The sequence below is a fragment of the Leptothoe sp. EHU-05/26/07-4 genome, assembly GCF_043421015.1.
Lineage (GTDB): Bacteria > Cyanobacteriota > Cyanobacteriia > Phormidesmidales > Phormidesmidaceae > Leptothoe > Leptothoe turfae.
In genome coordinates this window covers 692,057-807,399 of record NZ_JAXSQV010000003.1, presented here as the reverse complement: position 1 = coordinate 807,399, position 115,343 = coordinate 692,057, and the positions used below count along the sequence as shown (strand labels likewise).

Here is a 115,343-nt window from a genome sequence, read left to right as displayed (position 1 = left end):
TAATTACACATTAGGGCACCTCTAGTTATTTGGTTTTTGAAGAATCGAGTCTCCTAAGAATGGGTTTGTAAATTATTGTAAAGGGATAAATATACCTTCTTTCGACCTTGTATAACCAGCAGTGTTGTTAACACTGGAGGAGGTTATGAGTCATCTTCCGTATCCCTCAGATTTAAGCGATGACGAGTGGGATTTGATCCAGTCGTTAATTCCCGTCCATCAAGGTGTCGGTCATCCTCGAGAAGTCAACTTACGAGAGATCGTGAATGCCATATTGTATTGGGCCGATAACGGTATCAAATGGCGCGCGATGCCCCATGACCTGCCTAACTGGTCAACCGTCTATGATTATTATCGTCGTTGGGTGAAGCTGGGGTTATAGGAACAGATAAATGAACGCTTGGTAAAGCTAGTAAGACTCGCAGAGGGACGAGATGAGCAACCGAGCTTGACGAGCATTGACAGCCAATCTGTGAGGACCTCAGAGAAAAAAGGACCTGACCAAGGAATTGATGGTCATAAGTGTGTCAAGGGACGTAAGCATCATATCGTTGTTGACATCTTAGGCATGGTGTTAAACTGTTTTGTTAGTGCCGCCAACATGGCAGATATTAAAGCCGCTGTAGCGGTGTTAGAGCCTGTATTAGAGACCTATGTGAGGCTTGAGAAAGTGCTGGCTGACCAAGCCTACAAGGGAGTCTTAGGAGAACAATAAAATACGTTCATCACTGCATTCTAGAGGTCACAGCAAAACTAGGAGAAGGGTTTGTCCCGGCACCTTATCGATGGGTTCCCCGAGAGAACATTCTCGTGGTTAGATAAGGCCAGACGTCTGTGCCGAGACTATGAGATTTTACCTGAAAACCATGAAGGAGTGGTCTATGTGGTCATGATTCGCCTAATGCTGCGTCGGTTAACCGATAATCGACGACGGTGGACCTCAAAGACTCCTCAGGCTGCTTAGTATTAGTTTACGAACCCATTCTTAAGTTGATGCCGAATATGACAAAAATGGTGATGTGCCTTTTGTTGGGATTATAGGCTGGTGGAAAGTTAATACATCAGGAAAGATTTGCAGTGAATTTATTCATAATTCCGAATATCAGCCGCTCAAAAAAAAACGAGGAGTGAAACAAAGGCATGTTTAATTGTTCTTACGCCTGGACTGGTCTCGGCAGAATATATAATATTTGGCACGGGTCCGAGCATGAACCTTTTTTCTCTGTAGGGCAAGTCTTTTCTGAAAGTTCAGAAAAATATAAAATTACTGAATGCAATTTTCTTGAAAACGCTCCTCAGAAAATCACAATTAAAGGAGAATTTGAAGATTCTACATTTGTATCTCTTTCCCCAAAGGCAAATCTTATTATTTCCCATGATGGAAATATGATTAGGGTTTGGGATATATCTTCAAAAGATGAGTTGTCTAAGTTTAACAGGACAAGTAAAGTAGTCCATTCATCGTTTGTAAGTGATGATGGTTCAAGACTCTTTGCTAGTTTCAATGATGGATTAACCTATGTATGGAGTCTAGACGAATATGAATTAGCGTATGCTTTTAAAGGGCTTCTCTCAATACATAAAAGATGCTTTATCCTTTCCCTTGAACAAAGGGTTATAATATTCATAGATCAGGAATTCAGGAATGTCATAAAGATATTAGACTATGCCACAGGACAAGAGATAAATCGCATTGATTTATCAGATTACTCACTAGATTATGTTATGTCTTTGTCCATTATTGAAAGGCATAATTTACTTGTAATCGGTAGTCCTAATGGGACTGTAGCTATTTTTGACATGGCAACCAATCAGAGAATTGAATCTATTCAAACAGGTGAAGCTATTGAAACAGTCAAACTAAGTGAAAATGGCAATCTTTTAATACTTGGAAACAGGTATGGAAATATTCGCGTCCTTAATCTTAGCAATGATGAAAACTTTTCTTTGATTAGTGCTCATGGGCGGTCAAGGGTCGAAGCGATTTCGATACTCGATGAGCAAAGGTTTGTCAGTGCTGGATGGGATGGCCGTTTGAAATTATGGACTAGGCAGTGACTGGAATTGATCTTCTTCGGTAGTGTGATACAGTGCGATCGCTCCTCATTAAGATTAGAAAAGCCAGCACAATAACGTGCTCTGAGCTAGCATCACGGCAATATCCTCAACCGCATCGTCTATGACAGTGAACCCCCCTAAGACTTTGCTCAGTGGTGTCTAGAAACTGTCACTGGCGGCTATAATCCCGACTTCGACCCCAACCGCCCCATCTGGGACAATCTGCCTCTGCCAAAAGTCGATTGGGGTGAAATCTTACAGACACCACCCGTCAATCTCGAAGATCTGTACCCTGGTGGCTTTGGTGAAGGACCACAGGCGGAGGTTGATGACTTTGATGCTGATCCAAGATCTCCTAATCCAGAGCTTGAAAAACCGTTTTTTGACTCTAATAGCGCAAATAATCCGGTTAATCCATTGGATGTTGGCCAATATGGAGATTTATCTGTCCGGAGCGCTAAAGATGGTTTAACACCAGACCATATCCCTTCTTTTGGTGCTATTAGGGAAAATATAGAACGCACATTAGGACGTTCTCTGACACCAAAAGAAGCAAAAGCTCTTAGAAATAAAACAAACACAATTATGATTCCTACTGCTATTCACAGAAAGTCCTCAAGAACATATGGTGGAAGAAATACAAAAGGACAAATTGCTGGTGATGCGAATAATCTAGCTGTTGCAGCTTTAAAAGATCAGCAGGTACTTCGCCAAGCATTAATTAATGCAGGTTTTGATCAACAAAACATTGATAATGCATTTAATGACTTAGATAATCTTAATAGACAAGATGGTCTTTATTAGTTAGAAGCCATGAATAAGATTCTTAACGGAGAAATAGTTCAACTATTAGGAATGAATCATAGTGAGTTAGTCTTAACCACTATTTTCCAATCCCTATTTTCTTCTGATTCTATCGAAGAAATAGAAGGAGTTTCCTATCTGGAATCTCCTGATAGTGGAATATCTCTTGTATTATCCTCCACTCTAAGAGTTAAGAGCATACAGCTTTATTCTGAAGATTTCGGAGAATATAATGAATACAAAGCAAAACTCCCGGCCAATTTATCTTTTCATATGTCTCAAAGCACTATATATGGATTGATGGGTAGTCCAGAACAAAGTGGTGGTGGAGAGAAAATTCCATTTCTAGGGCAAAGCCTACCCTGGGATAAATATTATTTCTCAAATGCATCTCTACATATTCAGTATGCGAGTGACCTAAGTAAGATTTTACTTCTGACAGTTGAATACTGCACTCCAGCAAAAATGGGTAAATAGAGAAAAAGAGCCAGGTAAGGTGCGTGACTAACGCATCATTTCCAGGGGGACTCCATCATCCTCTCCAGCAACGGCGAAATCATTGATCTTGCCAACGCATTGTAGGCCTACCCACCCCTACCCCTTCCAGCCCTCTCCCAAAGTCCCTCTCCCTAACTTGGAAGAGGGACTTTTAGGTTGGCTCATTATCGGTGATGACACCGGCAGCCTTGGCGGGCTCCGGGGATGACCTTGTTCCGGCATTGCCCGGTGGAGGCAGACTTCCAACTGGGGCAGTCGATGACCTTAATCCTGCGGCTCCGCTACGATCCCAAGGTAATCCAGGAGTTGGAAGGGCAGGAGATTTACTGGAAGGAGCATCCTCTCCTAGTGTAGGTTCCGCTGGAAACAATATTCCAAATCACTCAAGTCCAGCAGCGAACACCCCTCCTTCTTTACCCAGTCAGAAAACCCAAGAAATATTCGATAGTATTCAGGAAGGCATCGAAAGTGGTGATTTTTCTGTCACAAGAAACCGTCTAAATCCTGATACTTTACAGGAAACGAACGTTACTATTGATTTTGGAGGTGGAAGATCGGTAAATCTAAGAACAGAAACTCATCCTCTTGTTAAGGGAGGTGACCCTATACGCCATACTAATGTTGAGGCTCTGAGGAGAAATGCAAGAGGAAAAATAGACGGATTTTCAATAAGCATATTACGGAGTAGCAAAGAAAGTCTCGAAAAGCCAAACACTCTTTTGACACGAAATAAAAAAGGTATCGCTCTAGAAGATGATGAAAAAATTTGAGTTTGAGTTTGAAGATCTTTCATCAAAAAATACAATTGAATTTGATTATGATGAAGAGATAGATGAAGAGTTAAAGGTTGTGATTGAAAATGGTATACCAGTTTTATACGCCCATAAGCAGGCTTATATAGCTTTAGCAAAGACCTTTATAAGGATGGCTCTTGGTGAATACTCTAATGGATTTCATGTTCACCTTAATCAAGACCTTGACGCAGACGAACAGGAGATTATGCGCTGCCATATATGAGGGTGGTTACTGAACATCTCCAGCATCCGAAAGAGCTATCGCTTCTCGCTGTAGGATGGGTTGATGCCAAGAAACCCAGCACTACACATGTATGCTGACGGATCATCAGGGTAGCGATCGCAGGCAGTGAAATGAGGGCAGCGATCAAGAACATTGTGACTCTCAGTGCGATCGCCCCTTGCCGTATGGGGGGTTAAGGCCAAGAAACCCAGCATAATAGATTGAGCGAGTGTCCGCGAGCGGCAAAATTCTCAACCGCATCGTTGATAACAGCTTTGGTCAGGTGACGAGCGAGACGAATCCCGACTTCGACTTCCGCTTTGGCTACATCGGCAGGGAGCGGGATGACGCGATGGGGTTGATATACTACCGGGCGCGCTATTACGACCCGGCGGTGGGACGCTTTATCTCAGAAGACCTGCTGGGCTTTGACGCAGGCGATGCCAACCTTTATCGTTATGTCTTCAATAGTCCCACCAACTACACCGACCCCAGCGGGGAAGCCGCCTTTGCTCCTCTAATATTCGTAGGCGGCGTCAAAGCCATTAAAGCCGTAGGCGCTGTACTCGCGCTAGGAGCAGGAGGTGTCCTTCTCAATAACCAACTGCAATCAGAAGAGACCCGCGAGGCCCTTGAAGACTTTGCTCAGCGGTGTCTGGAAACTGTCACCGGCGGCTACAACCCCGACTTCGACCCCAACCGCCCCATCTGGGACAATCTTCCTCTGCCACAAGTCGATTGGGGTGAAATCTTACAGACGCCACCCGTCAATCTCGAAGATCTGTACCCTGGTGGCTTTGGTGAAGGACCGCAGCCGGAGGTTGATGACTTTGATGCTGATCCAAGATCTCCTAATCCAGAGCTTGAAAAACCGTTTTTTGATGCTAATGGTGAAAATGAAACAGGAACCAACTCGGCTGGCCAACCAGTTATCAGAACGTTCGTTCCAGATCAGGATAAATTACTAGAAGCCGCCGAAAATGCTGCTGGTGGATCCTTAGATAACTATATTAATTACAAGCCAAATTGGTGGGAGAGTCCTGATGGTAAACGGAGAATTGAGTGGAACCCCGATGGGCATGCCAATACTAATGAAGGTCCTCATGTAACCGTACGTGACTTTAATGGAAGACGACACAGTGTAACTGAAAAGATATTTATCGAAGGGCAGGAAACTTTCTAATGATCGACTTTAAATCGGTAGTCATTTCGTGGAAAAGCTTTAAATCCAGCTTTCAATTCTGTTTTGGATTTGAATATTTAACACTTGAAGAAACTCTGAATCAACTATCAAGCAGGGGGAATAGTATTAGTTGGAAGCAGTTAAAGAACTGGGAGGAGCTTGAGGATATTGATATATTCAAAGAGCTTCCAGAACACGAAAAAATTAGTGGTGATATATATGTTGTCACTGAAGTATCTTACAAGAAAGAACTTGGACCATTCAAAGTGCATGCAGCTGATCTTGAGTGTTTTATAACCGAACACCTTAATGCTTACAGTGAGTGTTTTTTTAATGGTGATGTGTTAATTACAAGTACCAAAGATAGTTGTATGTGGATATTTCACCATGGAGGAGTAATGACCTTCATAAATGAAATTCAATGTTAGCGAAGCATCAGCAAGCAGGCAGGGTGCGTGGCTAACGAACCCTTTCCAAGGGGACTCCATCACCATGTCCATCAACAACAAGTAAGTTGGGTTGAGTGTGCTCAACTCAACAACCCAAACAGTATATCTGTGGTTGGTGCTAACATTAGAGCACGAGCCATACAATCTAGAGGCAGAAATCTGACTCCCAGATCAGATTATCGCCTTCCATATCATGGTCTGGACATACCTGAAAGCTTTCCTCGTTCTTCTAAGTCTGTTTTCTATCCAACCAGTGCCAACATCACTCCAAGATACTCTCCCGTAGTGTTACCGCTTGCTCCAGTGGCAGACAGTATTGTCTCTAACGGAAGTCCAGCTCTGAATCTTCCACCTTTTAACGAAGACTGATGAGCGCACAATATTCAGCTATGCTCGACTTAATCAGTTAATCAGCCATCCTTATGACATACGTATACATAATTGTGATGTCCGTGTTGTTCGCAGCTCTATGCGGGTTAGTAGCCGGAGTGTTAGCTATCTTACTCTTAGGTGATACAACCCCTGAGCAAAAGTGGTATGTCCTTCGTGTGTCATCGGCGATATTCGCCGTAGGTGGGTTTCTAAAGGCTTTGGACGTAATCCAGTTCTTTCCCTCTCTACTGAGAATTTTACTATCTCTTTTCAGGAGAAAGTAGCGGAGTTCGAACAGTAATAGATACTGTTGGCGGAGTTGAAACGAGTCATCCATGCCAGAATTGAGCTACGGACTATACGGCCCAAAGCACTGAAGCCGCGACTGCTACGATGCCAACGGCAACCGCACCAATGCGGGGTATCAGACGACCGCCAATAATCAGCTCACCACTGATGGGGTATTCAATTACAAGTATGACAATGAGGGCGATTGCATTGTCATACTCGCATTAGTGATGGCACGGTGAACCACCTATGAGTAGGACCATCGCCAGCGGCTGGTGGCGGTGAGCGAGGGCGCTGAAGGTGCAATAGACTATCCTCACCAAGAGGTGAATAGCAGTTTTTGGAATGGAGGACTCCTTATAATCGTTGAAACTGGACTTCAAACAGAATTTCTGGCAGGCCCTGGAATATTTGTAGATAATGGTGTGGATAGAGGCAGTCCAACCTATGGCATTCTTAACTATTCATTGCCACGCCTTGATCCATCCATGATTCATGATGAGTTACGTATTCCATAAGGTAGGAGAAGAAACGTGTGTTTACACATCATAATCCTTAATAAGGATCAAGAAACTTATAGGATATGGACAGATGCTTTTAGTCGACTCTCAAAAATTTCTGTCGTCAATTCAAATTCGACATTTAGCCAATACTTCCCGACTTTGGATGCAGTTTTAATGTTAGGAATTTCTGCACATGAAAGATACGGAGGTGGTCCGAGGCCGAATGAGTCGCAAATTCTAGATACTCAACGCCTGGATGGTATGTCACCTTGGGTCGTTACTGTCCCATCAACTTTTACATTTCTTGAAAGTGCTACCACCCCAAATAACGTACTACACACTCAAATCAGTCATGGAAAAATCGAGGATAGATACTACCTTATATTCAAGAAAATCTTCGAATCAATAGAGAAATTCAACTCGTCTCAAGAAATAACAAAAATCAAAAGTTTAGGTGTTGACCTAGCCTACATCAAAGTGACATCAACTCATGCTTTAGAAAAAATCAGAGGTTTCAAAAATGCATATAATGATGTCTATCTCCACTCTTAGCAAGCGTAGGGTAGGGTAGGCACAGCCCGCCAAGTCTCCCAATCATCCCCGACTTCGACCCCAACCGACCCATCTGGGACAATCTGCCTCTGCCGCAAGTCGATTGGGGTGAAATCTTACGGACGCCACCCGGCAATCTCGAAGATCTGTACCCTGGTGGCTTTGGGGAAGGACCACAGGAAGATTTATCAGACATATTGGGAGAAGCAACAAATCCATTCCCTATACCACAGATAGATCCTAGAGACTTTATTTTTGGTTCTTCTCTGCCACAACCCTCTCTTGAAGATATTACAGTGGGTCCACATGGACCAGATAGACCAATTAGCGACGTCATAGCAAGAGCAAGAGGAGATAGAAAGCCACAAGGAAGATGGTTATCAAGCGAGGCAGCTGAACGCGCTGTCAGTAGTCTTGATACATCTAAAATGAGAGTTGGCCAAGCTTTTTCCGTGCCGATTGCACCAGGAGATGGAATGGTTATTAGAGCTTATAATGATTACCCACCTAGTAATCTTCCAACAAGTGAAAAATATATATCTGATTCAGCTCATAAAGCTGTAGTCATTCTGAGAAGGGATGGATCAATTCATACATTTCCAATAGGATCAGAACATCCTGCATATAATAGACCTGCACCAATGAAATAATCTTATGACAAAAAAGATTAATCTTCATGTAAGTTATGAAATAAATTCTCTTGGAACATTAGGAGAACTAAATCCACATGGGCTAATGAATGAGCTATTAAGGAAAAACTACAAACATATCGAAATATCTGGGAAGCCAATAGCCAAGATTGCAGATATAATTCCACTTGCTGTTGAATGTGATGCTGAGTTTTTGGTTGAAGGTTATCTTTCATTGAAAGATAACCTTATAAAGGGAACACACAGCTTCGAACATTTTTGTTATCTAAACGATGGAGTTTTAGAAATTCAAGCAAAGATAGATAACTCAAATGTAACGGTGACATATAGCTATTGCCCTAAATTAGATATCATTAATTTAGTTACTCATACCGAGAAGATAACCATAGAACAATATCAATATTTATGGAGGGGAATTGTTTGTGATTTATTATCTGTTCTTAAGAGTATTTAGCTTGCATTAGATTTAATTCGGAATAAATTCACCATTTGACCCAGAAATCGGCAGCCAGCAGGTAGATACTGTTCTAAATCCTACTTGTCAAGCAGGTAGGGTGGGCATTGCCCACCAACATTCCTCCACTTTAGCTACACCGGCAGAGAGCGGGATGAAGCGACGGGATTGATGTACTACCGGGCACGCTACTACGACCCGACGGTAGATCGCTTTATCTCAGAAAACCCGCTGGGCTTTGACGCAGGCGATGCCAACCTCTATCGTTACGTCTTCAATAGTCCCACCAACTACACCGACCCCAGCGGGGAAGCCACCTTTGTTCCTCTCATAGTCGTAGGCGCTGTACTCGCGCTAGTGACAGAAGGCGTCCTTCTCAATAACCAACTGCAATCAGAAGAGACCCGCGAGGCCCTTGAAGACTTTGCTCAGTGGTGTCTAGAAACTGCCACTGGCGGCTACAATCCCGACTTCGACCCCAACCGACCCATCTGGGACAATCTGCCTCTGCCAAAAGTCGATTGGGATGAAATCTTACAGACGCCACCCGTCAATCTCGAAGATCTGTACCCTGGTGGCTTTGGTGAAGAGATTCAAGATCTTGGGTCATTTTCATTACCTCCTTTTGGAAGTGGATTAGATTCAGTTGATCCAACAGATTTTGTGTTTAATGCAAGTGAATGGGCTGAGGGGGTGGCTCAGCATTCATGGGAAAGACATAATGGTGCAGATTTCAGAAATATAGGCATTAACTCTGAAAGTCAGCTAGCAGAGTCAGTAGATAGCACCATCAACTTTCCTGATTTAATAGCTAATGACCGAGTAAGAGATGATGCTACTGAATATTGGAGTGGAGTAGAACGTATAATTGTGATCGAGCATCCTAATAGTTCTAGTAGTCCTTCAACCGCTTTTCCTAAGACTTCTGAAGCTGAGGCCCAAAGTATTTTATTCGCGATGGCTTCCAAGATGTGGGGCCAGGGTATTAATTCATTTCACTTAAACTTGAATTAGAATAATTAAGGCAGGCAAGAAAATGAAATTATCAAGGCAAGAACTTGAGCTTTTAGAAGACATTCAAAGTGTAATGAAAGAGTCTTCTATAAATGAAGATTTTCTAGGGCGAACGGGATTTTCGCTCGACGAAATGAAGATTGAGGTTTCAACTGGAAATCAATTAGAATCTCAAAATGAGATTCAGTTTATTCTATCCCTTCTGAATGTGTTTCTAAGTGACTATGAGTGGCTCCCAAAGAGAGAAGGAAAACATTTAGAAAAGTACTCTGCTGACAAACTCATGCAAAAAATTGAGCAAGTTTACAAAAGTACTCATCAGAAGACTAAGCAAACCTTACATAAATCTTGGTCATTCATGATTACGGAGGAAATTATAGTCTCCCTGAATTTAAGTTCATCAGCTTTAGACTCAGATGAGTTATATTTTTCGTTTAGAATCTCGCCTGTAGGAGATAAAAGGCTCTATTATGTAGACTCTCACAGAGTTCTTATAGGTAAAAGTTCAGACTTTAATCGTGAAGTAGAACGCTTGATAGATTTCTTCAGTGCTATTTTAGAGCATGATATAAATGTAGAAATGATTCACACTATATATGGTTATAATGCTCTTTATTTTGTAAAAGTGCAATTTGCAGATGATTTCTTTTCACATTTGTTAGGTTCTCGTGAACTCCTAATGAACTTTATGTTTCTCCCGCATAAGCTTAAAAAGCTATCGAGAAAGTCCTATATGGGTTGTTTGATAGTAATAACTTTTGAGGATATCGCGAGAGCCATAAGAGCTTTGAAGAATATTTTAGAAGAACGTATAGAACAACCATAGATAGCAAGTGTAGCTGGATAAGGTGTGCACGTTTAGCAGACAGTAGTAGACACTGTTCTAAATCCTGGTTGTCAAGTAGCTGGCAAAAGTTGATTGGGGGCAAAGGGTTTTCCAGATTTGAGTACCCCATAAATGGCTCTGATAGGCTTATGCATCAGTGCTCCTAACACTTGCTTTGCGCTTGCCTGCTGCCAATAGACGCTCACGAAATGCCTGTGAGCTTGGAGACAGCGTTGCAACAAAACTAAAGCCGGAAAATACAGCCAGGTAGGGAGCGTGACTAACGCACTATTTCCAAGCAACAGCCAGGTAGTGCGATGAACCTTTTCCGGCACTGCCCCGTGGAGGCAGACTTCCAACTGGGACAGTCGATTACCTTAATCCTGCGGCTCCGCTACGATCTCAAGGTAATCCAGGGCTAAACAATACTCCCAATCTCCCCGTAGGAGGCACGGGAGGAATAAACGCAAGATCCATAGATGACTTATCGAATGCAAGAAAAGTAACGGATCCTAGGCGTCCCAATTTTACTAAAGCAGGAGGGTCTTTAAATAAACATGGACAAGGTAAGAGGGCTGGCAATAGTAAGTTTCCTGCTCCAAAAGGGAATCCATCTAAAATCAACCCAACAGTACAAGATCAACTAAATGAAATTTTGACGGATCCTGGCACAATGTGGTTTTTAATGAGACAGGTGATTTTCTGTTCTTCAAAGAGTAGTTGAATTAAAATAAGGAAATTTAAAGTGGTGCTTAATGTTTCAATTTCAAGTCCTCCTGATAGAGAATATTTGGTTGCGGACATAATGTTAGATGATTCACTTCAAATTGCAGAAGTCAATATTGGATCAGGAACTTTAGAAATTGAGATCTATGAACACCCTGAAAGAATTCCTTGGTCTCTCGACTTTGAGGAATTTTACACAGCCATGAAACAGGCAAAATTAAGCCTACAGGAAGTGTATGAGAAAAATGATTAAATCTCTCTGAATAGTGGATACTCTGGTAGGGTGGGCATCGCCCACCAACATTTCAGCCAGAGTGGCGACCCTGGGCTACAAACGGGCATCACGTAGCCAATACTCAGGCACAATAACTGGCTATGACGCTGATCAAGGGATAGCGATGGTGGGCATTCCGACTGGTGGAACGGTGTATGCAAAAAGCATTACCATCAGTGCCCAGCAAAGTGTAGCGGTGTCCCTGCCCTTGCTCCTCCCGACTGATAGCACGGATGTTAAGCCAGTGCTATAGCCATCCCCCTAACCCTCGCCCCGGACAATACGCTGGGGGTGGGGCTGAAGGTCATATTTAAGCCACAATAATTAAAAAGATGCAGAATCCTTTCTGTGTATGCTTTTGCTTACCAAGGACTGCCAATCATCGTGAAGCCGGACCAATAGTAGGGGTGAGAAAAATCAATATGTTCTAACTGACTCAGTTCGGCCGGGAGAGGCACGACACTGCGAGATGCCTCACTGAGTAACTGGCCCGACTCGATCCGAATGTCAGCCTTAAGCATGGCTAACTGACTTGCGCGTAAGGCTTCTGACTTTATTGAGGTTTGCTGTAGCTGATAATAAAACTCATTCATTAATGCGAGGGTCCCCACATCACTCACTGTCCAAAGGCTGGCCAGGGCTGAATTTACCCCTGCTGCCACAGCTAAACCAGCAAATCCCATCTCAGCATTGACATCCCCCAGGGCGGTACGACAGGCGGAGAGAACAAGTAAATCGACCGTTGGTTGATCCCAACCCAGGGTGTGGATGTCGCTTAAATGAAGCTGTTCATCCCAAAGCTGAATATACGATTGGTCAGCATTCCCAGCGTTGAACTCAGCATGGGTGGCTAAATGAATAATTTGGGCAGGCGTTTGCTGCTGCTGATCGATAAGATTTTTACGGGTGAACGTTTCATTGAGAAAGCCTCGACTTGGCCATAGCTGTTCAATATTTTCTAATTCCGCAGGGACAGCAGGGAGAGGCTGTAATTCTTGAAATAAGCTTGCTCCCATGGCTAATACCTGAGCTTTGCCCAAGGGTTGATAATTGGAGCGCATTAGCCCCAGGGATGGCACCATGCCTAAACTATATTTTTCAATCAAAAACTGCTGGCCATTGTGCAGAGCCGCAATGGGTAAACTCCGCAGGCCCGAGTCCATAGAAAATAGAATAGTATCGATTTGCTCGGAACCCAACTCATCTTCAATCGGTTGAATCAACCATTGATAAAGCTTTTGCGCCGATGGTAAATACCGTTTAGATCCTGTTCTTGCTGAAGCAATTAAAGCACGTCGAAACTGTTCAACTGTTGTGAAGAGTTCTTCTTGACTGACATTAGAAATCTCTAAATTAATCGGCTCCCCAACAGATTTAAAAATCAGGAGTTCTAGCTTTGTGGAGGTTTGCTGGGCAATATCTATCGCGAGTTTTGGCGTCTTAATATAGACAACCACTGATTGATGCCCCGTTTCCCCATGGATCTGGGTTAACAGATGTTGAATTTCCGGTAGTGTTAGTTGTTCAGCTTGTAGATCACGACCAAAATAGTTGGAGAAGTCTTGAGTACGCTGGTCTTCCACATCGGCTAGTGCTGCGCTGGCGTTGGCGGTATTTAATACAGTGCGATGAAAATGATGTGTAGCGATCCTCGATTGAGAGGGTGCCCGGTGATTCTCACCAGGTTTGCCGGTGGTAGTTGATTGATGGGATGGGGCTTCTCGATTATAAATGTCGCCATGGGGAGAAGAGTCACCTAGATTGGCAGATAAGGACGATGATTCTGAGGGGTGATGCGCGAATAAATTAGTAGGGTTTAAAGCGTGCCCTGGTAAGGCTGTGGGCAGAGATGAATCAGTTAAGAGAATCTGGCCATCAGTGTTGGTAATAATTTGACCCGCATGCTCTGCCCTACCACTTGTCAAAAGGTTTGGTAGCATTGTCAGGCTACCGTTAACCGAGTTGTCCTGAAATGCTTCTCCAGAAAGCTCCAGACTTAGGAGAGAACCTGCCTGGCTGACTTGAATTATCTGTCCTTCAGAGATTTCTTGGATTTGAATATTGTCGGCGGTGAGAGTGCCAGTTTTAATAACGGTGCCTGCTAACAGGGTAAGTGATTGTCCAGGTAATAGGGTTAAATCTCCCTGGTTGTGAATCGTGCCTGATGGACCAAAGGCAAATGCAGTAGGATTACCGATCAATGTACCGTAGCTATGAATGCCTGTGGCATTAAACCGGCCATGATTAAATTCGATATGGTTTGCAGTTGTTGCCGTCAGGCTTGCCGGTAAATTTAAGGTAGCATCAGGGCCAAAGATAATTCCAGCAGGGTTGAGCAAAAAGAGATCTGCTTGGCTTCCTGAAATTTTTAATTTGCCGTTAATAAAAGCTGTGTTACCTCCACTCACCCGCGCAAAAATTCTCTGAACTGACGGGTTGGTTAGAAAGTTAGCCGTATTTTCACTGGCCAGCTGAAACGTCTGAAAACTATGGAACAAATTACTGCCATCTACAGATAGACTACCTGATTCAATATCAAAAGATTGGCCATTGGGGGTGACAGTGGTGCCTGTGCCATCGGTTGCAGGGGTAATACCTTGTGCGCTTACAGCATTAGGCTGCACTATTCTCAGCAATAGGATGACCAGGCACGTAGTAGGTCCTATTGCTGTGTATCTGCCTAAATGTATCATGTCACCCTAGGATGGATTGCTGCGTACAGCGGCCTCCATGCTAAGGTGCCCAGCTCTCAAAAGGGGTCAACACTAACTAGGGTTTGCTATCTTGGTTATGGTCTGAAACCACATCCAATGTGATGCAATTTAATCGCATACAGATTAAACGAGCTCTGACGGTTAAGAGTGGCCAAAATCTGCTCTTTGATGAGCCCCCAACTTCTTCGCTGCTAGAGACTCATATAATCCGTAATAAAGAAAGCCAGATAATAGATGCTGTATAAAGATACCTCTAACCATAACACCAATTAAACTTAAGCCTACAAGAATAGATAAAGGCCGTAAAAAATTATAGTTTACTGTTTTTACATTGCGCTCAGCATAAAATAGCCCTAATCCAATGACAACAATTTGGACAAAATAAAGCAAATAAAACTGAGTACTAATGCCGAACCAATTAATAGGATCTACAATCAGCATTGAGCAAATCAGGAAGTATATAGGCAGCATAAGCCATGGTAAATGCCTGTCAGATATTGGCTCTAGATAGCACCAAATTAAGGCGCAGAACAAAAGAAATGCAACCATTGATGGATAGTATATCGCTGGATTCCCTCTAAAAATAAAATCTGAAGCCGTTAAAGCAGAAACAACATATAGACTGATAACAAAATGAAAAGCTGTTCCAGCCAGCAAAATAAAAGATAAAAATTTCATTCGCCATGGATTAGGGACAACGACCATAAGTGATGAGGACGAAAGATAATTTTGACGTTGACGAATAAGGGCAAGAAGGCATAAAAACATACCGACAAGTTCAGAGCCTTCTTCCATAGCTACTCTGATACCTGATAGCCAGTAAGGCCATTCAAGGGCATGCTCAAAGTATTCCTGAACAGCAACTAACCCGAATATTGTAAAGCCCAGCAAAATGCAAGTTGCCGAAAAACGAGATTGCTTCTCTCGAAAAAGTAGTATTAAGGCATAGGTCAACAAAGCAACCGCGGCAATGGCATACGGCAGGAGATTAAACCAACCTCCCACCCTTTCATGAAAAGAGCCTAATTCATCTGCAGATAGAGCAATGAATAAAATTGCCAAAACCCACCAGGCACTACGGGTTTTTGCCCTTAGATGGCAAGAAACTTCATAGGCCAGGCATCCTACAACAAATAAATTAATACTGCTCCACCAGACTGCTAGGTTGTTTTCTCCCCACAACAAGAAATGGCCTAAGTAGCCTCTTGCTGAGAAATCAGGCAAATACTTGTATATCCCTGTGTTTAAGATCAGGAGAAAATCAACACCTAATACCCATACCCACCAATTTATTGGTTTCTTTTGAATCGCTGATATTGTCATCTTAGTTATTTATGTTGAGGTGATTTCTATCGAGAATTAGCCTTGGCTCATAAAACATAAAGCAAGTAACTCTGGCAGGCTCAACATGCTCACTAACGTCAAAAGACTTGAGCCATTAACCCTTTAAAAATTGTTCTTTTATGGAAAAGCTGTTAGTTCTCAGCTATGCACTTTTTTCTTGATTCTTGCCCATTGACTCGCAAAGCTTTAAACCTTGCAGAAAATATACCCTTTTGAACAGAGGTTAGCATTCATCTTTTAACCTCAATTTAATGTTTATATAAAGTTGCTTTAAACTTTTCTTAACCTTAGATATCCGGACCTACTACAGCTGTGTATTCACTTTGAACAACAGCTGCTGACATAGATGGCTCAAGGGTTATGTATGCTTCAAGTTTGTCAGTACTACAACATCTGTATGGCTCTACTCATTGACTGGGTTGAACACTTCAGTAATGTCCGCCTTCCTCCAACGGTGATACTCACTGATGTGCTCATTAAGGGCTTCAGAAACGGCGAACATATCCCTACTCCAGCGCAATGTTAGTTAACACTCCACTGGAGTATTGTTAAGAAATTAAACAACCAAGGTTTGCTACTTTAGCTGTGGTTTTAGTTTCTTCCTTATTCGTCATCATCCCCTAACTCAGTTGCCAGCTCAGCAGAAAATCGGGCAAACGAAATCAACGCTTCTAGCTCATTTTCATGGGGGCCATCCTGACATTCACCCCACTCCCATTCCCAAAACCAGCTACCCGGATTATCGTTGTCTTCAAATATCTCCAGCCCTGGAATCGCATCAGCCGTTTTAGCCGGAATTTGTTCATAGGCTGTACGTAGCAAGATATTGTTGATGGTAGTCGCATTATCATCTGGCTGATTTTCGTCGATATCTTGCTTGAGACTCATGGCCTGGCTCAAGATGCTATTGAGGGTATCGTTAATATCTGCCTGATTTGCGCCTGTATCTTGATTAGGATCCATTAGATATTTAGCGAAGGTACACTATCGAAAATTAGACAACACAAAGCTTAAAATCTGATTTAAACCCTCCGTTTACACCATCAGAGATTAACTTAAATCGAGGGATCTTGCCCCAGTGAGGAGTCAAGAGCTCAATGGGCAATTCTGTAGGGGAATCCTTTGTGAATGCCCTTCGATTCGGGACACTATCAACCAGGATTTCCTATGATGGCTATCCTCAGAAAATAGGCTGTTAATTAAAACTGACGTGACCATTCTTTAGGCCAGCGTTCAACAACAACTTTTGTTTGGGTGAAGAACTCTACAGCATGTTGACTCTGGCCATGGAGATCTCCGTAGAAACTCTCTTTCCAACCACTGAAAGGGAAAAATGCCATGGGTGCAGCCACACCGATGTTGATGCCAACGTTGCCGGCCTCTGCCTCATAGCGAAACTTACGAGCCGCTGCCCCGGAGTTGGTAAACAGACAGGCCATGTTGCCCCAGCGGCTTTGGTTTACTAAGGCAATGGCATCATCCAGGGTATCGGCATGGAGCATGCCTAGCACTGGACCAAAAATCTCCGTGGTAGCAACTTCACCTTGCAGGGGAATATCTTGCAGCAGAGTGGGGCGAACAAAGCTGCCCTCCTCGTAGCCAGGAATTTTTGGATTACGACCATCAACTAGGAGTTTACCGCCTTCATCAATGCCTGTTTGGGTTAGGGATTGAATGCGATCGCAACTGCCCTGATTGATTACCGCCCCCATCTGCACGCCATCATCCAGGCCATTGCCTACTACACGCTGCTGGGCTGCCTCAACAATGGCATCCGTAAAATCAGCTTTTACCGAACCCACAGTAATCGCCAAGGATGCCGCCAAACACCGCTGTCCCGCACAGCCAAAGGCACTATCTGCCACAATCCGCGTCGTCATTTCTAAATCGGCATCGGGCAAAATCACCACCGGATTTTTTGCCCCACCCTGGCACTGTACTCGCTTGCCGTTCTCCGCTGCTCGACGATAGATATACTTGGCTACGGGGCTAGACCCCACAAAGCTAATGGCCTTGACTGTGGGGTGGTCTAACAGAGCATCCACCACCGTCTTACTACCATTGACCACATTCACCACCCCTGCCGGTAATCCTGTCTGGTCAATCAGTTCCATGATTTTTTCCATGGTTTGGGGCACCTTTTCAGAGGGTTTAATGATGCAGGTGTTACCGCAGGCAATGGCATAGGGAAAAAACCAAAATGGAATCATTGCCGGAAAATTAAACGGGGCGATGATTCCGACCACACCCAGGGGCTGACGAATCATACTCTCGTCAATGCCACGGGCAATATCTTCTGAGTTATGGCCCTGCATGAGGGTGGGGATACCACAGGCCACTTCAACATTTTCAATGGCTCGCTGTAATTCTCCCTGGGATTCTTTGAGGGTTTTGCCACATTCTTCTGTGATAGTTTTGGCAAGATCGTCGCGGTGTTCTTCTAAAAGAGTTTTGAGTTTAAACAGATACTGAATGCGTGAGGTGGGCGGAATGCGTCGCCAGGAGGAAAAAGCTTCGCTGGCAGCTGTTGCAGCCTGGTCGAGTTCATTAGCCAGGGATAGAGGGACCTCTGCGAGGAGAACATTGGTGGCAGGGTTGATCACCTCAAGGTAGTCAGTGGTTTTAGATTGTTGCCAGGTACCGGCAATGTAATTTTTCAGTTGTTTCATGGAAGCTAAACCCTAGAACTTTAAATGTGCATCGTTCTCTGACACCGTTTACTGAGTCCCAAACATTCGATCTCCAGCATCTCCTAGGCCTGGCAGGATGTAACCATGCTCATCAAGTTTGTCGTCAATGGCGGCGGTGAAAATGGGCACGTCGGGATGTTCCTCATGGAAGCTTTTGATGCCCTCTGGTGCGGCGAGAAGACAGACAAACTTGATGGACTGAGGTTGGGTTTCTTTGAGGCGGTGGACGGCTGCGATCGCAGTATTACCCGTCGCAATCATGGGGTCAACAATCAGCATATCCCGCTCACTGACATCCCTGGGCACCTTAAAGTAATATTCCACTGGCATCAGCATTCTAGGGTCGCGATAGAGACCAATGTGGCCCACCCGTGCCGAGGGAATAAGCTTGAGCATCCCGTCTAAAATTCCCTGGCCAGCCCGCATGATGGAAATTAACACCAGTTTCTTACCCGTCAACATGGGGGCTTTCATGGTGGCAAAGGGTGTTTCGATGGGCACCTGCTCCAGGGGCAGCCCACGGGTCACTTCGTAGGCCAACAACAGGCTAATCTCTTCTAACAACTGTCGAAACTTAGCCGTACTCGTATCTTTCTGACGCATCAGAGTCAGTTTATGCTGAATCAGGGGATGTTCAATTTGCGTTACCAATTTTTCCATCAGGTAATCCCATAGAAGCCACAACGGAGGGTGGACAGGGACCACCCTGAGAAGAATTAAGAATACCCCTAAAAGACAGTGCCATCGCTTTGAATTGCAATGGGCGGCACACCTGCCGGTCGTAGTTGTTTGGCAATACGTCGTCCAGCGGCCCAGGTGCCACCCTCTAGCACTTTGATTAACGGCAATTCTTCAGAAGATTTGTTAAGCAACTGGCGAACACAGTCACCAATCTTGTCCAGCATCACCACCGTTAAAGCTCGCCATTCAACCACAACGGGTGAGCCCGGCAGGTGGGGTTGGCCCATAACCTCAGAATGTTTAGGCACCAGTAGCCCTAAATCTACACACAGACCACCATTGCGATACTCGGCTAACCCCGTCAGTGCATCTAAGTTGCTGATGGTTATCCCTGCTGCGGTTAACGGCTCTACTAAAGAATAGGTCAACCACTGGGAGAGCTTATGAAACGGCACCAAGGTTGTTCCAGGACCTTGGTCAGTAAATGCGGGGTGAGACCACACATCCCCCAAGTTGGTATCTGCCAAAGCGACTCGACCGGGCCAAATTGAGCCAAAGCTTTCGATCACTTCAGTGAGCAAAATACCCGCGTCGAGAGTTTGACCATAGCGCTCAGTCAAATAGTTTAGTAAATTGCCAGGCCTAGCTGGGTTGGCCCCAAACCGCTCCGGTTGAGTTGCCAAAGCAGCGCCTAATTGTTGCAGCAACCTCAGTCGACCGGGCAGCCCCACCAAAGGGTTCTCTTCGCTCACCTGAAAAGCCTGGGCTAAATCTGCTTCCGTTAGATACTGCAACGCTGTTGCATCTACCTGATTTAGCAGCGTTGGATCAGTGGAGAAAAATCCCTGCTCAAATGCACGCAGGCTGGCAACCGCTAACCCTTCTGAACGTCCTAAGGTTTGATTTGTCGCAAAATCCTGATACTGCCACTGACTGCCCGCACCGGCATCTAGAAGCACGCTAATAATGGCCAGGTCTAGCTGTGATCTAGCGGCCTCTATCTTGGCTGTTGGTGCCGTTTGAGGCGGCAGTTCCCCTGGGGCGGGGCGGGGAACTAGTAACGGGCTCAGCCGTGGACCAAAGTGACGCCAGCGGCTGTGAAACGGTACGTCAAAATCAGGGTATAGCTGCTGGGTCGTCTCGACAACATACTGCGCTACGACTCCTAACTTGGAGAGATCGCAAGCGAAATGGTCAAGCTGATCGGCCTGGCAAAGATCAAATAGTTGGTGGGTGCGATCGCGAATTGCCTGGGGCTTTCTCAAATAGGCAATTGCCGCCTGTTCTTCAGGGGTCATTAGGCATCCTCATACTGGCGACCAATGGTTTGAGTGAGAACGGTCTCATCAGGCACGTCACCCTCGGTGTAGTATCCAGCTGCTTTTTTCGCTTTCATTTCCACTTGGGCATCGGCTGGAATCAGGCCTTCCGGAATGGAAATGCGTTCGACAATTTCAATTCCAGATTGGGTAACCGCGTCGTATTTAAGGTTGCTCATGGAGACAAACTGATCAATCCGGGTAATACCCAGCCAATGCATCACATCGGGCATCAGTTCTTGAAAGCGCATATCCTGCACCCCAGCCACACATTCGGTACGGGTGAAGTACGTATCCGCACGATCGCCGCCTTCCTGACGCTTGCGGGCGTTGTAAACCAGAAACTTGGTCACTTCACCCAGGGCCCGACCTTCTTTACGGGCATAGATAATCACACCAGCTCCCCCAGCTTGGGCTGTTTCGAGGGCTACCTCAATGCCATGCACCAGGTAGGGACGGCAGGTGCAAATATCTGAGCCAAAAACGTCTGAACCATTGCACTCGTCATGGATGCGCACAGCTAAGGGACGGTCTGGATCCGTAATGGCCTCAAGATCGCCCAGAATGTAAACCGTGTGTCCGCCAATGGGGGGTAAGAATACCTGCAGGTCCGGGCGGGTCACCAGCTCTGGAAACATACCACCGGTCTGCTCAAATAGGGTGCGACGCAGGTCACTTTCCTTCACGCTAAACCGCTTAGCAATGCCTGGTAGATGCCACGCCGGTTCGATGGCCGCCTTCGTAACCAGTAGCTCACCACCGTCTTTCAGAATTTTGCCATCAACGTGAATACGGCCCTGGTTAACGGCCTCTTGCAGTTCTGGAATATTGATGTGGGCCTTCGTAATGGCAATGGATGGGCGAATGTCGTAGCCTTCTGCTCTGAGGTCCGAAAACAGCTCCTGATCCAATGCACCAAACGGATCGAGGGAAATAATTTTGTCCGGCACGGTCCAACTGGCATGGGGACCAATGGACACTGTTGGGGCCGTATTGGTTAAATCAGCACGGTGATCCCGCTCTAAACTACCACTGGCAACGGCTAATGCTCGATATACGGCATAGCCACCGGAATGGGTGCCAATCACATTTCGATGGGCGCGGTTGCCCAGGGTGGCAATGATGGGACCGCGCTCATTTGGGTCTGCCTCACCCCATTTAATCTCGATGGAATCTTGGCCAAAATTGCCAGGATGAGACGTTAGAACAATATGCTTGTGCCGAGGAGGCTGTACTGTTGCCATGGTAGAACCCGTTTGTCAACGAATCCTAAAATTATCCTATTTTTCGGTAAATGGGACTGTAATTGAAGTATCAGTCTAACAATGGAGTAACGTTTGGTTTCAAGAATAGAGATTTATAAATAGTTGGCTCGGTTTATGCTTAAATCTCTTATTTAAATCGATATCGGTCTTCAAACCCACGAATCGCTGTTTTGAGCGTCGGGTAGATGCGTTCATTACCAATGAGATCTCGCAGTCCAGAACGTTTGAGCTGACTATACAAATCTTGTTTTACCCGCGCCAGGGCAAAGACAATCCCCTGGTTACATAACTCTTGGTGAAGCTCTACCAGCATATCGGCGGCAGTGATATCGATTTCGGCAATGGCTTCTGTATTCAGCACAAACCACTCCACCCGTTCTTGTTCAGCTTCAATCGCCGCCATCGCTCGTCGTTTAAAATTCTCAACATTGGCAAAACAAATGGGGGCATCATAACGATAGATGACCAATCCTGGAATCGTTGTCGCATCGTCCCAATCGTCAATGTCATGCCAGCCTGCTAGGCCCAGCACTTGACCCAAAACAGCATCATGGGGTCGGGCGACACGGGCAAAAAGATCAACGACAGAAAGACTGATTGCGATCGCAATTCCCACCAACAGATCCGTTGCCAGCACCCCCAGGGTGGTAATTACAGCCAGGGCAAATTCAGTGCTCCTAAAGCGCAGCAGTCTAACAAATTCTGACATCTCAATGAGTCGAGTAGCCGCATAAATCACCAAGGCCCCGAGGGCGGCCTGGGGAAATAGCGACAACACTGGTCGCATAAATAACAACACCCCAACCACGGTCACCATCGCCACGAGGGAAAAGAGCTGGGTTTTGTTACCAAGAGCATTGCCCAGCACGGTGCGACTGCCGCTGCTGCTAATGGGAAATCCCTGCATGAGACCGGCTCCAATATTGACAGCTCCTAAGGCAAGTAGTTCTTGGTTAGCGTTAATTTTGTAGCCATTACGGGTGGCAAAGGCCCGGGCCGTGAGCACATTGTCGGAATAGCCGACCACAGCAATACCAATAGCTGCCGCCATCAGGGGTGTCACCTCATTCATCGACAGGTTGGGAATGTTTAGCTGAGGCAACCCCGCTGGAATATTGCCCACTACAGCCACCCCAAGCTGGTCAAGCCGCAATACATTCACAGCCACTGTTGCTAGCAACACCGCCAATAAGGGCCCTGGTGCATTGGGCCATCGCGCCTGCACAACAAATAAAAAGACTAAAACGGCAAGGGACAAAATCAATGTGGGACCATGGTACTGACTGAGATGGGTGACAAACGCCTGAATCTCTCCCAAAACAGTGTCTGCATCAGTGGGAACACCGCTCACTTTGCTCAGCTGCCCCGCCATCATAATCACGGCCACACCGGCCATATAGCCAATCAAAATAGGTTTAGACAGTAAATCAGCAAGAAACCCCAGTCGTGTCAGGTAGCCCAGAATATATATCCCCCCCACTAGCAGGGCTAATAAAGCGGCCAGGATGGCATAGTCGCTACCGCCGGGCGTTGCCAAAGGAGCAATGGCAACCGCTGTCATCACAGCGGTTGTGGATTCTGGGCCGACCGATAACTGTGGCGATGACCCCAACAAGGTGTAAATCACCATGGCAGGCAGAATCGCCCATAGCCCAGCCACAGGTTGAACTCCAGCCAATTCACCATAGGCCATACATTGGGGAATTAAATAGGCCGCCACCGTTAGCCCAGCCAATATATCTCCCCTTAACCAGGCTGACTGATAAGACAACAATTGCTTGAGGCCCAATGGCATCTCCATAGTTCATTTCACGTGTACTGGTAGATGTCTCTATCCTAGGAAATTTCCATAATTTCCATCATGGTGGCCATGGTGGCTGCTGGTGGTTAAAAATTTAACTTTTCAACACTCGTCCAGCATTTAAGATAGCGAGCAGGGCCACTCCAACATCGGCGAATACCGCTTCCCACAGGGTGGCCACCCCCATGGCTCCGAGGGCAATAAAGAAAAGTTTTATCACCATTGCTAACGTGATGTTTTGCCAAACAATCCGCAGGGTTTTTTGAGCAATTTGAATGGCCTCCGCCACCTTCGAGGGGGCGTCGGTCATGATCACGACATCGGCGGTTTCAATGGCAGCATCGGAACCTAGACCGCCCATGGCCATGCCCACATCAGCTCTAGCAATCACGGGGGCATCGTTAATGCCATCGCCCACAAAAGCCACTTTGCCTTTTGTCTGATTTGCACGATGTAAAAACTCTTCTAGGGCATCCACCTTATCTTCAGGCAACAGCTTTGCGTGATATTGATCCAGACCTAGCGTGTTAGCAATGCTATCGGCAACAGATTGACTGTCCCCTGTCAGCATGGCCGTTTCTAACCCTTGGCAATGGAGCAACCGAATTGCTTCAACGGCATCCTCCTTCAGCTCATCCGCAATTATGATGCGTCCACTGTACTCACCATTGACAGCCACATGGGCCACAGTCCCATCAACAACACAAACATCATGGGCAATCTGTTCTCGATGCAGCAGGCGATCGTTACCCGCTAATATCGTACTGCCTTTCACCTTGGCACGAATACCATGGCCCGAGATTTCTTCATAGTCTTGAATATCGGTAACATCAATCGATTGACCATAGGCCTGTCGAATGGATTGTGCCACCGGATGATTGGATTGAGCTTCCGCCTGGGCAGCCAGTTCTAGTAACTGCTGCTTACTCCAACCATTATGGGTAACCACATCAGTCACCCGAAAATTTCCCTGGGTCAGGGTACCCGTTTTATCAAAAACAACTGTCTTTACCTGGGCCAGGGCATCTAGAAACTTTGAGCCCTTTACCAAAATGCCGCGTTTAGCAGCTCCACCCACACCCCCAAAGTACCCTAACGGAATACTGATCACCAGACCACAGGGACAAGAGATCACCAGCAACACCAGGGCGCGATAGGTCCAAACCGCCTGGGTTGCCCCTGCCATAAACAGAGGTGGCAGGATCGCCACGGCCAACGACAGAAACACTACCGCAGGGGTGTAATAGCGGGCAAAGCGGGTAATAAACTTTTCAGTATCCGCCTTTTTACTACTGGCATTTTCCACCAGGTCCAAAATTTTAGCGATCGATGACTCCCCAAAGCGTTTTGTCACCTTCACCGTCAAAACACCAGACTGGTTCATCATGCCCCCCAAAACTGGTTGACCAACCGTAATGGTTCGGGGCACGGACTCTCCAGTCAGGGCCGAGGTATCCACTAGAGATGTACCCCCTAAGACATCTCCATCCAACGGCACTTTCTCGCCAGGACGTACCACGATGATGTCGCCCACATTAACAATCTCAGGGGAAACGGCGCGAATAACACCATCAACCTTGAGATTAGCGATGTCTGGCCGCACTTCTAGTAGAGCCTTGATTGAGCGGCGGGAGCGCCCCACAGAATAATCCTGAAACAGCTCCCCCACCTGGAAGAATAGCATCACCGCCACCGCTTCTGGCACCTCATGGATGGCGATCGCACCCAATGTCGCAATCGCCATTAAAAAGTTCTCATCAAAAACCCGCCCTTTGAGAATATTGCGCCCTGCCGTAGTCAGCACCTGCTTACCACTGATGAAATAAGCTGGCAGCAGCACCGCATATTCTGCGATCGCAAATGGCGTATTGTGAAGTGGCTGATAAAAAACAAAACCAATCAAAAAAAGAATGGCCGCAGCCACAATAGGCATCAATGCCTGACGCACATTGAACTCCTTTAAATCATGACCGTGGCCATGGCCACAACACCCATGGGAATGAGATCCCGCCATAGTAGTCACCAAGAAATCTGAATATCTGAACGAATATTCATATATTACACAATAAAAACAAATCTCATGCCTGAGTTCTGGCCTCTAACGTCTATCTCCCCCCGTTACTCATCTAAATGGTCAGCAACTTCCTGATAAAGCGCGGTAACATGTCCATCCGCCAAACTATAAAAAACATTACGTCCCTGGCGACGATACTTAACCAACCGATGAGACTTCAACACCCGCAGCTGATGAGAGACTGCCGATTCCCCCATTTTCACCGTTGCCGCCAAATCACACACACATAGCTCCTGCTGAGCCAGAGCCGACAGCAGTTTTAAGCGATGGGGATCGGACAACACAGTAAAAAACTCTGCCATCCGCTGGGCCTTTTCCGTCGCCAGCACCTCCGGCTGCACCTGACGCACACTCTCTAAATGCACAAGGGACTGGTCACAGCCAGGAGCATCAGCTGTCGTTCCGTTATTTTTTCGACTTGAAGCAGGCATGTAAAGGGTAACCCTCAGCATCATACTGCTATGATACTGAGAATCATTACCACCTGAAAGCCTGTTCAACTATTCTTGGTTTACTTGGCTAAGGTTGGGCGTCTATCTGCCGCTGCACCTGATCCATGAAACCCAGAGTCATCTGATAGCTTTCCTGGTCTCCCCGATTTTGAAATAGAGTCGCCGCCTGTTGTAGATCGGCCATGGCCTGTTGAGAGTTACCAAGGTGGTGGTTTAACAAACCACGGGTACCATAGGCTTCTGCCAGCTCAGGATCTAAACGGATGGCCGTATCAAAATCAGCCAGGGCTGTCTGTGCATCCCTGAGGCTAATGTAAACCTGGGCGCGATTGTAATAGGCATCAGCATTATCCGGCTCCAGGGCAACCGCTTGCTGGAAATCAGTCAGGGCGAGGGAAAACTGTCCAAGTTCAGCTAAAACCGTACCGCGATCCATATAGGCTTGGGTAAACTCTGGATCTAGTTCAATGGCCTGGGTCAAGTCCGCAATGGCTGCATTCACATTGGACGTATGCAGATAGGCTTCACCTCGATGGTAGAAGGTTTCTGGGTGATTGCTACGGAGTCGCAGAGCTGCTGAAAAATCATCAATGGCCTGGTTAATGTCGCCGACATCATGGTAGACAATGCCCCGTTGCAGATAGGCTTCAGCATTATCAGCGTCGGTTTCAATCAGTTGGGTATAGGTTGCGATCGCAGCCGCTAACTGTCCTTGCTCCGCCTGTTGCTGACCCCGTTCCAACAATTCGTCAGCATTAGTTGTTGCCAGCAGCGGCACTGCGTGAACAGGCTGCACTGCGTGAGCGGGCTGCATCGCCAGGCCTTGATAGACCGATGTCACCGCTAAGGTTGTCCCTAAAATAACTGCAAAACGTCTGTGATTTACCATGGCCAACGATCCCAACTGCGGTGTACTATCCTTAGCAAATAATTGCTCTTTTTCAGGGTAGGGTAGATTTTTCTATTTAGGAGATTTCCACAATGCCCATCATGCCCTGATCTTCATGGTCAAGGATGTGACAGTGGTAAACCGTGCGTCCCACAAAGTCTTCAAACCGCACTCGAATAACAACTGTCTCATACCCTTGAAGACTCACGGTATCTTTCCACGCGCGAAAAGACTCAGGCTGGCCATTACGTTCAATCACCTGAAAACGGTTAGTGTGCAAATGAAACGGATGATCAATACTGGCCTGGTTAATAATTTTCCAATCTTCTATCTGATTTAGACGAACCTGGGTATCCACCCGATTCATATCGAAGGATTTGTTATTGATAATAAAACCACTGGAGCCATCACCGATCCCATGGTTCAACACAAATTCTCGTGTGGTAACCGGTGTAGACAAGGCCTCAACAGGAATTAATTTCTGGGGTAGCGGTAGCGGCTCAACATAGTCGCTGGACTGATAACGCAGGGTGGCAAGAGTAGTTTGGGTAGGCTGTACCACACCTGGCATGTATTCAACAGAGCCCCCCAGCGCCTCTAGCACAGTGCCAATACCGCGATCATCAGGGAGACTAATTAGCTGATAGTCTCCGGGTTCTTGTTGACCTGGTATTACGAGTTCGGCACGTTCACCGGGGGAGAGTCGTAGGAGCTCAATTGCGGTGGGAGTTGCGATCGCGCCGAACTCCGTCGCGATCAAAAACCAGGGATGATTTTGCAGTTGCAGCTGATAAATCCGAGAGGCTGACGCATTGATCAACCGTAGTCGCAGCAATCCATTTTGAGGTATGGTCACCGTAGGATTACGCTGACCATTGGCTAACAACCATGAACCCTCACGCCCCCACTTTTTGCCCAGAGCATGGAGTTCCAATGGCTGCAGTGTAGGCTCAAAATCCTGTAGTACCAGCACAGTCTCATCCGCCTGCTGTAGCTCAGGAACCTCATCCAGGTCTCCGCGAACAATCAACGGACCTGCTAAGCCGCCAAATACTTGTCGCGCCACATCCAGATGGTAGTGAGGATGATACCAAGCTGTAACAGCCGGATGGTTAGATGGGATTTGAAATTCATAGGTGTAGCGCTCACCAGGGGCCACCTCTCGAAACACATTATCAATCTCAGGTGAGATGTGTAGGCCGTGATAATGGAGATTGGTGGGTCTATCTAGCTGGTTGACTAGGGTCAAACGCACCGTATCCCCAGCCCGTACTTCAATCATAGGGCCAGGCAGTTGACCATTGTAGGCCAATAAATGGGTACGCTCATCTGCGATGACCTGTGTTTGAGCTTGGGCTGTTAACGATAGCTCTAACACCCCATCCTGACTCGTGACACGACGTGGAGCACGGGCACATTGCGAAAACAATGGCGCGCTAGCGGCAATGGCCATACAGCTAAGAAATTGACGGCGATACATACAACTCAGTCCAATAGACACAAATTGCCATTTAGATATCGAAGCCAAATGGTAGCATCTATTCACAATACCGTTGCATTTGAAATATAAGTGCACTGTGCAGTGGCCTGAAGCTATGAGACTTCAGGCCACTGTGTGAACTTTAATCAGCTCTCTTTGAAACAGAAAGATTCTCCAAAAGCTGATAGAGACTAAATTTCTAGCCTACGGTCGTGAAATCTTCAGCTGTCAAACTTCCTGTGAAGGACGTTAGGCTAGCCAAGGTATCATTACCTGCCGACAGCCAGGTTTTACCATTTCTAGTCGACTGGTTCAGATCATCAAAGCTCAGGCTACCGATTTCGATCTTATCGATACCTTGTTCAAAGTCTCGGATGATCAAATAACCGCGACCTTCGTTCAACACAAATGTGTCGCTGCCGCCTCGACCAAAGGCAATATCGTATTTTTTAGCCGTACCCAAGTTCAGGCGGTCGTCACCGGACCCTGCTTTCACCCGGTCATCGCCTGAACCCGTGAGAATGTCTTTAGACCCATCGGATCTCCCATTATGCTTGGTCATGTAAATAAAGTTATTGCCATCACCCGCATCAACAGTATCGATCCCTGTTCCTAGACCAATTTTGTCATGGCCTGCCCCAGCGAGAATGGTATGGTTGCCACGTCTGAGCTTAATTTTGTTGTTGCCATTACCCAGATCAAGAAGGGTACTGTTACCACCACCGGGGTTACCAGGATCAGGCGTATCAGGATTTGAGGGTGTATCCGCGATATCAGATACGGTCACGCTGAGATTTTGAGTTGCAGTTAAGGAATCAGAGTCAGTGACGGTAACCTTAACCTTATAGATGTTGTCACCGTTAGCATCACCAGGCTTTTCAAAATCAGGTGCTGCCTTAAAATTCAACACACCGTTCTTATCGATGGAGAACAAAGCAGCATCTGCTCCACCGCTCAGACGGTAGGTGAGTCCATCCCCCTCACTGTCTACATCATCAGTACTATTGATATTGAGTACCGCAGTTTTATTCTCAGCAATGGTTACTGAAGAAGATGTTTTGATGGTTGGAGCCACTTTGCTGGGTTCGCTCGGATTGTCCGGTTCATTGGGTTCGCTGGACTCGTTAACATCTTTAATTGTGACGCTGAGATTTTGAGTTGCAGTTAAGGAATCAGAGTCAGTGACGGCAACCTTAACCTTATAGATGTTGTCACCGTTAGCATCACCAGGCTTTTCAAAATCAGGTGCTGCCTTAAAATTCAACACACCGTTCTTATCGATGGAGAACAAAGCAGCATCTGCTCCACCGCTCAGACGGTAGGTGAGCCCATCTCCCTCACTGTCTACATCATCAGTACTATTGATATTGAGTACCGCAGTCCCATTTTCAGAGATTGTCACTGCCGAAGGAGTTTGAATGGTTGGAGCCACTTTAGCCGGTGGTTGATTGGGGGATGAGTCACTCTGAAACCCATCTAAAAGACCCTCATAAGCAAGTTTAGGCTTGTAATTTTCATCGAAAATATGGGCATCTCCAAAGCCCTTGAAGAAACCAGGTATCCATGAATAGCGATCCGTGAATCCCCAGAGAGTCACGGAACTACAATTGTCTGCTTCTAAACAAGTTTCAACAATCTGTTCATAGATCGCCGCTTGATTGCGTACTTCTGCCTGAGAAGCTGGTTTTCTAATGCGCACGTCAGCTTCTGTGACCTGAACTTCCAGACCAAGGGCACCAAGGCGGCGCATGTTGTCGGCAACACTATTAAAATTACGAGGATCTTCCTCTGGCATATGCATCTGGAAGCCAACACCATCAATGGGTACACCGTCTGCCTTCAGGTCTGATACCAACCGATAAATACCGTTAGATTTTCTGTTGACTTCAGAATTTCTATAATCGTTGTAGATAAGTGTGGCATTGGGGTCAGCCTCATGGGCCCATTTAAAGGCAAGTTCAATGTACTCAGGGCCAATCTCCTTGAGCCAGAATGAATTTCGAAGTGTTCCGTCTTCGTTAACAGCCTCATTAACAACATCCCATACAGGTATTTCCCCTTTATACCGTCCCACAACTGTTTTGATGTGGTTTTCGAGGATACCCAGCAGCTCTCGGCGGCTCCAGTTCCCATTTTCTATCCATTTTGGAATTTCTTTGTGCCAAACGAGGGTATGCCCCCTTAAATCCATATTATTTTTGCTAGCAAAGTTCACTAGTGCATCAGACTGACTAAAGTCAAAGCGACCTCGCTCAGGTTGTAGGAACCTGAACTTCATTTCATACTCAGCCGTGATGCTGTTAAACTCCTTAGCAATAGTTTCTCGGTAGCGGCTATCACTTTTCAGGCGACGAGCTTGAACAGCAGTTCCGATCACCATATTTTGTTTTTTGGCTGCGGAACGTAACGTACGATCGTTGTTGTTCATAATGAAGTGAATTAGATCTCATGATTTTCTGAAGCCAGCAAAAACGTTTACTACGACATCACCAATCTCTGCGATCGTGAGAAACCTCACGATCACAAGATTTTGATCGTTAAAATTGTTACCTACAACAGGGGTATGTTTAGTGAAATCACGAACTTTGAGAGTTCCTGTTCAGGTGCTCTAAGTTACTTCAAACTAAAGGGAAGCGCATTGCAAAACTTCCCTTACCTCGGGTTAGAGGTAACACGTTGTTGGAAGATGAAGATCGATATGTTGCCAATGATTTAGGTTTGTATTCAAGTTTTCAAAGCACCTTTAATGCTTTGTTGTATGACTATCAGAACACACTTCACATAAGGTATCTCGGATAGGGGCAATATGGCAGCCACCTCTAATGAAAAGATTGTGAGTATTTGATGAAGAAGATCGTTTACAGGGCAGAAAACTGCTTCTGGAATCAAAAAAAGTAAAATTTAGCGGATATTAGAGTTTATGTTTGAATTACTTGGATGGACTTGAGTTAAAAGCACTTCTCTTGAAAATAATAAATAGCTCAAGGTATATGTTTTGAACTATTAAGGGGAGAGAGGTTTATAAAGTGAAACTATATATAGTGTTTGCCCCACGCATTGAAAATGCCTTTGATCATCACTCATTTACACCACCAGACTGTATGCATCTCAACGATGAGCTGTTATTGCAACATACGCTAGACAAAGATGTTTCAGACTATCCATCAACATCTTTGTCCGCTTTAGAAAATCAATGCTCCAGCCACTTATGATTTAGGGAAATCAATCGATCTAGATCAGATGGCTCTACATCAATATTTCCAGATTAGATCCTCCGGAATATCGACAACATCTGAACAGTTTACTACTGGCTGTATTAGAGGCTGTATTAGAGCTGAGGCGCTAGCTGATGGGTTACTGGGACCGTGTACTCCTTGATGTAGCCAGACCTCAGTACCTCTGCTAAGCTCGCTTTGGCTTGCCATTGCTCCACCATAGCTTGGGCAGGTGTTTGCTTTGCATGAACAAAATTCCATAGAGGCTGTAATAATTTTCTCTCATGGCTTTCCCCCAGAGATTGTTCAGCAGCTGTTAAAAGTGCGATCGCATGTTCATAGATCTCAACATCTTGGAAACCATAGATCGCAGCCCGTTGATGCTTCTCTGCATCGGGTACTAAGGCTGAACCAGATAATGTTGTATCTAAGACAATCCCTTTCATTAAAGCCAGGAGACTACCATAAAGCTCAAAGTCACCACAGCTATCGCAGGCTTTAAACTCAATGCGTCCTATTTCTGCTGGCAGACGGGCAATTTTTGTGAGGGAGGGTGAACTGGCGATCAAGTCTGTAGGTTTTTCGACAAACACCATCGCAGCTGGTCGTAGCCCTGTGCGTGTATGGGTCCGCACCGATAGGCCCGACCATAGTTGTTGCCCATAGAATGGTGAACTAAAACTAAACGGCACCATAGCAGGACTATAGTAAGTTAGTTTTTTACCGGCTTGGATCAAGCTAGCAGTAGAAAGACCACGAATCGAAAAATTAAGATCTGGACCATAGGTCAACATGGGAATATGCGCCGTCTGTTTTTCTGGTGACGCCTCCCGTCGGCTAGTCTCATAGTTGTTAAGGGGTGGCTTTGGCGTAAATGTTGTTTGCACCGGGTTAAAGCTGGTTAAAACAGGAATTAACCCCGTGGGACGAGCTACGTCCCACAGCTGGATAAAACTCTCTCGTAGTTCTTGAACTGCTCCAGCGATTGTTGGCTGAAGTGTGGTACGAATTTCAATTCCTTTTGGCATACAATCAACAAGTTCACCTGTTTCAGAAAATCTCTCATAGCCTTCGATGTACCAACGTTTACGCTTTATTCCTGCATCCCCAATTCGCAGTTGAGGATAGTCGGACCCATAGGTGGGCAACTGTTCTACCAACTGCTCAAATCGCTGAAATGAAGTATTGGAAAAATCAGCAAATTGATTTGTTTGCTGATCCCAAAAAGCAACTTCATGCTCTAGACCAAATTGATAGGGACTTATCGGTTGATTAATAGATGAATGACTCATGCTAATGCACCCTAAGGTTCAAAGATTTCTTGCCAATACTGGCAATATAGAGATCACTTATGATGCAACAAAATGTCAATAGCACCAGGTTTTGTCAATAACCTGGTGTGAATAAAAGTAGATCATGGAAAAATATTCATTAATATTTAGGCCTTAAATACAAAGAAATCATTCAAAGGCCATATGAAGGATAATTTCATTATTGATGAGTGTTAATAGTAATCAATATCATTAAAAACCAAATAGAATTGGATGATGCATACAGCTGCTGCCTTGTCTTGTAAGACATCCCTATTGCCTAAAAGTCCCTTGGTGTGATAGCAAGAGGGCAATGGGTTATTCTGTATCGAATCCTGGCAGAGGCAGAGATAAACGCCCATCACGATATGCCCATTAAGTTATATAAGTAAATAAAGCCCCCCCTAGACTCTCTAGTTAACTAGAGGGTTTAGACTAAGGCTAATCCATCAGAATCAAGATCATGGCACTTCAGTTAACGGTTCCCAACATGGCCTGTGATGTCTGCGCAAAAAACATCACAAATGCTGTACAAGCATTAGATAGCAATGCCGCTGTCACTGCCGATCCTAAAACCAAGCAGGTAGATATCGAAACAGAAGCGGCGGAAACCTCTGTACGAGAAGCCCTCGAAAAAGCAGGCTATCCCCCAGTTGCTTAGAAATCAGAGGGCTAAATCCTTCATCAAGCCCTATTAAGTTGGGGTTTCTCCCCTCCCAGGAGGGGTGCCGTAGGCAGGGTGGGTTAACCGCTACGCTATCCACCGAAACCCGCTCTATTACTTTTTCAGACGTTCAACTAATAGCTTCAACGGTTAACCTACCCTGTTGCCTCTCCCAGAAGGGGATGAGGTGCTGGTTTATGCAGCTCAGTATTGACTGCATTATCTTTAGTGTTTGCTTTCCCAACCGCTGCAAGTCTATTCCATGGGAGGAGCCAGGAGATCATCATGACTACCGCAACTTTAGCAATCAAAGGCATGAGCTGTGCGGCCTGTGCCAACAGTATCGAAACGGCTATTCAACAAGTACCAGGGGTGAAAAAGGCCCTGGTCAACTTTGCTAGCCAACAGGCTAGCGTTGACTATGACGAGCGTAGTACTAGCCTGGATGCTATTCAGGCAGCTGTTGCTGATGCAGGTTATGGGGCGGCGGCTGTTAGGGAGATGAGTCTGGAGGCTGATCGTATCGAACAGCAAGCAGAACAACGGGCGCGTTTGTTGCGAGTGGTGGTCAGCGGCATGATTGGTATTGTGCTGATGTTTGGCACCATGCCTGCCATGTTGGGCATTCACATTCCTGGATGGCCGATGTTTTTGCACAATGCCTGGCTACAGTTGGTGTTATCAACACCGGTTTTGTTCTGGTGCGGTCAGCCATTTTTTGTGGGTGCATGGAAAGCGTTGACCCATCGAGCGGCCAACATGAACACGTTGGTAGCGCTAGGGACGGGCACTGCCTATATTTATTCCCTATTTGTCACCCTGTTTCCCAATGTGCTCACTGCTCAAGGGCTAAAGCCTGCGGTATATTATGAAGCCGCTGTGGTGATTATTGCGCTGCTACTGTTGGGGCGATATTTAGAAAATCGGGCCAGGAGACAAACGTCGGACGCGATTCGTCAGCTGATGGGGCTGCAGCCCAATATAGCTAGGGTTGTCCGTCAGGACCAAGAAATGGATATCCCCGTTGAGGATGTTGTTGTGGGCGATATCGTGGCGGTGCGCCCCGGTGAGAAAATACCCGTGGATGGGGATGTGGTGTCAGGCCTATCCACCGTGGACGAGTCTATGGTGACGGGTGAACCGATGCCTGTGCAAAAACGGGTTGGAGACGAAGTCATTGGCGCAACCATTAATAAAACGGGCAGTTTTCGCTTTCGTGCGGCACGGGTCGGTAGAGATACGGTCCTCGCCCAGATTGTGCAGCTAGTGCAGACAGCCCAGGGGTCAAAAGCACCAATTCAAAAGCTGGCAGACCAGGTGACTGGATTATTTGTACCGATTGTTATTGCGATCGCACTCCTCACCTTCACCCTGTGGTTCAATCTCACGGGCAACACCACCCTATCCCTACTCACCACCGTCGGCGTCTTAATCATCGCCTGCCCCTGTGCCTTAGGATTGGCCACGCCCACATCGATCATGGTAGGTACCGGTAAAGGGGCTGAAAACGGCATTTTGATTAAGGACGCCGAGAGTTTGGAACAGGCCCACAGGCTACAGACGATTATTATGGATAAAACCGGCACCCTCACCCAGGGCAAACCCATGGTGACGGACTACCTGACGGTCAGGGGAACGGCCAATCGCAATGAAATTAGGCTACTCCAGCTAGCTGCCGCCGTTGAGCATCAGTCGGAGCATCCTTTAGCGGCAGCCATCGTTAACTATGGGCAGGCGCAGGGTGTGGATAACCTACCAGAGGTTCAGGAGTTTGAGGCCATTGTGGGCAGCGGTGTCCAGGGGACTGTCCATGGTCAGCGGGTGCAAATTGGTACCGAACGCTGGATGCAGAGCCTGGGGATTAATACCGAGCACCTACAGTCTCGACGACAGGCTTGGGAGTCAGCTGCTAAAACCACCGTATGGGTTGCAGTGGATGGTAAAGCAGAAGCGCTACTGGGCATTGCCGACGCCTTGAAACCATCGTCTGCAGACGTCGTGCGACGTTTACAGCGCCTGGGTTTAGACGTGGTGATGCTGACGGGGGATAACCCGGCAACGGCTGCCGCCATTGCCCAGGATGTGGGCATTCGCCGCTATATTGCCAGCGTGCGGCCCGACCAAAAAGCTGCCCATGTGCAACAGCTGCAGGCTACCGGGAAACGGGTCGCCATGGTGGGCGATGGTATTAATGATGCTCCTGCTCTGGCCCAGGCAGATGTGGGAATTTCCATTGGGACAGGGACGGATATTGCGATCGCAGCCAGCGATATTACCCTAATTTCAGGCGACCTCAGCGGCATTGTCACGGCCATCCGTCTCAGTAAAGCCACCATGGCCAATATTCGCCAAAATTTGTTCTTTGCCTTTATCTACAACGTGGTAGGCATTCCGGTGGCCGCTGGGATTCTTTATCCCATTTTTGGCTGGCTGTTGAACCCCATGATTGCTGGGGCTGCCATGGCCTTTAGTTCGGTCTCTGTGGTGACCAATGCGCTACGGCTGAGAAAGTTTAGACCGCAAGGGGTACGACTATGACACTCAAATCTTTTTTGCTGAGTGGTTTATTTTGTCTGGGTTTGATTGCCAGTACAGCATCCCTGGCCAGTGCAAACGTTGGCAGTATTCAGGCGATTGAGCAGCCATTGGTGGTCAAATTTGGGGTGACTGTCGCGGGGTTAGGATTGCTTGCGTTAGAACTGTGGTGGTTTCTTGGCAAGAAAAAATAAGGGACAAATAGATTGTTTTCCTTTGTAGGGGCGCACAGCAGTGCGCCCCTACTATTCGCCCCTACGGGATTACGTGGGTTCTGTGGGATTCGAGGTGTCTGTAACCTGGGACATTTCTACCATGATAATAAAGATAGTCTCTAGACCATTATCAAAGCGCAGCGTATTCACGAGATCATGCTCAATGGAAATCGCTGAATCGACAATGATCATATCAGGCTGAAGTGCCAGAGCCTTTGCAATGCCTTCTTTACCCGTAGTCGCTTCGGTAACGGTATACCCCCTAGATAGCAACACATCCGTCAGATTTTTAGTGGTGGAAACATCCATGTCAACCACCAGCACCTTACGGTTTGACGTGCCCTGGTCTAACAGAATTTTAATATCGCGAAGCAGCGCCTCTGTATCGATTGGCTTCGTGAGATAGCGATCGATGCCAAGACGATAGCCCCGCTGTTGATCTTGAATAATAGAAAGAATAATGGTGGGAATGCCCATGGTAGCTGGGTTGTTCTTGAGCACAGCAGCCAAGTCAAAGCCGTTGATGGTGGGCATCATCACATCAAGGATGATTAAATCCGGTGGCTCTGCCTTAACTTGATTGAGGCCATCCATACCATCGTTAGCCGTTTTAACCCGATAACCAACTGCTTCTAACTCCTGGCGCAACAGTTGACGAATATGGGGTTCATCATCCACCACGAGAATTGTTTTCTGAGACTTTTCCGTTGGAGTAACGGCTCGATCTACGTTTTCTTTGAGCCGCTGTACCAGGGACTGTAAATTGACGCTAGTTGCTTCACTCTCCTGCGATGCATTCACAGGCAAGGTAAAGGAGAAAGTACTACCCTGCCCCTGCTGGCTTTCAACCCAAATTCGCCCTTCGTGATGTTCAACGATTTGTTTGCAAATTGGTAGCCCTAGACCGGTACCCTTAGGCTTGTCAGTCATTATTTCACCCACCTGGGTGAACTTTTCAAACACTTTTTCGAGATCGTCTTCGGAAAGACCAATACCTGTATCAATAATACTGACAACAATTTCAGCATCTTGTTGATAAATACGACATGTGACGGAACCACTATCCGTAAATTTGATAGCGTTAGAAAGTAGGTTAATGAGAACCTGAACCAAACGATTGCGATCGCATATCACCTCTGGCAACCCTGGTTCAACCTCGCGAATCAGATCCAAACCACTGGCTTGAAAGAGAACAGACGTGGCCGAAATTGCCTGATCTAGAATCTCAGCCACAGATGTCGGCTGCATATTCCATTCAATTTTGCCTGCTTCAATTTTAGAAATATCCAATACATCATTAATCAAAGATGTTAAGCGCTCACCCTCAGATACAATGATGCCGAGGTTTTCCCGCACCTGGCGTACCGCTCGATTCGTTTTCTTGGTCTCAGCACTCACCGCAGGCAATACGGTGTCTTCTAGCTTTTTTTGAATCAATTTAGCAAAGCCTAGGACCGAGGTCAGGGGTGTCCTTAGCTCATGGGAAACCGTCGAAAGAAAGTCGGTTTTCATTTGATCCACTTCTTTCTCAGTTGTAATGTCACGAATTAAAACAACAGAACCATGAGCTTTTCCAGGCTCAGAACTTGCCGTTGTCTCTCGATTAGACGTGATCGCTGTCACCAGGGCTTGCCCCACTCGCTTTTCTAACAAATTCACTTCAACACTGAGATTTATGTCTGGAGCTGCTTGGTTCTGAACAATCAGCTCCGTAATCGACCGATCAAACACGTCTTGCATCGGTCGACCACGCAAGGGGGTCCCATTTAACCGAAACATCTTTCTCAGGGCAGGGTTAGCTCGGGTAATCTGACCTGCGGCATCAATAACCAATAGCCCGTCCCCCAGGGTATCAATAATGGCATTTAGCTCTTGGGCTCTGGTTTCTAAATCCTGTTGAGTTGTTCTTAGGGCATGGGTATAGGCACCTACCCACTCAATGAGCTGATTTAGAGACTGGGCTAAACTGCCAATTTCATCCTGATTGACCACCCCCGCTCGCAGGTTAAAATTCTCATCCCGTGTGACTTGTAAGGCCGTTTCTTCAACCGCTCGTAGTGGTTGACTGATGGTACGACTGATGAGATAGGCCAATAGGCTAGCAAATATAAGCGATAAAATAACACTGATTGTAATCACCTGGGCTTGCAGCCGCGCAGATTCTTGAACAATTTCCCTGGATTCCCTCAGTTCATCTTCTTCAATGAAGTCAGCCAGAGCTGCTAAATTTCGTGCAAATTCTTCCAGTTCTAGTGCAGCAGGACGACGATTTAAATCCACGAATTCCTGACGAGCTACCAGGAGTTCTCGATCCTGTAGATCGCTCAGGTCCATCCCTTTTACAAATTGATCAATCTCTTCTAAATTAGTTTCAACAACACCATCGTAGTTCTCAACTAATTCATCCAACAGTTCCAGCTCATCTTCGGTTTCTTCTACACCGCCTTCAATATCATCGTCATATTGCTGTTGTAAACTCAACCAATCTTTTTGAAAATCGCTACCACTCGAGCGATAAAGATCATAATTGATTAGAAACTGGTCTGGATTTTCAAGCCAGGTAATCAGCTGACGCTCATAGGCAATAAATCGATTCAGGGATTTCTCTAGATTCCGTAGACTTAAAATCTCCTCAATAGCATCTTCATTGCCCTGGTAAGCCTTAAACTCATAGCGCCGAGCAATACTAATACCCGTGCCTGTACCAGCAACAACAATACCGACCACCAAGGCGTATCCCAAACCAATTTTCTGAATTACCTTCAGGTTGCGCAACCAGCTTCTGACCTGGGCTGGTAAGATGCCATGGGAAGAATTCGCAGATGACGATGGTTGGATACTCATATAAGGTTCTATAGGGCGTTCTATAGGGCAATAGCTAAGACTTCCGCAGCTTTTTCTAGGATTTCGTCAGGGTCAAACGGCTTGGTCATATACAAATTAGCCCCCACTTCACGCCCCTGTTGCTGATCAAATTCCTGCCCTTTAGCCGTCAACATGATGATGTAGGTATCGCGCACCGCGGCATCTTCCTTCACCGCCTGACAAACCTCAAAACCATTCAGTTTCGGCATCATCACATCTAAAAAAACCAAATTGGGCTTTTTGGTACGAATTAGGGTTAAGGCGTCCATGCCGTTAGTTGCCGTCAATAGCTCCACGCCTTCGTCTTCAAGATCCTCCAGGGTTTGTTCCATCAGCACCCGGATATGCACTTCGTCATCAACAATTAAAACAGCTTTATTCATGGAATTACTCCAATGGATTAGTGGGAGAAAAGGTCGACCATCAAACAGCTGACATCATGCAGAATTAGCTGAATCCGGTGGTGATATAACTTGAGAATTTTCTACCATAATGAGAAAAATATTCTCTAAGCCATTGTCAAATTGTAAGGTGTTGACCACCTCATGTTCCATGGAAATGGCCGAATCGACAATGATCATCTCGGGCTTCAGGGAAAGGGCTTTTTCAATACCGTCCTTACCAGTGGTCGATTCAGTAACGGTATAGCCCTTCGACAGTAAAACATCCGTCAGGGTCTTGGCCATCGATGTATCTATATCCACCACGAGTACCTGACGATTGGATGTGCCCTGGTCCAATAAAGTTTTAATGTCCTTGAGCAGCACCTCTGTGTCGATGGGCTTACTGAGATAGCGATCCACACCCAGACGGTAGCCCCGTTCTTGATCTTGAACAATAGACACCACAATGATGGGAATACCCATGGTCGCTGGATTATGCTTGAGGATAGCCACCAGATCAAAGCCGTTAATGTTCGGCATCATCATGTCCAACACCATCAGATCTGGGGGGGATGCCTTAACCTGATTGAGGGCATCCATGCCATCTTTAGCCATCTGGACTTTATAGCCCACAGCTTCTAGTTCCTGGCGCAAAAGCTGCCGAATATGGGGTTCATCATCAACCACCAAAATTGTTTTCTGGGGAGTGTCTGTGACCGGTGCGGCGGCCACGGTCTGTCGTACATTTTCTTTTAGCTGCTGGACCAGGGTCTCCAGATTCATGTTTGTTGGCTTGGCTTCTAGATCCGCGGTCAAAGGCAGGGTAAAGGTAAAGGTACTCCCCTGACCGAGGGCGCTTTCGGCCCAAATGCGACCGCCATGGTATTCAATAATTTGTCGACAGATCGGTAGCCCTAACCCCGTTCCCTTAGGTTTATCGGTCATGACTTTACCTACCTGGGTAAACTTCTCAAATACTTTCTCTAGGTCATCTGTGGACAGGCCAATGCCCGTATCAATGATACTGATCGATAATTCAATATCTTGATGCCGCACAAAACAGGTGACAACTCCCTCATTGCTAAATTTGATGGCATTGGAGATCAGATTGATCAATACTTGGATGATGCGGTTGCGATCGCACACCACCTTTGGCAATTCGGGTTCAACATCAAGAACAATTTCTAAGCCATTGTTTTGGGCCAACACCGATGTCGCTGAAATGGCTCGCTCAATCAGATCCGAGATAGATGACGGCTGCATGTTCCACTCAATTTTGCCCGCCTCAATTTTAGAAATATCGAGCACATCGTTGATCAGGGAGGTCAGACGCTCCCCTTCAGAGATAATAATGCCCAGGTTGTCACGGACCTGTCGCACTGCCCGGTCCGTTTTTTTAGTCTCAATCTTTACAGCGGGCAATACAGTATCTTCCAGTTTCTTTTGGATCAGTTTGGCAAACCCTAAAATCGACGTCAGGGGTGTCCTTAGCTCATGGGAAACCGTCGAAATAAAGTCGGTTTTCATTTGATCCACTTCTTTCTCAGCCGTAATATCACGAATGAGAACAATGGAATCAAAATCTCCCCCCGGAACGACGTTACTATTATTGCTCACAACAGCAGTGACCAAGGCCTGACCAATGCCATTATTAGGCAGCTCGACATCGGTAATCAGCAACTGGGTCGGATCAGCCTGGTTTTTAGCAATGAGTTGAGACAAATCCGTCTGAAAAACTTCATGACAGGGCGATCCCGTAACGGTTTTGGCATATAGATTGAACATGTGAACCAGCACAGGATTGCAGCGAATAATAGTGCCAGTTGAATCAATCACCAACAGCCCATCACCAAGATTATCGATGATGGCATCAAGTTGTTCTGTACGTTCTTTAACCCGCTGTTCCAGGCCCTCCTGACTTCGCTCTAACTCTTCCGTATACTGCCCTATCCAGGTGATTAACTGATTGAGAGAGTTGGCTAACAATCCTATTTCATCTTGATTGTTAACCTTGGCCCTCAGTGCAAAGTTACCCCCATGGGTGACCTGCTGAGCCACCTGGGTCAGATGCTGAATTGGACGAATGACACGGTTAGCCACATAGGTCGTAATTGCCCCAACAATAACAGCCGTCAGCCCCGTCCCTAGGGCAAAAATGCGCAGCAGCTGATATTGGGGGGCAAACGCAATTGCCGTATCAGCAGTAATCAGAGCACCAATAGACTCAGAGTTTACACTGTTGCTAAGATTCACGGGAGCATAGGCAACCAGTTGTTTTCTGTTATCTTCTTGACTATTGGCAAAGACTTTAGCCTTAGACCGTCTACTCTCAAAGATCTCCATTAAACTTGGATAGTAGCTCTCAACAGTCTGGGCCAGGTAGTTTTGTCGAGCACTGGCAAAAATCATGCCATCGGAATTAAAGAGATGCCATACTCGTTTATGCTCTTCAAAAATCTCGAAGAGTTCACTCATATAGTGCCCTGGCACACGGGCCCTAATAATATAGATTGAGTTACCGGTTTCTAGATCGTTGACTGGAACAGCGTATTCCACCCGGAGGAGGCCTGAACTAGACGACAACCCAGGGCCATTCATCGTGGACTGTCCAGTTTTTACAGCCGCTTGAAAATACTCACGATCCCCATAGTTACCAACAAAAGGTTTGCCCGTAGTCGCCTGTGCTACTGGATTTCCATCTAGATCAAACAAAATAATGCTGTCAAAATAGTCAAGGCTATTGGCAAATTCAGTGAGTAGTAATTGTTGCTGATTGGGAGACGAGTCATTGCGCAGCGTTGCTTGGGTCAACACTGGGTTAACGGCTAAGGATTCCACCTCACGCAGCCGACTGACCAGAAACTGATCTAATTTATCGCCCATGACTTCCGTACGCTGGCGCTTTTCTTGAATAACTTGTTGAGTTATGGAGCGACTGGCAAATAGATAAGCGGCACTACCGATGAGCACAACAGGCAAGGTACTAAGGGCAATGGCAAATACCGTGACCTTATGTTGTAATTTATGCCGTTTACCTGATGCTGCCGTTGGTTGTCCCAACCAGAGCTGTGATGACTGTGAGCCATTATCCATGACTATTACCCAAGGAATGGAGCATGCCTAAAATTGCGTTAGCGTCAGCCGGATGAACCTGAAACAAAAAAGGACTAAAAACCTTGTTTAATAAGGTCTTGATTGACGGCGCTTATCTATGTTGTCTCTAGCATTGTTCATTTCAAGATCATCCTGTTTAACTGGAATTTCAAGCAAAAACGTCGTCCCCCGACCTAACTCAGACTGACAAACTAAGCGACCTTTGTGGCGTTCAGTAATAATCTGATAGCTAATTGAAAGACCTAGCCCCGTACCTTTACCCACATCCTTGGTGGTGAAGAAGGGATCGAATAGCTTATTTCGAATTTTGGCAACAATTCCCGGGCCATTATCATGAATCCGAACTTGAATCCGGTTTGGGTGAAGTTGCAGCGTCGTAATCGTAATTCTCGGTGAGTGGTAATACGGTGGGACTTCCAGGACATCAATGGCATTGGCCAAAAGATTCATGAAAACCTGATTGAGCTGGCTGGGGTAGCAGTGAACCAAGGGTAAATCGCTGTAGTGTTTAATTACTTCGATACCTGGAAAATCAGCCTGGGCTTTGAGGCGATGACGCAAAATCAGTAAGGTACTGTCAAGGCCCTCGTGGATATCAACGGATTTAAACTCAGATTGATCGGAACGGGCAAAGTTCTTGAGCGACAGTACAATATCGCGGATGCGTTCGGTACCGACGGCCATGCTATTAAGGGTTTCCGGCAGGTCCTTTAGCAAAAAGGGCAGCTCTACATTCTCAATGGCCTGCTGTAATCCCTCAGAGGGAGAATGATACTCTTGCTGGTAAAGTTTTACCAATTCCACCAAGTCTCGAGTATATTCCTGCACAAACTCCAGATTTCCATAGATAAATGTGACCGGATTATTAATTTCGTGGGCCACCCCTGCCATCATTTGACCAATACCCGACATTTTTTCACTCTGGATCAGCTGTAGCTGGGTTTGTTGTAGCGTTTTTAGTGTGGCAGCCAGTTGTTGAGCCTTTTCCTGGGCCAATTGGGCAGCACGACAGCTGTGCTCATAGAGTTCTGCTTGATCAAGGGCAATGGCCAATTGGTTGGTCACCGCCTGTAGTAGAGCCACCTCACTGTCGCTCCAGGTTCTAGCCTCCTGACTGGTGCCACAGCAAATTGCCCCAATGTCACCCGAACGAGTCTTGATAGGAACGGCCAATAACGACGCAAAGTCGTGAGCTTGCAAAAACGTTCGGGTGGGGACATCCTCTAGGGCACTGACATTATTGATCTTGACTAAGGACTGCTGACCCAACCATTGGGCTAGACTGCCCACTGCATCAGCGGCATATTCACCCACCAAGGGCAGCATTTGGCTGCGTCTAGATTCGGTGACCACTTCTAAGCCACCAATGCTGGGTGAAACCGGACAGGACCCATGGAGCGGGCCTGCCAATTTAGCTGGCGTTTGAACCCAAAGGAAGCAACAGCGATCTGCATTGAGGGTGCGGTAAATTTCGCTCACCGCTGTGGTCAAAATGATGTTGAGTTCCAGGGATTCTCGAATCTGACTGGAGAGGCGAAAGATTAAATCATTCTGACGGCTTTCTTTGAGCTGACGCTCATGTAACAGCGCGTTGATCACACCAGCTACTTGAAATGTCATGGTGGTCAATAGCTTTAGATCTTCGGCGCTGTAAGGATTGGTAACCGATCTGCTAAGTGCGATCGCGCCAATTACAGACTCCTTACTTTTTAGCGGCACACACATCAGCGCAATCGTTTGCTGCGATGGGCATCGCACGTCTGACGCCACATTATTAACAATCTCACCGCGCCCAACCTGGGCAATCGTGCCAATAATGCCACAGCCCACAGCGATGGTTTCTTGAAATAAGTTCCCCTTACCAAACCGAGCAATGCACTCCAGCGATTCCGCATCCTGCATTAGCATCAGGGTGCCCTGGTCCGATTTCAGCAGTTGGCATGCCTGCTCTAGTGCCAGAGAAGCCACCTCCTGAATATCTGAACTATCGATAATTTTTTCTGACAGATTGAAGAGCAGGGAGATTTCCTTATACTTCCCCAGCAACTCGTCAGCTAACGATCGTTTTTCTGATTCTCGATAGGCCAATTTAGAGATCAGGTGGGCAATGGCCTGGGCCTTTTCATCACCCTTGACCCACCCTAACGTGCATCCATCTAAATCAATGGGATAGCGCTTGTGCCCATTGGCACTATTGCCTAGTAGCTGCTGTCCATCAGCCGTTTCAATAATGACGCTAGAGGCCGTAGCCTGTAGCACATCCTGAATTAGGGAGTATTCCTTTTTAAGAACTATTTTCTTTAAATCAATACTCACCATCAAAGGGGACATCCCTGAAGTTATTAGCTTCTAGCCTTTAGCTACGGTTTTTTGAACCTGGTCTAGCAGCATATCCTACCAACCAGCATAAAACCTGCATACGTTCTGAGAATTCCCGTTATACAGGACATCAATAGCAAATTACTTAAACATATGCCGAGATTTTTAATTTTCTATACCAATTTATTTATGCCAGACAGCAAACATTGAGCACCAGGTTCACAAATCTTTCCGTATTAGTCATGTAATAATCCGGACCCAATCCAGAGATTTGTTAATCCACCCCAAAGTCGTCCTTGACAACGAATTTTTCTCGTATGATTCATCTCAGATTTAGTAGTCTTTGACTTATTTTCATATCAATCAAAGATGAAATGTGCATGGCAACCCACTTGGTTTAGGCCAAGGTGGATTGGGCTATAACGGTAACGAGCTCAATACATCCTGTAAGTTATGGGAAGCCCCCTCACTGTTGATAATCCTAAATCGCAACGTCTTTTAAGATATCTGCAAAAACCGCTTTGGCGTTCTCTATTTGCCCCAGTGGATATTGCCATACTGGTTTACTTTCGCATGGCCTTTGGCGGCATCATGCTCTGGGAAGTGTGGCGGTATTTTGACAAGGGTTGGATCGCCCGCTACTGGATCGATCCTATTCTCAATTTTCCTTACTTTGGCTTTGAGTGGTTCCACCCCTGGCCAGGTCAGGGCATGTATATCCACTTTGTAGGTCTCGGTATTCTGGCAGCCTTTATTGCCCTGGGCATCTGGTATCGCGTCAGTGCAGTGCTATTTTTTCTAGGGTTTACCTATATTTTTTTATTAGAGAAAGCGCGCTACCTCAACCATTTTTATTTAATCTGCTTAATCAGCTTCATCCTGATTTTTATCCCCGCCCACCGCGCCTTTTCCTTTGATGCCTGGCGACGACCCGGCATCCGTACTCAAACGGTTCCGGCTTGGACGCTGTGGCTCTTACGCATCCATGTGGGGATTCCTTATTTTTATGGAGGCTTGGCCAAGATTAACGGTGATTGGTTGCAAGGGGAGCCGATGCGTATGTGGATGGCGGCTCGCACAGATTTTCCGCTCATTGGCTCTTTTTTTACTCAGGAATGGATGGTCTACTTTCTGAGCTATGGGGGACTGTTGTTGGATTTGTTGGTGGTGCCCTTTTTAATATGGCGACGCACGCGGCTCTATGCGTTTGTCCTGGCATTAACCTTTCACTTGATGAATGTCCAACTGTTTGACATTGGCATTTTCCCCTGGTTCATGATTGCGGCAACGGCTATCTTTTTCTATCCTGACTGGCCCCGGCGTTTGGTAAGACAAAGATTTAGCGATCGCAACCAGTCTGCTCCAGCCCGCTTGACACCCAGGCACATAGCGATCCTGACTTTGTTGGGCATTTACCTGGCCCTACAGTTACTCTTGCCATTTCGCCATTATCTCTATCCAGGTGATGCGAACTGGACCGAAGAAGGTCATCGGTTTGCCTGGCATATGAAACTACGCTCAAAAGATGCCGATGTGAAATTTATTATTACCAACACGCGGGACAATTCGGTGAGCGCCTTAGACCCATACGATATTATGCCTCGCTGGCAAGTGCGTAAGATGGCGGCCCGACCGGATATGATTTTGCAGTTAAGCCATATGATTGCTGAGGATATTGGTGGGGACGATAAAGACTCAATTGAAGTGAGAGCTGAAGCCTTTGCTTCTCTTAATGGACGAGAAAAACAACAACTGATTGATCCAACCGTAGATTTGTCGAAAAAACGGCAATCGTTGATGCCAGCAGATTGGATCTTGCCGTTAGAAATACCATTATCTGAGCAGTTAACAGAATAAACCCCTACGAGGACCTCAACATCGTCTTGGAGAAAATAATCTCATTCACCATTTCCATTACATCTTCAATCACATCTTCTGCGGTTTCAGCATCATTAATGTACTGATTCAGCGACTTAAACTTTTCAGGCGCTATCCCCCCCATCAGCGCCCGATCCCAATTTCTCAGCATTTCATCAAATACCCGCTTAGCATCCCCATTGGTACACACAATGGGAAGTACCGGAATGCGTTCCTGTCTGGCATACTCATAGGTCTCATAGGTGCCACCAATACCCCCTAACAGAATGACCAAATCTGACCGTTGTAAACAATCCAGCCATTCATTCACACCAGATTCCGTATACTGCACTGCGCCCCCCTTAAACACAGGCTGCTTTCCTCGGGGAACAATTTGTGTGAGCTTGCCCGTTAAACGTACATTATCCTGAGATAGCTGTTGAGCAAATGCATCGGCAACAACATAGTCCACGCCTTCCCAACCGCCTGTAATTAAATGGTAGGTGTGTTCTGCGATTTTCTTACCTAGCTTTTGGGCACACCAGTTAATCTCAGCAGGAAGATGAAATTTACCTGTGCCTGCCACCAAGATAGATTTTGTGCTTCTCAGCTGTTGAGAATCTTCTTTAATATTGCCAATGAGGTGATCAATAAACTGATCAAAGTTCTTAGCAGGGTCGATGCTCAGTTTATCTCTAACAAACTGGATAAAGTCATCTACATGAGTGGCAATCTCGGCAATTTTATTCGCCACATCAACCATGGCAGAATATTCATCGGACGGATTAGGACCCATCAGGGCCGATAGCTGCTCTTTTTTCGTTTGCCAATGTTGAATATAGTCCACCTGTCCTTCACGGCTATAGATATTAGCATCCGATAAAACAACGGGGAAAACCCTCTGCTGGTCGTTCTTACGTTTCATTATCTCCAGCGCTTCAAACATACAATACTCAGAGCGCAGGTATTTATCGCTAATGACCAGGATCACATAGTTACCACGACCAATTTCCCGCATAAACTTTTCAATGCTTTGGCCCAGGGTGAGGTGGTTGCGATCTCGAATCAAGTTATACCGTCTGGCCAGTAGTACGGCGCAAATCCGATCGACTAACGCCTCTCGCTGACGTCCCTGCTCGGTTTTATTATCTTTCCACGCATAGGAAATATATATCTGGTTCATTTTTCCTAGGTATCATCGCCTAGTAAGCCATTCAAACATTTATGCCCAAAATCCGGCTCAGTTTAATGACGCATCTAGGGTGATTTTTCATACTAAAGTATTGAGTTATCCCATTGATTTAGCCCTTTATGGGGAGTCTAAAAGGGCCACCAATGAGCCACCGCTATGGAGTCGACGAATGGTTTCAGCAAACAGCGGTGTTGTATCTAAAACCGTAAGCTTGGCCGTCACCTCACTGGCCGTCAACCGGAACGATGGAACAGTATCGGTGATAATGATGTTCTCAAGGTCGGGAATCGCCAAAATATGGTTGGATTCCTTGGCAAAGACACCATGGGTAGCAGCGGCATAAACGGCTACAGCACCTTGACTATGACAAGCTTTTGCCGTGCGAGCCAGGGTGGTACCGCTGCTGATGAGGTCGTCAATGATGATGGCCGTACGGCCTTGAATCTCGCCAACCAACATACTGCCAGACACAACACCCGAACTGCGATGTTTTTCGGCAAAGGCAATGGAGATATCACGCTGAAGCTTCTGGCTAAGTTGTTTACGAAATGCTTCGGCCCGTTTAGCGCCACCAAAATCTGGAGACACAACCACTATGTCACGCTCGTCAAGTAGGGACGCAAAGTGATGTACAAATGTGTTTTTTGCCTCTAAATGCTCGGCAGGACAGCGAAAAGCATTTTGAAAGGCTGCCAGGTTATGGACATCAAGGGTAACGATGCGATCGCAACCAATTGACTCTAACAATTGAGCAATATATCGGGTCGTTACCGGGTCCCGAGACTTTGTCCGGCGGTCTTTACGGGCATAGCAAAGATAAGGAACAATTGCAGTCACACGTTCAGCTGAGGCATCCCTCAAGGCACCCATAAAAAACAGCAGTCGACAGAGTTTATCATTGACGCTGATTCCAGGTTCACCATAGAGAGACTGGATCACATACACATCCTGACCTCGCACATTAACTAATGAACGCGTCTTATGTTCACCGTCTTCAAAGTCTCTCTCTTCATGATGACTCAGGACAAGGCCCAGATGAGCTGCAACCCTCTTCCCAAATTCCCGACTGGTATTTAGGCTGAAAATTTTGATAGCCCGATCATCCATAGCAGCACCTCTTAACCACCCTTAGCATAGGCTAAAAAAACGTATCCTCCCATAAAACCCTGGTGCAGCATTCCCTACAAAAGATCAATAGTTTAATTTTGGTGGGTAGAAGACAGGTTGCTTTCATCAGACTGATTGTGCCGATTGAGTTCATCAATCAGGGCATCAGCCAGGTGCACAGACCATCGAGCAATCTCCTGCCCTCTGGCAAAATGACTTTCTCCATAGCCATGGTGGGCAACTAATCCCTGCATAATCATACTGGCGAAATGCTCGCGCTTGGTCATGCCGTTAGTCACCTGCCATTCTTCAGGCGCTTCACGCTTGTAGAGTGGATAAATATTATCGTTGGCCTGTACAGTCATCGTTCATCCACCTTCACCTGAACAGCTTCTTCTATAGCCACAGCTTCTTCTATAGCCCCTGAGACCTTCTCATCTTTAAGGTACACAGACAAGTTGAGGATCCTGTGAGGCTAGACTAGTACTCTGTGGTGTAAGTTTGCCACTATCAAATGTGGATGGGTGAATGGGTGGATGGGTGGATGGGTGGATGCAATTACTGCCAAATTTCTGCCATCGGTACTAGTGCTGCATTCCCCCATAAAATCTTCACATCATTTACATACAATCGGTTGTAATACATACAATCAGTTGTAACCACAGAAGGAAACGACAGTTAAAGTAGACCACGTTTAGGGAAGGAGTGACCATGACGACCCAGGAAAAAGAGCTCAAAACCATTGCTAGCCATCTATTGGCAGGTATGCTGGCTAATCCTCACATTTACACCATGGTTAGTGAGGAAGAAGCCAGGGGACAGCAAGAGCAAATTCTTCTCTCGAATGCCATCATGATGGCTGAAAAATTAATTAGCAGAGTTGAACACTCCTATAAAAATCAACCAAAATGAAGCTACCCCGTTAAGATGGCCTTTTGACACCTCAGTGTGACAAGGATGACACTTAGGTTGCCAATGGTTGACTACTGGGAATTTCGATTAAGAACTCTGTGCCCTGCCCAGGGATAGACTCGCATGTGAGCTGCCCTCCATGTAACTCTGTGATGATTTGATAGCTAATGGCTAACCCTAAGCCGGTGCCTTTGCCAACGGGTTTAGTCGTGTAAAACGGATCAAAAATGCGTGACTGTACCTCTACAGACATGCCCCCAGCATTATCTCGAATTTGAATTAGAACATGATCGTTATCGGTCATCGAAGTGCAGATATAAATCTGTCGCTGACTTGTTTTCTCAGAGTTCAATTCTAACGCTGGGTCAGGTTCTTCAAACGCATCAATGGCATTGGCAATGAGATTCATAAATACCTGGTTGAGCTGTCCTGCAAAGCATTCAATTGCAGACAACGTGCCATAGTCCTTTATGACCTCAACTGTAGGGCGGTGACCTTGACCCTTAAGGCGATGATCTAAGATAACTAATGTGCTATCAAGGCACACATGTAAATCAACCGCTTTACAAAGAGCTTCATCCAACCGTGAGAACGTTTTGAGAGAATTAACAATTGCAGTAATGCGCTCAGACCCCATGTTCATCGAGAAGAGTAATTTTGCGATATCTTCTTTTAGGAAAGGTAGATCAATGGCGTCTTCTTCAGCTAAGATCTCTTCATGGGGATTGGGATAATGTTTCTGATAAAGCTCAATTAAGTTTAACAGATCTGCTACATACTCTTGCGCAGGCTCTACATTACCCTGAATAAAGGTGACTGGATTATTGATTTCATGAGCCACACCCGCCACCATCTGACCCAAACTAGACATTTTCTCCTGTTGAATAAGTTTCTCTTGAGTCTTACGAAGTTCTCCTAGGGTTTGCTCTAATTCATCAGCTCTGGTTTGAGCAATCTGTCTACTGTTTTCTAATTCATTGGTTTGCAATTTCAGTGATTCAACCACATTATGGAGTTGGCCACTCATGTGATTAAACGCATTCGACAGTGTCGTTAGCTCATCATTGGTTTGGAGGTTAATGGTTTGTCCCCATTCCCCTGTAGATATCTGTTTCGTAGCTGTAGTCAGCTGTTGGAGAGGCTTGGTAATCGAACGACTCAGTAAACGGGCTAATAGGATGCTGATAATAGCAATGATGACAGCTGCCATCAGTCCTTCTAATAAAGTCTGACGCAGTTCTGTTTGTAGTGGTTTAGTCGAAAAACCAATGCTGACTGCACCAACAACGTCTTCCCCAACCAAAATGGGTTTACCAGCAATTAATTTCTCATCCTGCCAATCTAAAACCAGTTGTTGACTAGCAAGAATCTTCTGTCCTAAGGGATCTGGCTGGAGACTCAGGACTTTATAGTCTTCGGTAAAGGTATCTGAGATGACACGTCCATCCTTTTGGTAGAGTCGAGCAGAAATTATTAATCGCTTACTTTGAGAGTTCTTGTCAAGGTTATTGATGATCTCTCCAGCTTCATCAAATTTATTAAAATAAAGAGCATCACTGTTAGCTGCTGATAATGTATCCAGAAGCAGTTCAGCCTGTTGTTCTAGATCTTTGCGAAAGCTGATGCGTTCACGTAACAATGCAGAGCTCCCCACAGTCAGCACTCCCCCCACAGCCAAACAACTCATAGTGAGTGTAAGTTTGTTGGTAAGCGAACCATTTTGGTTGTGCAACCCGATGAATCTCCACATGTATTGAAACGCTTGTACTGAAGCAGTCTTTGTTAGAATGTTAGATCATAGAGCTCCTTTAAGCGTTCTATGGATTGTTCCACGGGAAAATCATCAAATTTGACAGTATCTTCAAAGCTTTCTAACGTTGTTTCACCTTCTGGCGATTTATCCATATCCAGTAAAAGAGCCTCTATGGCATTTATTTGCTCAGTTGGTAGTCTGGGGCTTGCTAGTACAATATGTCGAGCAACAAACTCAGTCTCTAAAATGACTTTCATAGAGGACTTGACATCGTCTGGCAGTTCAGCAAACGTACCACTATCAACTGCACCAGCATCGACTTTATCCGTGAGGATCAGTTCAACGGTATTGTCCTCATCTCCACTAAAAATGAATCCAACTTCATTAACTTGAAGGCTTTTATTGTCTAGCGACTCTTCAATATCTAGCGACTGCTCAACTAGGATCAGACCTGCTTTTTTGAGATATGCCAGCGGCAACATATAACCTGATGTGGAGATATTGCTTTCTAATGCGATGTGCTTCCCTTGCAAATCTGCTATGGTGTCGATATCGCTGTCATTACGGGTGAAAATAATGCTGTTATATTCAGCAACACCCTTTTTCCAACGCCGCAGGATGGGAGTAGCGCCTGTCTTGGTGCTAACGACTATAACAGGGTAAGGACTATCGAAGTAAAGGTCCACCTCACCAGATTCTATCCAGGTTTCCATCGTTTCCAGGTCAGGGGCAATTTTGACAGTTGCTTTTTTAATACCGACGTCTTCTAAACGATTTGCTAAATAATTAGCCAGGGGCTGGTATCGTTCTATTTTTTGGGTGGGTTTTTTAGAGATATCACCCAGAATAAGGACTTCATTAGCCGTTAACTCAGAAGCACTTGAAGTACTTACTGATGCACTTTCGGTTGAATCAGTCGTTGATTCGACCGAACCACAGCCCACCAATAATAGTCCTAACATTACGCTAAGTAAAGAGAAGGATCTTATACGTACAGGCAGCATACTTAACAAGTTAACTCTATGGTTCTGAATATTCTTTATCACTTCCCCCTTGGACAAATTCTAACAGGAAGAATTTTCTAAATTCATAGAAAAAAGTTACATTGCAAGATAAAGCGCGTACTGCTCTGATGTCAGAGCAGTACGCTACGGCCCTCCTAAGGCGGAGATTTCCTAGAATCTAATGGCAAAGTTTTGTCGCACTTCAGTCTGGCTTAGGGCTCGGTTATAGATGGCCACCAGATGAATTTTGCCTAACCAGGCGCGTGCTCCTGAGAGTTCATCACCTAGGGCAAAGCGGAAGCTATTATCCCAGCTGGCAGCAAAGTTTTCGGGAATCTGTTGGCGACTGACTTCACTGCCATTGAGATAGAGAATGGCCTCCCCTGTGGTACTCGTGGTATAAACCACATGGATGGTTTGGCCTGGGGTGATGGTGCCCCCTGCCAGAGGTTGCTCTGTACCGTTCTCGTCAGAGGTGTTTGTCCGCAGCCTGACTACATACCCATTATCATTTTGGCCTAAGGTGAAATTACGGTTGGACGCATCTTCTGAGACAGTGACAATACGAGCCGGTATTCCCTCACCAGGCGTCACTTGGGTAGGTTCGAGCCAGGCTTCAATGGTGAGTTCGTTGGTGGACCTAGTGGCGGTCACCAACTTTGTTGCCGGAGTTTCTGTGGTGAGGAGAGTGGGTTGTGTGATCTCAATTCCTGGCCCATTCTCCAACCACTGAATTGGCTGGTCAGCTGCAACAAGATTCAACGGCTCTCCCACCATGGAGATATCCTGAACAACATTGCCCGTACCCTCCTCAAAGGTATACAAAGACTGCAAGCCTGCGGTTACCCTTGGCGTCACCAAAAGATTGATTTCATCGCTAACAGCAACAGCACCGTCATTGGCTGTTAATTGCAACACATAGCGGCCTGAGGCTGTTACGGTTGCCGTGGTGCGGCTAACATTCTCATCGGCAAATGTCACAGGCTGGGGGCCACTCAGCTGACGCCACACTGTAGTTGGTGTCAATAGCGGCTGACCATCATCGGCAACAACACCATTCAGTTCGACCGTGGCCGGAATACCATTTTGTACCGTGCCATCGGGCTGGACCGTAATGGGCAGTGTAATCAGCTGGTCTGGGCCTGCATCCACCAAAGGTGCCTGGTTAACAATGATGGTCACGTCATCACTCACCGCAACAGCGCCGTCATCTGCCGTGAGCCGGAGCACATAGATGCCATTATTAGAGAATTGGGCCGTGGTAAAGTCAGCCGCAGCATCGGCAAATGTGACCTCTCCTGGACCGCTCACTGTGGTCCATTGAAGAGCAACACGGCCAGGAATAACAGGAAGACCATCGTCGCTAATGGTGCCATCTAATTCCACAGTGGCTGACCCCGTAACTGTTTGATCGGGGCCTGCATCCACTAAAGGTGCTTCGTTGGCCACAATTATGACATCAACATTACGAGAGAAATGGCCGTTATCCACCGTGAGCCGTGCCCCATAGTTGCCGCCAACGGAGAATGTGGCAGTGGTTTCCAGGGCATTGACATTGGCAAAGGTCATGGTGCCAGGGCCACTCAGCTGACTCCAGGTCGCGATAACAGTTTCTTCGGGGTTACCCAGCCCGGTGGAGAGAACTGTGCCCGTCAGGATAGCTGCTGCTGGCAGAGTCACCAGCGGCTCCGTGGTGGCCGTCATGTTAGGCGCTTGGTTTGCATAAAACGTGGTCTCTGCCTGGGTGGTGAAATGACCGTTATTAACCGATAGCCGCAGCACATACTCTCCCAGCTGAGTCACGGTAATTGTGGGTGTCAGGCTCGTAGGACTGCTAAAGCTCACGGGGGCTGGCCCACTCACCTGCTCCCAATCAATGGAGACTTGCCCTTGTTGGGGCGCACCGAGACCGTCATTGAGGATTTGTCCAGTCAATTCAACGGTGGCAGAACCCTGATCAGAGAGATTAACCGGTGGCAGACTGCCGGCATTAATCTCGGGGGCCTGGTTCACAATAACGGTAATTTCATCACTGGCGGCCAGAACAAATTCATCGGAGATAGTGTCTCCATCGGTGACCGGTTCTGTTGCTGTTATTTGCAACTCATAGCGGCCATTGCGTTCAAAGGTAACCGCAGTGTTGAGGACGTTGGGGTTGGCAAAAATCACCCCCGTTGGCCCTGATAGCTGCGACCATTGCACCGTCAGTTCTTCCGGTAGCAATCGCTCATCAAACACGGCCCCCTGAAGCTGCGCATCCTCTGGGATATTGATCACCTGGTCTTGCCCTGCAAACACAATCGGTGTGAGATTGGTATCTGCACCAAATTGGTAGTTTTGTTGTACGTCTATCGCACTGAGGGCACGGCTGTAGAGTGCTACTAAGTGGAAGCGACCCAGCCAGCTGCGATTATCCTGCAGTTCTCCCTGTTCACTTCCCAAGCTCAGGGCAAAGTCGGAGGCCCAGGTGGAAAAGTCTCCATCAATTTGTCGGCTAGCAACTTGTTCACCATTGATATACAGCTGGGTGAGACCCGATAGCTCACGGGTGCAGACCACATGCATGGGGGCATCCGTAGTGACCACACCGCCTGCCAGGGCCTTATCGCTAGCGTTGGCATTGGTGGTGCTGGTGCGTATGCCAACATGGATGCGATTGCCGGTTTGTCCCAGGATAACGTTGCGTTCAGTGGCTCCGTTGGACAGGGTGAATATGCGAGCGAGACCGGTATGGTTTTCCACAGCAGGGGTAATCCAGGCTTCTAGGGTGAGGGCCTGACTGGCTTGCATAGCGGCTACTAAACGACGGGTATCAGTTGCCTGAAGCTGGCTGGGGGCCTGTAGCTGCAGTGAACCGGTACCCCAAGTGACCGCGGTGGGGGTGGCAATGGTGAGATTGAGGGGGTCAGCCTCGATTTGAACATCTTTTACCTGGGTACCTACACCTTCATCAAAGGTGTAAAGCACCTGCAGCTGTTGCGACACTCTCTCCGCCACCGAGACTGTAATGTCAGCACTGGAGAAAAGGGAACTGTTATCGGCAGTGAGCCGGAGCATGTAGCTGCCGCTGCGCTCAAAGCTGGCGGTGGTGCGTAGTGCTTGGGGGTTGCTAAAGGTGACTGGCCCCGGTCCGTTTTCCAGGGTCCACTGGACGCGTACTTCCCTTTGTGCTGGATCGCCCAGACCATCGCTAAGGAGTTCGCCCAGCAGCTCCACGGAACCGCCGGGGCCAACCTCCAGATCATCGCCGACGTTTAGCACGGGCGCTTCATTTACCAAAACGGTGAGATCGTCACTGGAGGTCAGTAGACCGTCGCTGGCGGTTAAGCGCAGTCGATAGAAACCACGCTGGCTAAATTGGGCAGTGGTATTAATGGCGTGGATATCGTCAAATTGAACGTTGCCAGGGCCATCAATCTGGGTCCAGGTGACAAAAAGGGCACTGTTGTCTAAACGATCATCTGCGATCGCACCCTGCAGTTCCACCGTCTCACTTAGGGCAATCACCTGATTTACCCCGGCATCCACCACCGGAGCCCGGTTTGGAGCCCGCCCATCCGGCAGTTCCGGCAGCTCACCGCTGGGGATAATGCTGTCTTCTTCAGTAATGCCATAGTAAAGCTGCATAAACTGCACAATGGCATCGGTATGGGGCTGCAGGTCTGGGAAGTAGGTGGCCACCGCCGTGCGCACCGCCCGCACAAAGGCCGGGAAGTTATTAATCTGGTCAATCACATAGGGCTCTAACCGGCGAATTAGCTCATAGTTACTGTCAATGTTGAGGGTGGGCAGCGCCTGCTCTAGGGGTGGCATATTGGGGTCGCTAAAGCGGGGCAAAATGCGACTGATATAGGTAATGCGGTGCATCATTCGCCAGCAGGGGGGCTGTTCGGTCTGTTGGCTGGCCTGTCGCAGGGCTGCCGCATTGGCATCGTTGCTTTGCTCTAGCCAGATGGGGTCTACCACCTGGTTAAAGAAGGTGTCAAAGTTGTTGCTGCTGGGTTCCAGGTAAAACGACAAGAAGCGATAGGCATCCACTTTACCAGCCTGCCGCACCGGGCGATTGGGATTAAAGGGGTCATTATTTTCGGTAATAATTCGGCCCGTTTCATCCCGCAAGAACAGATCGCCCTCCACACCGTCCAGATTAACATCCAGGGCAAAGGTGGATTCCGTTTCTTGGGATTTGGTAACCGTGAGATTTAGATGTCCACCAAATAGAGCCTGGAGGGTAAATCGAGTGGCTACTTTACTGATGGCAAACGCTGCTGAAACATCGACACCGGCCAGCCCCCGGAAAGAATAGTCTCCTCCTGTGGTTTCTTGAACAATGTCTAAAGTCTCCTGGGATTCAACAAAGGTGCCACCATCAGCGGTCCAGACATAGTTATTGACGATATTACGTTTTTGCACGCGCGGCAGTTGTTCTACTGTGCGTCCGGTGGCCAGGTCACCACTGGTAAAGTTGAGGGCATTTTGACGACGACCAATAGCTCCGGCATCATACTGTTGATAAAATGCCGCGATTTGTTCTTCTTCTCGCTGGATGCGATCGCGCAGATTATAGGCCTCAATTGGTTTGAAATAGCTGCTGTCTGAGCTATAGGTGAGGGCATTAGGATAGTGGGTGTCGGCCTCTAACCCGACTTTTCCATCCAAGGTTCCCTGCTTAGTGTAAGTAGGGTTAATCGGGAAGGTGATAATGTTGCGATCCGGTGGAATATCGGGATTGGGACGCATCTGGAGAGAGACCAGGGCGTTGTTATGCTGCAGCCGCAGGGCAAACACATCCGCAGTTTCTGACTGAACCAGGGCAAACCCTACATTCTCTGGCACAAACCGACGACCGATACTGTGGGCCACCTCATCCACATTTTCCACCCGACCCCGTAGCTCTAAACGGCTGATGCGACCGGTGGTACGACCACTGCCCGTGGTTGCACTTTCTAGCCAGCTGAGGGAGTTTTCAAACTTGGCCCGCACCCCCACTAAAACCCGTGTATTCTCAACACTAGAGAGGAAAAAGGGTGTACCCGCCTGCGACTGGGAGATAGAACCAAAGGATGCGGAGGTTTCAATTTCTGTATCAAAGCCCCGATCCTTAGAGGCTGCATAGGTGAAGATTGTGCTATCCACATCCGTAATCTCAACGGCGGTGGCGCTGTTATAGTCAGCAAACTCTCCTAAAACGGTGCCAGTGCTGGTCAGGTTTTCACTGGGGACAGGGGGCGCTCCCTCAATGTAGCCAATCAGCTGGGGATCAAACTGCACCTGGCCAATCCATTCCGTAATCAGATCGCCCACCGCAAAGCCAGTAATCAGCTGCCATTCATGATTGCGAATGGTGGTGTAAGTCCGCTTAAAGACACCAATTTGATTGTTGTCGGCGTCGAACTGTAGATCGCCATATTCAGCAATGCCCGGCTGACTTTGAATGGTGCCATGGAAGATGGTGCGAATACCCGCTAAGGCGCTACGTACCTGGGGTGTCTCATCACTGATGGGGGCGGTTGACAGCACATAGGTGCTGTTGCTAACCGCTAAGGTATTAGCCTGTAGTGAGCGATCCGACAGCTGTAGCGATTGGGCCGTTTCACCCCGCTCAGGGTCAAATGTGTAGTAGGCCACCAACCGTTCGCGATCGCCCTGTAGCCGACGGAACAGATTATCCTGAATCTGTTCAACCATTCTCACCTGTCGCCAGATTCGCACCTCTTCCATCTCTCCTTGGAAGAAGTCCCTTAGGCCACTGCGACGACTTGCCCCCAGGGTAAATTGAGTTTCTAAGCTCACCCAGTTAGATTGGTCAACAGGGGTTGTCTCTACACTCACACCATCACGGTAGACAATTAGGGTGGAGCCCAAGGGGTCTGGGTTAGCCACCCAGTCAAGCTGTCCCCGCAGTTGGGCATGGTTGTTGCTTCTAGCGTCAAACGCTACGTTGCCATCGTTTTCTTCTAAACGCCACCAGGAAACCAAACCGGATTCATTACCCTGAATAGTAACACCCAAGTTGTCTCCAGCGCGGGCGACATTCCAAATTCGTATCTCACTGATGCGACCGGCCATGGGGAATACAGAAAACCCGGTCGCAGCTAGCTGTCGTATCCGCTGAATACTACCAGCATTGGGGTTAGTAGGAATGTTATCAGGAAGACCGAGCAACCGTGCTGCACGCCTTAATTTATCACGCTCTTCCAACAGCAAGGTATCGTTATCATCGTCCGGCAGCCCTGGCTCATTGTCGGAGTTGACGGTCAGCTGGCGAAATCGATTGGTATCAAAGAAATATCCGGAGCCAATTTCTGTTGACTGGCTGTTGGAACCAATGTCACGGGGCTGACCGCTGCCACTGCGATAGCTATGACTGCCCACAACTCGCCCATCAATGTAAAAGGTGACATCGTATTGAGTATTAACATCCACAGTCGGCAAGCCAGCGTCATCTTCTCCTTCCTCTGTTGTCGTCTGTCGTTGGCGAGTGACTGCTAACCGATAAAACTGGTTTGCCCTGACCGTTTCGTTTGAGAAGAAGGCATGTTTGATGTGGCCGGAATCCTCAAATACAAAGATCAGTCGGCCCTGAGTATTGACATAAAACGTATAGGGAACCGCCTCATCCTCGATTACGCCATCGAGCCTGCCCTTAGTGATCAGGCTGTAGGGCTGGTTCAGGTTATCTAGCTGAACAAATGTCTCTAAGGTTAGATCTTGGGTCAGGTCTAACGTGGAATTGTTGCCACAGTCTAGGAAAGAGTCAGAATTACCGCTAAATTCTAAACCGTAGGACTGATTGTAAACGGTTGCCCAATGGGTCCAGTTACCGCCAGGGACGACCTGATTAACCTGTACCACCTGGTTCCCAGTGCCGGTAACTAGGCGATAGCCTGGAATTGGTGACGATGTTTGGATAGGGTCACCTAGAATAGTGCCGTGATTTTCATGGCGAGAGAAGTCGGTGGCAGCAGCGCCATCAAAGTGCCAGTAGCCAGCTAACCCGCGCTCTTGGCCCCCAAGGCGACGGTTCATATCCTGCCGAATATCGGCTGCGGTTCTCACTCGCTGCCAGATGCGCACTTCATCAATATCGCCGTCAAACTGTCGTTGATTGTTAGTGGGATGCCCACCAATGGCCCAGTCGGTATTGACTTGAAGCGCACCGACCTCATCGTCTGTATTGGCGATTTCTTCCCCATTACGATAGAGACGCCAGGTGGTGCCATCATACACTCCCGCTAAATGCACCCAGGTGAGGCCATTGGCATCTCCCTCAGGAATATCAGCCGCCGTAAAGTGATCAGTACCATCAAATGAACCCACCTGATATTGGCCCTGGTTAATCCGTAGATAGACCTCAGCATTGGCACTAAAGCCATGGACCACTAGATTACGAATGCCGTTGGTGGCGTTGGCACTGGTCCTTACCCAGGCTTCCAACGTAATCTCTCCAACAAAATTTAGATGATCTTGGTTGGGAATTCTAACTTTGTCGTTGGTGCCATCAAGATTTAACGCAGATTGCAATTCAGCCGATTCTAAGCCCATCAGATAGCGGCTGTTGGTCGACCGGTGATGGATCACGTGGGCCCGCTCATCCACCTGATTGGGCTGAATCCAGGCTTCCAGGGTTAAATCTCCTTCTACTGCAAACTGTTCGGGTTGGGCCGAAGTAGCCACGCTGGTGCTGCCGTTAAAGGCCAGGGTACGTCCCGGTGCTGCGGCAACCCAGCGAGACGAGAGGGTGGGAGCGGGTTGCACTGACTGACTAACCCGCAGCCTATCTCCATCGTCGGTATTGACAGCGGCCAATAGTAACGATCCGTCTAGCAAACTGGCACTTTCCTGGGTGGTGCTGGCGTTAACTTCGTAATCGTAGGGCAGATAGAAAACAGGACGATTCTCCTGGGGGGGATTGATTACATTGCTGTCGATCAGCAGCTCAATTGTTTCGGAAGGGGCGGCTGTCCTCAGGGTGACTCGAATGTCCCCCACAATCAGGGTGGCACCCTCCGGCAAAGACTGTTGAATACCGCCCTCCACAATCAAACTGTCGGCACGTCCGGCTGTTACCTGAAGCGAACCTGAACCCACGAAGATTCTGTCACCGGCAAACCCATTCAGCACATCGGCAAACTGTTGTGGCTGACGGGGGACGGATCGCCAGGTTTCCACCGGCTGTAGTTCTTCCACACCTGTACTCTCGTTAAGCACCATAAAGCCAATTTCAACGGTGCAGGTGTCAGGGGTAGATTCTTCGCTGAGATGAATAGCGAGGCGGTCAAATTCTGCTTCTACCGACCGACTGGCACAGATAACCGTAGTGATGGCTTGATCGTCGCTGAGCTCAAACCGGGGGCGCTGGGTCAGGGTGTCGTAGTAGGTAACAAAAAACTGATCATCTGCACCGCGAAAATAGAGGGCCAACCGACCTACGGCACTGTCGTACAGTAGCGGTGTATCGACAGTCCAGGCAAAGCCGAGAATGCCGCCAGACACCGACAGCCCGGTGCGGTCTGTGTGGAGCAACGGCATTGGTACAGAAACACCGTTATCTAGCAGATCGCGAATGCTGTTTTGTTCTTGTTGGAGACTGGCCAGCGCCTGCTGTGCCTCGTTACGACGCTGCTGGCGCTGGTTGCGGGTGCCCAGTAAAGCCTGACGGATGTTGTTGAGATCAAATTCAAGATTTGCGATCGCATCCTGCAATTCACTAATCTGCTGCTCAATTTCCTGGAGTCGAATTGTAAAAGCAGAGCTGGTCTGCACCAGTATGTTAGAAATCCGGTCGTTCCAATCTCTACCAACATTGGAGACACTGCTGGCAATCAATCGAGAGCGGCCACCCCGATTAACATGCTCATAAACAATTACCTGAAGCGGTGATGGTTCTCCCGGTAGGGCAGACGGTAGGCTAATGGCGGTAATTTCGTCATGCAACCCCTTGGAATTTAGGTCATTGTAGCCAACGTCACCCAGGCCAAAGCTGGCCCGTCTGCCCCGAAACCCGCTGTGTTGATATACGGTGATGCGGGCGGAGTTGCGATTGTTGATCAGAACTGATTGGGTTTGCTGTAAGTCGCTGAGGGTGTTGCGATCGCTAATCAGCTGATCAAACGCCTCTAGCAGTGTCAGGTTGCTGTGGGGGCTGCGCAAATTGCCACTTAGATCCTGCAGGCGCGCCTGGTCCAGGTTCTCATTCCCTGCTGGAATCGGGAAAGTACTTCGATTCTGGGGGCTAACTACGCGCTGAATGCTATTAGCCGCTTGATTGAGTTCATCAATGGAGTCTCCCAGATTGGTAATCTCCTCCTGCAGACCAATGATTCGCTGTTCGCGATCGCTAATCAGATCCAGCTGTTCATTAACAGATAGCTCGCCTTCCTCGGTGGCATTGATGACGGGCAAGCGCAGATTGTCGGGTATCTGGCTAAGCATACCGGTAGCCGACACACCAAAGTCCAGGGTGGCAATCTCATTACGAGTTGGGTCATCTCCCTGGGTGGCCACAGCCAGCATTACTCGGGCACTCTGCTGGAGAGGTTTCTCTTCCTGGTCATAGCCAGTGGCCGCATTCTCCTGATAGTAGTAGAGCAGGGCTGATAGACCCGACTGAACCGTACGCTGAATAAAGTGTTCTTCTGGGCCATTATCGGTCGTAACAACCCGCCGTTCCTCTAGCTGAAAGCTGCTGCGGTTGATGCTGGAGTTGTTGCCGATGGGGGCCGTGGAAATCACCCAGTCAGGACCGCTGATGGTGCCGGGCTGGGCATTGCCGGTTTGGTCATAGACCCGATCGCCTGAGCCCTCATCCAAGCGCCAATAGTGCAGCAAATCAGACTCTTGGCCTGTGAGTCGCTGGTGCATGTCTCGCTCAATTTCAATGATGGCGCGAGCTCGATTCCACAGACGCACCTCGTCAATGAGACCGTGGAAGGCAGCCGTGGGAGACCCAATAAAGCTGAGGGGTGTAGCACTTGGATTAGCGCCGCTAAAGGTATCGGCAGTGGTGCGGAACCGCAGCTGCCCGTTGACATACACCCGATAGACCACACCATCAAAGGAGACGGCTAGATGATTCCAGCGTTGGGGAATCAAAATACCGCCGGTAACCACGGTGTGAAATGCTTGCCCGTCACCAAAGCCCGCACGGACGCGGGTATTGCCCTGAATCCATACGGAGGGCGGCGCGTTGACAGCATCGGGCTCACTGCCGCTGAGTAGAGCCTGACCCAGCTGATTATCAGGGGCCGAAACCGTTTCCTGGGGAAAGATCCAGGCTTCTTGGGTGAAGGTGGGGGTTTGGATAATGCTGGCGGGCAGGGAGATGCGATCGCTATTTTGGTCAAACCGCAGCGCCGACTCCGCAAAGCCTGAATCGGTGCCTGCCTGGGTACCACGGGTGTTAAACAACCCTTCTGCGGAGCGCTCCACATTATAAGCATCGATTTGCCCAGTGCGACCGTTATAGGCAAAAATCTGCCACCGCTCCACACGCACCACCTGGGTCGGCAACAACAATACCGAGAAGCGCCCTGCCTGCAGATGCCGAACAAAGGTCAGTTCCTGGGTGGGTTCTATAAAGGGCCGTTCTTCCATATCCACTGCCCCTAGAGTGTCTTTATTACTCTGGGGTCGGGTGCGGCTGCGGCTGCGGCGAAACCGTACCTCTCTCCGGGGCTGGAGTTGATTGCCAGCTAGCACAAATCGATCTAACAACAGAGTGTTATCAACAATGGGAACTGGTTCGCCCTCTAAATCCGTGACCAGATTCCCCTCTTGATCCAGACGATTAACACTATCAGGATGCTTGGCGGCCACGGCCTGTCTAAATACGTAAACATGACGCCCATCTGAAAGTACCTGAAATGGAGCCTCTGCCGTTAAACGAGCCGTTGATGATAAAAATGTATCGACTTCCTCAGGGGGCACTCGCACCTCAGGGGGCACTGGCGTCCGATTTCCCTGTTGAACCGTGGGTAGCGCATACTGATCCGTGATCCCAAACCCAACTTTAGAAATTTCAGTGGGGAATCTCAGCTCCACTGGGTTTTCTGACCAGAACTCCACATCTAAGGTGCTATCAATCTCGGAATTCTCTAAATCTAGGACTGAGTAATAGATACGACGCTCCGCATCCATTGCAAAAGCAATCACGGTACCCTCGTGCCGCAACATCGTGGTGTGAAGGTAGGTGCGGTTGGCGTTATAGGTTCTGATAAAGGTATCTAACATAGTGAGAAAAGAGAGAATAGAATTTATGAATTCGGAATAAGCTTAGACATTGAGCCAGCTCAGTCGAGCCATCAGCAGTAACCGACCCGAACGTGATTCTTTAGCAGCATTGGAGCGTTGGTTATGGGAGTCTATGCAGGCTACAGAGCGCTAGGTGAAGATTCCCTAAAACAAGCTTTGGGCCTTAGCTAAGAAAATCCTGAGAAGAGAATGAGAGTTTTCTAAAACCCTGCCCTAGTAAAAGTTTTAAGCGCAAACGAATAACGTCCAACAGTCTCTTGCAACGCTGAGTTCAAATAACATGGTAAAAAATGTAAAGAAATATCTAAAGATACCTAACCGTGTCTAATGGCCGGTCCTAACATCATCGGGTGAACAAAAACTATGGCTCTCCGCATTGCACTCCTCACCTACTCCACCAAGCCCCGTGGCAGCGTCATTCACACCTTAGAGCTGGCTCAGGCATTGGCTGAACTCGGTCACCATCCCTGCGTTTTTGCCCTGGACAAAGATGGACAAGGGTTTCATCGGCCAACCGCATTCCCAACCTGCTCTGTACCGGCTGCCCCCTGTGATGCTGGTATCGATCAGCTGATCCAACAACGCATTGGTGAGTTCGTAACGTTTTTCCAAAGCCATCCCCAGCAATATGACATCTACCATGCCCAAGACTGTCTCAGCGCCAATGCCCTAGCCATCCTTCAACAACAGGCTCGTATTCCCCATTTTGTACGCACCGTTCACCACATCGAAGACTTCCAAAGTCCCTACTTACAAAATTGTCAGGAGAAATCCATCCATCAGCCCGCCCGCTGTCTGTGCGTCAGCGATGTGTGGCAGCAGGTGCTTGCAGAAGACTACAATATCCAGGCCCATCGAGTGATTAACGGTGTGAGTAGGCGGTTCTCGGCGAATCCTGATGGGTCTGAAACGGCCTTAGCTAATAGCTATGGCATCCGCAGTGGCCCCGTATACCTGACGGTGGGGGGCATTGAACCTCGCAAAAACTCAATCAATTTACTTAAAGCATTTCATCAGGTGAGGCAGGTGCAACCCCAGGCACAGCTGGTTATTGCTGGGGGGGCAACGCTGTTTGACTATCAGGCCTACCGACAAGCGTTTATGGCTCTGGTGGAGGCCTATGACCTGGCCGATGGTCTGGTGCTGCCCGGAGTAGTGCCTGACAAGGACCTACCAACGCTCTATCGTTTAGCCAATGTTTTTGTATTTCCCTCTGTGCAGGAAGGCTGGGGCCTGGTGGTGCTAGAGGCGATCGCCTCTGGTCTGCCGGTACTCACCTCTAATCAAGCGCCGTTTACTGAGTTTTTGTCACCCCAGGAGGCCAGGCTAGTAGCGCCCGAAGATGTGGGTGCGATCGCAACGGCCATGCTTAATCTTCTTAACCCTACTATTGCCCAACCACTCATCCACCACAGCCAGCCTATTATCAGCCACTACAGCTGGCAACAATCCGCCAAAATGCACCTGGAGCTTTATTATCAGCTGACTTCAGGGCTTAACAATATGCGCTGAGTATGGGTCTCAGCAACAATCTTCCCGCGTTTAATCACACGACGTTCTATGGGGGCAGTGCCAATGACCTCAGAAGCGGAATTTGCACCGATTAATACCAGGTCTGCCATATTCCCAGGAGCAATACCGTGGTTGCTAACACCAATGGCCTTAGCCGCAGAGGTCGTCGCCATCTCTAAACATTGGATATGACTCTCAGCCGTGCCCAGTTGCAACGTTTGGGCCAGCAGGGTGCAAATCTTTAACACATCCCCATCCCCAAAGGGAGTAAACAGATTTTGGATATTGTTAGTGGCGATCCCGACGGTCACCCCATCATTCATCAGCTGATCAATAGGGGCCACGCCACGCCGCACATTATGACTATCTTTTCGCCCCATCATATAAAGATCAGTGGCAGGCAGGGCCAAAACCGAGATACCCGCATCTCGTAACATCGCAGCCATTTCTCGCAAAATCTCGGGTGTGAGTCCGGCTAGCTTTGTCATATGCCCTAAACACACCCGACCTTGCCAACCACGCCTTAGGGTTTCTTCAACAACTGTAGGCAACAACAACGGCGAGTCATCATCCAAAAAGTCCAGGTGAAAATCAACATCACAGTCAAACTCCTGGGCCAGATCAAAAATGATGCGAATATTTTGCTCTGGATCTGGATCAACATAAGGGGCCGAACCAATCACGTCCCCCCCCATGGTCATGGCCTGTCGCAATAAATCCACCGTGCCCGGCTGATGGGTAATGCCCTCCTGGGCAAATACAGCCAGCTGCAGCGTCAATCCCCAGGCATACTCATGCTTCAACGGGAGTAATGCTTCCATCGCCGTTAGCTGTAGTATTGGATCAACCTCTACATGACTGCGCATGAGGGTTGTGCCAAAGTTAATCTCGCGTTTGATCACATCGCGAGCCCGCGATTGGATATCCTCAATGGTGAAACGCTGTTTAAGATTCCCCGTTTCTGCCAACGCTTCTTGAAATGTGCCAGTTTGGGCAGGGCGTTGAGTCAGCAACAGAGCCTTATCCAAATGTAAATGGCCATCCACCAAACCTGGGATTACTAACCTACCCTTAGCCTTTAAGGTGAGCTGGGCAGAGGCCTCGATCTGAGGTGCAACCTCAGTTATGACACACCCTTGCATGGCGATTGACCAGCGCCCCTCTCGTCCCGGCAATGTGGCATCGACGATTTTTAGCGTTATGACCATCTGCTATCCCCTGCCTGAGCACAACTCAAATGTCTGTTACAGATGATAGAAAACAGTTTCCGTTATCGTGGTTATATGAATATATATGCCAATTTAGGCAGTTCTATACTCTACTCCCCCATCTGTTATAAGCATCATGCCTGAGATCCGATTTCATATCCAGTGGCCAGACGGTCAGCAGGAAAGCTGTTATTCTCCTTCACTGGTAGTACAAGAATACTTTCAAGTAGGTGAATCTTATACCATCACTGAATTTCTACAACGCTCTCGAGACTCTCTTCAGACTGCTAGCGATCGAGTTAAGGCTAAATATGGTTTCCCCTGTGGCCTAGCCATGGGACAGTTACAAAAAATTGAAGACACTGCTCAGCGGTACTTAGAACAGCCTGACAGTAAAGTCACCGTTCTCAAGTTTCAATAATGATTTATTCAACCATGGTTTAACTTGGACAATTGCGTGCAGGAAGAATTGGACTTAAGCGTCGAAACTCTGATACATACTGCTCCAGTACCACAAACTGGGGTAAGTTTAATCGATAGTAAATCCAACGTCCTTCCTGCCGACCCTGGATTAGTCCGGCTTCGCGCAGCGTTTTGAGGTGAAACGAGAGCTTAGAGGCGCTAATACCTAAATGATTCGCGATATCGCAGGCACATAGTTCGCGTTCGCGCAATAACTCAATTACTTGTAAACGGTAGGGTTCTGAAAATGCTTGAAAAAGTGGCAGAACGTCATTAGAAATAGTCGCGGCAGTCGTCTTCATGATCCTTTGTATATCTATTTGAAATCATAGCGCTTAAGAGAGAAAGCAAGAACTTAAAACTATTGAATTTTGCCATCAAATTGATAAGCATGAGAGACTTCTCATTAGCTGATATCTCACAGTATTTTATTCTCTAATAATTCTCATTATTTTTTCACTCATCACCACACCAACAAAAAAGCTGGCTCTCAATGAGCCAGCTTAACACTGCGCGGGAACGCGTATAGGAAGCAGCAGTAGTAGTAGTCTTGCTACTGAAGTACTAGCTTCACGTTCGCATTCTGCAACCCAGGGCGCTTAACCTCAGCTAAAGTGCGGTTAACGGCATACTTCTGGTTAATGGAGTTGATTAGCTCAGTTTGATTATGCTTCTTAGCAACACCCCAAAGGTCAGCAATTAGATCAAAGGAGCCGTCAGTATTGCGGGACCAGCCTAGATCATACTCACCTTCTAGAACAGCTACGATGTCAGCACGTACGCGCTGACCGTTGTAGCCACGAACATCCGCATCAGTCTTAACAGAGATGCCGAGGTCCTTCAGAGAAGACGTGAGAATTTCAGCTTCAGTGATCTTAGTGCGTAGAGTACTAAAATGAGACATTGGTGTTTCCTCCAGTAGGAAAATGAGAGATACAGAACTAAAAACGCAAAGCCAATAGATTAACAAATTAAAGATGATTATTTGCTAAGCCATTGCTTCAAAAACTGCTAACCCTTAAGGTTAGCCCTTTGCCAGGGGGAACCCCTAACAAAAGCCTGTTAAAACTCCATCCGCTGATATTCAGCGACGGATGAAGCTGCGGGGCGAGCACGTTGTCGTGCCCAATCGCGAAGCGCCGTTACCTGTTCATTCATGGTCTTAGATAACGGTAAGGTCGCCCGAATAGCGGCAATAATATCGAGTTGATTAAACTCACGACCTTGGGCAAACGCTTCATACATTGCAGAGATTAAACCCTGTTCAATCTCCGCCCCCGAAAAACCTTCACATACCTTAGTAAGCTGATCGAAATCAAATCGTTCGATATCGCGGCGGCGCTTACTGAGGTGAATTCTAAATATTTCCTTACGTTCTTCTTCATTGGGTAGATCTACAAAGAAGATTTCGTCAAAACGACCTTTACGCAAGAACTCACTGGGTAACCGTTCTACCCGGTTAGCCGTTGCCATGACAAACACTGGCGAATTCTTTTCTTGCATCCAGGTCAGAAAGCTACCAAAAATACGGCTAGAGGTACCACCGTCAGAATCAGCAGAACCGGCACCACCGGCAAAGGCTTTATCGATCTCATCAATAAAGAGAATTGCTGGCGAAATTGATTCAGCTGTACGTAACGCACTGCGCAAGTTGGCTTCAGAACGACCCACCATGGAACCGTCATACACTCGGCCAATATCTAACCGCAACAGGGGCAGGCCCCACAGGCGAGCCGTTGTCTTGGCAATTAGAGACTTACCACAGCCGGGAACACCCAGAATCAACATTCCTTTTGGCTGGGGCAAACCATACTCACGCGCCCGCTCAGTAAATGCATTGGAACGTTGCCTCAACCAGCGCTTCAGCTCTTCTAAACCACCGACCGAATCAAGGGTCTCATCCTCTTCTATATATTCCAGGATACCGTTGCGACGAATCAGCTGCTTTTTCTCAGACAGAACAATGTCTACCTCTGATTCAGTCAGCTTTCCTGAAACGACTCGGGATTTACGAAATACTTTCTCCGCTTCATCTTCCGTCAGGCCTAGGGCTGCTTTCAACAGCTTTTCCCGTACGTCAGTTGTAATGTTGGCACTGTGGGCCTTAGTCAATTCCGCAGTCAGTACCTGATTCAATTCGCCCATGGTGGGCATAGAAAAGTCCAGGACTACCACTTCTTTTTCTAGCTCTACCGGAATCTCCTGCACTGGAGACATCAGCATAATTGTCTTATTGGTGCCTTTGAAACTTGCGATCGCATCCCTCAAACATCGCGTCACCGCTGGCGAGTCCATAAATGGGTGCAGATCCTTAAATATATAAATACCCGGATCTTTCTGACGGATCACCCAATCAATGGCAGCCTCAGGAGAAACGGTGTTGCCATTTTGAGACCCCCGAGTTTGACCGTATTCAACAATACCGTGGGTCACTGTCCACGTATACATACGCCTCTGGGGCTGCTGCTTAGTAATCGCCGCAATTGTCCGCTCCGCTCTTTCTTCCTCGAACGTGAGCAAGTAAATCAGAGGATACTGAGCCTTAATTAGGACCTGGAGCTCTTCTTTCATAATTTTTATCCTCTCAACGCCGACCGATACCAACAGACTAACTAAACCCAATAGAAATACGGTTACAACTTAAAACCGCAACTCAAGGGCTACAGATTTCACTTAACAGGGCACCAACTCCCCTTCGTCAGAACGCACCGAGCTAGGCACAACGTCAGGCACCTCAGTCAAAGATTCTGCATGCAAGTCGGCGTGAGCATCAACCGCCATCAGGTCACCATCTCTCAGCACCACAGAAGTCGTACAAGCGGGGCATTCGTACACCAAGTGGGCAGAACCCTGAACCCCTTCGACAACATCGGAGTGATTCAGATAAAACCCAATTGCCCGCTCAGCCAAGGTAGACATGGGTTCTCCATCTACCGCAGCGCGAATCTTGAGCTGACGGTGCAGGTCATCGTGCATATAAAGAGTGACCTTCTGCTTACCTTGCATATCAACCTTAATAAATAGAAGTTAATTCGTGGGGCATCTTACCCATGGAGTAAACATACCGACCTTATTTGATGCCGTCAAGCCGTCAAGCCGTTTTGACGTCAAAACGTTCACATTGCTTTACAAAGCAATGGCAAAAATGAAGGGTAAATATAGGGAAATCCCTTAGATATCAAGGTATTTTGCTGGAAATGTAGGGAGCAGGGGGTAGGGAATGAGGAATGGGGAGTGGGAGAAATCCCTTAGATATCGACTCACTTCGGCAAAAGCACTGACTTTTAGAATTCAGACGTGAACCAGTATCAAATTCTAATTTTAGTCAACATCCCCCGTTGGCATTTACCCCACGGCGACTAAAATAAATAGCCGATGAATTCTATGCATCTATGGCTAGCGCACCGACCATCGCATCGTTTCCGTCTTTAGAGGCTGCTCTTAAACACTTCTTTGGCTATGACGACTTTCGCCATTACCAACGCGTCATCATTGAGCAAGTCCTAAAAAATCAGGATGTGTTGGTAATTATGCCCACAGGTGGAGGTAAGTCTCTGTGTTATCAGCTACCGGCCCTACTGCGTTTAGGGGTAACGATTGTGGTCTCTCCCCTGATTGCCTTGATGCAGGATCAGGTGCGTAGCCTGGCGGACAATGGCATTGCCGCTACGTTTCTCAACAGTAGTTTGACCTTCAACGAGGTGCGCGATCGCGAGCAGGCGCTACTCAGGGGCGACATCAAGCTGCTTTACCTTGCCCCTGAGCGCCTGATGAATCCCAGTTTTTGGCCATTGTTGGAACAAATACAGCAAACCGTTGGCCTCAGTGCTTTTGCCATTGATGAAGCCCACTGTGTTTCGGAATGGGGGCACGATTTTCGACCGGAGTATCGCCAGCTTTTTCAACTGAAGCAGCAGTTCCCCCAAGTGCCTGTCATGGCATTAACAGCCACCGCCACTGAGCGCGTTCGGCAAGACATTATTCAACAGCTACGCCTCAACGACCCTCAGGTATTTGTCTCAGGGTTTAACCGACAAAATCTGTATTACGAGGTAACGCCAAAGACAAAACAGAGTTATGACCATTTATTGAAGCTGGCCAAACAGCAGTCGGGGGCCGGTATCATCTATTGCCTGAGCCGCAAACGGGTTAATGAAATTGCGTTTCGTCTGAAGCAAGATGGGATCTCTGCCCTGCCATATCACGCTGGTCTGAGTGCGAAGGAACGCCAGGGAAATCAAGAGCAGTTTATTCGAGATGATGTGCGCATTATTGTGGCCACCATTGCCTTTGGCATGGGCATTAACAAACCCGATGTGCGATTTGTCATTCACTACGACCTGCCACGTACCATTGAAAGCTACTACCAAGAATCGGGGCGAGCCGGGCGTGATGGCGATCCCGCTAACTGTACCGTTTTCTTTAGCTACGCTGATGTGGCTACCGTTGAGTATCTAATTAGTCAAAAGCCTGATGAGCAAGAACAGCGGATTGCTCGTCAGCAGTTGCGCCATGTGATTAACTATGCTGAGAGTGCGGTCTGCCGCCGTAAAATTCAGCTCAGCTACTTTGGTGAGAGTTTTCCTGGAGACTGCCAGAACTGTGACAACTGCCTGAATCCTGTACCGCTAGAAGATTGGACCATTGAAGCCCAGAAGTTTCTCTCCTGTGTCGCTCGCTGCCAAGAGAGATTTGGCATGAATCACATTATCGATGTGCTGCGCGGTTCTCGCAAAAAGAGATTGATGGAACTAGGGCACGATCGGCTTTCTACCTATGGCATTGGTCAAGACCATAGTGTGGATGACTGGCGACAGCTATGTCGGTCTCTTTTACACCAGGAACTAGTATCAGAAACAACCGATGGCTATTCTGTTCTTAAGCTGAACTCAGGTAGCTGGCAGGTATTAAAAAAAGAGATCCCGGTCAATATTCACGTCTTTAAACGAGCTGAATCTACCAAGGCCACTAAGGCCACCGACGAAGTCCAGCTTAACGCTGACGAAACTCTGTTGTTGGAGCAACTACGCGGTCTACGTAAACGACTAGCTGATGAACAATCGGTGCCCCCCTACATTGTCTTTGCCGATGCCAGCCTCAGACAAATGGCCCAGCAGCGACCCGTTACAACCGATGCATTCGCCACCATCTCCGGTGTGGGCAGACGTAAGCTTGAGCAATATGGTCAGGTGTTTACCCAGGAGATCCAGCACTTTTGCCAGTCCCATAATCTGACACCCAATAACAACATTACTGGTTCCCCTGCCACACCAGAGACACGCCGATCGTCTAGCGAATTAACATCCACCTATATCATCACCCATCAGCTCCACCAGCAGGGGCTATCTCCATCCGAAATTGCCCTGGATCGAGGGTTACGCTTGGGCACAATTATCGAACATCTAAATCAGCTAATTGAAATGGGGCAAGATGTCGATCTCAACGCCCTAGTATCACCAGAACGCCAGGTGCCAATCTTTGAAGCCATTGAAAAAGTAGGCTCCCATTCCTTAAGAACTATCCGTGATGAACTTGGCGAAACCTTTGACTATAATGAAATTCGTCTAGTTAGGGCTGCATGGGAAAGCCAGCATGGGACTTAAATTAGAACCTGTTGAGATATTGGCTATGACGAAGGTCCCTGATTGTAAGCAAAGGGCAAAATTCATATAAAATCTCCACGATCCTAAGGCATGATTGATAGGCTTCACCTATTATTTGGCGCGTTAAGACGCCTGTGCCGCTATGTTGTTCAACTGTTTTGCTACCGTAGCCCGTGGTCTAGAAGAGCTGGCTGCCCAAGAACTTGAGCTACTGGGCGCTGAAGGGGTAGAGCCTGGATTTTGTGGGGTAGCTTTTCGGTGCGATCGCAAACGTCTCTACAGCATTAATCTATGGACCCGATTATCCTTTCGGATTTTGGTCACCGTTGCCCATGTGCCCTGCCGCGACAGTGATGCCCTTTATCGCGGCATCCAACGTATCGATTGGGAGCAGTACCTATCACCTGCCCAAACCTTGGCCGTAAAAGCCACCGGTAAAAACGATCGTCTGAACCATAGCCACTTCACGGCACTACAGGTAAAAAACGCCATCGTCGATCAGCAGCAGGACCGCCATGGAGAGCGTTCCGATGTGGATACTGAAATTCCTGACGTGCAGATCAATGTTCACATCAAAGATAATAAAGCAACTGTTAGTTTAGATAGTTCTGGCAGTAGTCTCCATCGCCGTGGCTACCGACCTGCCATGGGTACAGCACCTCTAAAAGAGTCTCTTGCAGCTGCTCTCGTGCAGTTAACAGAATGGTCTGGTAATGTAGCATTTCTTGACCCCATGTGTGGTTCGGGGACATTGCCCATTGAGGCGACGTTACAGGCCATGGGGATTGCGCCGGGGTTGTTTCGTGATCAGACAAGCCAGGGGTTTGGGTTTCAAACCTGGCCTGATTATGATCAGCCGCTCTGGCAGAGGGTGGTGGTGGATGCAAAGAAACGGCGGAAGACAGAACTGGGGGTACCCGTAGTGGGATGCGATCGCGACCTGGATATTCTCACCGATGCTCGCACCAATGCTGACTATAGCGGTGTGGCTGACCATATTGAATTTAACTACACTGACTTTGCCGATATTGAAGCGCCTGCCGACAGCGGTATCCTGATCTGCAATCCCCCCTATGGAGAACGTCTGGGCCAAGCTGAAAATCTGGCCCCATTTTATAAACTCATGGGGGATATTCTCAAACAGCGTTTTAAGGGTTGGACCGCTTATATTCTCAGTGGCAATAAAGCACTAACCAAGTGTATTGGTCTCAGAACAGCCCGAAAAATCCCCATCTATAACGGTTCTATTCCCTGTCAGTTTTTGAAATACGAAATGTATTAAAAGACGCTGTACCAAACGGTGCATGTGAAAGCGGTCCGACCAGATCGCGATCATCTAGAAAATCAATTTCCCCGAGTGGAAGGCTACCGGGTAGAGCTGCCAGATACTCGACTAACCGCTACGTTCAGTCCGAACTCAGTGCTGGAGCTAATCCCTGACATGGTAGGCCCTTCAGTCACTCGTAATGAAGGCATTCGGTGAAGGAGCGGACTTGACTGTAAAGCACCTGGACGATATCAGAGAGTCTACGGTTTTATTCCATCTGACAAAGCATCTGATTTACCACCAGTACCGTGACCCTGGTGAGGAGCCCAAATTACATTTGTTGGGTCAGCTTAAGCGAATTACTCGCCAGTGGATGAAAGGTTACTTAAAGCTGACAGGCAACACCCGAACAGCCCAGCTGATGTATCAAGATATTGCGAATAAGGTTTGTGAGTTAATTAAACGAGCCATTAAGATGGGCATTTGCGGAGTTTACAGAAGTTTTTGAAATTGAGGCGGATTTTAGTCGTTTGATCGAGACTAAGTTTGGGCGTTTGATTAAGACGACGCTAAAGCAGGTGACCGATGTAGGAGGAATTAAGCTATGACCGTTGCAACTGTGGCTAAAACCTATACGGCTGAAGAATATCTGGCCCTAGAAGTCGACGCGGATACGCGCAGTGAATTTCGTGATGGGGAAATTGTTGAAATGACAGGGGGCACACCGGAGCATAACGAAATTACTGGCATGTTCATTTTTTTGCTCAAGGCTAGTTTGCGTAAACAGCCCTACAGTATCTTTGTGACCGATCAGCGACTGTGGATACCGGCGCTGAAACTCTACACCTATCCGGATGTGATGGTTGTCCCCAAGCCACTAGAACTACATCCTGGTCGCAAGGATACGGTGATGAACCCTATTTTGATTGCGGAGACGCTCTCAAAATCTACTCAAAATTATGATCGGGGTGACAAGTTTGAAGCCTATCGCACTATCGAAAGTTTTGAGGAATATGTGCTGATCGATCAGTATCGGCCCCAGGTGGATCACTATGTCAAGCAGTCGGCAAACCAATGGTTATTGACTAAGTATCGAGGGTTAGAGGCTAGCTTTCGGTTGGAATCTGTTGGCGTGGAGATAGCCCTGGCGGAACTTTATGAGGCGGTGGAATTTGATGAACAATAATGCAGTCCGCCACCGACAGTCTCTAATCCCTCCCTTTTTAAGGGGGACTTTGAGTTAGCAAACACTCTCAACTAGGAGAAAAACAAGGCGAAAACAAACCTCCACAACAAAAACCTCTCCTTTATGGCGAAGTTCCCGATGATGACTTACTCGCCTATGGCGTCCCCACCGACTGGCTAGATGACGTCCGCCTCGCGATCAGTTACTCATTACAGGTGTTGATCCAACATCAGAATTCCTAGATGACCTAGATGCATAGTGTCCTTTATGAGCCAAAATATTAAGGATTTTCGTTATTTGCAAAGCTCATGAAATACAAAATTTATGAATGTATCGGGTTGGGAACGCCGCCAGCTGTTAGCTTGCTCCATTGCCCTTAAAATTCGATGTTTCCATTGACTGCCAAAGTTTTTAGCGTGATAGAGCCAGCCTGATTTTTTCATCACACATTTTTGATGCACAGGGAGCCAGCATCGATGTCTTGAAGGGTGGGGTTTGTTTAGCTTTACCTTGATGGCTTCGTAGTTTGGATGTCTGCCATGAATAATTTTGACCGACTGATTTAGGGTGAAGAAGAACGGTGTTCTCGCATTCCAGGCATGGGAAAGAACATAGATTTTAGAGGTTGATTTTAACCAGGCCTCCATGAAGGATGTTTGGTCGTTTTCTTTGCCCAGGGTTGATTGCTCTAACTTTGTCTGGTAAGTCTTCAGCCAATGGCTAAATAAATCGTCATTACGCTCATTCTTTGTATAAAGAATCACTCCGGTATTGTACAGATCCGAAGCTTTTAAGCGCTGTAGGGATTGGGGAGATTTGGCTCGATTTACATCTGTTGGATCTTGTGCGATCGCAACATCAAAAAAATCTAACAGATCAAATATATGGCTAATATTTTCACAAATATAGGTATCACTATCGATAAACAGAGTTTCAGTGTAGGGAGACGAATGGTAGAGATGCTGAACTTTGTACAACAATCCATGATTGTAGGTTTCAGTGGTGGTGGGCCGTACAATCACCTGATCAAAGGCATCACTCTCAATCGGCTGGTCTGTCACCAAGGCAATCTGAGCATTTTCATCGACATGCCTTAAACTTCGGGCGGAACCTATGGCTTCGCGAACAAATCGCTCACCCGCTGCTACGTACAAATACCCTTTCATCAATTCCAATTCCCTAGAGATGTTGTCAAACTAAAAATATCCACAAAGTAGTGGGCCTCGGCACATCACAGTTTACCCTCAGCAGAAGGCCGTAGTTTCTCCACGGTTCCATAGGCATAGGTCAAGCATGGGGTTGGGGACAATTCTAAGACGTTAAACAGCTTATTTGCATTTGACAAAAGAGTACACTGACCTACTGACTACTGACCTTCGATGCCCTTTAACATACGGTCGCCCCAATATAATGGAGGAGGTTGACGGTTATTCCCATGACATTTTGGACTACCTGGCAAGACTACAAGAATACTCAGAAAGAAGTCGAATTGCCTACCAACACCGCAGCTCACATTCCAGTAAAGATTCGCTATGTGGATGTGGGCACCGATCAAACCGGCACCATTCTGTTGATGCATGGGATTCCCACGTGGGGCTATCTTTACCATGAGGTGATTCCACCTTTGGTCGAGGCTGGCTATCGAGTGATCGCTCCCGATTTTTTAGGCCATGGGTGGTCAGATAGACGCGATCGCTTTGACCGCTCATTTCAAGATCAGGCCAGAATGATCCTTGAATTATTAAAAATACTGGCACTGTCTCAAGTCCATGTCGTTGGTCACGATACGGGGGGAGCCGTTGCGCTAATTCTGGCGATCGAACATCCCCAGGTAGTCAACCAACTGGTGATTAGCAACTCCGTCTGCTATGACCGTTTTGATGACGACATGCTCGATTTTGGTCATCCGCTGCGATGGAAACCACGCCCCATTGACGACTTAATCGCTGCGCTAGAAGAAAGTCTGGCCATGGGCCTTTCTCACCCTGACCGATTAACCGCTGACTTTAGAGAAGGCATCATTGCCCCTTGGGCTAGCCCAGAGGGAAAACTTAGTCTGCTGCGCAATGCCTCAGCCTTGAATGCTAATCAGACGATGGCCCTTGTTGATCGTCACGAAAACATTGCCGCACCGACCATGCTTCTTTGGGGAATGGATGACCCCTGGCAAAAAGCAGAGGATGGTCAGCAGTTAGCAACAGAGATTCCAGGTGCCGTCTTTAAACCGATCGAAAATGCATCCCATTGGATACAGCAGGATGCTCCCGAAGAATTCACCTCAGCCCTACTAAAATTTCTGTGGTAAAGGTCATACTGTCGCATTTTATTTTTGGATCTGGGATACGGGGGATTACCGTCGGACTATACAAACAATATCTTTACAAAAGTTTACAAATATTGCTCATGTTAAGCAATATTTTTGTTGTTAAAGTAGTGACTATTACTTTAAACAAAGGTCATGTTGTTTAAAGTGAGGTACCAGGCTCAATAGTTACACCTGTCACTCGACAGGTGTGGATTGTTAGAGTACTATCCCCAAATGGTGTGAGACGTTTTGTGATCGCAGCAAAGGTAGAAACATTTTGTTCGATCAATCGATCAGATTATTGTTTTTCAGTTATTGCAAAGTTAGTTGTCAAAATCCATCAATACCCAATCCATACATTTTGACTTAGGGTTAACCCATTGGTAGTCAACGGTTCTACCATATCCTTCCCCTAGTCAGCGTGCAAAAACCACCTCACTGAAATTGCTTGTTCCATGTCTTCTTAACGCAGAAAACCGCTGACCTATGTTTTCTTGCTCGCAAGACTGGACCAGCAACTGAGAGAACATTATGAAAGTAATTCAAAAAAAGCGATTTAATCCAACCATTGCCCAATCGTCCTGCCAAGGAAAACCACCATTAAACTACTCTCAGGCAAGCGAACAGATTCAATGTTGTTACATCAACAGCACCACACAATTTCAGATTGTTCGGGTGGCAAATGTCTCTAGTAATTTTCTCGAACGAATGGTCATGCCTCAGACCAGGCTTATCTTTGAAGCCGATCGAAATGATCACTTAGAAATTCATACGGGCTCTCCGATTAGCTCAATTTTGTCTGACAAGATTCCTTGTCACCGTCTAGCATATCAAGGGGACCACAACCGATGAAGATATTTCCGAATACCCGGTTGCTCAAATTTTTACGGGAAGAGCTTGCTGTTCCAGAGAAATCTATCGCATCAGCGTTACAACAAAGCGATCAAGATACCAGTCTCTTTCCCATAGTCCTATGGCAGTATGGGTTGATTAGCCTGGAGCAGCTTGATCAAACCTTTGATCTGCTGGCCTCTACCTATGGCGCTGGTAATAGGGCCCAGTTTTAGGAACGTTTTCTGGGTGATATTGCGGGTCGTCCTGCATTAGGTGTACTCATGCATCTAATGCAGATGGCTGGTGGCTAGTCGACGTACACTTGTGGATGAGTCGATGGGTGGATGCAATCGCTGCTAAATTTTTGCCATTGGGTGCTTGGCTCTTTAATGTTGTTTTCTTAAGCAACAGTCGTCTTACTAGCTTTTTTAGTAACTAATCGCTTAAAGCGCCAGATATAGATCGCAGCAGCCGTGATACTACCCAAGTAATAGCCGCTCCATAGACCCACACCACCAAAGCCGACAATAAAGCCCAACATATAGCCGCTCAGTAAGCCGACGCCTAAAAACGCAGCGATACCGACTATTGCTGGAATATGAGTATCTTGAAGACCATAGAGCGCACCTAATGTGGTCTTTTGCACGGCGTCAAAGATATGACCAATGGCCACTACGATGAGCATCGGCACCGCTAGTTGTAGAACTTCTCTGTTCTCAGGCTCGCTAACGTCTATGTAGAGTCCGATGATCGGTTCGCGAAAGATTATTAAGGCACTGGCCACTAAGACTGCTGTCACAAAGATAATGCCAATGCTAGTGCGCTCTGCTCGCTCAGTTCCCTTTAGATCGCGGCGACCAAACCACTGACCGACCCGGGCAGTTGTTGCAAATGACATACCCAGCGGAATCATGAAAACCATCAGCCCCGTCTGCAGCGCAATCTGATGGGCGGCTAAAACATCCGTACCTAGAATTCCCATCAGGTAAGTTATTGCTAGAACTAGACCATACTCAAAGAAAATAGAGACACCAATGGGTGCCCCAACCACGAGCAGCACTTTCAACAGATCTATTCTCAGGCGATACCATTTTTGAAATAAACGGTAGGCTTTTAGTTCTGGATGCTTGAGTAAATAGATGATCAGCGCAGCGAACATGCCCCACCAGGAGAGCGCACTCGCTAGGGCTAATCCTGCTAGCTCCATCCGTGGAAAGCCGAACTTACCAAAGCCTAGAACATAGTTGGCCATAATGTTGAAGAGTGTCCCGCCGATCACGATCACCATAATCATGCGAGCTTGGGACAGTCCGGATACTACGCCTCTGAGCATCGCAAAACCAACGGCAGGAAACAGACCCCACAAAATAAAGTCGAGGTAGCTACTCGCTAAGGTGACTGTCTCTGGTGTTTGCCTTAGCCATAGCATAAGGGTGTTGGCCTGGGAGAGTGCCCACATCGCTAAAACCGATACGCCTACTGTCAACCAAAGCCCCTGTCTCGTTACCTGCTCTATGCGAGCTTTGCAACCTGCACCATAGGCTTCAGCCACTAGCGGGCTTACCCCCATGACCACGCCGCTGAGTGTGTTGAGAACCACTTGGAAGGTGAAAGAGGCAAGGCCGCCCGCTGCTAAAACTTTCCATCCCAAATGGCCCATCATAACAGTATCGACGAAGCCAGTCGCAGCCTGGGCCATTTGGGCACTCACGAGGGGAATGGCCAGCTTGAATAGCGATCGCACTTCAGTTCGAACCGAAGAAGATAAAATAATAGCCACGATGTCTCTAAAGTTTGTATCTAAGTATGGTGTGTCTTTAAGATACGAACCTTAAAAAGACGGGTATATCAGCTCTTCGCGCTTTTTATCAGGTTCTTGCTATTGCTTGAGAAACCGCTTCGGTGTAGTGCCAACGTGACGTCTAAAGTGCTGTGTCAAGTGACTCTGGCTGGAGAACCCAACTGTCAGTGCAACGTCTGCGATGCTTAGCTTCCTTTGGAGTAACAGCCGCTTGGCTCGCTCAACGCGACACCTTAAAACGTACTGATAAGGGGAGCACCCCAAGGACTGCTTAAACAGTCTAGAGAAATGGTGCATGCTCATACCGACCATTTGAGACAGCTCGCCGAGAGAGAGATCTGTCGCTAGGTTTGTATAAATATAGTCGACCGCGAGCTGCAGCTTGTGTTTGGGCAACCCATCTGAATAGTCTTGGATCACTGGCAGTTGTGATGAGTATGTCTTGATCAAGTGAATGGCCAGTACTGAGGATATGGACTCAGCTAACAGGCGAGTCTTGTTAGCTTCTATTGCTGATGTATCAACGTGCCTACTTTCTAGTTCCGTCTTGAGCGAGAGACCAAGCTGTTGAATTAGCGGATCTCGGATATTAGGTTGAGGCAGAATTTCTAAACGATCTGCATCAAGCGATTCATGGGCAATTTGCGAAAATAGTGTAGGGGTGAGGTAAATCTCAACATATTCTGCATCTGCGTTCCAAGTCTCTTTGAGTGAGTGAGTTGTTGGATAGATGCTAACGCTACCATAGGTTTGAAATTCGTTAGTAGCGAGTCCGTTTTTCCAGGTCTGCTGTAGGGTCAGTGGCTGACCGAGATGGATGCTGATCAAACACTGCTTTGGCCGATACTCTGGCGTCTCGTGAGGTGGTTGACAATAGTAGCCAAGATGAATTCCTTGCCAAGATAAGTCTTTGCTAGAAAGCAGGGGTTTATCAGGATAGACATCAAGTACAGATGTCTCTTGAGTAAAGTCAATGGCTAGCGTTCGGCGGTCAGTCACAGGATCTAGCGGGTTACAAGATTCATGATGCCCTACAGGATACAGCGATTTAGCGTCTAATACCTAGACTTAAAGAGGTAGTCTCACGTTAACAGGTCTTCAGGTTAGGAGTTGTTAAGAAACAATTTTATGGTTTGAAGAGTTTAACCTTTCCCCTAACTTTGCCGTAACCCATACCACGCCAATATCTCTAAGGTAATCGACATCTTAGGAAAACTAGCCATAATCAAACGATGAGCTTAATTTTCAACAAGTCCTTACCTATTATCCATATAGTACGCTTGAGCTTACAATAACCCGCTTTGCTAATCTCAATTTTCCCCTTCCAAGAGAATCAACCGCAGAGGGTCTAAATGAACTGTCCAGGGCATGGGCTGATCTTTAAGCACCGCCCATTTTTCTTTAAATACTTCAGCCTGTAAATGATAATCTTGCTTCCCTGTTGAAGGATGATGGAGTTTTAAGTATAGGGTCATCCGATGGGGAGTTTCACTGGTGGCAGCCAGCCAGCAGGGGAACGTGTTGGCATGGGGTGTGGGGCTGTCTACAGGTTCTCTGCCAAATCCCTGGGCAAGAAAATCGATTTGGTGAGCGCGGATACCAATTTGGGTGAGATTTGCAGACAGCGGTTCAACGGTTTCGAGAATACACTGCCAGTGACGGGCTTCAACATGATGTGTGCCGTGGGCAATGGCGGGTGAGAAGTTTTTGCAGCCTGTGAGCTGAGCGACACCAACGGTGCGCGGCTGCTCAAAAATGAGATGTTTGGGGCCATGGGCAATGGCATTTCCTCCATTTAATACCAGCAGCCGATGACACATGCGATAGGCTTCTTCTAAATTATGGGTCACCAGTAGGGTAATGCCGCGATAGCTCTGTAGTCGGTCGATGAGCTGATGTTCAATCTGGTCACGTAGATGGGTGTCGAGGGCAGAAAAGGGTTCATCCAGCAGGAGGACTTCAGGTTGACTGGCCAGGGCACGGGCTAGGGCCACTCGCTGCTGTTGTCCACCTGATAGTTCATGGGGATAGCGGTTTGCCAATGTCCCTAGATGAACGGCTGCTAGCTGCTGGGCAACAACTGTTTGAATTTGATCCGGTGGCAGCTTGCGATGTAGACCAAAGGCCACATTTTGCCCAATGGTCAGGTGGGGAAACAGGGCATAGTTTTGGAATAGAATACCGATTTTGCGATCGCAAATAGGTACATTAATGCCGTTTTCTGAATCAAACAATACCCGACCGTTTAACACAATTCGACCGGCATCAGGGGTCTCAATACCTGCAAGACAGCGCAAAATCAAACTTTTGCCCGCCCCCGATGGTCCCAATAGCCCTAACGGCTGATCGTCCGTTGTGAACGAAACATTGAGGGTAAAGTTTGGCAAGTGTTTTGTGAGGTTGACAGAAAGCGTTGGTGCATCGGCAGATGAATAGGTAGATGGATACATCAGCGGACTGGGAGATGTCCGATCTGTTGTCTTCCCTGTATCGTCTACTTCGTTACTTTTGAGCTTTACACTCTCTTCTCTCTTTTTTCCTTTTTTACTTAGCCCTGGCTGCCATTGATTGACTAACACCAACGCCCCTAATGCCACAATCAAGATCACTCCGGTCCAAATCGCCGCTTCATAAAAGTCTCCCCCCTCAACCGCAAAATAGATGGCCATGGGTAGGGTTTGGGTTCGCCCTGGAATGTTGCCCGCCAGCATCAGTGTGGCCCCAAATTCTCCGAGCGCGCGGGCAAAGGCGAGGGTGGCCCCGGCAATCAGCCCCGGCAGTGCCAGGGGTAGAGTGATGCGCCAAAACACAGTTAGCTCCGAAGCACCCAGGGTGCGAGCCGCCTGTTGTAGATTACTATCAATTTGCTCAAACGCCCCCAACGTTGTTTTATACATCAGGGGTAGCGCCACCACCGTTGCGGTTATAATCGCCGCATACCAGGTAAAAACAACGCTAATGCCAGCATTGGTCAACAGCATCCCCAGTGGACCCCTTTTGCCCAGCAATATGAGTAGTAAAAACCCGAGCACAGTGGGCGGTAGCACCATGGGCGCTAGTAAAATGCTGTCTAGCAAGGCGCGACCGCGACCGCGATAGTGGTGCATAAAGTTGGCCGCAGCAATGCCCACAAAAAATGTGACAGCAGTGGCAATCGTCGCAATGCGCAACGATATCCAAAGGGGAGAGAGATCCAGCATGGGATTGTTATAAACGAATTGCGTTAAAGCCAAACTCTGTAAACATTGTCTGAGCGGTCTCGGTTGTTAAAAAGTCAATAAACCGTTGGGCGGCGGCAGGCTGAGTGCTATTGCTGACAATGGCAATTGGATACACAATCGGCAGATGAAATTCTTCGGGTACCGTGGCTAATACTTGAACCTGACGGGATAGCGCAGCATCGGTGGCGTACACAATGCCGAGTTCAACATTGCCGCTTTCCACAGCTGCTAAAACATTGCGGACACTGTTGCTAAAGACAAACTTAGATTGCAATGTGTCTAACAGCTCTAGCTGTTGAAATGCCTGCTGCGCATATTGACCCGCTGGCACACTGCGAAATTCTCCGACGGCAATGCTGTTTATATCCGTGGTCTTAAGCTCAGCGATATCGGTAATGTCTAGGGCTGAGTCAATGGCAGTCACTAAGGCTAAACGATTGGCTACCAATTCTTGACGAGAATCAGGCAAAATTAGCCCTTTATCTGAAAGCGCATCCATTTGTTGAGAGGCGGCGGCAAAAAAGATATCAGCCGGAGCCCCCTGTTCTATTTGGCGCTGAAGTGCTCCTGAGGAGGCAAAATTGTAGTCTATGGCGATATCGGGATGGGCTTCAGTAAATGGGGCTATAATCTTTTCTAGGGCATCTTGTAAACTGGCCGCAGCAGAGACCGTAAGGGTTATGGTGCTACCAGAGCCGACGGTTTGATCTTCACGACTACAGCCCACGGCAACTGACCCAGAGACTAGACCCGTGAGAAAGAGGGTGAGACATTTACGGCGTTGCATGGGGAGGGCGCTGGGTTATGGGAATAAGAACGTGGACTACGGTCATTATTAAGGGCTTGTTAAAAATTAAGCTCATAGTTTAATTATGATCGTTTTGTCTAACAAAGAATGGAATGATGTCTCCTTTTAGAATTTTGTCGCAGCGCGCAAAATTCTAAATCACCTCGCCGGATACTCAACTATGCGATTAGGGATATCGCTGATGTTTTTCCGTTGGGTTCTAGGGCGGCGGAACGCCCTAGCCATGGGGGTGTGGGGAACTCGGCGGGACCCCACGCAGCCGGTTTTGCTAAGTGCCGACCCTCCCACAATACATCGATTAAGCATGGGTCAACCGCGATAGGGGTTGCTCAGGGCTTTCCTCCCTGAAACCCTCCTGTTCGTGGGGGCCTCAACTCCCCCACCCCCCCCGAAAGGGGGATGTCGCTCATTACCAAGATTCAGGTTTGGCAGGAGTTACGGCAAGGTCAGGGTAAATGTTGTTGTGTCCAATGTTTATCAAAACTCAACGCCCTGAGCTAAGCCTAAGACTCAGCTCAGGTTCAGGCTTAGCTCAGGCTCAAAGTCTCTTATGCCTGGGGTTGGGTCTGTGGATAGAGACCTAGCTGGTGAGCCAACTCACGGGCAATAAAAACGAGAAACTTAGCGGCATCAGGATTGTCTTGGTGGGCAAAATAGCTGGCAGTCTGCATTAGAGCCTGTACAAATCCGGCATCTAACAGGTCAGGGTCAGCATTAAGAATCTCGGGTTCTTCTCCGTTAGGGCAGGTGAGCAGTCGGTCAATTAATCCCAAGTACATTGCCTGACGCGGCTCGGGTGGATTGGGTGGAGTGTTCATAGGTTCTCTGGTTTAGGCAACAGGAGTAGGGGCTTGGTACGCGGCTGACAGACTGTCAGGTATCAGGGCCGGGTAGGCCGGAGCGAGCTCTTTAAATAAAACAGTACTTAGATACCGTTCGCCAAAGCTGGGTTGAATGATGACAATGAGCTTGTCTTTATTTTCAGGACGCTGTCCGACTTGAACAGCTGCAGCCAGGGCAGCACCGGCAGAAATTCCAGACAGTAGCCCTTCTTCTCGAGCAAGACGGCGGCTAAAGTCAATAGCGGCTGCATCGGTGACGGTGACAGTCTCGTCGATTAAATCAACCCGCAGCACCGGGGGGATAAACCCAGCGCCAATGCCTTGAATTTTGTGGGGACCGGCACTGCCACCCGATAGTACAGGACTGTTAGTCGGTTCTACGGCAATGGCTCGAAAACTCTCTTTTTTAAGTTTTAGTGCCTGGGCAACACCGGTAATTGTGCCGCCGGTACCAACACCGGCCACTACCATATCCACCTGGCCATCGGTATCATTCCAGATTTCTTCCGCTGTGGTTTCGCGATGGATTTGTGGGTTGGCTGGATTTTCAAACTGTTGGGGCATAAAGGCATTGGGCAGCTGAGCCGTAATCTCCTGGGCCTTTGCGATCGCACCGTTCATGCCCTGACTACCCGGCGTTAACACCAGCTCTGCCCCATAGGCGTTGAGCATGGCCCGACGCTCCAGGCTCATGGTATCTGGCATTGTTAGGATGAGGCGATAGCCCTTGGCCGCAGCCACCATGGCCAGGGCAATGCCAGTGTTGCCGGAGGTGGGCTCTACTAGAACAGTCCGATCAGGTGCGATCGCACCTGATACCTCAGCCGCATGGATCATATTGGCACCAATGCGGTCTTTAACCGATGCTGCCGGATTCATGCCCTCTAGCTTCAGTAAAATCTTGGCAACACAGCCCTCGGCTTGAGGAATTCGATTCAGCTGTACCAGGGGGGTTTGGCCAATCAGCTGGGTTACATCTTTAGCAACCTTCATAAGGGGGGTCTCCTATTCGTTGGGACAATCCCTTGATAATAGTCTCTTATAGGCTACATCAGTGTTGGTGAAACAACTGTACACCTCTAACTTTTTTCAGAAAACCCTATCGTTTGCGGGCAACAATATTGTACAAATGCCAGTGCTTTTCCTCACCCAGTGCGGTTTTGCCAGGATGTTCCTCTTCATCTAAAAGCTCCACATTGAAATAACTTAGCAATTCTTCAATCTGGGGGCGCGTGTGAAAATTTATATCGCCATAGATGGTCCAAGAGTCGCGATCGCCAAACAAATGTCCGCAAAATCGACCGCCTGGTCTTAATGCCATGACAATTTCTTCCCAAAGCGTTGGGAAACAGTCTGGTTTACACATGGGTAAACAAAAGCTAGCGTTGATCAAATCCACGTCCGGTGGTAGCGTTAGCTCTTCAAATTGCTGTACGCGAGTTTCTAAATACGTTCGATTAATATCCGAACGCCGCCGTAGTCGAATAATCGCTTCAGATTCTCCGTCAATGGCAATCACTCGCCAATTCTGTCGCAGCAGTTCCACCGTGTCACGCCCGTCACCACAGCCTAAATCCACCGCAGTCCTACGCGCATTAGCCAACGGCTCAGCCGAGAAACGTTCAAGGGCCGTTAACAATGTTTCACGGGGAGGGCGACCGGCAACGGCCTGATAATAATCGGCCCATCTACGGTGAAACTGGGTTGAATTAGTGGTGGCTGATGGCCCAGGGTTTATGGGCCATCGATTCAAAAAGTCAGACATGATCATAGGTGTGCCCACGGGAGCATCAGTTAAGCAGCCAAGACTGGAAAGTCAGCTTTTAATAATTCTAGCCAATCGGCAATTCGTTGTTCTGTTTTATCGCTCTCATTGATTTCATCGAGGGGCAAGCCAACAAACTGACCGTCTCGAATGGCAGTGGACTTCTCAAATGAGTAGCCTTCAGTAGAAACAGCCCCCACCAGCTTTGCTCCCAAGGCCTTAAACTGATCATAGAGAATTCCTAGGGCACCTACAAAGTGCTTACTGTGGCCTTCACAATCACCTGGGCCAAAGAGCGCAATAGTTTTTCCAGAGAAGTTGGGCTTGTCGACTTCCATATCAAACAGGGGTTCACGCCAATCGTTTTGCACTTCTCCAGCCCCCCATGTAGAGCAGCCGAGCAGCAGGTAATCATATTTCAGCAGGTCATCCACATCATCAAAGTCTTCTTCCATATTGTACAAATCGCAGATATCTTCGCCAATTTCTTCCTGAAGTTTTTCTGCAATTTCTTCGGTGGTACCCGAGGTACTACCATAAAAGATGCCAATCTTTGTCATGGTTTCAACTCCTAAAATTTGCAAAGTATTTAAAATAAACTAGACCAAAGTCAGGTATCAGACCTCTTAGGAGACTTTTGTCCGTACGTAAACCGACTGAATCATAGCCTGGGTCAGCGGTACTGTACCCTGGCGAGTGCGAACCACAAATCGGGGAGAGCGCTGCTCTAAACTTAAGGAGGTGCCCGGAGACAATCCTGATTTTCTGAGCTGGTCGGCAACGGCTGGGTTAATGCCCCTAATCCGGGAAATAACGCCACGTTCACCAACTTTTAATGCCTTAAGAGAAGCCCCAGATACAGTAAACCTAGTAAACATGGCCAATCTCTAGTCTCCTAAATAAGTTAATCGTCAGCTAACCGTTACTAAACTAAATACGCCTCCATGTGGGTTTTAATCGTGCAGTCCGAACGGGGATAAGCAACACAAAGTAAAACAAAGCCTTTATCGATTTGTTCATCCTCTAAAAACGACTGGTCTTCTTGATCAATTTCGCCTTCGACAATTTTCCCGACACAGCTAGAACAGGCTCCGGACTTGCAGGAAAACGGTAGCTCAATATCGTTCTCCTCTGCTGCATCTAGAATATATGTATCGTCATCGACAGGAATTGTAATATCAATTTTGCGCTTTTTGTTGATGAGGTGAACCTGATACGTTGTCATAACAAGTCTCCTTAATAAGTGAGGGTGAGAATTGGATAAGATGAGAGGTAGATGCGAGAAAAATCAATTGTCCTTCTCTGCTTTTCTAGGAACAGGGAGTCCCAGCGGGGCCACAGTCTGCCGCTTGGAAGGACTTACCGCAGCCACAGGTATCAGTAGCATTGGGGTTGGTGAACTTAAAGCCGCTTTCCAATAAACTGTCAATGTAGTCCACCACCACCCCATCTAATAGGGGAGCACTTTTCGGATCAACAAAAACTTTGAGGCTGCCTGATTCTGTAATCTCATCATCAGGATTTGGAGCATCAGCTATTTTAATAGCGTATTCGTAGCCATTACAGCCGCCGTCTTTCACCGCCAGACGAACACCTCGCGTGGGGGTATAGTCAGGAGTGCCACGAACAAACGTACGAAGACGAAGTTCGGCGAGTTCGGTAAGGGTAACAGTCATGGTGGTGAGTAAAAGTGAGTGGACAGGTCTAGCTGAAATTACGATTTTGAGCACCCATGGGGGGCGTCAGCAGCAAAACTAGAAGAATTAAACTTTTTAAGAGAATCGGGGCAATGGCTAAACCGACTACGAGACAAGCTACAGCAACAAGACTAGCGATAAACCGAATAGCTTCGTCAGAGACAAACTTTAGGAGCTGCCAGAAGATGAAAGTAAGGCCCAAAAAGATGAGAGCAGTCCAGGGCATGGTTCAAGATAACAAGTTCAACAGGATGAAATGGGAGTAGCCGTAAGTGAATCAGCTACCTGCGTCATCTGGCCACAGGTAGGGCAGTTGGGATCGTGATAAGAGCGACGTTTAGCAAATTCGGCACGGGCCAAATCCATAGTTAGCAATTGCCCTAGCAAAGGTTCGCCCAAGCCAGTGATCAGTTTAATTGCCTCCAGTGCGGCCAGACAAGCAAGGGTCCCTGACACCGCGCCCAATACTCCAAACCCCCAGCGATCCCAGTCTGGCTTTTCAGGGAAGAGACAGGTAAGACAGGGTGTGTGTCCCGGCACGATGGTGGTGAGATAGGCTTCCATGCTGTTCATGGCAGCTTCCACCATGGGCTTTTGCCATCGCACACAGGCACTATTGAGCAAGTCTCGTTCTTTAAAATCAAAAGCGCAGTCTAGGGCGATATCGGCTTGCTGGACGAGTACGCCAATGTTGTTGTCACTAACGTATTCGCACACAGCCTCAATCTCGATGTCAGGGTTGAGATTGTGCAATGTTTCCTGGGCTTTAAAGACACGAGGCTTACCTACCCAATCATCGGTCATGAGAATTTGTCGATTGAGATCGTCCCGTTGCAGGTTGCCACCGCGTACCAAGATCAGCTTACCAACTCCGGCTACGGCCAGATAGAGAGCGGCTGTTCCCCCCAAGCCACCCACCCCCGTAACCAGGGCCGTAGTGTTTTTTAGCTGGCGTTGTCCAGCTTCACCCAGCCCAGGCAACATCATTTGGCGGCGGTAGCGTTCGAGTTCGGTAGGGGAGAGGGAGAGGAGCATGGTGGCAGTGGGCGGTGGGCAGTGGACAGTGGGCAGTGGGGGAATGGGGGAATGGGGGAATGGGGGAATGGGCAGTGGGCAGTGGATTACTCCACAGTAATATCGGAGAGCATGACTACGTTCTTCGGTCTGTCTTGGAAGACTTTGAAGAGTTTTTGTTCCACGGAAGAGGAGGTTAAAAACAAATCGTAGGCGGTTTGCAGGGCCTGGCGATAGGCTTTCAGCTTTTGTTCTTCGGGTTGGGCTTTATCTTCGTCTTTGACAAGCTGGGCAAATTTCCGCAAGATATGCAAACGATTGACATTGACCACCTGCGGGTCATAGGCCAAGCCAAAAAACTGAAAATAGTCTTCAGCGTCTTTGAGCTGGTTAAACTGGGCTAAGGTACGAGTTAACGTTGTCATTGATCGGCCTCCAAGGTTTTGAGTTGCTCTTTGAGTTCACGCAATTGACAATAGATGTCATAGGTGCGAGCAGCAGCGGTGGGCAATTCTTCTAAATCAGTAGGTAAGCCTTCGGCAATGTCATGCAGGTCCATTTTCATCTGGCCCGCTTTGCTATTTAGCCTTCTGATTTGTTTTTTCAGATCGTCAAGGGTGGTCGGTGTCGTAGTTTCGGGCATGGGACAAACGAATGATAAAGGAAAGGTAGGGGAGAGCGGCCCCTACCCGGCTGCAGGCTTGACTAAAGGTTACAAACGGCGGGAAACCGCTGGGCTAGATCAATACCTTTTTGGACTAATTTTTCTCCTTCGGCGTTCATCTTTTCTAGGGTGTCAAAGCCGAAGCGTTGGGCATCTCGTAGGGTTTTGGACACTAGAATTAGGCGGCCAGAAAAGATCAGTGCCCAGCCGAAGCCTTCGTGGCTGAGGTCGACTACGACTTGAGAGAGCTGACCGGTTTCTTGCTCAATGCAGGCTGCGATCGCACGATAGAATGCCATAATCCGCGCCATGGTAATCGGATCAACGTCCCCTTCCACCGGAATTTTCCGACGCTTTTTCTTAGGAATGATATAGGGCTTCAGTAAAATCTCATCGGCCCAGTTCCGATAGGTGCCATAGGCATCGTTAGCACGAATCTGCTGAACAATTGCCTTGAGGAATAGGGAACTATCAATCACTAATGCGGCATCTAATTCAGTCGTTTTTGGGTCAGTGGCAGCAACAGGACTCATACAATTACTTCCTCTTCAATGGTTTCAAAGTCATCATCAAACGTTAAAGCAGGTTTGTTTTTACTCAAAGCCTTACGTAGCCATGGTGGCGGGCTATGCTTGAGAGATTGCACCAGACGGGCCAGTACATCCCCAATTTCATCGTTGCCAGAGCCGGTCTTGATCGGAGTAATATTTTTGCAAATCAGCCGGGCCGCAGCACTACCCCCAATCGCAGAAACATAGACAATGGTGCAGTTTTGCAAAGCTTTAACCTTGGGCTCTAGCTTATCTTCGTTACCGTCTTCCTTGAGATCACCCTCAAATTTCAGCGCTTCTAGAAAGGTGTAGCCAGTGGTATCCACCTCATAAACATCGATCTGTCGGGCCCAACCAAAGTGGGCATTGATGTGTAACGAATCTTGGGTAGCAAAGGCAATTCTCATCGTTAAATCTCCTTGTGCATACTTACACGTGACCTTCTCGCCAGGCATGAACCTGGGCATGGGCATCAGTTTCATCGACCTCCATAAAAATGTTGCCGATATCAAACAAAAGCTGAGTAGTGCCGTCATAACCGACGGTGTAGCGTTGACCGTTACCAAGCCGGTCAAATACTGGGAAGCCAAGGCGATAGAGGGGAATACCCAGGCGCTTTGACATCGCTTTGGCATTGGAGTTGGCAATTAACAGGTCTGCCCCCTGGGCGAGATCTTCAAAGTCTTCCAAATCGCCAATCGTAACCGTATCAGCTGGCAAGTTTTTGAGTAGTTTGGATGTAGTTGTCGTCACAGCCGCATGAATTTCAGCCCCCGTGGTTGTCAGCCACCAGGCAATCCTATGGAGCAGGTCAGGCTCCAGCGCCAGGGCCACTCGCTTACGACCAAAGAAAAAGTGGGTATCGAGGATAGCATCCTGTAACTGCCGACGCTGGTGACGGAATTTTTCAGGCACAGGGCGACCACTTAGCTCTGAAAGCTCTTGTAAAAAGCTATCCACAGCCCCCAGACCGGTGAGACTATTAAAGAGTCTGAACTCAGTACCAAAACGCTGTTGCAAAATTTCAGCAGCCAGCTTCATACTGTTGCCAATCGCCAGGGTGAATGAAGAATAGGCCAACGACTTCAGCTGATTAAGCGTGGTACCTCCATTGGTGAGACCGGAGTAACTATCGGCTAAATGGCCGTCAAGAGACTTAGACAGGTCAGGAACAAACACTGGATTGAGCCCAAAGGCCGTCACCATGTCTTTAACTGCCTGTACATCGCCAGGAGCTAGGGACGAACCGGCCAGGACCGTTACCTGGGAAGGCATACCAGGTACAGCGTAGGTATAGAATGAATCGCTACCCTGTTGTCGCAGTTCGTCTTGCCCACTATCCGGAATATCCCGTACCAGTGCCTCTACAGCGGCGGCATAGCCATCCTGTAACGCTCCTTTAAAGTCTGGCGTAGATGCAAATGCAATGGGCAGTGAGGACAGCTCGGGGTTACGCTGCCGGAATTCCTTTAAGATTCCCTGCATATCATCGCCTCGGGTTTCCGTCAGTCCGGTTGTACATAAGCCGATAATGGCTGGCTTGGTTTTCTCCAACAGCGTTAAGATTGCTGTCTCCACATTGCCTTCGCCGCCTAGAATTGTGGTGACCTCTGTCATAGCAGTCGTAGACATAGGGACCGCTTCTCGGAAATGGCGTACTAACATGACCTTGGCAAATGCGGTACATCCCTGAGAGCCATGGAAGAGCGGCATCATGCCTTTGATACCTAAGTAGGCCAGAGCTGCACCTAGAGGCTGGCTTTGCTTGAGGGGATTAACAGTGACGGATTTTCTACGGGAGAGAACTTTTGTGGAAGCCTGGGCAGGATGAGCCAGAGAGGCTCCAGCCCGATCCCAGGCTCCGCCGACGCTATCCCATGGGGCTTCACGTCGCACCTGTTCCCAAATGGGGCTATGCAGAGCTTCATCCAGCTCTTTTGCCATCTCAATCATCCCCAGATAGCCCGCATAGGGATGGTGGCGTTCCTGGTTAATATCAAGGAAGGGAATTCTCGCTTTTAGGGCCGTGTACTGATTACGACCACCGGCAATCAACATGTCAGCTTTAGTTTTGGCAACCACCCTCAGGAGTTCCTGAGCATTGCCTTTTTTCATCATGATGCCGTCTTTACCCAGGAGATTTTTGATCCGGGCCTTATCTTCTTCGGTGCTCTTTTTAGTACTCGTGGCCACGACATCAATGCCTAGATCCTTAGCAGCCGAGATAATCGACCAGCTTTTAACACCCCCTGTATAGAGAACAACTCGCTTACCTTTGAGGCGTTGACGATAGGGAGCCAGAGCAATGTCCAGTTTACTGGTCTCTTCTTTTATTAAAGTCTCAACACGGGCCTGCAGGTCAGAGTCGCCTAGTTTAGCCGCGATCTCTCGCAGCAAACGATTCATATCTTCAATGCCATAAATTGACTCTTCGATGTAAGGAATCCCATAGCGTTCCTCCATCGTATGGGCCATATTGATCAAGGCTTTAGAACAAATCATCACGTTGAGTTTGGCCCGGTGGGCACAGGCCACTTCGTTATATCGGGCATCACCGGTAATCTTAGCCAGCACTCGAATTCCTAGCTTTTCCAACAGCGGTAACAGGCCCCACATTTCTCCGGCAATGTTATACTCGCCGATTAAATTTATGTCATAGGGTGTGGTATATTCAGGTTCCCGAGTACCGACAACATGCTCTAGCAGTGCTTCACCCCCAATCCGGTTACCAAGATTCTTACTACCCACAAAGCCAGGAGAACTGACCGGCACGACAGGAATGTCAAAATTTTTGCTAGCCGCCTGACAGACAGCATCCAGGTCATCGCCAATCAGCGCTGTCACACAGGTGAGATAAACAAAGATTGCGGCGGGGCTGTAGCGTTCTTTAACGTCATGAATTGCCTTGTAGAGCTTATTTTCACCACCAAAGATAATGTCGTTTTCACTCAGATCAGTGGTGAATCCCATTTGGTAGATCCTGGGACCAGAGGAAAGACTGCCACGACTACCCCAGGAATTACCTGAACAAGCAATGGGTCCATGGACCAAATGGGCCACATCGGTGATCGGCACCAGGGCAATACTGGCCCCGTCAAAGGCACATCCTCCTTGGGCAGCACCAGGCTGTGCCTGCTGTTGACAGGCTTTTTTCTGGCCCTTACCATCTTTCTTATGGTTGTGCTCACAGCCAGGCTGGGTCAGGAGTTCATTGATTTTGCCAGAGGTCATTTTCATGGCGATAAAGAAGGAGGAGGTTACAGTGTTTTGGTATCCCTTAGCGAATATAGGTGGAGATATTTTCGCCACAGGTATCCATCAGGTAGGTCAATGCTCGTAGCCGCAGATCGACAATTTCCTCGTAAACTGGGTTAAGTCTACAGAGGGCCGGGATATGAATGGTGTACCCAAAAAGAGAAATATCTCGTTCAAACGGACAATGACTGGGAATGACTCGACAAATTAAATGGGCAGTCCGGGAATTGGTGACCTGAATCTGATTAATCCAGCGACGTAGTGGGCCAAGGAGACTGGTGCGTTGAGGCGTTTGCTCCAGGACGGGGGTGGGTTTTTGGGGGTGAGAGGTGAGGATAGCCATTGGTTCTTACCAATCTGGTTGTTCAATCAGGGGCGGGCGCTCTTCTGCTAGATCGAGTTCTTTTTTAAGACAGCCGACGACATAGTTGGTTTCTAGAAAATGCACAGAATAAATATAAGCCCGTTGTAAATAGGTGCCGATGCCAACGATATAGCCGATATCGCCTTTTTTAGCGAGATGAAAACCGATATCTTTGCCAGGAAAGGTGCCGTCGTTGCGGATAAGCTTGCGAACACGGACGCGATCGCCCATGTCGAAGTAGGGGGGGGAGTCGATTTCGATTTCTTCGCTGAGTTTCATGGGGAGGGGAGGGGGGGAGTAGGGGCTGGTCTTGTGCCTGCCCTTGGTCAGAGGGAAGAGGGAGGAGGGAAGAGGGAGGAGGGAAGAGGGGGTAGCGGGTGAGGGGTTGTGGGCTCACCCATCGACTCATCCACTCCTTCTGTCTTCCCATCCACCCATTCGCCTTTAACGAATCAGATCAAAGGAGATATCCGTCTTGGCGGGCACATTGGTCTTGTGGTCCAGGTCATCTAGAACCGTGTTGATGATCCAGTTGAACTGGTTGATGGCACCCTGGTAGCCAAGGGTGGCATAGCGGTGCATGTGGTGACGATCAAAGATGGGATAGCCGATGCGCACTAGGGGAGTGCCGGTGTCGCGCCACAGGTACTTGCCGTAGGAGTTGCCGATCAGCAGGTCAACGGGCTCGGTGAACATTAGCGATCGCAAGTGCCACAGGTCCTTCTTACCCCAGATAGTTGCCTCCTGGCCGTAGGGACTGTTGGTCAGCACCTCACGCAGTTCCGCCTCAAAATCATTGTTGGAGTTGGTAACCACGATATGCTTAGGCTCAGCTCCCATTTCCAACAGAAACTGGGTAATGCCAAATACATGGTCCGGATCGCCGTAGAGAGCAATGCTCTTACCGTGAATCCAGGCTTGAGAGTCGGTGAGGGCATCCACAGCGCGACCCCGCTCCTGCTGCAGTTCCAGGGGAATGGCTTTGCCCGTAATCGCAGAAAGGGCCATCAGGAATTCATCAGTGCCCTTGATACCAAAAGGACGGAAGTTATAGGTTTTTTGACCCCATGCTTCGGCAAGGTATTCCTGAGTCTTGGGGGTGGTGTATTTCTGGAAGAAGAACGTACCCTCAGCATTGAGAGAGTCTGCTGTCTCTTCTAACGTAGTTAACCCGTTATACATCTTAAACTCACCCGTATTCGGGGAATCAAAGGTGTCCGAATTATCCGAGAGAATGGTGTAGTCGATGCCAAACAGGCCCAAAATCCGCTTCAGTTCACGGATGTTGCCAATATAGGGATCAAAGCCCAGGTTAAAGTTAAATTTACCGTTACTGGTCTCGGTCTTCTCTTTACCGGCGGTTAAGTTGGCCAATATGCTCTTAAGCATATTGTCATAGCCAGTAATATGAGAGCCCACGAAGCTAGGAGTATGGGCATAGGGTACCGGCAATTCCTCTGGAATATAGCCCTCTTGCTTAGCGGTGGTGATAAACGCCCCCAAGTCATCGCCGATTACCTCTGCCATACAGGTGGTACAGAGGGCAATCATTTTGGGCTTATAGAGTTCGAAAGAATTCTGTAAACCCTGCTTCAGGTTGTTCAGCCCTCCAAATACTGCTGCATCTTCTGTCATAGAAGACGACACGGCCTGGAAGGGTTCCTTATAGTTACGGGTGAGGTGGGTGCGGAAGTAAGCCACACAGCCTTGGGACCCATGGCTATAGGGTAATGTCCCTTCAAAACCAGATGCTACAAAGAGTGCACCCAAGGGCTGACACGCTTTAGCCGGGTTAATGGTGAGAGCTTCGCGCTCAAAGTTCTTTTCACGATAGTCCCAGGTCTTGGTCCATTCAGCTACCTCAGCCACTTTTTCACGGCTGTGGGCACCTTCAAATTGGCGCTTATATTCAAAAATGTCCTGGTAGGTATCTTCTTGAAATAGATCAAAATGGTCTTTAATTTTGCCGGGGTCTGGAGCGGTTTCCGGCACTTGGGGCGTATTGTTCTCAGTCATGGTGGTCTCCTTCTTGGAGAGTGGATGGGTGGATGAGAGTAGGAGGGGTAGTAGATGAAAAACAGGGTAGATGGGTGAGAGGTAAAATCGGTGAATATTAGGCGTGATCGGAAATGGCACGCATACCCATCCCCCCATCTACTTATCTACTCAGCCCAGGGAGCTTTGATTAAACCCCAGGTAGGATTGTTAATGGCCAAATCCATGTCGCGGGCAAAGACTTCAAAGCCTTCATAGCCGTGGTAAGGACCGGAATAATCCCAGGAGTGCATCTGCCGGAAGGGAAGGGCCATCTTCTGGAAGACATACTTCTCTTTAATGCCAGCCGCAATTAAGTCTGGCTGTAGCTCTTTGGCAAGTTCTTCAAACTCGTAGCCGCTGACGTCGTCGTAGATGACCGTGCCTTCTTTCACATAGTCGGCGGTGCGCTTGTAGTCATCACCATGGCCAAACTCATAGCCAGTACCGATCACGTTCATACCCAGGTCTTCAAAAGCAGGGATCACGTGACGAGGCCGTAAACCACCCACCATCATCATCACTGTCTTGCCTTCTAACCGGGGGCGATACTTGGCAACAATGGCATCCATGCGTTCCTGATGCTCGGCAATCACCGCTTCAGCTTTGGTCTGAATGGTCTCATCAAACTGTTCGGCAATCTTACGCAGAGACTTGGCAATCTGGGTGGGACCAAAGAAATTGTATTCCATCCAGCCAATACCATACTTCTCTTCCATAAACCGGCAGATGTAGTTCATCGACCGATAGCAGTGGATCAGATTCATCTTGGCCAGGGGCGTCATCACCACTTCGTTAAAGGTGCCATCCCCTGAGAATTGGCAAATAACACGGAGACCAATGGCTTCTAGCAGTCGGCGGCTGGGCCAGGCGTCTCCACCGATGTTATAGTCGCCAATGATGTTGACATCATAGTCACCCACTTCATACCCTTCGGGCAGTTTGCGATACTCGTCGGCCTTGGGCAGTACCCAGTCGCGCACGGTGTCGTTAGCAATGTGGTGACCTAAGGATTGAGAAACCCCTCGGAATCCTTCACAGCGGACAGGAACAACTGGTTTGCCGGTCTCTTTAGCTTTCTGTCTGGCAACGGCTTCAATATCGTCTCCAATCAACCCTACGGGACATTCCGATTCAATGGTGGTGCCCTGACTTAGGGGAAACAGTTCTTCTAGTTCATCAATGATTTTGGCCAGTTTCTTATCACCGCCAAAGACAATATCCCGTTCTTGGAAATCGGAGGTGAACTGCATGGTACCAAAGGTGTCCACCCCGGTGGTGCCCACATAGTAGTTACGGCGACCAGACCAGGAGTAGTAGCCACAGCCCACTGGCCCATGACTCAGGTGAATCATATCTTTGACAGGTCCCCAGACCACCCCTTTGGCTCCTGCGTAAGCGCAGCCACGAGTTGTCATGACGCCGGGAACAGATTTCTTGTTAGATTTAACGCCGCAGTCAGAAGCGCCTTCTTCTTTGACATTCAGGTGCTTGGAGCGTCTCTTTTGGGCCTTCTCAGGGTAGGCTTTCAGCACCTCCTGGATCAGCTCTTTTCGATCTTCTACGGTGGCCATGGTGTCCTCTCATTTAGGCTAGAGAATAGGATGAAGCGGATGGGCAGCACGCTAGGGGTAAATCTCACGGGTTGGAGACTCACCCACCAGCGGCTAGCCTTTAGACAGCAGCGACAGCAGCAGTATCAGAGGCTAGCGCTTCTTGATACTTTTCATCACTATCTAGGATGCCGAATTCAATCAGGAGTTCTTCCAGTTCGTCCATGCTAATGGGCGTCGGAATCGTCAGTTTGGTGTTGTTGATGATCTTATCGGCGAGTTGAGCATACTCATTGGCTTGGTTGCACTCTGGGGCATACTCATTTACAGTCATCCGGCGGAGTTCAGCATGCTGTACCACGTTGTCACGGGGAACAAAGTGAATCATTTGAGTATTGAGCTTGTCGGCTAGGGCTTCAATGAGCTCAATTTCCCGGTCTGTATTCCGGCTGTTGCAAATCAAGCCGCCCAGCCGCACACCGCCAGATTGGGCATACTTCAGAACGCCTCGGGCGATGTTATTGGCCGCATACATGGCCATCATTTCACCGGAGACAACAATGTAGATTTCTTGGGCTTTGCCTTCCCGAATGGGCATGGCAAAACCGCCGCAAACTACGTCACCGAGTACGTCGTAGGAGACGAAATCAAGATCTTCGTAAGCCCCTTCTTCTTCCAGGAAGTTGATGGCGGTGATGATGCCACGACCGGCACAGCCGACGCCGGGTTCAGGACCACCGGACTCGACGCATTTAACGCCGCGATAGCCTTCTTGCAGCACCTGGTCAAGTTCGACATCTTCAACGGCACCGAGTTCGGCAGCCAGTTGTAGCACGGAGGTTTGGGCTTTGCTGTGGAGCATCAGGCGAGTGGAATCAGCCTTCGGGTCACAGCCCACAATCATGATGCGTTGGCCTTGCTCAGCCATGGCGGCTAGGGTGTTCTGGGAGGTGGTGGATTTACCGATACCGCCTTTTCCGTAAAATGCAATTTGTCTCATGAATTGGATTCTCCTTAGGATGTTAGTAAACGCTAGGTCTAGATGTAGCGATACAGAGCGGTGCGGTTTGTCGAGGGTCCGTCAGAGGCTCTGCTCTCTGGTAATTGACGGGGGGAGGTGAACGCTCGACCATAAGGGTCTGATGGAGGGGTTTCATAAGACACGTAAGAGATAAGGTGAGAGAATGGAGGTGAGTTTTATACAGCGATAACGGTTAATTCAGGTGAAACCTGGGACTGTAGCCGAGTTTCAATTGCACCTTTGAGGGTGGCCGTGCTGCTATCACAAGAGCCACAGGCACCCTTGAGCTGCACTTGCACCACATCGCCGCTGACATCGTAGAGTTCAACATCACCGCCATCAGCTATCAGCATGGGGCGCACGTCTTCGGTCAGGACTTGTTGAATCAGATTAATTTTTTGGATGGGGGAGAGGGGGGCTGCAGTCACTTCTGCTTCTACCCTGGCGGCTGTTGTTGCTCTGTCTCGCTGCACTTCGATTAAAATATCTTCAATGCCGGCCAGACAAGAGCCACAGCCGCCACCCGCTTTGACATAGTTGGTGACTTGTTCAACGGTAGTCAGATCGTTTTCGATAATCACACGTCGGACGCGAGGCTCGGTGATACCAAAGCAGGAACAGATTAATGTGCCTTCGTCATCGTCGTGGTGCTCCACTTCAATACCACGGTATTTGTAGATGGCGGCTTCCAGGGCTTCTTGCCCCATCACAGAGCAGTGCATTTTGGCTTCGGGTAAACCACCCAGAAAGTCAGCAATGTCTTTATTGGTAATCTTCAGGGCCTGATCAAGGGTTTTGCCTTTGATAATTTCAGTGAGAGCAGAGGAGGATGCGATCGCACTGGTACAGCCAAATGTCTGAAACTGTGAATCCAGAATGGTCTCGGTCGATTCCTGAATCTTCAGGTGAAGTCTCAGAGCGTCACCGCAGGCAATGCTACCCACTTCACCATAGACAACGGCCATATCGGGTTCGTTGGCATCTGCGATCGCACCCTGATTGATCGGGTTATAAAACAGTTCAAGTACCTTTTCGGAATAGTCCCACATGGTAGTTTCTGGAGGTAAAGGAGCAAGAAGAGAGAGAGGTAGGGGCTGGTCCTGTACCGGCCCTATGCGCTATGGACCAAATCGCGGCCCTGTAACCAATCCGCTTCGTCATTGTTAAAGGGTGAAATCGCCCGCAATTTTTCCACAATGCCAGGCATGACATTGACAACCTGTTGGATATCTTCTGCAGTGGTGAATCGCGATAAGCTAAAGCGAATTGAGCCGTGGAGAATGGTGTAGGGAAGTCCCATGGCGGTGAGAACATGGGAGGGGTCTAGAGAACCGGAGGTGCAGGCAGACCCCGAGGAAGCGCAGATACCATGCTGATTCAGCATAAACAGAATGGCTTCGCCTTCAATATATTTGAAACCAATGTTGGTGGTGTTAGGCAGACGTGGGGTGCCGCCGCCATTCACGTCACAATCGGGGATTAACTCCAGCAGTTGGCGCTCTAGCTGGTCCCGTAGCTGACACTCCCGATCAACAGCAGCGAGATGCTCACGGGCCACTGCGGCGGCTTTACCCAGGGCAATAATACCAGGCACATTGTGGGTGCCCGCCCGCCGTCCGCGCTCCTGGTGTCCGCCCAGAAGAAAGGGACGGAAGCGGAAACCGCGTCGAACATATAGAGCACCCACCCCTTTAGGGGCATGGAGCTTGTGTCCAGAGAGGGTGAGCAGGTCAATGGTGCTGTTTTTTAGATCAATGGGTAATTTACCAACGGCCTGGACGGCATCCACATGGAAAGTGGCACCGCATTCTTTTGCGATCGCGCCAACCTGTTCTATCGGGAAAATCACACCGGTCTCATTGTTGGCATACATGGTGGTGACCAGTGCCGTGCCGCCAGTCATGGCGGCTTCCACTTCCATCAGATCAAGCTGACCGCGTCGGTCCACGGATAAATAGGTAACGGTATAGCCTTTTTTCTCCAGATGCTTGCACACATTGAGAATGGCCGGATGTTCAACAGCAGTGGTGACAATATGACGTTTCTCGGGTTGGGCCGCCAGGGCCGCATGGATGGCCGTATTGTTGCCCTCACTGCCGCAGCTAGTAAAGATAATCTCAGTATCTTCTGCCCCTAGGAGTTCAGCCACCTGGACTCTGGCATCCTGAATGGCAGTACCGACCTGTCCTCCAAAGCTATGCATCGACGATGGATTACCGTAGAGGTCGCTCAAATAGGGCAGCATTGCATCCAAAACATCGGGGTCAACCCGCGTGGTCGCATTGTTATCTAAATAAATGACCATTACCTCATCTCCGCGATCAATAAACAATAAAGGACAGTAGAAAGAATCAGAGCAGGCACTACGGCATTAACGGGACATTTGTGTCAGCCTGGGCTCTCAAGGTTTGTAGGGATTGGGAATACCGGTCAAACCACTGTCGCCAGTATCCAGGCTGCTGTGAGGATTTAAGCCGCGCGATCATGTGGCTATAGTTGGTAAACCAAACATGCCAGTAATCTGTTGTTGTCTCAGCCTTTAGAGCGACAGCTGTGGTTGCGGTGGATAACGGCACACAGCCTTCATTCGTTGGGCACACAGACCAGCATTGAGCGACGCCATGGGAGCCTTGACACTGGTTACAGCGATTCACATCTATCCAGAATGTGGACCCATCGGTCTCAATGGCCTTGGTTGGGCAGCTAGAGAGACAGCGTTGACAGGAGATACAGTCATTAGTGATGGTGTAAGTCATGGTATGGGCCTCGCTGTTAGGGTTAGGACAGAGAGAGCAAAAGAGAGGGGAGAGTTAGGGGCAGAAATTCTGATAAATCTCCCTTTTTCCTGTATCCTTTCTTCTTTTATCTCTCTAAAACGTGTTCGTCATAAAACCGCCGTGCAACAGTTTCAATCACGTCATAGGCTTCAATGACGGTCAGCCCGGCTTTTTGTAAGGCCTTTTGGGGGCAGGGGCCTACTTTGGCCGTCAGTAGAGCCTGACAGTCAATAATTGTATTGATGATGCCTTTCAGGGCTGCCTCTTCGCCGTAACCGCCCTGGCAGTAATCGGCAACTTTACGATGACCAACAAACTTGGCTTCCGTTGCATCTACTTCATAAATCATGAATTCTTTGGCATGGCCAAAGTGTTGATTGACGAGTCCTCCCCCCTTAGTTGCAACCGCAACCAGGACTTTAGTCGACTCCGTTCGACGCTTATTGACAGATGCTTGTTTTTTCTCCGCTACAGCGGCTTTGGTTTGCTCAATGCCCAGATGAACTGCCTGACGTTTTTCCAAACTGTAGTCCGCCGACATATCCATCAACTTCTCCTTGGTGAATTCCTGACTACGGTCTTCACCCAGCAGACCGACAGCATCGGCTCGACACTGACGACAGTGGCGCATCATTTTCATGTTGCCAGAGCAATTATCTTGAACGCGCTTAAGTTCTTTGGGATTTGGACCCCGCTGACCATTGAGACCAAAGTACGTGCCATGCTCTGGGGCCGAGATCAGGGGCATAATATTATGGAGAAATGCACCGCGATCTCGAATCGCCTTATTCACCTCTGGCAGGTGCTCATCGTTGATGCCAGGAATCAGCACCGAGTTTACCTTGCAGAGGATATCAGCTTCCTGAAGCGCCTGTAGACCTTCCATCTGCCGCTCGTGCAGGATCTTCACCCCCTCAATGCCACGGTAGCGACGACGACGGTAGTGAACCCAGGGATAAATTTTCTCCCCTATTTTTGGGTCCACCATATTAATAGTGATCGTGACATGATCCACATTCAGCTGCTTAATCCGATCAACATGCTCAGGCAACATCAGACCATTAGTTGAGAGACAGAGTTTGATGTCAGGAGCTTTGTCGGCAATTAGCTCAAAGGTGCGGAAGGTTTTCTCTGGGTTAGCCAGGGGGTCGCCGGGACCCGCAATCCCCAAAACTGTCATTTGTGGAATTTTACCGGCCACCACCAAAACTTTGTGGGCAGCTTCTTCAGGTGTGAGCAGTTCGCTAACAACACCAGGACGGCTTTCATTGGCACAGTCATATTTACGGTTGCAATAGTTGCACTGAATGTTGCAGGCTGGAGCCACCGCAACGTGCATACGGGCATAATGGTGGTGAGCTTCTTCGCTGTAGCAAGGATGTTTTTCAATGCGAGCCTTTAAAGACTCACTCATACCACTAGGAGCATCATTTTTAGTGCTACAGCCACAGCCGCCGCCAGACTTCTTGACTGTAGTTTTTGTTTTAGTCAACGTTATGTCCAGCTCAGGCGTCGTCGTGGGCGCGGAGACAAGGGCAGTAGGAGGCGGAGGCGTCATTGGTTTAAGGAGTTAGGGAATAAGGTATCGATATGAAATAGCGGCACTGCATTGGCTGAGCCTGTAAACACAGTTGGTTGTTCTGCACGATAAAATCGGAGAATCGGACTGGAGGGTAGACAATGCAGTGCCAGAGAGCGTGCGAGCCTTAGAACTCAGTCAGGTGATCAGCAACTTCCAGGGTGTGTGGATGGAGATGTGCTTGTTTGTCTGGGTAAGATAACGAGGACATCTCAATAGGGTGAATACGCCTGAAATTGGTCTGTCACCTACCGCCCAATGGTGAACCTCTAACCAACAAAGGCTTAGCAAGATACGTGAGATCTAGCTGGACCTTGTTGCTTGAGTTCACCAACGTGTGTTAACTGAGTGTTTGGCGATGCAAGAGTTATATCAACGGCTCTAGAAGTTCACTAGAACAACGCCCCCATAGGATTTATTAGATAATTAACGCTGTACTCATCGACTACAGCCCTTGATAATTCAAGAAAAAATATTTTTTCTAGGTTAGGGTACGGGCATTCCCCAGGGTACGGACTAGTATTTTGTCACCCCCGCTCGATGATTACTGTACTCAGTCGCATCCATTATCATAAAAGGGATGGACTCGACTTTGATGGGTTCTAGATGACAAGTTTTTGAGTACTCAATAACAGATATTTTGCTAAATTAGATACACAATTTACCGCTGTGCTACATAGGCCAAAAAGGTGTCTGTATCATTGTTTTCAGTTTAAACCCAATTTCGGTAACGGATTTTACTATTTCACATTAAATAATGTTAAACAATAGGAGAGTTTTAAGCTGGAACACTATCTTGCTTTTGATGATCCAGATGACGCTGATGCTCACTTTGAGGTGGGCTCATTAAACTGGATGTTCCGTAACAGTTCACCGCTAGGATCGACCTATTGGCGAGTTGTTAAGGATTGCTGAAATTAGTCGAGGCAGTTCTGCATCAGTTGTTACAGTTTCTGTTGCTAAGCTGTGGGTTCGCCGATCAAAAACCAAGTTTTGAGTACATCAAACAAGTTTTTATAAGACTGTCTAAAATCCAGGTCTAAACACTATATATAAAGGCTTTGACGTGAGTACAGAATACCTGCACCCACCCTTAGAAATACCTAACCCTGGGTATCAAAATACTTGTACCCTGTCCCTAGAAAAATTCTAAATGCTTTACCAATAAAGGTTTTAGCATTTGAGTGTAAAGGTAATAGTTATAGTAAATCTGGATTGGGCCGTTGCGATCACCCCCCCTCAGTTGTAACTGCTATAAGCAGGAAAACAACGCCCCACCAGACCCATGTCCCTATCTCTGCAACACTTTTCTGTTCGGCATTTGTTTTCGTCTGCTGAACTGCACCGGCTTTTTCCCTGTGTGGCCGATTTCACAATCATTTTTGAACGGGACCCGGCGGCTCGCAGTTGGTTAGAGGTGTTGTGCTGTTACCCTGGTTTACATGCGATCGCAGCCCATCGCCTCGCTCACTGGCTACAAAATCACAAGATTTCCTTTCTCCCTCGCTTTATTTCTCACCTGGCTCGCCTCTTTACGGGAATTGAAATTCATCCCGGGGCCACCCTCGGTAAAGGGGTTTTTATCGATCACGGTATGGGTGTTGTGATTGGGGAAACTGCTGTGGTCGGAGACTACACCCTGATCTATCAGGGGGTGACTCTAGGGGGGACAGGTAAAGAAACGGGTAAGCGCCATCCTACGGTTGGCAGCCAAGTGGTGATTGGCAGTGGTGCCAAGGTGCTTGGCAGTATTACTATTGGGGACCATGCCCGCATTGGAGCGGGTGCTGTTGTATTGAACAGTGTACCGACCAACTGCACGGCTGTTGGGATTCCCAGCCGTAATGTTTGCGAATGCAACACCCTAACAACTCCTTTGGAACATGGTCAGCTTCCCGATGTTGAAGCCACTACCCTACGTCATCTTTTGGCTCGCATTGACGCGCTAGAAACCCAAGTACAAAGTCTCACTTGTTCATCCCTTTCAACGTTGGAGTATCAATCCTATGGATAACCCCACACCCACTGTTCCCGGTTGGGGGCAAGTTGTCGCAGTGCCTCGCGGCGAACGTTGGTCGATTAATCGTCGCTTGCAAGAACTTCATATCTCGTGTAGCTGTCCCACCGATGGCACACTACGAGTTGATGTCAACGATGCATTAGAGCTGATGTTAGTTTGCAGCGTCATCAGACAATTCACATCACCTCGCCAGTCTAGTATTGGCTGGCTAGAACGGTGTTGGCAAACTCAGGTGAGCTGTACTACAAATCATTAGCCGCTTACTTTCTGTTCATCCTACCTATTGATTGGAGAAATTATATGACTACTCAAACCCTTGTCCGTGCTTTTGGTGAAGTAGGTGATAATCCTGTCGGTCTTGAGAAGGAGATTACTATCACCGTATGCGAAGGGCTGAATTTGGTTTACGCCAGTTTTCAAGCCCTTTATATGCAATATCAAAAGCATCATTTTGTAATTGAAGGTGCAGAATTTTACGCTATTCATGAATTCTTCCAAGAAAGCTATGGGGCTGTTCAGGGAGATGCCCATGATGTTGCTGAGCGTTTAAATGGTCTAGGCGGCATTCCCGCAGGCACCTTTGCCACCCTGGCCGAACAATGCTGTTTCACTCCAGAATCAGAGGGTGCCTATAATTGTCAACAGATGATTGCCAATGATCTTACTGCTGAGCAGTCGATGATCACTCTACTTCGCCGACTAGCCACTCAAGCCGAAAGTGTGGGAGATCGAGCCACTCGATATCTCTATGAGCAAATTCTCTTAAAGACAGAAGAGCGGGCTTTTCATCTTGAACACTTTTTGTCTGAAGATAGTCTTACTTTTACCTTTTTGAAGTAGGGCTATGCAGTTCAAAATTTCGTCTATTGCTCAAATAGTCAGGAGGCGCTTACTATGTTGACCACCCTTATGATGATTGGTCCTTTTATTGTCTTTGCTTGGGTTCTACAGTATTTTCTCAATCAAATCATTGCAGAAGATATTGAATCCTTCAACGGAGACCAGTCTCAGTCAATGGACGATGCTTCGTTGACTTAAGACAGCTGTTCGTCAAGTCTAATCCAGTAGGCAAATTTTGAGGGTGAGACTATACACGGCCCTCAGCTCACCCTCTTCCCTCTTCTCTCTTCCCTTTTCTCTCTTCTCTCTTCTCTCTTCTCTCTTCCCTCTTCCCTCTTCCACGTTTACGGAGGCCGCTACGATGACACCACCCCCCCAAATATATATTAACGATACGACCCTCAGAGACGGTGAACAAGCTGCAGGTATTGCCTTCAGTTTGGACGAGAAGGTTGCGATCGCAACGTTTCTCGACACCATTGGCATTCAGGAAATGGAAGTTGGCATTCCCGCCATGGGGAGAGATGAAGCTCAGGCCATCCACACAATTGCCAATCTGGGCCTAAATGCTCAACTCCTAGGGTGGAATCGCGCTGTGTTGTCTGATATTCAGGCGTCGATTAATTGTGGCCTAAAGCGCATTCACATTTCGGTGCCAGTTTCAGATATACAGATTCAAGTAAAGTTTCAAGGCCAGTGGGCCAAAATGTTTAAGCAGCTACAAGAGACTATTACCTTTGCCCGCGATCACGGTCTAGACGTAAGTGTTGGCGGTGAAGATAGTTCTCGGGCTGATGAAACATTTTTACTCGAAGCTGCACAGTTTGCCCAAGAAAACGGCGCATTTCGTTTTCGTTTTTGTGACACTGTGGGCATTCTGGACCCGTTTACCACCTTTGAAAAAGTTCGAAAACTGGTTGCCGTCTTAGCCATTCCAGTGGAAATGCACACCCATAACGACCTGGGGTTAGCAACAGCCAATGCCCTGGCCGGTATCCGAGCTGGTGCTGTCTCTATTAATACTACTGTTAATGGGCTAGGAGAAAGGGCTGGCAATGCGGCTCTTGAAGAAGTTGTCATGGCCCTACGGCAAATCTATGGTCTCAAAACCAATATTCAAACCGAGCGTCTGTTAGAATTGTCTCGCTTTGTTGCTAAAACCGTCAATTGCCCAGTCCCTCCCTGGAAGGCTATTGTTGGAGCCAATACCTTTGCCCATGAGTCCGGTATCCATGCCCATGGAGTGCTGCATAATCCCAGCACTTACGAACCGTTTGATCCCAAAGATGTGGGTTGGCAACGGCGTTTTGTTGTCGGCAAACACTCTGGTCGTCACCTGTTGAGTCAAGTTCTACAGAACTATGACATACATCTGGATGCCAGCAACAGTCAGTTACTGCTCAATGCCGTCCGCGATCTGTCTACTCAGCTGAAACGTAGCCTTACCGTTGATGAATTGCTCACCTTAGCCTCGCAGGAGGGGTTAGGTGTGGCGATTATATAATTCGCACAGGGGGCAGGCACAAGGTTCGCCCCAATAGACTTTTCCCATGGAACAGGTACAAGGCCAGCCCCTACAATGCTCTTTATCTTAAGGAAACACTATGAAAGTCATGCTGCATACGGATCGTGCTGGAAAGCTAATGGTCTATGTTGCCAAAAAGGATCTAGAAGAAGTTGTTGTTAAACAAACCACAGTCGATGATGCCCAAGTTCTGACCCTAGCCAATGGCTGGGAGCTATCAGTGACCGGATTGGATAATCCCATCAAAACGCCTCAAACCGTTAAAGCTAAACGCTTGAATTAAATTCTATTTAAGCCGAGAAAGCTTGAGTAGATGGAAAATTAGGCGGTAGGAGGCAGAAGTCAGTGAGATCCTGTATGCTGATTTCTGCCTCCTGAATTATATCCTTGGGAAAACGTTTCGCTCTGAATTCATACTCCATAAAACGGTAAATTATTTGCTGGCATATCCCTAAATACTGTTGCCTCACTTCAAAGGAGATTTTTCCATGTCACCGCTTAAACAACTACCTCCATATATGTTTATCCTAGAGGGAATCTTTTTAGGGTATCTCAGCAAGAAAAAGAGAAAGATCAAAGCTCTTGCCCTTGAAGTCGAGCAGGAGCAAGTGGTAATTAAGCTGCCTAAAGAGGTGCGAGATTCTATACAAGATTATCAATTCCAGCCCGGAGACCAAATTCGCTGCATTGGTCGCAGTCAGGTTGATTTTACCACAGGTACCATTAAGCTCAGAGCCTATCAGGTTTTGCCACTACTTCCCCCTAACGAAGAGGTGCCTTTCACAACGTCACCCCAGGCTCCAATGTCAACAACGGCTGAGGCTTCTCAGGTGCCAACGTATCCCACGGTTGCTGTTGCACAAAAACCACCTAAGATCTTGATTTGTCGCAAGTCAGGCTGCCAGAAGCGAGGTGGCCACCAACTGATCTCAAAATTAGAGAGTATCTTGCAAGAATATCAGCTCCATGACCAGGTAGAAATTCAATATATAGGCTGTCAAAAACGCTGTTCAAAGGCACCAACTCTGACGATTATGCCGGGCAAACATCGGTACGATCGGCTCAGCCTTCAAAGTTTATCTAACGTTGTAGAGAAACACTTTTTCCCCTCTAAACCATGTTCACTTGAAAGCTAATCATGAAAATAAAATATCGCCAACTGGTGCTTAAGCTATTTGCTTGGTTCATCGCTGAAATTACACTCACCTATGTCGGTCTAGATAATCTGGCCGATTACAGCGAATACCTGAAGGAACAAAGCACTATCTCGATAGCTATGGCCTATTCCCAGAGTTAAGGGTACTAAAGTGTTAGAACGATTTGGCTAAACAGAACGTTCATCAACTCGCATGTCAAACGGTGCTTCCATTTGTGATGGGGGATGGACTCTGATTTTGGCACGGGGACTCAATTGAGACATATATTCAGCTAGCCTGGTCATACGGTCCAACACTCGCCAGTTTTTTTCCTGATCAGAGCAGTAAATATGTAAGATTACGACCTCAGTAATATTGATGGTCCATCTACAGAGCATCAACAGGGATTGAGTAGATCCATCACAGGCTTCGAAAAAGTGCCGACAGATAGCTACTTCTAATTGCCTTTTCAATGCTGCGTCCAAGTCTGTTATTAACTCTGGTGGGAGATCTTCCGGCGAGAGTGAATGAACCATTATCAATCCTCAAAGCTAGCCACTAAGGACTGGACTCAATCATACGCTATGCCCAGCTCGCTCCATCGTAATGACTTGAGCAATACGCTCAGGAAACTCTTCTAAATCAGCATCTTCTTCCTTAGGCATTGGGGACAGAAAGGTATAGCAGGGATCACACTGCCCCGTATCAAATACTTGTAACACCCACTTGTCGGGAAGTCCTTCTACTCCTATTTCTACGACATACCATTCACTACCCGTCTCACGGGTAGCCAGAATGGAGAAGAAATCTTGATCAATATCTGGAATTTCCAAATCTTGCATCAAAAAATTCCTCGCGACCATACTAGCATCAGTCATCGATAAACTTAGCATTGTCAAAGGTCTCCTTTATATCTACCAGTTGAAGATATTGCTCAGAGACTGCAATATCTTTCCAAGTCTGGACCGCCGCCACTAGCAGCAGCATCTACAGAGAACACGGCGGCCCTATTTTTGGAGTCATTACTCAGTGTGCCAATAGTTACAAGGGGACTGTTCCTGTGAACCAATCCATATCATTCAAAACCAACTATGCTTCAGTCCATCAAGATAGAACTGGCGTTGCAGAGTCTCGGGAGGATTTAATCTAAAAAATAACGATCCGGGACAATTCAGCCCGATCAATTCATTCCCTAAATCAACAACAGCATAGAACTAAAGCTGTAGGGCTAATCAAAAAAGCTGGAGTCGCACACTCTCTATACCCTATTACCAAAGATCAACACAAAATATTCTGTATCGCTCAACACCAAACCTCCATTAGCAACAGTCTTTAACATTTTAAGAGATTGACCATATTTTTCTGAGTAAACCGTTATTGTAGAAACAAAAAAACGGCCTCAATAGTTCATTCTGAACATAATGTCTCGTCAATTAGGAAGAAAACATTAAACCGTATCAGGTGACATAGAATACAAAATTTTGGATTGTTATGTCTAAGGGCATGACTTTCCAATAAATTGTCCACTCTCCATCTCTGTAATCTAGTCCTGATGGATTCGTCATTCCTCTTTCTCTGTCTAAATCTTCTGTTTATTCGGAAATCTACTCATTTATGACTTTTATAGAAGGTTTGAGAAAATCAGGTTCGTTTTTTTCAGTCGCCAATTTTTCCTCACCTATCGCTCTATTGATAGGCCTGCATTGTCTATGGCTTACACTATCAAAGACGGTTGTATCTCTTGCGATAGCTGTCGGCCCCAGTGTCCAACGGGAGCCATTAAACCTCAAGCAAAATGGGAAGGCTATTGGATTGACCCTACCCTGTGCGATGACTGTCAAGATTTAGAGACACCTCTCTGCTTAAATGCTTGCAATATTGGCTCCCTATCCCCTCTAGTTCCCAAAAAAGGACGCCGTAAAAGCACCCTCCTGCCAGCAGCAATTGCTGACATTTTTCTCAGTGGTAAGACGACTCCTTTTGCATCTTCCATGGTGATTTGGGAAGCCTGTAACGTTTTAGCTCAGCGTCAGCATCTGCCTTGGCAAATCGATGCTGACGGAAAATTTTGTTACCATCGACCGGTCCATCGTGGTCGAGGAGAAGTTCGCCTTCGATTAGCCACAAGTCCCGAAAGGGATATCCCCATAGCAATGCCTGCAGATGAAGCAATGGAGGTCATGGCTCAATTTGATATTCGTGCCACCTGTCTTCATCTGATTTTTGCGGCCTATGCCATCACCCTCAATTCTCCGTGGGAAGAAGCATTTGTAATCAATGACCAGCACATTGAACAATATTTAGATCTCAATAAGCGAAAAGATCTGAGCAAGCTAGACAAACTCACGTTGATCAAGCATTTAGTATACCAAGTCTGTCAGTTACTGGTTGCTTTGGACTGGCCACGTCAGGGAAAGGTTAAAGCCTTTTCCTTTGATGAGCAGCCGATTTGGCATCTAGTCAACACTGAGTATTATTTTGAAAAAGATCACCAGGGAGGTCGTCACTTAATTGGGTTAAGCTTTACTATCCGCCCTGGGATTTGGGCCAAACACTTTCTTAACAAACAAGACTATCGTAATCAAACGGCTTTTTATCAATACGGTACCCTACCTAAGTCATTATTAACTGAAGTGATGAGCAACTGGCAACAGCATGAGGGTGCTGTTCGTCTACTGTTGTGGCTATTATTCAAGCTGAGGTTGGGGGGTGACCATCGGCTGACTGTGCGCACCCTACTACGTATTGCCTATGGAGAAGATCGATTAATAGAGGCTACCACTGTCCGGGGGGCACACAAACGTCTGCTGAAAACGTTTGAGAGCGATCTGGAAACAATTTATTACTATGGCCTCAAACCGTTGTTTGATCCAGAGACCTATCCCGCCGATATACAGCCACTATGGGCTAAAGTCATTGATATCCCCAACGATGTTGACGATGCTCTTGAATTTTGGGTAAATGATGCCAATCAGAGCCGGAGCTTAACGGACACGGCCCCCCGAGACAAATGGCAGCGACTGATCAATGCTCGATTGGCCGGCTTTGAACTATCGGAAGAATGGCAACAAACAGTGCGTCGTCGAGCCCCTAAGCGGCGGCGTAAACAATCTCAAACAACTCAATTAGGCTCACTCTCTGGTGATGTTATCAAGGCAGCACGCCAACGTCAAAACTTGACTCAACGCGCCTTAGCCAAACATTTAGGGAAAAGCCAGAGTTGGGTGCGAGATGTGGAAAAAGGTCGATTTCGCATCAGTACCGAAGACTACCCCCGTTTACAACAAACACTGGGGCTTAAATAGATAATATATGCAAGATTTTGTCTATTATCCCCAAACAAACATTCCGCATTAAGTTGTCCCCCAAAAAAGATTTCCATCAGATACCTTTAGGAGAATACCCATGACAGAACAACAACCCATTTCCAATGAAGTTGCTTTGAGAATTGCCTTGGCAGCTAAGGCTTTACCCAATGTCTCTATAAGAGAGTTAATCGATGCATTACAAACCAGTCTCGACGATAACATTACGGAGGAATCGCTAAGTACCCTAACCGTCACCCAGCTCAAACGTGCCTTTGGCAATATTTACGATGTGGATGAGGGCGAATGGGAAGGCGAAGATGCCAATAATCAGGAGATTGCTGCCGTTAAAGAAGCGGTGCGGATTCTCTGGGGAGAACAGACAGAGTACGATCATCCCTTACCCATCGAGCCTGATCAAGGCGATATGCCTAACTCAATTCGCATAGCGGTTGCATCCAATACAGATGAGCAATTAGACGGCCATTTTGGCTCCTGCCATCGATATTTGATTTATCAGCTATCGGCGGATGCTATTAAGCTGATCGATGTGCGCTCTGCTCTGGAGGCAGACCTGAGCGATAACAAAAATCAGTTCCGAGTGAATTTGATCAGAGACTGTCCTGTGCTCTATGTTGTGTCCATTGGAGGGCCTGCCGCCGCCCAAGTGATTCAAGCGAATATTTACCCCATGAAAGTGGAAGCTGGAGGAGCTATCCGGGAGATTCTTGCCGATTTACAACGGGCGATCGCAACATCACCCCCTCCCTGGCTGGCAAAAATCTTAGGCATTGGAGCAGACCAGCGGGTAAAGAATTATCAGGCGGTTGGTTAGGTCAACGATGAATATCCAACGACATAAATAATGCATTCAGACAATTCAAACAATCACGGGTCTTTGGCCTACCCATTTTGCCGATCTAATCCGAGTGGCACAACTTGTTTATGATCCCAGTGGTGGAATTTCAAGTTGCTCAACCAGTGATATATCTGATTGATTGTGAATACTTGTAGCATCGATTATAGACATCGAGGAACTAACCTATAATAATGTTCTCGCAAAGACACCGGTCTATTCTTGTTATTTAAACAAACAATTAATAGAAAAATTGCGATCGCAGCCACAAGTATTTGTATTCGTTCATTAGGCGTTTCCGGCCTGGATAGTATTGCTGAAACCTATGGGAATTAACCATCGCTCAGAGTTAACCGTGCTTGGATTACCCGCAGAACGGGGTAGGTGGTTGTTAATTCCCTTGGGCACAGTCGTTTTAATGTGTCTGGGCACCGTTTATTCCTGGAGTATTTTTAGAACCCCCTTGGAAGGTGAGCTAAATTTAAGTGCGACTGAGAGTCTTCTACCCTATACGGTTGCGCTGGTTTTCTATGCGGCTCTCATGCCAGTCGCAGGTTTTTTCATTCCTCGCATAGGCGCTCGCATGGTGGCGGTAATCGGCGGGATTTTCCTGGGGGCGGGCTATATTCTCTCCAGCTTTGCGACAAACATTGGCATGCTCGTCCTCACCTATGGAGTTATGGCAGGGACAGGCGTAGGCGTTACCTACGGTGTGCCCATGTTTGTCGTTGCCCGATGGTTTCCTGAGAAAAAAGGCCTAGCGATGGGAGCAACAATTGTCGGGTTTGGGCTATCGCCGCTCATTACTGCTCCGTTAGCCAATCGATTAATTGATAGTTACACCGTAAGGCCAACGCTGTGGATCTTAGGCAGCATCTTTATGATGATTGTTCTAGGCATTGCCACCATCCTAAAATTACCGCCCAAGGGCTGGCATCCCCAACAGAATTCTGCTAAGCCAACAGTCACAGGGTTCCACAGTTATCCCAAAAAGCTGCTCAAAAGCCAGTCATTTTATGGACTGTGGGGTTGTTATGCCATTGGCACCCTGATCGGCTTAAGTGCCATTGGTATCTCAGGTCCGGTGGGGGAAGAGATTATTAAGGTTAATCCAGAGACGGCAGCCATTAGCGTTTCTCTATTTGCCCTCTTCAATGGCTTCAGTCGTCCTTTATTTGGGTGGTTAAGCGACCGTTTTAAGCCTCAATATGTGGCAATCTCATCGTATACGCTGGTACTGATTGCCTGTGTGCTAATGATGAACGCACAAGAGGGTCAGTTAGCTACTTATTTAATTGCCTTTTGCCTGCTTTGGTTTTGTTTAGGAGGATGGTTAGCCATGGCTCCTACCATCACCCTCCGATTTTTTAACCCCGATCAATATGCTCAAAATTATGGCATTGTGTTTACCGCCTACGGGGTAGGTGCCCTAACGGGCACCCTGGCCATCGGACAAATTCGAGATTGGTTTGGCACCTATACCTACGCGTTTTATCCCATGGCCCTATTTGCCATCATCGGCATTGTGGTTGCTAGTTGTCTGCTCAAACGTGAGCAGACACGATCCTAACCCAGATGCCTTACGGATACGTGCTTGCTCAAATCTAGGCTAGACAAGCGGCTAAATCTGCCTCGGGTATGGTGATGGGTTGGAGATTATAGGTGTCCGACAATAACTTCAACACATTAGGTGAGATAAATGCAGGCAGCGTGGGTCCCAAGCGAATATCTTTGATCCCCAGGTGCAGCAGGGTCAGCAAAATAGCCACCGCTTTTTGTTCATACCAGGACAAAATCATTGACAAGGGGATTTGATTAACATCGACCTCAAATGCATTGGCTAGTGCGATCGCAATCTGAATTGCAGAATAGGCATCATTACACTGGCCCACATCCAATAACCGAGGAATACCTTCAATAGCCCCTAACTCTTGATCAAAGAAACGGAACTTGCCACAGGCAAGCGTGAGAATCACACAGTCCTCAGGCACTTTCTCTACCAGTTCAGTGTAATAGTTACGATCAGGTTTAGCCCCGTCACAGCCCCCAATTAAGAAGAAATGACGAATTTTGCCAGCTTTAACCGCTGCAATCACCTGGTCAGCGACCCCCAGTAGCGCATTGCGGGCAAAACCAGTGGTTACCTGCCGGGGAGTCCCTATTTCAGTGAATCCAGGTAACTCCAATGCTTTCGTAATCACGGGGGTAAAATCAGGCAGCCCATTGGGCTGAGCGGGAAGATAATTCAATCCTGGATATCCCA

The 115,343-nt window shown here is 47.7% G+C and carries 104 protein-coding genes and 2 pseudogenes (1 of these 106 cut by a window edge); 45 read left to right on the top strand and 61 right to left on the bottom strand.

Annotation, left to right across the window (positions count from 1 at the left end):
* Positions 1–145 precede the first annotated feature (145 nt).
* The 8 genes from U2F10_RS11315 to U2F10_RS11280 all read left to right on the top strand — a co-directional run bounded on the left by U2F10_RS11315 (position 146) and on the right by U2F10_RS11280 (position 4,377).
* Positions 146–382 carry a transposase gene (locus U2F10_RS11315; RefSeq protein WP_499872092.1) on the top strand — a complete coding sequence of 79 codons (237 nt, stop codon included), beginning with the start codon at positions 146–148 and terminating at the stop codon, positions 380–382.
* 18 nt (positions 383–400) lie between these two features.
* Positions 401–715, top strand: coding sequence for a transposase (locus U2F10_RS11310; RefSeq protein WP_499872090.1), 315 nt, complete (start codon positions 401–403; stop codon positions 713–715).
* A 51-nt stretch (positions 716–766) separates the two neighbouring features.
* Complete coding sequence (locus U2F10_RS11305; protein WP_499872089.1) at positions 767–964, top strand: hypothetical protein; 198 nt, start codon at positions 767–769, stop codon at positions 962–964.
* A gap of 176 nt (positions 965–1,140) precedes the next feature.
* Positions 1,141–2,058 carry a WD40 repeat domain-containing protein gene (locus tag U2F10_RS11300; protein ID WP_499872088.1) on the top strand — a complete coding sequence of 306 codons (918 nt, stop codon included), beginning with the start codon at positions 1,141–1,143 and terminating at the stop codon, positions 2,056–2,058.
* Between the two features lie 417 nt (positions 2,059–2,475).
* Positions 2,476–2,862 carry a hypothetical protein gene (locus tag U2F10_RS11295; protein WP_499872086.1) on the top strand — a complete coding sequence of 129 codons (387 nt, stop codon included), beginning with the start codon at positions 2,476–2,478 and terminating at the stop codon, positions 2,860–2,862.
* Between the two features lie 9 nt (positions 2,863–2,871).
* On the top strand, positions 2,872–3,339 hold the full coding sequence (locus U2F10_RS11290) for a DUF6392 family protein (protein WP_163659815.1): 468 nt from the start codon (positions 2,872–2,874) through the stop codon (positions 3,337–3,339).
* A gap of 194 nt (positions 3,340–3,533) precedes the next feature.
* Positions 3,534–4,130 (top strand): hypothetical protein, encoded by a 597-nt coding sequence (locus U2F10_RS11285; protein WP_499872085.1) that lies wholly within the window; start codon positions 3,534–3,536, stop codon positions 4,128–4,130.
* Positions 4,114–4,377, top strand: coding sequence for a hypothetical protein (locus tag U2F10_RS11280; RefSeq protein ID WP_499872084.1), 264 nt, complete (start codon positions 4,114–4,116; stop codon positions 4,375–4,377). Before U2F10_RS11285 ends, U2F10_RS11280 begins: the two co-directional genes overlap by 17 nt.
* 35 nt (positions 4,378–4,412) lie before the next feature.
* Here U2F10_RS11280 and U2F10_RS11275 read toward each other — a convergent pair whose 3' ends face one another.
* Positions 4,413–4,592, bottom strand: a complete 180-nt coding sequence (locus U2F10_RS11275; RefSeq protein ID WP_499872082.1) for a hypothetical protein — start codon at positions 4,590–4,592, stop codon at positions 4,413–4,415.
* Between the two features lie 14 nt (positions 4,593–4,606).
* Between U2F10_RS11275 and U2F10_RS11270 the strand changes: the two genes are divergently transcribed.
* The 10 genes and pseudogenes from U2F10_RS11270 (at position 4,607) to U2F10_RS11225 (ending at position 11,921) form a co-directional block, all read left to right on the top strand.
* Entirely contained in the window at positions 4,607–5,560 is a 954-nt protein-coding gene (locus U2F10_RS11270; protein ID WP_499872080.1) for an RHS repeat-associated core domain-containing protein, read from the top strand.
* Positions 5,560–5,988, top strand: a complete 429-nt coding sequence (locus U2F10_RS11265; protein ID WP_499872078.1) for a hypothetical protein — start codon at positions 5,560–5,562, stop codon at positions 5,986–5,988. The genes U2F10_RS11270 and U2F10_RS11265 overlap by 1 nt, the downstream gene beginning before the upstream one ends.
* Positions 5,989–6,944: 956 nt before the next feature.
* Entirely contained in the window at positions 6,945–7,187 is a 243-nt protein-coding gene (locus U2F10_RS11260; RefSeq protein WP_499872077.1) for a hypothetical protein, read from the top strand.
* Between the two features lie 144 nt (positions 7,188–7,331).
* Positions 7,332–7,724 carry a hypothetical protein gene (locus U2F10_RS11255; RefSeq protein WP_499872076.1) on the top strand — a complete coding sequence of 131 codons (393 nt, stop codon included), beginning with the start codon at positions 7,332–7,334 and terminating at the stop codon, positions 7,722–7,724.
* A 197-nt stretch (positions 7,725–7,921) separates the two neighbouring features.
* A complete protein-coding gene (locus U2F10_RS11250; RefSeq protein WP_499872074.1) occupies positions 7,922–8,374 on the top strand; it encodes a hypothetical protein in 453 nt (150 codons plus the stop codon).
* 4 nt (positions 8,375–8,378) lie between these two features.
* Positions 8,379–8,828 carry a hypothetical protein gene (locus tag U2F10_RS11245; RefSeq protein ID WP_499872073.1) on the top strand — a complete coding sequence of 150 codons (450 nt, stop codon included), beginning with the start codon at positions 8,379–8,381 and terminating at the stop codon, positions 8,826–8,828.
* A gap of 138 nt (positions 8,829–8,966) precedes the next feature.
* Positions 8,967–9,842, top strand: a pseudogene (locus U2F10_RS11240) (RHS repeat-associated core domain-containing protein); the annotation flags it as partial.
* 22 nt (positions 9,843–9,864) lie between these two features.
* Positions 9,865–10,668: a hypothetical protein gene (locus tag U2F10_RS11235; RefSeq protein ID WP_163665110.1), complete on the top strand. Its 804-nt coding sequence runs from the start codon at positions 9,865–9,867 to the stop codon at positions 10,666–10,668.
* Positions 10,669–11,413: 745 nt separating this feature from the next.
* Positions 11,414–11,647 (top strand): hypothetical protein, encoded by a 234-nt coding sequence (locus tag U2F10_RS11230; protein ID WP_499872071.1) that lies wholly within the window; start codon positions 11,414–11,416, stop codon positions 11,645–11,647.
* 13 nt (positions 11,648–11,660) lie between these two features.
* On the top strand, positions 11,661–11,921 hold the full coding sequence (locus U2F10_RS11225) for a hypothetical protein (protein WP_499872069.1): 261 nt from the start codon (positions 11,661–11,663) through the stop codon (positions 11,919–11,921).
* 109 nt (positions 11,922–12,030) lie between these two features.
* On the opposite strand, the gene U2F10_RS11220 is transcribed toward U2F10_RS11225, so the two are convergent.
* From U2F10_RS11220 to U2F10_RS11160, 13 genes are all read right to left on the bottom strand, one after another.
* Complete coding sequence (locus tag U2F10_RS11220) at positions 12,031–14,292, bottom strand: CHAT domain-containing protein (protein WP_499872068.1); 2,262 nt, start codon at positions 14,290–14,292, stop codon at positions 12,031–12,033.
* Between the two features lie 231 nt (positions 14,293–14,523).
* A complete protein-coding gene (locus tag U2F10_RS11215) occupies positions 14,524–15,705 on the bottom strand; it encodes a DUF8692 domain-containing protein (RefSeq protein WP_499872066.1) in 1,182 nt (393 codons plus the stop codon).
* A 624-nt stretch (positions 15,706–16,329) separates the two neighbouring features.
* The gene (locus tag U2F10_RS11210; RefSeq protein WP_163663175.1) at positions 16,330–16,689 is read right to left on the bottom strand and encodes a hypothetical protein; all 360 of its coding nucleotides are present in this window, start codon (positions 16,687–16,689) and stop codon (positions 16,330–16,332) included.
* Positions 16,690–16,925: 236 nt separating this feature from the next.
* Positions 16,926–18,395 (bottom strand): CoA-acylating methylmalonate-semialdehyde dehydrogenase, encoded by a 1,470-nt coding sequence (locus U2F10_RS11205; RefSeq protein WP_499872064.1) that lies wholly within the window; start codon positions 18,393–18,395, stop codon positions 16,926–16,928.
* A 48-nt stretch (positions 18,396–18,443) separates the two neighbouring features.
* Entirely contained in the window at positions 18,444–19,076 is a 633-nt protein-coding gene (gene upp, locus U2F10_RS11200) for a uracil phosphoribosyltransferase (RefSeq protein WP_163663179.1), read from the bottom strand.
* Between the two features lie 68 nt (positions 19,077–19,144).
* Positions 19,145–20,395: a URC4/urg3 family protein gene (locus tag U2F10_RS11195; RefSeq protein WP_499866639.1), complete on the bottom strand. Its 1,251-nt coding sequence runs from the start codon at positions 20,393–20,395 to the stop codon at positions 19,145–19,147.
* Complete coding sequence (locus tag U2F10_RS11190) at positions 20,395–21,660, bottom strand: GTP cyclohydrolase II (protein WP_163663185.1); 1,266 nt, start codon at positions 21,658–21,660, stop codon at positions 20,395–20,397. The genes U2F10_RS11195 and U2F10_RS11190 overlap by 1 nt, the downstream gene beginning before the upstream one ends.
* A 148-nt stretch (positions 21,661–21,808) precedes the next feature.
* On the bottom strand, positions 21,809–23,482 hold the full coding sequence (locus tag U2F10_RS11185) for an SLC26/SulP family anion transporter (protein ID WP_499872063.1): 1,674 nt from the start codon (positions 23,480–23,482) through the stop codon (positions 21,809–21,811).
* A 94-nt stretch (positions 23,483–23,576) separates the two neighbouring features.
* Positions 23,577–25,496, bottom strand: a complete 1,920-nt coding sequence (locus U2F10_RS11180) for a heavy metal translocating P-type ATPase (protein WP_499872061.1) — start codon at positions 25,494–25,496, stop codon at positions 23,577–23,579.
* 104 nt (positions 25,497–25,600) lie between these two features.
* On the bottom strand, positions 25,601–25,987 hold the full coding sequence (locus U2F10_RS11175; protein WP_163663194.1) for an ArsR/SmtB family transcription factor: 387 nt from the start codon (positions 25,985–25,987) through the stop codon (positions 25,601–25,603).
* A gap of 88 nt (positions 25,988–26,075) precedes the next feature.
* Positions 26,076–26,897 carry a tetratricopeptide repeat protein gene (locus tag U2F10_RS11170; RefSeq protein ID WP_499872059.1) on the bottom strand — a complete coding sequence of 274 codons (822 nt, stop codon included), beginning with the start codon at positions 26,895–26,897 and terminating at the stop codon, positions 26,076–26,078.
* Positions 26,898–26,973: 76 nt separating this feature from the next.
* On the bottom strand, positions 26,974–28,377 hold the full coding sequence (locus U2F10_RS11165) for a multicopper oxidase family protein (protein ID WP_499872058.1): 1,404 nt from the start codon (positions 28,375–28,377) through the stop codon (positions 26,974–26,976).
* A 199-nt stretch (positions 28,378–28,576) separates the two neighbouring features.
* Positions 28,577–30,805, bottom strand: a complete 2,229-nt coding sequence (locus U2F10_RS11160) for an endo-1,4-beta-xylanase (protein ID WP_499872057.1) — start codon at positions 30,803–30,805, stop codon at positions 28,577–28,579.
* A gap of 598 nt (positions 30,806–31,403) precedes the next feature.
* On the opposite strand from U2F10_RS11160, the gene U2F10_RS11155 reads away from it, so the two are divergent.
* A complete protein-coding gene (locus U2F10_RS11155; protein WP_163663208.1) occupies positions 31,404–31,589 on the top strand; it encodes a hypothetical protein in 186 nt (61 codons plus the stop codon).
* Between the two features lie 116 nt (positions 31,590–31,705).
* Here U2F10_RS11155 and U2F10_RS11150 read toward each other — a convergent pair whose 3' ends face one another.
* Entirely contained in the window at positions 31,706–32,884 is a 1,179-nt protein-coding gene (locus U2F10_RS11150; RefSeq protein WP_499872055.1) for a glutamate--cysteine ligase, read from the bottom strand.
* Positions 32,885–33,365: 481 nt separating this feature from the next.
* Here U2F10_RS11150 and U2F10_RS11145 point away from each other — a divergent pair, with 481 nt between their 5' ends.
* The 3 genes from U2F10_RS11145 (at position 33,366) to U2F10_RS11135 (ending at position 36,295) form a co-directional block, all read left to right on the top strand.
* Complete coding sequence (locus U2F10_RS11145; protein ID WP_499866630.1) at positions 33,366–33,563, top strand: heavy-metal-associated domain-containing protein; 198 nt, start codon at positions 33,366–33,368, stop codon at positions 33,561–33,563.
* Positions 33,564–33,851: 288 nt separating this feature from the next.
* On the top strand, positions 33,852–36,104 hold the full coding sequence (locus U2F10_RS11140) for a heavy metal translocating P-type ATPase (protein WP_499872053.1): 2,253 nt from the start codon (positions 33,852–33,854) through the stop codon (positions 36,102–36,104).
* Complete coding sequence (locus U2F10_RS11135; protein ID WP_499872051.1) at positions 36,101–36,295, top strand: hypothetical protein; 195 nt, start codon at positions 36,101–36,103, stop codon at positions 36,293–36,295. The genes U2F10_RS11140 and U2F10_RS11135 overlap by 4 nt, the downstream gene beginning before the upstream one ends.
* A 69-nt stretch (positions 36,296–36,364) precedes the next feature.
* Here the strand turns inward: U2F10_RS11135 and U2F10_RS11130 are convergent, their stop codons facing one another.
* The 4 genes from U2F10_RS11130 to U2F10_RS11115 form a co-directional block, all read right to left on the bottom strand.
* Positions 36,365–39,160 carry an ATP-binding protein gene (locus U2F10_RS11130; protein WP_499872050.1) on the bottom strand — a complete coding sequence of 932 codons (2,796 nt, stop codon included), beginning with the start codon at positions 39,158–39,160 and terminating at the stop codon, positions 36,365–36,367.
* A 20-nt stretch (positions 39,161–39,180) separates the two neighbouring features.
* Positions 39,181–39,564: a response regulator transcription factor gene (locus U2F10_RS11125; protein ID WP_163662974.1), complete on the bottom strand. Its 384-nt coding sequence runs from the start codon at positions 39,562–39,564 to the stop codon at positions 39,181–39,183.
* Positions 39,565–39,618: 54 nt separating this feature from the next.
* On the bottom strand, positions 39,619–42,657 hold the full coding sequence (locus tag U2F10_RS11120) for a response regulator (protein ID WP_499872049.1): 3,039 nt from the start codon (positions 42,655–42,657) through the stop codon (positions 39,619–39,621).
* An 87-nt stretch (positions 42,658–42,744) separates the two neighbouring features.
* Positions 42,745–44,997 carry a GAF domain-containing sensor histidine kinase gene (locus tag U2F10_RS11115; protein WP_499872048.1) on the bottom strand — a complete coding sequence of 751 codons (2,253 nt, stop codon included), beginning with the start codon at positions 44,995–44,997 and terminating at the stop codon, positions 42,745–42,747.
* 453 nt (positions 44,998–45,450) lie between these two features.
* Between U2F10_RS11115 and U2F10_RS11110 the strand changes: the two genes are divergently transcribed.
* Entirely contained in the window at positions 45,451–46,854 is a 1,404-nt protein-coding gene (locus U2F10_RS11110) for an HTTM domain-containing protein (RefSeq protein ID WP_163662966.1), read from the top strand.
* 4 nt (positions 46,855–46,858) lie between these two features.
* On the opposite strand, the gene U2F10_RS11105 is transcribed toward U2F10_RS11110, so the two are convergent.
* The 3 genes from U2F10_RS11105 to U2F10_RS11095 all read right to left on the bottom strand — a co-directional run bounded on the left by U2F10_RS11105 (position 46,859) and on the right by U2F10_RS11095 (position 49,518).
* Entirely contained in the window at positions 46,859–48,037 is a 1,179-nt protein-coding gene (locus tag U2F10_RS11105; RefSeq protein ID WP_163662963.1) for a TIR domain-containing protein, read from the bottom strand.
* A 126-nt stretch (positions 48,038–48,163) separates the two neighbouring features.
* The gene (locus U2F10_RS11100) at positions 48,164–49,153 is read right to left on the bottom strand and encodes a ribose-phosphate diphosphokinase (protein ID WP_163662960.1); all 990 of its coding nucleotides are present in this window, start codon (positions 49,151–49,153) and stop codon (positions 48,164–48,166) included.
* A gap of 92 nt (positions 49,154–49,245) precedes the next feature.
* Complete coding sequence (locus tag U2F10_RS11095; RefSeq protein WP_163662957.1) at positions 49,246–49,518, bottom strand: hypothetical protein; 273 nt, start codon at positions 49,516–49,518, stop codon at positions 49,246–49,248.
* A 346-nt stretch (positions 49,519–49,864) separates the two neighbouring features.
* Between U2F10_RS11095 and U2F10_RS11090 the strand changes: the two genes are divergently transcribed.
* Complete coding sequence (locus U2F10_RS11090) at positions 49,865–50,065, top strand: hypothetical protein (protein WP_163662953.1); 201 nt, start codon at positions 49,865–49,867, stop codon at positions 50,063–50,065.
* Between the two features lie 52 nt (positions 50,066–50,117).
* On the opposite strand, the gene U2F10_RS11085 is transcribed toward U2F10_RS11090, so the two are convergent.
* The 3 genes from U2F10_RS11085 to U2F10_RS11075 all read right to left on the bottom strand — a co-directional run bounded on the left by U2F10_RS11085 (position 50,118) and on the right by U2F10_RS11075 (position 64,054).
* Entirely contained in the window at positions 50,118–51,752 is a 1,635-nt protein-coding gene (locus U2F10_RS11085; RefSeq protein ID WP_163662951.1) for an ATP-binding protein, read from the bottom strand.
* 95 nt (positions 51,753–51,847) lie between these two features.
* Positions 51,848–52,780: a phosphate/phosphite/phosphonate ABC transporter substrate-binding protein gene (locus U2F10_RS11080; RefSeq protein ID WP_499872046.1), complete on the bottom strand. Its 933-nt coding sequence runs from the start codon at positions 52,778–52,780 to the stop codon at positions 51,848–51,850.
* Positions 52,781–52,993: 213 nt separating this feature from the next.
* Positions 52,994–64,054 carry a LamG-like jellyroll fold domain-containing protein gene (locus U2F10_RS11075; RefSeq protein ID WP_163663125.1) on the bottom strand — a complete coding sequence of 3,687 codons (11,061 nt, stop codon included), beginning with the start codon at positions 64,052–64,054 and terminating at the stop codon, positions 52,994–52,996.
* A gap of 384 nt (positions 64,055–64,438) precedes the next feature.
* Between U2F10_RS11075 and U2F10_RS11070 the strand changes: the two genes are divergently transcribed.
* Positions 64,439–65,587, top strand: coding sequence for an MSMEG_0565 family glycosyltransferase (locus tag U2F10_RS11070; protein WP_499872044.1), 1,149 nt, complete (start codon positions 64,439–64,441; stop codon positions 65,585–65,587).
* On the opposite strand, the gene U2F10_RS11065 is transcribed toward U2F10_RS11070, so the two are convergent.
* Positions 65,554–66,795 (bottom strand): amidohydrolase family protein, encoded by a 1,242-nt coding sequence (locus U2F10_RS11065; protein WP_163663132.1) that lies wholly within the window; start codon positions 66,793–66,795, stop codon positions 65,554–65,556. The genes U2F10_RS11070 and U2F10_RS11065 overlap by 34 nt on opposite strands.
* Positions 66,796–66,931: 136 nt before the next feature.
* Here U2F10_RS11065 and U2F10_RS11060 point away from each other — a divergent pair, with 136 nt between their 5' ends.
* A complete protein-coding gene (locus tag U2F10_RS11060) occupies positions 66,932–67,216 on the top strand; it encodes an MSMEG_0570 family nitrogen starvation response protein (RefSeq protein ID WP_163663135.1) in 285 nt (94 codons plus the stop codon).
* A gap of 19 nt (positions 67,217–67,235) precedes the next feature.
* Here U2F10_RS11060 and U2F10_RS11055 read toward each other — a convergent pair whose 3' ends face one another.
* The 4 genes from U2F10_RS11055 to U2F10_RS11040 all read right to left on the bottom strand — a co-directional run bounded on the left by U2F10_RS11055 (position 67,236) and on the right by U2F10_RS11040 (position 70,263).
* On the bottom strand, positions 67,236–67,559 hold the full coding sequence (locus U2F10_RS11055; protein WP_006514521.1) for an ArsR/SmtB family transcription factor: 324 nt from the start codon (positions 67,557–67,559) through the stop codon (positions 67,236–67,238).
* A gap of 251 nt (positions 67,560–67,810) precedes the next feature.
* Positions 67,811–68,161, bottom strand: a complete 351-nt coding sequence (locus U2F10_RS11050) for a DUF1257 domain-containing protein (protein ID WP_163663137.1) — start codon at positions 68,159–68,161, stop codon at positions 67,811–67,813.
* Between the two features lie 158 nt (positions 68,162–68,319).
* Complete coding sequence (ycf46, locus tag U2F10_RS11045) at positions 68,320–69,828, bottom strand: stress-responsive protein Ycf46 (RefSeq protein WP_163663140.1); 1,509 nt, start codon at positions 69,826–69,828, stop codon at positions 68,320–68,322.
* A 102-nt stretch (positions 69,829–69,930) separates the two neighbouring features.
* Positions 69,931–70,263, bottom strand: coding sequence for a slr0373 family blue light stress response protein (locus U2F10_RS11040; protein ID WP_163663144.1), 333 nt, complete (start codon positions 70,261–70,263; stop codon positions 69,931–69,933).
* Positions 70,264–70,649: 386 nt separating this feature from the next.
* Here U2F10_RS11040 and recQ point away from each other — a divergent pair, with 386 nt between their 5' ends.
* The 4 genes and pseudogenes from recQ (at position 70,650) to U2F10_RS11020 (ending at position 75,313) form a co-directional block, all read left to right on the top strand.
* The gene (gene recQ, locus U2F10_RS11035; RefSeq protein WP_163663146.1) at positions 70,650–72,860 is read left to right on the top strand and encodes a DNA helicase RecQ; all 2,211 of its coding nucleotides are present in this window, start codon (positions 70,650–70,652) and stop codon (positions 72,858–72,860) included.
* A 142-nt stretch (positions 72,861–73,002) separates the two neighbouring features.
* The gene (locus U2F10_RS11030) at positions 73,003–74,142 is read left to right on the top strand and encodes a THUMP domain-containing class I SAM-dependent RNA methyltransferase (RefSeq protein WP_250564892.1); all 1,140 of its coding nucleotides are present in this window, start codon (positions 73,003–73,005) and stop codon (positions 74,140–74,142) included.
* A 12-nt stretch (positions 74,143–74,154) separates the two neighbouring features.
* Positions 74,155–74,617: pseudogene (locus U2F10_RS11025) on the top strand (restriction endonuclease); the annotation flags it as partial.
* 114 nt (positions 74,618–74,731) lie between these two features.
* A complete protein-coding gene (locus tag U2F10_RS11020) occupies positions 74,732–75,313 on the top strand; it encodes a Uma2 family endonuclease (protein ID WP_499056594.1) in 582 nt (193 codons plus the stop codon).
* A 293-nt stretch (positions 75,314–75,606) separates the two neighbouring features.
* On the opposite strand, the gene U2F10_RS11015 is transcribed toward U2F10_RS11020, so the two are convergent.
* The gene (locus U2F10_RS11015; protein ID WP_499872042.1) at positions 75,607–76,479 is read right to left on the bottom strand and encodes a hypothetical protein; all 873 of its coding nucleotides are present in this window, start codon (positions 76,477–76,479) and stop codon (positions 75,607–75,609) included.
* Between the two features lie 269 nt (positions 76,480–76,748).
* Here U2F10_RS11015 and U2F10_RS11010 point away from each other — a divergent pair, with 269 nt between their 5' ends.
* From U2F10_RS11010 to U2F10_RS11000, 3 genes are all read left to right on the top strand, one after another.
* Complete coding sequence (locus tag U2F10_RS11010) at positions 76,749–77,618, top strand: alpha/beta fold hydrolase (protein WP_163697176.1); 870 nt, start codon at positions 76,749–76,751, stop codon at positions 77,616–77,618.
* Between the two features lie 531 nt (positions 77,619–78,149).
* Positions 78,150–78,470 carry a DUF1830 domain-containing protein gene (locus tag U2F10_RS11005; RefSeq protein WP_163663168.1) on the top strand — a complete coding sequence of 107 codons (321 nt, stop codon included), beginning with the start codon at positions 78,150–78,152 and terminating at the stop codon, positions 78,468–78,470.
* A complete protein-coding gene (locus U2F10_RS11000) occupies positions 78,467–78,685 on the top strand; it encodes a DUF2949 domain-containing protein (protein ID WP_163663170.1) in 219 nt (72 codons plus the stop codon). The genes U2F10_RS11005 and U2F10_RS11000 overlap by 4 nt, the downstream gene beginning before the upstream one ends.
* 167 nt (positions 78,686–78,852) lie before the next feature.
* Here the strand turns inward: U2F10_RS11000 and U2F10_RS10995 are convergent, their stop codons facing one another.
* The 4 genes from U2F10_RS10995 to modA form a co-directional block, all read right to left on the bottom strand.
* On the bottom strand, positions 78,853–80,232 hold the full coding sequence (locus U2F10_RS10995) for an MATE family efflux transporter (RefSeq protein ID WP_499872041.1): 1,380 nt from the start codon (positions 80,230–80,232) through the stop codon (positions 78,853–78,855).
* A gap of 99 nt (positions 80,233–80,331) precedes the next feature.
* Positions 80,332–81,252, bottom strand: a complete 921-nt coding sequence (locus U2F10_RS10990) for a helix-turn-helix domain-containing protein (protein WP_499872039.1) — start codon at positions 81,250–81,252, stop codon at positions 80,332–80,334.
* 311 nt (positions 81,253–81,563) lie between these two features.
* Positions 81,564–83,453 carry a molybdate ABC transporter permease subunit gene (gene modB, locus U2F10_RS10985; RefSeq protein WP_499056599.1) on the bottom strand — a complete coding sequence of 630 codons (1,890 nt, stop codon included), beginning with the start codon at positions 83,451–83,453 and terminating at the stop codon, positions 81,564–81,566.
* A 7-nt stretch (positions 83,454–83,460) separates the two neighbouring features.
* On the bottom strand, positions 83,461–84,261 hold the full coding sequence (gene modA, locus U2F10_RS10980; protein ID WP_499872037.1) for a molybdate ABC transporter substrate-binding protein: 801 nt from the start codon (positions 84,259–84,261) through the stop codon (positions 83,461–83,463).
* 181 nt (positions 84,262–84,442) lie between these two features.
* Between modA and U2F10_RS10975 the strand changes: the two genes are divergently transcribed.
* Positions 84,443–84,604 (top strand): hypothetical protein, encoded by a 162-nt coding sequence (locus U2F10_RS10975; RefSeq protein WP_499056602.1) that lies wholly within the window; start codon positions 84,443–84,445, stop codon positions 84,602–84,604.
* Between the two features lie 226 nt (positions 84,605–84,830).
* Here the strand turns inward: U2F10_RS10975 and U2F10_RS10970 are convergent, their stop codons facing one another.
* The 23 genes from U2F10_RS10970 to nifB form a co-directional block, all read right to left on the bottom strand.
* A complete protein-coding gene (locus tag U2F10_RS10970; protein WP_458789485.1) occupies positions 84,831–85,100 on the bottom strand; it encodes a hypothetical protein in 270 nt (89 codons plus the stop codon).
* Positions 85,101–85,112: 12 nt separating this feature from the next.
* A complete protein-coding gene (gene cysK, locus U2F10_RS10965; RefSeq protein ID WP_499056603.1) occupies positions 85,113–86,117 on the bottom strand; it encodes a cysteine synthase A in 1,005 nt (334 codons plus the stop codon).
* Between the two features lie 106 nt (positions 86,118–86,223).
* Complete coding sequence (locus U2F10_RS10960; protein ID WP_458789497.1) at positions 86,224–86,895, bottom strand: class I SAM-dependent methyltransferase; 672 nt, start codon at positions 86,893–86,895, stop codon at positions 86,224–86,226.
* 23 nt (positions 86,896–86,918) lie between these two features.
* Positions 86,919–87,449, bottom strand: coding sequence for a flavodoxin (locus tag U2F10_RS10955; RefSeq protein WP_006514499.1), 531 nt, complete (start codon positions 87,447–87,449; stop codon positions 86,919–86,921).
* Positions 87,450–87,515: 66 nt separating this feature from the next.
* A complete protein-coding gene (locus tag U2F10_RS10950; protein ID WP_163697186.1) occupies positions 87,516–87,767 on the bottom strand; it encodes a ferrous iron transport protein A in 252 nt (83 codons plus the stop codon).
* Between the two features lie 47 nt (positions 87,768–87,814).
* On the bottom strand, positions 87,815–88,114 hold the full coding sequence (locus U2F10_RS10945) for a 2Fe-2S iron-sulfur cluster-binding protein (RefSeq protein ID WP_006514497.1): 300 nt from the start codon (positions 88,112–88,114) through the stop codon (positions 87,815–87,817).
* 85 nt (positions 88,115–88,199) lie between these two features.
* A complete protein-coding gene (locus U2F10_RS10940) occupies positions 88,200–88,565 on the bottom strand; it encodes a HesB/IscA family protein (protein ID WP_006514496.1) in 366 nt (121 codons plus the stop codon).
* 28 nt (positions 88,566–88,593) lie between these two features.
* Complete coding sequence (locus U2F10_RS10935; RefSeq protein WP_163659261.1) at positions 88,594–88,812, bottom strand: hypothetical protein; 219 nt, start codon at positions 88,810–88,812, stop codon at positions 88,594–88,596.
* Positions 88,813–88,829: 17 nt separating this feature from the next.
* Complete coding sequence (locus U2F10_RS10930) at positions 88,830–89,621, bottom strand: HesA/MoeB/ThiF family protein (protein ID WP_163697188.1); 792 nt, start codon at positions 89,619–89,621, stop codon at positions 88,830–88,832.
* Between the two features lie 86 nt (positions 89,622–89,707).
* Complete coding sequence (nifW, locus tag U2F10_RS10925; protein ID WP_163659259.1) at positions 89,708–90,025, bottom strand: nitrogenase-stabilizing/protective protein NifW; 318 nt, start codon at positions 90,023–90,025, stop codon at positions 89,708–89,710.
* Complete coding sequence (locus U2F10_RS10920) at positions 90,022–90,243, bottom strand: CCE_0567 family metalloprotein (protein ID WP_163700763.1); 222 nt, start codon at positions 90,241–90,243, stop codon at positions 90,022–90,024. Before U2F10_RS10920 ends, nifW begins: the two co-directional genes overlap by 4 nt.
* 62 nt (positions 90,244–90,305) lie before the next feature.
* Positions 90,306–90,797 (bottom strand): NifX-associated nitrogen fixation protein, encoded by a 492-nt coding sequence (locus U2F10_RS10915; protein ID WP_499872034.1) that lies wholly within the window; start codon positions 90,795–90,797, stop codon positions 90,306–90,308.
* The gene (gene nifX, locus U2F10_RS10910) at positions 90,794–91,222 is read right to left on the bottom strand and encodes a nitrogen fixation protein NifX (protein WP_163659257.1); all 429 of its coding nucleotides are present in this window, start codon (positions 91,220–91,222) and stop codon (positions 90,794–90,796) included. The genes U2F10_RS10915 and nifX overlap by 4 nt, the downstream gene beginning before the upstream one ends.
* A 22-nt stretch (positions 91,223–91,244) precedes the next feature.
* Positions 91,245–94,052, bottom strand: a complete 2,808-nt coding sequence (locus U2F10_RS10905) for a bifunctional nitrogenase iron-molybdenum cofactor biosynthesis protein NifEN (RefSeq protein WP_499872032.1) — start codon at positions 94,050–94,052, stop codon at positions 91,245–91,247.
* Between the two features lie 40 nt (positions 94,053–94,092).
* Entirely contained in the window at positions 94,093–94,413 is a 321-nt protein-coding gene (locus U2F10_RS10900) for a Mo-dependent nitrogenase C-terminal domain-containing protein (protein ID WP_499872031.1), read from the bottom strand.
* Positions 94,414–94,419: 6 nt separating this feature from the next.
* Complete coding sequence (locus tag U2F10_RS10895; protein WP_006514487.1) at positions 94,420–94,713, bottom strand: nitrogen fixation protein NifZ; 294 nt, start codon at positions 94,711–94,713, stop codon at positions 94,420–94,422.
* 165 nt (positions 94,714–94,878) lie between these two features.
* Positions 94,879–96,450 (bottom strand): nitrogenase molybdenum-iron protein subunit beta, encoded by a 1,572-nt coding sequence (gene nifK, locus U2F10_RS10890; RefSeq protein ID WP_163659254.1) that lies wholly within the window; start codon positions 96,448–96,450, stop codon positions 94,879–94,881.
* Positions 96,451–96,596: 146 nt separating this feature from the next.
* Positions 96,597–98,042 (bottom strand): nitrogenase molybdenum-iron protein alpha chain, encoded by a 1,446-nt coding sequence (gene nifD / locus U2F10_RS10885; RefSeq protein ID WP_163698937.1) that lies wholly within the window; start codon positions 98,040–98,042, stop codon positions 96,597–96,599.
* Positions 98,043–98,142: 100 nt separating this feature from the next.
* Entirely contained in the window at positions 98,143–99,021 is an 879-nt protein-coding gene (gene nifH, locus U2F10_RS10880) for a nitrogenase iron protein (RefSeq protein WP_163659252.1), read from the bottom strand.
* 197 nt (positions 99,022–99,218) lie between these two features.
* Positions 99,219–100,091 carry a Fe-S cluster assembly protein NifU gene (nifU, locus tag U2F10_RS10875; protein WP_163659251.1) on the bottom strand — a complete coding sequence of 291 codons (873 nt, stop codon included), beginning with the start codon at positions 100,089–100,091 and terminating at the stop codon, positions 99,219–99,221.
* Between the two features lie 62 nt (positions 100,092–100,153).
* Positions 100,154–101,347, bottom strand: coding sequence for a cysteine desulfurase NifS (gene nifS / locus U2F10_RS10870; protein ID WP_499872028.1), 1,194 nt, complete (start codon positions 101,345–101,347; stop codon positions 100,154–100,156).
* 58 nt (positions 101,348–101,405) lie between these two features.
* Positions 101,406–101,798 (bottom strand): 4Fe-4S dicluster domain-containing protein, encoded by a 393-nt coding sequence (locus tag U2F10_RS10865; protein WP_499866602.1) that lies wholly within the window; start codon positions 101,796–101,798, stop codon positions 101,406–101,408.
* Between the two features lie 106 nt (positions 101,799–101,904).
* Positions 101,905–103,377 carry a nitrogenase cofactor biosynthesis protein NifB gene (gene nifB, locus U2F10_RS10860; protein ID WP_499872026.1) on the bottom strand — a complete coding sequence of 491 codons (1,473 nt, stop codon included), beginning with the start codon at positions 103,375–103,377 and terminating at the stop codon, positions 101,905–101,907.
* 1,306 nt (positions 103,378–104,683) lie between these two features.
* Between nifB and cysE the strand changes: the two genes are divergently transcribed.
* The 8 genes from cysE (at position 104,684) to U2F10_RS10820 (ending at position 109,080) form a co-directional block, all read left to right on the top strand.
* Positions 104,684–105,412, top strand: a complete 729-nt coding sequence (gene cysE / locus U2F10_RS10855) for a serine O-acetyltransferase (protein ID WP_490796041.1) — start codon at positions 104,684–104,686, stop codon at positions 105,410–105,412.
* Complete coding sequence (locus tag U2F10_RS10850; RefSeq protein WP_006514478.1) at positions 105,405–105,674, top strand: Asr1405/Asl0597 family protein; 270 nt, start codon at positions 105,405–105,407, stop codon at positions 105,672–105,674. The genes cysE and U2F10_RS10850 overlap by 8 nt, the downstream gene beginning before the upstream one ends.
* Before the next feature lie 44 nt (positions 105,675–105,718).
* Positions 105,719–106,258: a DNA starvation/stress protection protein DpsA gene (gene dpsA / locus U2F10_RS10845; protein WP_006514477.1), complete on the top strand. Its 540-nt coding sequence runs from the start codon at positions 105,719–105,721 to the stop codon at positions 106,256–106,258.
* A gap of 54 nt (positions 106,259–106,312) precedes the next feature.
* Complete coding sequence (locus tag U2F10_RS10840; protein ID WP_163659246.1) at positions 106,313–106,456, top strand: hypothetical protein; 144 nt, start codon at positions 106,313–106,315, stop codon at positions 106,454–106,456.
* Between the two features lie 163 nt (positions 106,457–106,619).
* Entirely contained in the window at positions 106,620–107,762 is a 1,143-nt protein-coding gene (gene nifV / locus U2F10_RS10835; RefSeq protein WP_163698939.1) for a homocitrate synthase, read from the top strand.
* Positions 107,763–107,862: 100 nt separating this feature from the next.
* Complete coding sequence (gene nifT, locus U2F10_RS10830) at positions 107,863–108,066, top strand: putative nitrogen fixation protein NifT (protein WP_006514474.1); 204 nt, start codon at positions 107,863–107,865, stop codon at positions 108,064–108,066.
* A 205-nt stretch (positions 108,067–108,271) separates the two neighbouring features.
* Positions 108,272–108,919 (top strand): (2Fe-2S) ferredoxin domain-containing protein, encoded by a 648-nt coding sequence (locus tag U2F10_RS10825; RefSeq protein ID WP_499872024.1) that lies wholly within the window; start codon positions 108,272–108,274, stop codon positions 108,917–108,919.
* 2 nt (positions 108,920–108,921) lie between these two features.
* Positions 108,922–109,080, top strand: a complete 159-nt coding sequence (locus tag U2F10_RS10820; protein ID WP_163659243.1) for a hypothetical protein — start codon at positions 108,922–108,924, stop codon at positions 109,078–109,080.
* Positions 109,081–109,107: 27 nt separating this feature from the next.
* On the opposite strand, the gene U2F10_RS10815 is transcribed toward U2F10_RS10820, so the two are convergent.
* Both U2F10_RS10815 and U2F10_RS10810 read right to left on the bottom strand, forming a co-directional pair.
* Positions 109,108–109,455 carry a hypothetical protein gene (locus U2F10_RS10815; RefSeq protein ID WP_499872022.1) on the bottom strand — a complete coding sequence of 116 codons (348 nt, stop codon included), beginning with the start codon at positions 109,453–109,455 and terminating at the stop codon, positions 109,108–109,110.
* Positions 109,456–109,494: 39 nt separating this feature from the next.
* Entirely contained in the window at positions 109,495–109,812 is a 318-nt protein-coding gene (locus U2F10_RS10810; RefSeq protein ID WP_499872020.1) for a hypothetical protein, read from the bottom strand.
* A gap of 816 nt (positions 109,813–110,628) precedes the next feature.
* On the opposite strand from U2F10_RS10810, the gene U2F10_RS10805 reads away from it, so the two are divergent.
* The 3 genes from U2F10_RS10805 to U2F10_RS10795 all read left to right on the top strand — a co-directional run bounded on the left by U2F10_RS10805 (position 110,629) and on the right by U2F10_RS10795 (position 114,650).
* The gene (locus U2F10_RS10805) at positions 110,629–112,224 is read left to right on the top strand and encodes a helix-turn-helix domain-containing protein (protein WP_163659240.1); all 1,596 of its coding nucleotides are present in this window, start codon (positions 110,629–110,631) and stop codon (positions 112,222–112,224) included.
* A 100-nt stretch (positions 112,225–112,324) separates the two neighbouring features.
* On the top strand, positions 112,325–113,059 hold the full coding sequence (locus U2F10_RS10800; RefSeq protein WP_499872017.1) for a dinitrogenase iron-molybdenum cofactor biosynthesis protein: 735 nt from the start codon (positions 112,325–112,327) through the stop codon (positions 113,057–113,059).
* A 346-nt stretch (positions 113,060–113,405) separates the two neighbouring features.
* A complete protein-coding gene (locus tag U2F10_RS10795) occupies positions 113,406–114,650 on the top strand; it encodes an L-lactate MFS transporter (protein WP_163698950.1) in 1,245 nt (414 codons plus the stop codon).
* 34 nt (positions 114,651–114,684) lie between these two features.
* Here the strand turns inward: U2F10_RS10795 and hcp are convergent, their stop codons facing one another.
* On the bottom strand, positions 114,685–115,343 hold the 3' end of the coding sequence (hcp, locus tag U2F10_RS10790) for a hydroxylamine reductase (RefSeq protein WP_499056617.1). 991 nt of this gene lie beyond the right edge of the window; 659 of the gene's 1,650 nt are visible here — the last part of the coding sequence; its start codon lies off the right edge, out of view; it ends in the stop codon at positions 114,685–114,687.

Bases quoted from the DNA above. Each gene is read 5' to 3' on its own strand.
- U2F10_RS11090 (WP_163662953.1), top strand. From the start codon at position 49,865: ATGACGACCCAGGAAAAAGAGCTCAAAACCATTGCTAGCCATCTATTG.
- U2F10_RS11095 (WP_163662957.1), bottom strand. From the start codon at position 49,518: ATGACTGTACAGGCCAACGATAATATTTATCCACTCTACAAGCGTGAA.
- nifX (WP_163659257.1), bottom strand. From the start codon at position 91,222: ATGAGAATTGCCTTTGCTACCCAAGATTCGTTACACATCAATGCCCAC.
- U2F10_RS10820 (WP_163659243.1), top strand. From the start codon at position 108,922: ATGAAAATAAAATATCGCCAACTGGTGCTTAAGCTATTTGCTTGGTTC.
- U2F10_RS11280 (WP_499872084.1), top strand. From the start codon at position 4,114: ATGATGAAAAAATTTGAGTTTGAGTTTGAAGATCTTTCATCAAAAAAT.
- U2F10_RS11145 (WP_499866630.1), top strand. From the start codon at position 33,366: ATGGCACTTCAGTTAACGGTTCCCAACATGGCCTGTGATGTCTGCGCA.
- U2F10_RS11175 (WP_163663194.1), bottom strand. From the start codon at position 25,987: ATGCCTGCTTCAAGTCGAAAAAATAACGGAACGACAGCTGATGCTCCT.
- nifB (WP_499872026.1), bottom strand. From the start codon at position 103,377: ATGACGCCTCCGCCTCCTACTGCCCTTGTCTCCGCGCCCACGACGACG.
- U2F10_RS11165 (WP_499872058.1), bottom strand. From the start codon at position 28,377: ATGTATCGCCGTCAATTTCTTAGCTGTATGGCCATTGCCGCTAGCGCG.
- U2F10_RS11105 (WP_163662963.1), bottom strand. From the start codon at position 48,037: ATGAACCAGATATATATTTCCTATGCGTGGAAAGATAATAAAACCGAG.
- U2F10_RS11100 (WP_163662960.1), bottom strand. From the start codon at position 49,153: ATGGATGATCGGGCTATCAAAATTTTCAGCCTAAATACCAGTCGGGAA.
- nifD (WP_163698937.1), bottom strand. From the start codon at position 98,042: ATGGCCACCGTAGAAGATCGAAAAGAGCTGATCCAGGAGGTGCTGAAA.
- U2F10_RS10905 (WP_499872032.1), bottom strand. From the start codon at position 94,052: ATGAAAATGACCTCTGGCAAAATCAATGAACTCCTGACCCAGCCTGGC.
- U2F10_RS11110 (WP_163662966.1), top strand. From the start codon at position 45,451: ATGGGAAGCCCCCTCACTGTTGATAATCCTAAATCGCAACGTCTTTTA.
- cysE (WP_490796041.1), top strand. From the start codon at position 104,684: ATGTCCCTATCTCTGCAACACTTTTCTGTTCGGCATTTGTTTTCGTCT.
- U2F10_RS11235 (WP_163665110.1), top strand. From the start codon at position 9,865: ATGAAATTATCAAGGCAAGAACTTGAGCTTTTAGAAGACATTCAAAGT.
- U2F10_RS11150 (WP_499872055.1), bottom strand. From the start codon at position 32,884: ATGAGTCATTCATCTATTAATCAACCGATAAGTCCCTATCAATTTGGT.
- nifV (WP_163698939.1), top strand. From the start codon at position 106,620: ATGACACCACCCCCCCAAATATATATTAACGATACGACCCTCAGAGAC.
- U2F10_RS10895 (WP_006514487.1), bottom strand. From the start codon at position 94,713: ATGAAACTCAGCGAAGAAATCGAAATCGACTCCCCCCCCTACTTCGAC.
- U2F10_RS11115 (WP_499872048.1), bottom strand. From the start codon at position 44,997: ATGGTGAGTATTGATTTAAAGAAAATAGTTCTTAAAAAGGAATACTCC.
- ycf46 (WP_163663140.1), bottom strand. From the start codon at position 69,828: ATGAAAGAAGAGCTCCAGGTCCTAATTAAGGCTCAGTATCCTCTGATT.
- U2F10_RS10930 (WP_163697188.1), bottom strand. From the start codon at position 89,621: ATGCTCCTCTCCCTCTCCCCTACCGAACTCGAACGCTACCGCCGCCAA.
- nifH (WP_163659252.1), bottom strand. From the start codon at position 99,021: ATGAGACAAATTGCATTTTACGGAAAAGGCGGTATCGGTAAATCCACC.
- nifK (WP_163659254.1), bottom strand. From the start codon at position 96,450: ATGACTGAGAACAATACGCCCCAAGTGCCGGAAACCGCTCCAGACCCC.
- U2F10_RS11160 (WP_499872057.1), bottom strand. From the start codon at position 30,805: ATGAACAACAACGATCGTACGTTACGTTCCGCAGCCAAAAAACAAAAT.
- nifU (WP_163659251.1), bottom strand. From the start codon at position 100,091: ATGTGGGACTATTCCGAAAAGGTACTTGAACTGTTTTATAACCCGATC.
- U2F10_RS10810 (WP_499872020.1), bottom strand. From the start codon at position 109,812: ATGCTAAGTTTATCGATGACTGATGCTAGTATGGTCGCGAGGAATTTT.
- modA (WP_499872037.1), bottom strand. From the start codon at position 84,261: ATGCAACGCCGTAAATGTCTCACCCTCTTTCTCACGGGTCTAGTCTCT.
- U2F10_RS11060 (WP_163663135.1), top strand. From the start codon at position 66,932: ATGCCTGAGATCCGATTTCATATCCAGTGGCCAGACGGTCAGCAGGAA.
- U2F10_RS10850 (WP_006514478.1), top strand. From the start codon at position 105,405: ATGGATAACCCCACACCCACTGTTCCCGGTTGGGGGCAAGTTGTCGCA.
- U2F10_RS11065 (WP_163663132.1), bottom strand. From the start codon at position 66,795: ATGGTCATAACGCTAAAAATCGTCGATGCCACATTGCCGGGACGAGAG.
- U2F10_RS10950 (WP_163697186.1), bottom strand. From the start codon at position 87,767: ATGTTTACTAGGTTTACTGTATCTGGGGCTTCTCTTAAGGCATTAAAA.
- U2F10_RS11055 (WP_006514521.1), bottom strand. From the start codon at position 67,559: ATGAAGACGACTGCCGCGACTATTTCTAATGACGTTCTGCCACTTTTT.
- U2F10_RS10955 (WP_006514499.1), bottom strand. From the start codon at position 87,449: ATGACAAAGATTGGCATCTTTTATGGTAGTACCTCGGGTACCACCGAA.
- U2F10_RS11070 (WP_499872044.1), top strand. From the start codon at position 64,439: ATGGCTCTCCGCATTGCACTCCTCACCTACTCCACCAAGCCCCGTGGC.
- U2F10_RS10825 (WP_499872024.1), top strand. From the start codon at position 108,272: ATGTCACCGCTTAAACAACTACCTCCATATATGTTTATCCTAGAGGGA.
- U2F10_RS11005 (WP_163663168.1), top strand. From the start codon at position 78,150: ATGAAAGTAATTCAAAAAAAGCGATTTAATCCAACCATTGCCCAATCG.
- nifT (WP_006514474.1), top strand. From the start codon at position 107,863: ATGAAAGTCATGCTGCATACGGATCGTGCTGGAAAGCTAATGGTCTAT.
- U2F10_RS11120 (WP_499872049.1), bottom strand. From the start codon at position 42,657: ATGGATAATGGCTCACAGTCATCACAGCTCTGGTTGGGACAACCAACG.
- upp (WP_163663179.1), bottom strand. From the start codon at position 19,076: ATGGAAAAATTGGTAACGCAAATTGAACATCCCCTGATTCAGCATAAA.
- U2F10_RS10945 (WP_006514497.1), bottom strand. From the start codon at position 88,114: ATGACAACGTATCAGGTTCACCTCATCAACAAAAAGCGCAAAATTGAT.
- U2F10_RS11215 (WP_499872066.1), bottom strand. From the start codon at position 15,705: ATGACAATATCAGCGATTCAAAAGAAACCAATAAATTGGTGGGTATGG.
- U2F10_RS11180 (WP_499872061.1), bottom strand. From the start codon at position 25,496: ATGGCGGGATCTCATTCCCATGGGTGTTGTGGCCATGGCCACGGTCAT.
- U2F10_RS10970 (WP_458789485.1), bottom strand. From the start codon at position 85,100: ATGAACACTCCACCCAATCCACCCGAGCCGCGTCAGGCAATGTACTTG.
- U2F10_RS10840 (WP_163659246.1), top strand. From the start codon at position 106,313: ATGTTGACCACCCTTATGATGATTGGTCCTTTTATTGTCTTTGCTTGG.
- U2F10_RS10865 (WP_499866602.1), bottom strand. From the start codon at position 101,798: ATGACTTACACCATCACTAATGACTGTATCTCCTGTCAACGCTGTCTC.
- U2F10_RS11075 (WP_163663125.1), bottom strand. From the start codon at position 64,054: ATGTTAGATACCTTTATCAGAACCTATAACGCCAACCGCACCTACCTT.
- U2F10_RS10940 (WP_006514496.1), bottom strand. From the start codon at position 88,565: ATGACTGTTACCCTTACCGAACTCGCCGAACTTCGTCTTCGTACGTTT.
- U2F10_RS11185 (WP_499872063.1), bottom strand. From the start codon at position 23,482: ATGGAGATGCCATTGGGCCTCAAGCAATTGTTGTCTTATCAGTCAGCC.
- U2F10_RS10915 (WP_499872034.1), bottom strand. From the start codon at position 90,797: ATGAGTCCTGTTGCTGCCACTGACCCAAAAACGACTGAATTAGATGCC.
- nifS (WP_499872028.1), bottom strand. From the start codon at position 101,347: ATGGTCATTTATTTAGATAACAATGCGACCACGCGGGTTGACCCCGAT.
- U2F10_RS11195 (WP_499866639.1), bottom strand. From the start codon at position 20,395: ATGACCCCTGAAGAACAGGCGGCAATTGCCTATTTGAGAAAGCCCCAG.
- U2F10_RS11130 (WP_499872050.1), bottom strand. From the start codon at position 39,160: ATGAGTATCCAACCATCGTCATCTGCGAATTCTTCCCATGGCATCTTA.
- U2F10_RS11245 (WP_499872073.1), top strand. From the start codon at position 8,379: ATGACAAAAAAGATTAATCTTCATGTAAGTTATGAAATAAATTCTCTT.
- U2F10_RS11285 (WP_499872085.1), top strand. From the start codon at position 3,534: ATGACACCGGCAGCCTTGGCGGGCTCCGGGGATGACCTTGTTCCGGCA.
- U2F10_RS11030 (WP_250564892.1), top strand. From the start codon at position 73,003: ATGTTGTTCAACTGTTTTGCTACCGTAGCCCGTGGTCTAGAAGAGCTG.
- U2F10_RS11000 (WP_163663170.1), top strand. From the start codon at position 78,467: ATGAAGATATTTCCGAATACCCGGTTGCTCAAATTTTTACGGGAAGAG.
- U2F10_RS11010 (WP_163697176.1), top strand. From the start codon at position 76,749: ATGACATTTTGGACTACCTGGCAAGACTACAAGAATACTCAGAAAGAA.
- U2F10_RS10935 (WP_163659261.1), bottom strand. From the start codon at position 88,812: ATGCCCTGGACTGCTCTCATCTTTTTGGGCCTTACTTTCATCTTCTGG.
- U2F10_RS11050 (WP_163663137.1), bottom strand. From the start codon at position 68,161: ATGTCTCATTTTAGTACTCTACGCACTAAGATCACTGAAGCTGAAATT.
- U2F10_RS11315 (WP_499872092.1), top strand. From the start codon at position 146: ATGAGTCATCTTCCGTATCCCTCAGATTTAAGCGATGACGAGTGGGAT.
- U2F10_RS11300 (WP_499872088.1), top strand. From the start codon at position 1,141: ATGTTTAATTGTTCTTACGCCTGGACTGGTCTCGGCAGAATATATAAT.
- U2F10_RS10960 (WP_458789497.1), bottom strand. From the start codon at position 86,895: ATGATCATGTCTGACTTTTTGAATCGATGGCCCATAAACCCTGGGCCA.
- U2F10_RS11170 (WP_499872059.1), bottom strand. From the start codon at position 26,897: ATGGTAAATCACAGACGTTTTGCAGTTATTTTAGGGACAACCTTAGCG.
- nifW (WP_163659259.1), bottom strand. From the start codon at position 90,025: ATGACAACGTTAACTCGTACCTTAGCCCAGTTTAACCAGCTCAAAGAC.
- U2F10_RS11205 (WP_499872064.1), bottom strand. From the start codon at position 18,395: ATGAAACAACTGAAAAATTACATTGCCGGTACCTGGCAACAATCTAAA.
- modB (WP_499056599.1), bottom strand. From the start codon at position 83,453: ATGCTGGATCTCTCTCCCCTTTGGATATCGTTGCGCATTGCGACGATT.
- U2F10_RS11290 (WP_163659815.1), top strand. From the start codon at position 2,872: ATGAATAAGATTCTTAACGGAGAAATAGTTCAACTATTAGGAATGAAT.
- dpsA (WP_006514477.1), top strand. From the start codon at position 105,719: ATGACTACTCAAACCCTTGTCCGTGCTTTTGGTGAAGTAGGTGATAAT.
- U2F10_RS11125 (WP_163662974.1), bottom strand. From the start codon at position 39,564: ATGAATAAAGCTGTTTTAATTGTTGATGACGAAGTGCATATCCGGGTG.
- U2F10_RS11020 (WP_499056594.1), top strand. From the start codon at position 74,732: ATGACCGTTGCAACTGTGGCTAAAACCTATACGGCTGAAGAATATCTG.
- U2F10_RS10900 (WP_499872031.1), bottom strand. From the start codon at position 94,413: ATGGCTATCCTCACCTCTCACCCCCAAAAACCCACCCCCGTCCTGGAG.
- U2F10_RS11135 (WP_499872051.1), top strand. From the start codon at position 36,101: ATGACACTCAAATCTTTTTTGCTGAGTGGTTTATTTTGTCTGGGTTTG.
- U2F10_RS10795 (WP_163698950.1), top strand. From the start codon at position 113,406: ATGGGAATTAACCATCGCTCAGAGTTAACCGTGCTTGGATTACCCGCA.
- U2F10_RS11140 (WP_499872053.1), top strand. From the start codon at position 33,852: ATGACTACCGCAACTTTAGCAATCAAAGGCATGAGCTGTGCGGCCTGT.
- U2F10_RS10815 (WP_499872022.1), bottom strand. From the start codon at position 109,455: ATGGTTCATTCACTCTCGCCGGAAGATCTCCCACCAGAGTTAATAACA.
- cysK (WP_499056603.1), bottom strand. From the start codon at position 86,117: ATGAAGGTTGCTAAAGATGTAACCCAGCTGATTGGCCAAACCCCCCTG.
- U2F10_RS10800 (WP_499872017.1), top strand. From the start codon at position 112,325: ATGACAGAACAACAACCCATTTCCAATGAAGTTGCTTTGAGAATTGCC.
- U2F10_RS11080 (WP_499872046.1), bottom strand. From the start codon at position 52,780: ATGTTAGGACTATTATTGGTGGGCTGTGGTTCGGTCGAATCAACGACT.
- U2F10_RS11040 (WP_163663144.1), bottom strand. From the start codon at position 70,263: ATGCAAGGTAAGCAGAAGGTCACTCTTTATATGCACGATGACCTGCAC.
- U2F10_RS10805 (WP_163659240.1), top strand. From the start codon at position 110,629: ATGGCTTACACTATCAAAGACGGTTGTATCTCTTGCGATAGCTGTCGG.
- U2F10_RS11015 (WP_499872042.1), bottom strand. From the start codon at position 76,479: ATGAAAGGGTATTTGTACGTAGCAGCGGGTGAGCGATTTGTTCGCGAA.
- U2F10_RS10920 (WP_163700763.1), bottom strand. From the start codon at position 90,243: ATGCCCGAAACTACGACACCGACCACCCTTGACGATCTGAAAAAACAA.
- U2F10_RS11190 (WP_163663185.1), bottom strand. From the start codon at position 21,660: ATGGCAACAGTACAGCCTCCTCGGCACAAGCATATTGTTCTAACGTCT.
- U2F10_RS11265 (WP_499872078.1), top strand. From the start codon at position 5,560: ATGATCGACTTTAAATCGGTAGTCATTTCGTGGAAAAGCTTTAAATCC.
- U2F10_RS10975 (WP_499056602.1), top strand. From the start codon at position 84,443: ATGCGATTAGGGATATCGCTGATGTTTTTCCGTTGGGTTCTAGGGCGG.
- U2F10_RS11275 (WP_499872082.1), bottom strand. From the start codon at position 4,592: ATGCTGGGTTTCTTGGCCTTAACCCCCCATACGGCAAGGGGCGATCGC.
- U2F10_RS11085 (WP_163662951.1), bottom strand. From the start codon at position 51,752: ATGAGTTGTTTGGCTGTGGGGGGAGTGCTGACTGTGGGGAGCTCTGCA.
- recQ (WP_163663146.1), top strand. From the start codon at position 70,650: ATGGCTAGCGCACCGACCATCGCATCGTTTCCGTCTTTAGAGGCTGCT.
- U2F10_RS11210 (WP_163663175.1), bottom strand. From the start codon at position 16,689: ATGGATCCTAATCAAGATACAGGCGCAAATCAGGCAGATATTAACGAT.